The 110,936-nt window shown below is 67.0% G+C and carries 118 protein-coding genes and 1 riboswitch (1 of these 119 running past the window's edge); of the genes, 88 read left to right on the top strand and 30 right to left on the bottom strand.

Annotation, left to right across the window (positions count from 1 at the left end; all coding sequences use genetic code 11):
• Window positions 1–691: 691 nt before the first annotated feature.
• The 33 genes from rpsJ (at window position 692) to glmM (ending at window position 19,914) form a co-directional block, all read left to right on the top strand.
• Entirely contained in the window at window positions 692–1,000 is a 309-nt protein-coding gene (gene rpsJ, locus WFH00_RS01870) for a 30S ribosomal protein S10 (RefSeq protein WP_010156393.1), read from the top strand.
• Window positions 1,001–1,014: 14 nt separating this feature from the next.
• Window positions 1,015–1,668 (top strand): 50S ribosomal protein L3, encoded by a 654-nt coding sequence (gene rplC, locus WFH00_RS01865; RefSeq protein WP_336658886.1) that lies wholly within the window; start codon window positions 1,015–1,017, stop codon window positions 1,666–1,668.
• A 3-nt stretch (window positions 1,669–1,671) separates the two neighbouring features.
• The gene (rplD, locus tag WFH00_RS01860; RefSeq protein ID WP_336658885.1) at window positions 1,672–2,325 is read left to right on the top strand and encodes a 50S ribosomal protein L4; all 654 of its coding nucleotides are present in this window, start codon (window positions 1,672–1,674) and stop codon (window positions 2,323–2,325) included.
• Entirely contained in the window at window positions 2,322–2,621 is a 300-nt protein-coding gene (rplW, locus tag WFH00_RS01855) for a 50S ribosomal protein L23 (protein WP_336658884.1), read from the top strand. The genes rplD and rplW overlap by 4 nt, the downstream gene beginning before the upstream one ends.
• Window positions 2,622–2,643: 22 nt before the next feature.
• The gene (gene rplB / locus WFH00_RS01850; RefSeq protein ID WP_336658883.1) at window positions 2,644–3,480 is read left to right on the top strand and encodes a 50S ribosomal protein L2; all 837 of its coding nucleotides are present in this window, start codon (window positions 2,644–2,646) and stop codon (window positions 3,478–3,480) included.
• Between the two features lie 24 nt (window positions 3,481–3,504).
• Window positions 3,505–3,786, top strand: coding sequence for a 30S ribosomal protein S19 (gene rpsS / locus WFH00_RS01845; RefSeq protein WP_010156398.1), 282 nt, complete (start codon window positions 3,505–3,507; stop codon window positions 3,784–3,786).
• Window positions 3,787–3,811: 25 nt separating this feature from the next.
• Window positions 3,812–4,192 carry a 50S ribosomal protein L22 gene (rplV, locus tag WFH00_RS01840; protein WP_244693245.1) on the top strand — a complete coding sequence of 127 codons (381 nt, stop codon included), beginning with the start codon at window positions 3,812–3,814 and terminating at the stop codon, window positions 4,190–4,192.
• Window positions 4,193–4,196: 4 nt separating this feature from the next.
• Complete coding sequence (gene rpsC, locus WFH00_RS01835) at window positions 4,197–4,955, top strand: 30S ribosomal protein S3 (protein ID WP_010156401.1); 759 nt, start codon at window positions 4,197–4,199, stop codon at window positions 4,953–4,955.
• A gap of 2 nt (window positions 4,956–4,957) precedes the next feature.
• Window positions 4,958–5,377 (top strand): 50S ribosomal protein L16, encoded by a 420-nt coding sequence (gene rplP, locus WFH00_RS01830; RefSeq protein WP_244687794.1) that lies wholly within the window; start codon window positions 4,958–4,960, stop codon window positions 5,375–5,377.
• Window positions 5,377–5,682, top strand: a complete 306-nt coding sequence (gene rpmC / locus WFH00_RS01825) for a 50S ribosomal protein L29 (protein ID WP_336658881.1) — start codon at window positions 5,377–5,379, stop codon at window positions 5,680–5,682. The genes rplP and rpmC overlap by 1 nt, the downstream gene beginning before the upstream one ends.
• Window positions 5,683–5,684: 2 nt before the next feature.
• Window positions 5,685–5,957, top strand: coding sequence for a 30S ribosomal protein S17 (gene rpsQ / locus WFH00_RS01820; protein ID WP_336658879.1), 273 nt, complete (start codon window positions 5,685–5,687; stop codon window positions 5,955–5,957).
• Between the two features lie 31 nt (window positions 5,958–5,988).
• Window positions 5,989–6,357: a 50S ribosomal protein L14 gene (rplN, locus tag WFH00_RS01815; RefSeq protein WP_336658877.1), complete on the top strand. Its 369-nt coding sequence runs from the start codon at window positions 5,989–5,991 to the stop codon at window positions 6,355–6,357.
• Window positions 6,358–6,361: 4 nt separating this feature from the next.
• Complete coding sequence (gene rplX / locus WFH00_RS01810; RefSeq protein WP_336658876.1) at window positions 6,362–6,727, top strand: 50S ribosomal protein L24; 366 nt, start codon at window positions 6,362–6,364, stop codon at window positions 6,725–6,727.
• The gene (rplE, locus tag WFH00_RS01805; protein WP_336658875.1) at window positions 6,724–7,293 is read left to right on the top strand and encodes a 50S ribosomal protein L5; all 570 of its coding nucleotides are present in this window, start codon (window positions 6,724–6,726) and stop codon (window positions 7,291–7,293) included. The genes rplX and rplE overlap by 4 nt, the downstream gene beginning before the upstream one ends.
• A gap of 119 nt (window positions 7,294–7,412) precedes the next feature.
• The gene (gene rpsH, locus WFH00_RS01800; protein WP_336658874.1) at window positions 7,413–7,811 is read left to right on the top strand and encodes a 30S ribosomal protein S8; all 399 of its coding nucleotides are present in this window, start codon (window positions 7,413–7,415) and stop codon (window positions 7,809–7,811) included.
• A gap of 6 nt (window positions 7,812–7,817) precedes the next feature.
• Window positions 7,818–8,354: a 50S ribosomal protein L6 gene (gene rplF / locus WFH00_RS01795; protein WP_336658873.1), complete on the top strand. Its 537-nt coding sequence runs from the start codon at window positions 7,818–7,820 to the stop codon at window positions 8,352–8,354.
• A gap of 3 nt (window positions 8,355–8,357) precedes the next feature.
• On the top strand, window positions 8,358–8,732 hold the full coding sequence (gene rplR / locus WFH00_RS01790) for a 50S ribosomal protein L18 (RefSeq protein WP_336658872.1): 375 nt from the start codon (window positions 8,358–8,360) through the stop codon (window positions 8,730–8,732).
• Window positions 8,729–9,436, top strand: coding sequence for a 30S ribosomal protein S5 (gene rpsE, locus WFH00_RS01785; RefSeq protein ID WP_336658870.1), 708 nt, complete (start codon window positions 8,729–8,731; stop codon window positions 9,434–9,436). Before rplR ends, rpsE begins: the two co-directional genes overlap by 4 nt.
• The gene (gene rpmD / locus WFH00_RS01780) at window positions 9,436–9,624 is read left to right on the top strand and encodes a 50S ribosomal protein L30 (RefSeq protein ID WP_336658869.1); all 189 of its coding nucleotides are present in this window, start codon (window positions 9,436–9,438) and stop codon (window positions 9,622–9,624) included. The genes rpsE and rpmD overlap by 1 nt, the downstream gene beginning before the upstream one ends.
• Window positions 9,621–10,082, top strand: coding sequence for a 50S ribosomal protein L15 (gene rplO / locus WFH00_RS01775; RefSeq protein ID WP_336658868.1), 462 nt, complete (start codon window positions 9,621–9,623; stop codon window positions 10,080–10,082). Before rpmD ends, rplO begins: the two co-directional genes overlap by 4 nt.
• Before the next feature lie 217 nt (window positions 10,083–10,299).
• On the top strand, window positions 10,300–11,625 hold the full coding sequence (gene secY, locus WFH00_RS01770; protein WP_336658866.1) for a preprotein translocase subunit SecY: 1,326 nt from the start codon (window positions 10,300–10,302) through the stop codon (window positions 11,623–11,625).
• Window positions 11,622–12,221: an adenylate kinase gene (locus WFH00_RS01765; RefSeq protein WP_336658865.1), complete on the top strand. Its 600-nt coding sequence runs from the start codon at window positions 11,622–11,624 to the stop codon at window positions 12,219–12,221. Before secY ends, WFH00_RS01765 begins: the two co-directional genes overlap by 4 nt.
• A gap of 3 nt (window positions 12,222–12,224) precedes the next feature.
• Window positions 12,225–13,067, top strand: a complete 843-nt coding sequence (map, locus tag WFH00_RS01760; RefSeq protein ID WP_336658864.1) for a type I methionyl aminopeptidase — start codon at window positions 12,225–12,227, stop codon at window positions 13,065–13,067.
• Window positions 13,068–13,216: 149 nt separating this feature from the next.
• Window positions 13,217–13,438: a translation initiation factor IF-1 gene (gene infA, locus WFH00_RS01755; protein ID WP_010156420.1), complete on the top strand. Its 222-nt coding sequence runs from the start codon at window positions 13,217–13,219 to the stop codon at window positions 13,436–13,438.
• A 69-nt stretch (window positions 13,439–13,507) separates the two neighbouring features.
• Window positions 13,508–13,624 carry a 50S ribosomal protein L36 gene (gene rpmJ, locus WFH00_RS01750; RefSeq protein WP_017885303.1) on the top strand — a complete coding sequence of 39 codons (117 nt, stop codon included), beginning with the start codon at window positions 13,508–13,510 and terminating at the stop codon, window positions 13,622–13,624.
• Between the two features lie 257 nt (window positions 13,625–13,881).
• Entirely contained in the window at window positions 13,882–14,250 is a 369-nt protein-coding gene (gene rpsM / locus WFH00_RS01745; protein WP_017885302.1) for a 30S ribosomal protein S13, read from the top strand.
• A gap of 48 nt (window positions 14,251–14,298) precedes the next feature.
• On the top strand, window positions 14,299–14,697 hold the full coding sequence (rpsK, locus tag WFH00_RS01740; protein WP_053352811.1) for a 30S ribosomal protein S11: 399 nt from the start codon (window positions 14,299–14,301) through the stop codon (window positions 14,695–14,697).
• 178 nt (window positions 14,698–14,875) lie between these two features.
• Window positions 14,876–15,862 carry a DNA-directed RNA polymerase subunit alpha gene (locus WFH00_RS01735; protein ID WP_336658863.1) on the top strand — a complete coding sequence of 329 codons (987 nt, stop codon included), beginning with the start codon at window positions 14,876–14,878 and terminating at the stop codon, window positions 15,860–15,862.
• Window positions 15,863–15,907: 45 nt separating this feature from the next.
• Window positions 15,908–16,411 (top strand): 50S ribosomal protein L17, encoded by a 504-nt coding sequence (gene rplQ, locus WFH00_RS01730; RefSeq protein WP_336658862.1) that lies wholly within the window; start codon window positions 15,908–15,910, stop codon window positions 16,409–16,411.
• 118 nt (window positions 16,412–16,529) lie between these two features.
• Window positions 16,530–17,453 (top strand): tRNA pseudouridine synthase A, encoded by a 924-nt coding sequence (locus tag WFH00_RS01725; RefSeq protein ID WP_336658861.1) that lies wholly within the window; start codon window positions 16,530–16,532, stop codon window positions 17,451–17,453.
• A 135-nt stretch (window positions 17,454–17,588) separates the two neighbouring features.
• A complete protein-coding gene (gene rplM, locus WFH00_RS01720) occupies window positions 17,589–18,035 on the top strand; it encodes a 50S ribosomal protein L13 (RefSeq protein ID WP_336658860.1) in 447 nt (148 codons plus the stop codon).
• Window positions 18,036–18,068: 33 nt separating this feature from the next.
• Window positions 18,069–18,548 (top strand): 30S ribosomal protein S9, encoded by a 480-nt coding sequence (rpsI, locus tag WFH00_RS01715; protein WP_336658859.1) that lies wholly within the window; start codon window positions 18,069–18,071, stop codon window positions 18,546–18,548.
• A gap of 16 nt (window positions 18,549–18,564) precedes the next feature.
• Window positions 18,565–19,914 carry a phosphoglucosamine mutase gene (gene glmM, locus WFH00_RS01710; protein WP_336658858.1) on the top strand — a complete coding sequence of 450 codons (1,350 nt, stop codon included), beginning with the start codon at window positions 18,565–18,567 and terminating at the stop codon, window positions 19,912–19,914.
• Window positions 19,915–20,051: 137 nt separating this feature from the next.
• Here the strand turns inward: glmM and coaA are convergent, their stop codons facing one another.
• The gene (coaA, locus tag WFH00_RS01705) at window positions 20,052–21,041 is read right to left on the bottom strand and encodes a type I pantothenate kinase (RefSeq protein WP_336658857.1); all 990 of its coding nucleotides are present in this window, start codon (window positions 21,039–21,041) and stop codon (window positions 20,052–20,054) included.
• Between the two features lie 32 nt (window positions 21,042–21,073).
• On the opposite strand from coaA, the gene glmS reads away from it, so the two are divergent.
• The 7 genes from glmS to WFH00_RS01670 all read left to right on the top strand — a co-directional run bounded on the left by glmS (window position 21,074) and on the right by WFH00_RS01670 (window position 26,795).
• Window positions 21,074–22,924: a glutamine--fructose-6-phosphate transaminase (isomerizing) gene (glmS, locus tag WFH00_RS01700; RefSeq protein ID WP_336658856.1), complete on the top strand. Its 1,851-nt coding sequence runs from the start codon at window positions 21,074–21,076 to the stop codon at window positions 22,922–22,924.
• Between the two features lie 45 nt (window positions 22,925–22,969).
• Window positions 22,970–23,326: a holo-ACP synthase gene (locus tag WFH00_RS01695; RefSeq protein ID WP_336658855.1), complete on the top strand. Its 357-nt coding sequence runs from the start codon at window positions 22,970–22,972 to the stop codon at window positions 23,324–23,326.
• Window positions 23,327–23,394: 68 nt separating this feature from the next.
• Window positions 23,395–23,880 carry a tRNA (adenosine(37)-N6)-threonylcarbamoyltransferase complex ATPase subunit type 1 TsaE gene (tsaE, locus tag WFH00_RS01690; RefSeq protein ID WP_336659169.1) on the top strand — a complete coding sequence of 162 codons (486 nt, stop codon included), beginning with the start codon at window positions 23,395–23,397 and terminating at the stop codon, window positions 23,878–23,880.
• Entirely contained in the window at window positions 23,877–24,533 is a 657-nt protein-coding gene (gene tsaB / locus WFH00_RS01685) for a tRNA (adenosine(37)-N6)-threonylcarbamoyltransferase complex dimerization subunit type 1 TsaB (RefSeq protein ID WP_336658854.1), read from the top strand. Before tsaE ends, tsaB begins: the two co-directional genes overlap by 4 nt.
• A 92-nt stretch (window positions 24,534–24,625) precedes the next feature.
• Window positions 24,626–25,069, top strand: a complete 444-nt coding sequence (gene rimI, locus WFH00_RS01680) for a ribosomal protein S18-alanine N-acetyltransferase (RefSeq protein ID WP_442918774.1) — start codon at window positions 24,626–24,628, stop codon at window positions 25,067–25,069.
• The gene (gene tsaD / locus WFH00_RS01675) at window positions 25,066–26,148 is read left to right on the top strand and encodes a tRNA (adenosine(37)-N6)-threonylcarbamoyltransferase complex transferase subunit TsaD (protein ID WP_336658852.1); all 1,083 of its coding nucleotides are present in this window, start codon (window positions 25,066–25,068) and stop codon (window positions 26,146–26,148) included. Before rimI ends, tsaD begins: the two co-directional genes overlap by 4 nt.
• 137 nt (window positions 26,149–26,285) lie before the next feature.
• Window positions 26,286–26,795: a DUF4190 domain-containing protein gene (locus tag WFH00_RS01670; protein WP_336658851.1), complete on the top strand. Its 510-nt coding sequence runs from the start codon at window positions 26,286–26,288 to the stop codon at window positions 26,793–26,795.
• A 96-nt stretch (window positions 26,796–26,891) separates the two neighbouring features.
• On the opposite strand, the gene WFH00_RS01665 is transcribed toward WFH00_RS01670, so the two are convergent.
• Both WFH00_RS01665 and WFH00_RS01660 read right to left on the bottom strand, forming a co-directional pair.
• Entirely contained in the window at window positions 26,892–28,106 is a 1,215-nt protein-coding gene (locus tag WFH00_RS01665; RefSeq protein WP_336658850.1) for a THUMP-like domain-containing protein, read from the bottom strand.
• Window positions 28,107–28,168: 62 nt separating this feature from the next.
• On the bottom strand, window positions 28,169–28,603 hold the full coding sequence (locus tag WFH00_RS01660; protein ID WP_336658849.1) for a DUF4190 domain-containing protein: 435 nt from the start codon (window positions 28,601–28,603) through the stop codon (window positions 28,169–28,171).
• A 219-nt stretch (window positions 28,604–28,822) separates the two neighbouring features.
• Here WFH00_RS01660 and groES point away from each other — a divergent pair, with 219 nt between their 5' ends.
• The 9 genes from groES (at window position 28,823) to WFH00_RS01615 (ending at window position 38,538) form a co-directional block, all read left to right on the top strand.
• A complete protein-coding gene (gene groES / locus WFH00_RS01655; protein WP_336658848.1) occupies window positions 28,823–29,119 on the top strand; it encodes a co-chaperone GroES in 297 nt (98 codons plus the stop codon).
• Window positions 29,120–29,401: 282 nt separating this feature from the next.
• Window positions 29,402–30,904: an IMP dehydrogenase gene (gene guaB, locus WFH00_RS01650; protein WP_336658847.1), complete on the top strand. Its 1,503-nt coding sequence runs from the start codon at window positions 29,402–29,404 to the stop codon at window positions 30,902–30,904.
• A 38-nt stretch (window positions 30,905–30,942) separates the two neighbouring features.
• Window positions 30,943–32,064: a GuaB3 family IMP dehydrogenase-related protein gene (locus WFH00_RS01645; protein WP_336658846.1), complete on the top strand. Its 1,122-nt coding sequence runs from the start codon at window positions 30,943–30,945 to the stop codon at window positions 32,062–32,064.
• A 7-nt stretch (window positions 32,065–32,071) separates the two neighbouring features.
• On the top strand, window positions 32,072–32,920 hold the full coding sequence (locus tag WFH00_RS01640) for an SURF1 family cytochrome oxidase biogenesis protein (RefSeq protein WP_336658845.1): 849 nt from the start codon (window positions 32,072–32,074) through the stop codon (window positions 32,918–32,920).
• A 7-nt stretch (window positions 32,921–32,927) separates the two neighbouring features.
• On the top strand, window positions 32,928–33,884 hold the full coding sequence (locus tag WFH00_RS01635; RefSeq protein WP_336658844.1) for a LysR substrate-binding domain-containing protein: 957 nt from the start codon (window positions 32,928–32,930) through the stop codon (window positions 33,882–33,884).
• A 161-nt stretch (window positions 33,885–34,045) separates the two neighbouring features.
• A complete protein-coding gene (locus tag WFH00_RS01630) occupies window positions 34,046–35,404 on the top strand; it encodes an MFS transporter (RefSeq protein ID WP_336658843.1) in 1,359 nt (452 codons plus the stop codon).
• Between the two features lie 78 nt (window positions 35,405–35,482).
• Window positions 35,483–36,619 carry a thiolase family protein gene (locus tag WFH00_RS01625; protein WP_336658842.1) on the top strand — a complete coding sequence of 379 codons (1,137 nt, stop codon included), beginning with the start codon at window positions 35,483–35,485 and terminating at the stop codon, window positions 36,617–36,619.
• The gene (locus tag WFH00_RS01620) at window positions 36,616–36,915 is read left to right on the top strand and encodes a zinc ribbon domain-containing protein (RefSeq protein ID WP_336658840.1); all 300 of its coding nucleotides are present in this window, start codon (window positions 36,616–36,618) and stop codon (window positions 36,913–36,915) included. Before WFH00_RS01625 ends, WFH00_RS01620 begins: the two co-directional genes overlap by 4 nt.
• Before the next feature lie 12 nt (window positions 36,916–36,927).
• Entirely contained in the window at window positions 36,928–38,538 is a 1,611-nt protein-coding gene (locus tag WFH00_RS01615) for an ATP-dependent acyl-CoA ligase (RefSeq protein ID WP_336658839.1), read from the top strand.
• 14 nt (window positions 38,539–38,552) lie between these two features.
• Here WFH00_RS01615 and WFH00_RS01610 read toward each other — a convergent pair whose 3' ends face one another.
• Window positions 38,553–39,416, bottom strand: a complete 864-nt coding sequence (locus WFH00_RS01610; protein ID WP_336658838.1) for an alpha/beta hydrolase family protein — start codon at window positions 39,414–39,416, stop codon at window positions 38,553–38,555.
• Window positions 39,417–39,566: 150 nt separating this feature from the next.
• Here WFH00_RS01610 and WFH00_RS01605 point away from each other — a divergent pair, with 150 nt between their 5' ends.
• The 9 genes from WFH00_RS01605 (at window position 39,567) to WFH00_RS01565 (ending at window position 49,401) form a co-directional block, all read left to right on the top strand.
• Window positions 39,567–40,082, top strand: a complete 516-nt coding sequence (locus WFH00_RS01605) for a DUF3817 domain-containing protein (RefSeq protein ID WP_336658837.1) — start codon at window positions 39,567–39,569, stop codon at window positions 40,080–40,082.
• Window positions 40,082–41,668 (top strand): glutamine-hydrolyzing GMP synthase, encoded by a 1,587-nt coding sequence (gene guaA / locus WFH00_RS01600; protein ID WP_336658836.1) that lies wholly within the window; start codon window positions 40,082–40,084, stop codon window positions 41,666–41,668. Before WFH00_RS01605 ends, guaA begins: the two co-directional genes overlap by 1 nt.
• 254 nt (window positions 41,669–41,922) lie before the next feature.
• A complete protein-coding gene (locus WFH00_RS01595; protein WP_336658835.1) occupies window positions 41,923–42,465 on the top strand; it encodes a helix-turn-helix domain-containing protein in 543 nt (180 codons plus the stop codon).
• A 118-nt stretch (window positions 42,466–42,583) separates the two neighbouring features.
• Window positions 42,584–44,107, top strand: coding sequence for a Na+/H+ antiporter NhaC family protein (locus tag WFH00_RS01590; protein WP_336658834.1), 1,524 nt, complete (start codon window positions 42,584–42,586; stop codon window positions 44,105–44,107).
• 37 nt (window positions 44,108–44,144) lie between these two features.
• A complete protein-coding gene (locus WFH00_RS01585; protein ID WP_336658833.1) occupies window positions 44,145–45,278 on the top strand; it encodes an aminotransferase class V-fold PLP-dependent enzyme in 1,134 nt (377 codons plus the stop codon).
• A 130-nt stretch (window positions 45,279–45,408) separates the two neighbouring features.
• A complete protein-coding gene (locus WFH00_RS01580; RefSeq protein ID WP_336658832.1) occupies window positions 45,409–46,587 on the top strand; it encodes an aminotransferase class V-fold PLP-dependent enzyme in 1,179 nt (392 codons plus the stop codon).
• A gap of 263 nt (window positions 46,588–46,850) precedes the next feature.
• Window positions 46,851–47,294 (top strand): flavin reductase family protein, encoded by a 444-nt coding sequence (locus WFH00_RS01575; RefSeq protein ID WP_336658830.1) that lies wholly within the window; start codon window positions 46,851–46,853, stop codon window positions 47,292–47,294.
• 42 nt (window positions 47,295–47,336) lie between these two features.
• A complete protein-coding gene (locus WFH00_RS01570; RefSeq protein ID WP_336658829.1) occupies window positions 47,337–48,452 on the top strand; it encodes an LLM class flavin-dependent oxidoreductase in 1,116 nt (371 codons plus the stop codon).
• 10 nt (window positions 48,453–48,462) lie between these two features.
• Window positions 48,463–49,401: an AraC family transcriptional regulator gene (locus WFH00_RS01565; RefSeq protein ID WP_336658828.1), complete on the top strand. Its 939-nt coding sequence runs from the start codon at window positions 48,463–48,465 to the stop codon at window positions 49,399–49,401.
• A 69-nt stretch (window positions 49,402–49,470) separates the two neighbouring features.
• Here the strand turns inward: WFH00_RS01565 and WFH00_RS01560 are convergent, their stop codons facing one another.
• The 8 genes from WFH00_RS01560 to WFH00_RS01525 form a co-directional block, all read right to left on the bottom strand.
• Window positions 49,471–51,114 (bottom strand): indolepyruvate oxidoreductase subunit beta family protein, encoded by a 1,644-nt coding sequence (locus WFH00_RS01560; RefSeq protein WP_336658827.1) that lies wholly within the window; start codon window positions 51,112–51,114, stop codon window positions 49,471–49,473.
• Complete coding sequence (locus WFH00_RS01555; RefSeq protein WP_336658826.1) at window positions 51,111–53,285, bottom strand: indolepyruvate ferredoxin oxidoreductase subunit alpha; 2,175 nt, start codon at window positions 53,283–53,285, stop codon at window positions 51,111–51,113. The genes WFH00_RS01560 and WFH00_RS01555 overlap by 4 nt, the downstream gene beginning before the upstream one ends.
• Window positions 53,286–53,470: 185 nt before the next feature.
• Window positions 53,471–54,559 (bottom strand): branched-chain amino acid ABC transporter permease, encoded by a 1,089-nt coding sequence (locus WFH00_RS01550; RefSeq protein WP_336658825.1) that lies wholly within the window; start codon window positions 54,557–54,559, stop codon window positions 53,471–53,473.
• Entirely contained in the window at window positions 54,556–55,437 is an 882-nt protein-coding gene (locus WFH00_RS01545; protein WP_336658824.1) for a branched-chain amino acid ABC transporter permease, read from the bottom strand. Before WFH00_RS01545 ends, WFH00_RS01550 begins: the two co-directional genes overlap by 4 nt.
• The gene (locus WFH00_RS01540) at window positions 55,434–56,165 is read right to left on the bottom strand and encodes an ABC transporter ATP-binding protein (protein WP_336658823.1); all 732 of its coding nucleotides are present in this window, start codon (window positions 56,163–56,165) and stop codon (window positions 55,434–55,436) included. Before WFH00_RS01540 ends, WFH00_RS01545 begins: the two co-directional genes overlap by 4 nt.
• Window positions 56,162–56,938, bottom strand: coding sequence for an ABC transporter ATP-binding protein (locus WFH00_RS01535; protein ID WP_336658822.1), 777 nt, complete (start codon window positions 56,936–56,938; stop codon window positions 56,162–56,164). The genes WFH00_RS01540 and WFH00_RS01535 overlap by 4 nt, the downstream gene beginning before the upstream one ends.
• 8 nt (window positions 56,939–56,946) lie before the next feature.
• A complete protein-coding gene (locus WFH00_RS01530; protein ID WP_336658821.1) occupies window positions 56,947–58,170 on the bottom strand; it encodes an ABC transporter substrate-binding protein in 1,224 nt (407 codons plus the stop codon).
• Between the two features lie 231 nt (window positions 58,171–58,401).
• Window positions 58,402–59,220 carry a PaaX family transcriptional regulator gene (locus tag WFH00_RS01525; protein WP_336658820.1) on the bottom strand — a complete coding sequence of 273 codons (819 nt, stop codon included), beginning with the start codon at window positions 59,218–59,220 and terminating at the stop codon, window positions 58,402–58,404.
• Between the two features lie 112 nt (window positions 59,221–59,332).
• Here WFH00_RS01525 and WFH00_RS01520 point away from each other — a divergent pair, with 112 nt between their 5' ends.
• Window positions 59,333–59,818 (top strand): VOC family protein, encoded by a 486-nt coding sequence (locus WFH00_RS01520; RefSeq protein WP_336658818.1) that lies wholly within the window; start codon window positions 59,333–59,335, stop codon window positions 59,816–59,818.
• Window positions 59,819–59,998: 180 nt separating this feature from the next.
• Here WFH00_RS01520 and WFH00_RS01515 read toward each other — a convergent pair whose 3' ends face one another.
• Complete coding sequence (locus tag WFH00_RS01515) at window positions 59,999–60,403, bottom strand: RidA family protein (protein ID WP_336658817.1); 405 nt, start codon at window positions 60,401–60,403, stop codon at window positions 59,999–60,001.
• A gap of 187 nt (window positions 60,404–60,590) precedes the next feature.
• Here WFH00_RS01515 and WFH00_RS01510 point away from each other — a divergent pair, with 187 nt between their 5' ends.
• The 4 genes from WFH00_RS01510 to WFH00_RS01495 all read left to right on the top strand — a co-directional run bounded on the left by WFH00_RS01510 (window position 60,591) and on the right by WFH00_RS01495 (window position 65,662).
• Window positions 60,591–61,403 (top strand): fumarylacetoacetate hydrolase family protein, encoded by an 813-nt coding sequence (locus WFH00_RS01510; protein WP_336658816.1) that lies wholly within the window; start codon window positions 60,591–60,593, stop codon window positions 61,401–61,403.
• Complete coding sequence (locus WFH00_RS01505) at window positions 61,400–62,296, top strand: acyl-CoA thioesterase (protein WP_336658813.1); 897 nt, start codon at window positions 61,400–61,402, stop codon at window positions 62,294–62,296. The genes WFH00_RS01510 and WFH00_RS01505 overlap by 4 nt, the downstream gene beginning before the upstream one ends.
• A 92-nt stretch (window positions 62,297–62,388) precedes the next feature.
• Window positions 62,389–64,797: a bifunctional salicylyl-CoA 5-hydroxylase/oxidoreductase gene (locus tag WFH00_RS01500; protein WP_336658811.1), complete on the top strand. Its 2,409-nt coding sequence runs from the start codon at window positions 62,389–62,391 to the stop codon at window positions 64,795–64,797.
• Between the two features lie 91 nt (window positions 64,798–64,888).
• On the top strand, window positions 64,889–65,662 hold the full coding sequence (locus WFH00_RS01495) for a cyclase family protein (RefSeq protein ID WP_336658809.1): 774 nt from the start codon (window positions 64,889–64,891) through the stop codon (window positions 65,660–65,662).
• Between the two features lie 97 nt (window positions 65,663–65,759).
• Here the strand turns inward: WFH00_RS01495 and WFH00_RS01490 are convergent, their stop codons facing one another.
• From WFH00_RS01490 to WFH00_RS01475, 4 genes are read right to left on the bottom strand one after another with little or no spacing between them, the layout of a single operon-like run.
• Window positions 65,760–67,346 (bottom strand): phytoene desaturase family protein, encoded by a 1,587-nt coding sequence (locus WFH00_RS01490; RefSeq protein WP_336658808.1) that lies wholly within the window; start codon window positions 67,344–67,346, stop codon window positions 65,760–65,762.
• On the bottom strand, window positions 67,343–67,954 hold the full coding sequence (locus WFH00_RS01485; RefSeq protein WP_336658806.1) for a flavin reductase family protein: 612 nt from the start codon (window positions 67,952–67,954) through the stop codon (window positions 67,343–67,345). Before WFH00_RS01485 ends, WFH00_RS01490 begins: the two co-directional genes overlap by 4 nt.
• Before the next feature lie 36 nt (window positions 67,955–67,990).
• Window positions 67,991–69,244 carry a styrene monooxygenase/indole monooxygenase family protein gene (locus tag WFH00_RS01480; protein WP_336658805.1) on the bottom strand — a complete coding sequence of 418 codons (1,254 nt, stop codon included), beginning with the start codon at window positions 69,242–69,244 and terminating at the stop codon, window positions 67,991–67,993.
• Window positions 69,245–69,283: 39 nt separating this feature from the next.
• Complete coding sequence (locus WFH00_RS01475) at window positions 69,284–70,060, bottom strand: SDR family oxidoreductase (protein WP_336658804.1); 777 nt, start codon at window positions 70,058–70,060, stop codon at window positions 69,284–69,286.
• A 155-nt stretch (window positions 70,061–70,215) separates the two neighbouring features.
• On the opposite strand from WFH00_RS01475, the gene WFH00_RS01470 reads away from it, so the two are divergent.
• From WFH00_RS01470 to WFH00_RS01460, 3 genes are all read left to right on the top strand, one after another.
• Window positions 70,216–71,229: an AraC family transcriptional regulator gene (locus WFH00_RS01470; RefSeq protein ID WP_336658803.1), complete on the top strand. Its 1,014-nt coding sequence runs from the start codon at window positions 70,216–70,218 to the stop codon at window positions 71,227–71,229.
• Window positions 71,230–71,256: 27 nt separating this feature from the next.
• Window positions 71,257–72,030, top strand: a complete 774-nt coding sequence (locus WFH00_RS01465) for an IclR family transcriptional regulator (RefSeq protein WP_336658801.1) — start codon at window positions 71,257–71,259, stop codon at window positions 72,028–72,030.
• A gap of 185 nt (window positions 72,031–72,215) precedes the next feature.
• Window positions 72,216–72,665 (top strand): cupin domain-containing protein, encoded by a 450-nt coding sequence (locus WFH00_RS01460; RefSeq protein WP_336658799.1) that lies wholly within the window; start codon window positions 72,216–72,218, stop codon window positions 72,663–72,665.
• A 189-nt stretch (window positions 72,666–72,854) separates the two neighbouring features.
• On the opposite strand, the gene WFH00_RS01455 is transcribed toward WFH00_RS01460, so the two are convergent.
• Window positions 72,855–73,682 (bottom strand): Bax inhibitor-1/YccA family protein, encoded by an 828-nt coding sequence (locus WFH00_RS01455; protein WP_336658797.1) that lies wholly within the window; start codon window positions 73,680–73,682, stop codon window positions 72,855–72,857.
• 122 nt (window positions 73,683–73,804) lie between these two features.
• Here WFH00_RS01455 and WFH00_RS01450 point away from each other — a divergent pair, with 122 nt between their 5' ends.
• On the top strand, window positions 73,805–74,884 hold the full coding sequence (locus WFH00_RS01450) for a glycerophosphodiester phosphodiesterase family protein (protein WP_336658795.1): 1,080 nt from the start codon (window positions 73,805–73,807) through the stop codon (window positions 74,882–74,884).
• Here WFH00_RS01450 and WFH00_RS01445 read toward each other — a convergent pair.
• Entirely contained in the window at window positions 74,829–75,851 is a 1,023-nt protein-coding gene (locus WFH00_RS01445; RefSeq protein WP_336658793.1) for an asparaginase domain-containing protein, read from the bottom strand. The two genes, WFH00_RS01450 and WFH00_RS01445, sit on opposite strands and share 56 nt — an antisense overlap.
• An 89-nt stretch (window positions 75,852–75,940) precedes the next feature.
• Here WFH00_RS01445 and WFH00_RS01440 point away from each other — a divergent pair, with 89 nt between their 5' ends.
• The gene (locus tag WFH00_RS01440) at window positions 75,941–78,499 is read left to right on the top strand and encodes an ATP-dependent helicase (protein ID WP_336658792.1); all 2,559 of its coding nucleotides are present in this window, start codon (window positions 75,941–75,943) and stop codon (window positions 78,497–78,499) included.
• A gap of 64 nt (window positions 78,500–78,563) precedes the next feature.
• Here WFH00_RS01440 and WFH00_RS01435 read toward each other — a convergent pair whose 3' ends face one another.
• On the bottom strand, window positions 78,564–79,193 hold the full coding sequence (locus tag WFH00_RS01435; protein ID WP_336658790.1) for a TetR/AcrR family transcriptional regulator: 630 nt from the start codon (window positions 79,191–79,193) through the stop codon (window positions 78,564–78,566).
• Between the two features lie 233 nt (window positions 79,194–79,426).
• Between WFH00_RS01435 and WFH00_RS01430 the strand changes: the two genes are divergently transcribed.
• The 11 genes from WFH00_RS01430 to WFH00_RS01380 all read left to right on the top strand — a co-directional run bounded on the left by WFH00_RS01430 (window position 79,427) and on the right by WFH00_RS01380 (window position 92,273).
• Window positions 79,427–80,383 carry a GGDEF domain-containing protein gene (locus tag WFH00_RS01430; RefSeq protein WP_336658788.1) on the top strand — a complete coding sequence of 319 codons (957 nt, stop codon included), beginning with the start codon at window positions 79,427–79,429 and terminating at the stop codon, window positions 80,381–80,383.
• An 82-nt stretch (window positions 80,384–80,465) separates the two neighbouring features.
• A complete protein-coding gene (locus tag WFH00_RS01425; protein ID WP_336658786.1) occupies window positions 80,466–81,410 on the top strand; it encodes a GGDEF domain-containing protein in 945 nt (314 codons plus the stop codon).
• Between the two features lie 86 nt (window positions 81,411–81,496).
• Window positions 81,497–82,663 carry an ADP-forming succinate--CoA ligase subunit beta gene (gene sucC, locus WFH00_RS01420; protein ID WP_336658784.1) on the top strand — a complete coding sequence of 389 codons (1,167 nt, stop codon included), beginning with the start codon at window positions 81,497–81,499 and terminating at the stop codon, window positions 82,661–82,663.
• 30 nt (window positions 82,664–82,693) lie between these two features.
• Window positions 82,694–83,596 carry a succinate--CoA ligase subunit alpha gene (gene sucD, locus WFH00_RS01415; RefSeq protein ID WP_336658782.1) on the top strand — a complete coding sequence of 301 codons (903 nt, stop codon included), beginning with the start codon at window positions 82,694–82,696 and terminating at the stop codon, window positions 83,594–83,596.
• 252 nt (window positions 83,597–83,848) lie between these two features.
• On the top strand, window positions 83,849–84,850 hold the full coding sequence (locus tag WFH00_RS01410; RefSeq protein ID WP_336658780.1) for an aliphatic sulfonate ABC transporter substrate-binding protein: 1,002 nt from the start codon (window positions 83,849–83,851) through the stop codon (window positions 84,848–84,850).
• 8 nt (window positions 84,851–84,858) lie between these two features.
• Window positions 84,859–85,719 carry an ABC transporter permease gene (locus tag WFH00_RS01405; RefSeq protein ID WP_336658779.1) on the top strand — a complete coding sequence of 287 codons (861 nt, stop codon included), beginning with the start codon at window positions 84,859–84,861 and terminating at the stop codon, window positions 85,717–85,719.
• Entirely contained in the window at window positions 85,716–86,543 is an 828-nt protein-coding gene (locus WFH00_RS01400; RefSeq protein WP_336658778.1) for an ABC transporter ATP-binding protein, read from the top strand. The genes WFH00_RS01405 and WFH00_RS01400 overlap by 4 nt, the downstream gene beginning before the upstream one ends.
• Window positions 86,544–86,639: 96 nt before the next feature.
• Window positions 86,640–88,535, top strand: a complete 1,896-nt coding sequence (locus WFH00_RS01395; protein WP_336658777.1) for a cell division protein PerM — start codon at window positions 86,640–86,642, stop codon at window positions 88,533–88,535.
• 6 nt (window positions 88,536–88,541) lie between these two features.
• Window positions 88,542–88,650: riboswitch (TPP riboswitch) on the top strand.
• The gene (locus WFH00_RS01390) at window positions 88,644–89,789 is read left to right on the top strand and encodes a thiamine ABC transporter substrate-binding protein (RefSeq protein WP_336658776.1); all 1,146 of its coding nucleotides are present in this window, start codon (window positions 88,644–88,646) and stop codon (window positions 89,787–89,789) included. (Overlaps the previous riboswitch by 7 nt.)
• Before the next feature lie 205 nt (window positions 89,790–89,994).
• Entirely contained in the window at window positions 89,995–91,626 is a 1,632-nt protein-coding gene (locus tag WFH00_RS01385; protein ID WP_442918773.1) for an ABC transporter permease, read from the top strand.
• Window positions 91,626–92,273, top strand: coding sequence for a hypothetical protein (locus WFH00_RS01380; RefSeq protein WP_336658773.1), 648 nt, complete (start codon window positions 91,626–91,628; stop codon window positions 92,271–92,273). Before WFH00_RS01385 ends, WFH00_RS01380 begins: the two co-directional genes overlap by 1 nt.
• Window positions 92,274–92,369: 96 nt before the next feature.
• On the opposite strand, the gene WFH00_RS01375 is transcribed toward WFH00_RS01380, so the two are convergent.
• The 3 genes from WFH00_RS01375 to WFH00_RS01365 form a co-directional block, all read right to left on the bottom strand.
• Window positions 92,370–93,176, bottom strand: coding sequence for a MetQ/NlpA family ABC transporter substrate-binding protein (locus WFH00_RS01375; RefSeq protein ID WP_336658772.1), 807 nt, complete (start codon window positions 93,174–93,176; stop codon window positions 92,370–92,372).
• Between the two features lie 77 nt (window positions 93,177–93,253).
• Window positions 93,254–93,934 carry a methionine ABC transporter permease gene (locus WFH00_RS01370; RefSeq protein WP_336658771.1) on the bottom strand — a complete coding sequence of 227 codons (681 nt, stop codon included), beginning with the start codon at window positions 93,932–93,934 and terminating at the stop codon, window positions 93,254–93,256.
• Window positions 93,931–94,692: a methionine ABC transporter ATP-binding protein gene (locus tag WFH00_RS01365; protein WP_336658770.1), complete on the bottom strand. Its 762-nt coding sequence runs from the start codon at window positions 94,690–94,692 to the stop codon at window positions 93,931–93,933. The genes WFH00_RS01370 and WFH00_RS01365 overlap by 4 nt, the downstream gene beginning before the upstream one ends.
• A 126-nt stretch (window positions 94,693–94,818) precedes the next feature.
• On the opposite strand from WFH00_RS01365, the gene WFH00_RS01360 reads away from it, so the two are divergent.
• The 4 genes from WFH00_RS01360 to WFH00_RS01345 all read left to right on the top strand — a co-directional run bounded on the left by WFH00_RS01360 (window position 94,819) and on the right by WFH00_RS01345 (window position 98,064).
• The gene (locus WFH00_RS01360) at window positions 94,819–95,256 is read left to right on the top strand and encodes an OsmC family protein (protein WP_336658769.1); all 438 of its coding nucleotides are present in this window, start codon (window positions 94,819–94,821) and stop codon (window positions 95,254–95,256) included.
• Between the two features lie 9 nt (window positions 95,257–95,265).
• Window positions 95,266–95,868, top strand: coding sequence for a phosphoribosylglycinamide formyltransferase (gene purN, locus WFH00_RS01355; protein ID WP_336658768.1), 603 nt, complete (start codon window positions 95,266–95,268; stop codon window positions 95,866–95,868).
• A 122-nt stretch (window positions 95,869–95,990) separates the two neighbouring features.
• Window positions 95,991–97,649 carry a bifunctional phosphoribosylaminoimidazolecarboxamide formyltransferase/IMP cyclohydrolase gene (gene purH, locus WFH00_RS01350; protein ID WP_336658767.1) on the top strand — a complete coding sequence of 553 codons (1,659 nt, stop codon included), beginning with the start codon at window positions 95,991–95,993 and terminating at the stop codon, window positions 97,647–97,649.
• Between the two features lie 61 nt (window positions 97,650–97,710).
• Window positions 97,711–98,064, top strand: coding sequence for a hypothetical protein (locus WFH00_RS01345; protein WP_336658766.1), 354 nt, complete (start codon window positions 97,711–97,713; stop codon window positions 98,062–98,064).
• Between the two features lie 113 nt (window positions 98,065–98,177).
• On the opposite strand, the gene WFH00_RS01340 is transcribed toward WFH00_RS01345, so the two are convergent.
• The gene (locus WFH00_RS01340) at window positions 98,178–99,794 is read right to left on the bottom strand and encodes an aldehyde dehydrogenase (NADP(+)) (RefSeq protein ID WP_336659168.1); all 1,617 of its coding nucleotides are present in this window, start codon (window positions 99,792–99,794) and stop codon (window positions 98,178–98,180) included.
• A gap of 167 nt (window positions 99,795–99,961) precedes the next feature.
• Between WFH00_RS01340 and WFH00_RS01335 the strand changes: the two genes are divergently transcribed.
• From WFH00_RS01335 to WFH00_RS01315, 5 genes are all read left to right on the top strand, one after another.
• Window positions 99,962–101,140: a branched-chain amino acid ABC transporter substrate-binding protein gene (locus WFH00_RS01335; RefSeq protein ID WP_336658765.1), complete on the top strand. Its 1,179-nt coding sequence runs from the start codon at window positions 99,962–99,964 to the stop codon at window positions 101,138–101,140.
• 75 nt (window positions 101,141–101,215) lie between these two features.
• Window positions 101,216–102,109, top strand: coding sequence for a branched-chain amino acid ABC transporter permease (locus tag WFH00_RS01330; protein ID WP_336658764.1), 894 nt, complete (start codon window positions 101,216–101,218; stop codon window positions 102,107–102,109).
• A 2-nt stretch (window positions 102,110–102,111) separates the two neighbouring features.
• Window positions 102,112–103,290, top strand: coding sequence for a branched-chain amino acid ABC transporter permease (locus WFH00_RS01325; RefSeq protein WP_336658762.1), 1,179 nt, complete (start codon window positions 102,112–102,114; stop codon window positions 103,288–103,290).
• Window positions 103,287–104,183: an ABC transporter ATP-binding protein gene (locus WFH00_RS01320; RefSeq protein ID WP_336658760.1), complete on the top strand. Its 897-nt coding sequence runs from the start codon at window positions 103,287–103,289 to the stop codon at window positions 104,181–104,183. Before WFH00_RS01325 ends, WFH00_RS01320 begins: the two co-directional genes overlap by 4 nt.
• On the top strand, window positions 104,180–104,890 hold the full coding sequence (locus tag WFH00_RS01315) for an ABC transporter ATP-binding protein (protein WP_336658758.1): 711 nt from the start codon (window positions 104,180–104,182) through the stop codon (window positions 104,888–104,890). The genes WFH00_RS01320 and WFH00_RS01315 overlap by 4 nt, the downstream gene beginning before the upstream one ends.
• Window positions 104,891–105,007: 117 nt before the next feature.
• On the opposite strand, the gene WFH00_RS01310 is transcribed toward WFH00_RS01315, so the two are convergent.
• The 6 genes from WFH00_RS01310 to WFH00_RS01285 all read right to left on the bottom strand — a co-directional run.
• Window positions 105,008–106,585 (bottom strand): FAD-dependent oxidoreductase, encoded by a 1,578-nt coding sequence (locus WFH00_RS01310; protein ID WP_336658756.1) that lies wholly within the window; start codon window positions 106,583–106,585, stop codon window positions 105,008–105,010.
• Window positions 106,582–106,878 (bottom strand): (2Fe-2S)-binding protein, encoded by a 297-nt coding sequence (locus WFH00_RS01305; RefSeq protein WP_336658754.1) that lies wholly within the window; start codon window positions 106,876–106,878, stop codon window positions 106,582–106,584. The genes WFH00_RS01310 and WFH00_RS01305 overlap by 4 nt, the downstream gene beginning before the upstream one ends.
• A 71-nt stretch (window positions 106,879–106,949) precedes the next feature.
• A complete protein-coding gene (locus WFH00_RS01300) occupies window positions 106,950–108,107 on the bottom strand; it encodes an NAD(P)/FAD-dependent oxidoreductase (RefSeq protein WP_336658753.1) in 1,158 nt (385 codons plus the stop codon).
• The gene (locus WFH00_RS01295) at window positions 108,104–109,126 is read right to left on the bottom strand and encodes an ornithine cyclodeaminase family protein (RefSeq protein WP_336658752.1); all 1,023 of its coding nucleotides are present in this window, start codon (window positions 109,124–109,126) and stop codon (window positions 108,104–108,106) included. Before WFH00_RS01295 ends, WFH00_RS01300 begins: the two co-directional genes overlap by 4 nt.
• Window positions 109,123–110,130: a proline racemase family protein gene (locus WFH00_RS01290; protein ID WP_336658750.1), complete on the bottom strand. Its 1,008-nt coding sequence runs from the start codon at window positions 110,128–110,130 to the stop codon at window positions 109,123–109,125. The genes WFH00_RS01295 and WFH00_RS01290 overlap by 4 nt, the downstream gene beginning before the upstream one ends.
• Before the next feature lie 49 nt (window positions 110,131–110,179).
• Window positions 110,180–110,936: the 3' portion of a dihydrodipicolinate synthase family protein gene (locus WFH00_RS01285; protein ID WP_336658748.1), read on the bottom strand. The gene runs 149 nt beyond the window's last position; only the last 757 of its 906 coding nucleotides appear in the window; its start codon lies beyond the right edge, outside the window — the gene reads right to left on this strand; it ends in the stop codon at window positions 110,180–110,182.

The following is a 110,936-nucleotide window of genomic DNA, read 5'->3' as shown; positions in this document are numbered from 1 at the left end:
CCGCGAGAGGGACGAATTCGGGTTGTGGGCGCATCGGGGTTGGCGCGGCGCTACGCGACGCGGCGGGGGACCCCGCCTAAGCCCACAGACCAAGATCCGAGCGCGGACGAGAACTGCTAAGCGAAAGCGAGGAATTTCGCCGGCTGAGCGCATCGGGGTTGGCGCGGCGCGAGCGACGCGGCGGGGGACCCCGTTTAAGCGAAGCAGGCAAATTCCGAGCGCGACACGCCTGCAGCCAGCGCTCAAGGCGAAGGCCATTTCTGGCCTTCGCGCACTGGCTGGAGAGCTCGTCCCGAGCTCTCGTCCGGCCCGGGCAGCGCCGGCGCAGCCAGCGCGACACGCCCGGGTTGCACCGAGCCGAACCGCATGCGAGAATAGACAGGTTCAGTAGTCCGCGCGCTTGTGCGGGTCACTGCCAGGCAGTGCATAACCGCCTCGAGCAATCGAGGTTCTGGTTAGGCCGCGGGTAGCGAACGACACCCGTACGCCGTATGGCGGCCAGACGATAAGTCCGGCCGCTTTCGTGCGAACGGGGCCGATGTGCTCGGAAATGCGAGTGATCGGTTTTGACAGGTGAACAGAGACCCAGCACGAGGCGCGCATGTGCCGAAGCCAGGGCGCTGGTACGTAAGACGTCCAATGCTGCGCACTCCCGTGTGCAGTACGACGCAAGTAGAAAGTAGAGAGTCACATGGCGGGACAGAAGATCCGCATTCGACTGAAGTCGTATGACCACGAGGTCATCGACAGCTCCGCACGTAAGATCGTCGACACGGTGACCCGCGCGGGTGCTACCGTGATCGGCCCCGTGCCGCTCCCCACGGAGAAGAACGTGATCGCAGTCATCCGTTCGCCCCACAAGTACAAGGACAGCCGCGAGCACTTCGAGAAGCGCACGCACAAGCGCCTGATCGACATCGTCGATCCCACCCCGAAGGCTGTCGATTCGCTCATGCGTCTCGACCTGCCTGCCGACGTCAATATCGAGATCAAGCTCTAAGGGGGGATCCGAACATGTCTGTAGTACGCAACGTGAAGGGTCTTCTGGGCACCAAGCTCGGTATGACGCAGGTTTGGGACGAGAACGGCAATGTCGTTCCCGTTACCGTGATCGAGGTGGCGCCGAACGTCATCACGCAGATCCGCACCCCCGAGGTCGACGGCTACAGCGCCGTGCAGATCGCTGCGGGTCAGATCGATCCCCGCAAGGTGAACAAGCCGACCGCGGGTCACTTCGAGAAGGCCGGCGTTACGCCGCGCCGTCACCTCACCGAGGTGCGCACCGCCGATGCCGCTGAGTACGCGCTCGGCCAGGAGCTCACCGTCGATGGCACCTTCGAGGCCGGTCAGAAGATCGACGTCGTGGGCACCTCGAAGGGCAAGGGCTTCGCCGGCGCCATGAAGCGTCACAACTTCAAGGGTGTTTCGGCTTCGCACGGTGCTCACCGCAACCACCGCAAGCCTGGCTCGATCGGTGGAGCCGCGACCCCGGGTCGCGTCTTCAAGGGTCAGCGCATGCCGGGTCGCATGGGTGGCGAGCGCGTCACCGTGCAGAACCTCACCGTGCAGGCGATCGACGCCGAGAAGAACCTCATCCTGGTCAAGGGTGCGGTTCCCGGTGCACGTGGTCGCCTCGTTTTCGTTCGCAACGCAGTGAAGGGGGCGTAGTTCATGGCTACCGCTACCAAGCTCGAGGTGTTCGACGCTCAGGGTAAGAAGTCCGGGTCGGTCGACCTTCCCGAGACCATCTTCGGTGTCGAGACCAACGTCCCGCTGATCCACCAGGTGGTCACCGCTCAGCTCGCAGCTGCGCGTCAGGGTACGCACAAGACCAAGAACCGTGGCGAAGTCTCCGGTTCGGGTGTGAAGCCGTTCAAGCAGAAGGGCACCGGCCGCGCTCGTCAGGGTTCGGTTCGTGCTCCTGAGCACCGCGGCGGCGGCGTCGTGCACGGCCCGGTGCCGCGCGACTACTCGCAGCGCACCCCCAAGAAGATGATTGCTGCTGCGCTTCGTGGCCTGCTCTCGGACCGCGCTCGCGCGAACCGTCTGCACGTCGTCGAGGGCTTCGGCATCGCTGACAAGCCGAGCACCAAGACCGCGCGCGAGTTCCTCGCCTCGGTTGCTCCGGGCAAGCGCGTTCTCGTGGTCGTCGACCGCGATGACGAGCTGACCACGCTCAGCGTTCGTAATCTCGCGCACGTCCACGTGCTCTACCAGGATCAGCTCAACGCCTACGACGTGGTCGTCAGCGACGATCTGGTCTTCACCAAGGCCGCCTTCGACGCGTTCGTCAACGGCCGTGCCGCTCAGGAGGACACGAAGTGAGCTTGAACAAGTCCGCACACGACGTCATCATCCGCCCGATCGTCTCGGAGAAGAGCTACGGCCTCATCGACGCTAACGGCCAGTACACCTTCGAGGTGCAGCCGGAGTCGAACAAGACCGAGATCAAGCTCGCTATCGAGGAGGTCTTCAATGTGAAGGTCGCCAAGGTCCGCACGCTGACCCGAAAGGGCAAGACCCGCCGCACCAAGTTCGGTCAGGGAAAGCGCAAGGACACGAAGCGTGCGATCGTCACCCTGAAGTCGGGCTCCATCGACATCTTCACGGCTGCGCTGTAGAAGGGGCGAAAAGGAACACATCATGGCAATTCGCAAGTACAAGCCGACGACCCCGGGTCGTCGTGGCTCGAGCGTTGCTGATTTCGCAGAGATCACCCGCTCGACGCCCGAGAAGTCGCTGCTCCGTCCGCTCCCCAAGACCGGCGGCCGCAACAACCAGGGCCGGATCACCACTCGCCACATCGGTGGTGGCCACAAGCGTCAGTACCGCGTCATCGACTTCCGTCGTCATGACAAGGACGGCGTCGACGCCAAGGTCGCTCACATCGAGTACGACCCCAACCGCACCGCACGCATTGCGCTGCTGCACTTCGAGGACGGCACGAAGCGGTACATCATCGCGCCGAACAAGCTGAAGCAGGGCGACATCGTCGAGTCGGGCGCTGGCGCCGACATCAAGCCGGGTAACAACCTGCCGCTGAAGAACATTCCGACCGGTACCGTGATCCACGCGATCGAGCTGAAGCCGGGCGGGGGAGCGAAGCTCGCTCGTTCCGCAGGTGCCTCGGTTCGCCTCGTGGCGAAGGACGGCCCCTACGCTCAGCTGCGTCTCCCCTCGGGCGAGATCCGCAACGTCGACGTGCGCTGCCGCGCAACGGTCGGCGAGGTGGGCAATGCCGAGCAGTCGAACATCAACTGGGGCAAGGCCGGCCGTATGCGTTGGAAGGGCGTTCGCCCGACCGTTCGTGGTGTCGTCATGAACCCGGTGGATCACCCGCACGGTGGTGGCGAAGGCCGCACCTCGGGCGGCCGTCACCCGGTCAGCCCCTGGGGCCAGAAGGAAGGCCGTACGCGCCATCCGAACAAGGAAAGCGACAAGCTCATCGTGCGTCGCCGCACCGTTGGCAAGAAGCGTTAGTCGGCAGGTAGGAGAGAGTAGAAGATGCCTCGTAGTCTCAAGAAGGGCCCCTTCGTCGACAACCACCTGTTGAACAAGGTGATTGTCCAGAACGAAGCTGGCTCCAAGAACGTGATCAAGACCTGGTCGCGCCGCTCGATGATCATCCCCGCAATGCTGGGGCACACCATCGCGGTGCACGACGGTCGGAAGCACATTCCCGTGTTCGTTACGGAGACCATGGTCGGTCACAAGCTGGGCGAGTTCGCGCCCACTCGTACCTTCCGCGGTCACGTGAAGGACGACAAGAAGGGCCGTCGCCGCTAAGCGGTGACGTGAAGGAGGAAGAGAAATGGTGGAGTCGATCGCACGCGTGCGTCATATCCGCATCACCCCCCAGAAGGCCCGTCGCGTTGTTGACCTGGTTCGCGGGAAGAACGCTCAGGAGGCACTCGCCATCCTGAAGTTCGCTCCGCAGGCCGCCTCGGAGCCGATTTTCAAGCTCGTCGCCTCGGCGATCGCCAATGCGCGCGTGAAGGCTGACAAGGAGAACCTGCGTCTGAACGAGGACGAGCTGGTTATCGCTCGTGCGTTCGTGGACGAGGGCGCAACGCTCAAGCGTTTCCGCCCGCGTGCACAGGGTCGCGCGTTCCGCATCAACAAGCGCACCAGCCACATCACGATCGTGCTGCAGTCGGCTGATGAGCTCGCTGCCGCGAAGAAGGGAGCCTAACGGTATGGGCCAGAAGATTCATCCCTACGGGTTCCGTCTCGGAGTTACCACCGACCACGTGTCGCGTTGGTTCTCGGATTCGACGAAGGCCGGTCAGCGCTACGCCGACTACCTCGCCGAGGACATCAAGATCCGTCAGCACCTGACGAAGCAGCTCGACCGTGCGGGCGTTTCCCGCGTCGAGATCGAGCGCACCCGTGACCGTGTTCGCGTGGATATCCACTCGGCACGCCCCGGTATCGTCATCGGTCGTCGTGGCGCAGAGGCCGAGCGCATCCGCGCTGACCTCGAGAAGCTCACCGGCAAGCAGATCCAGCTCAACATCCTCGAGGTGAAGAACCCCGAGGCTGACGCGCAGCTCGTCGCGCAGGGCATCGCCGAGCAGCTCGCTGCTCGTGTGGCGTTCCGTCGCGCAATGCGCAAGGGTCTGCAGGGCGCGCAGCGCGCCGGCGCCAAGGGCATCCGTATCCAGGTCTCCGGCCGTCTCGGCGGCGCCGAGATGAGCCGTTCGGAGTTCTACCGCGAGGGTCGTGTGCCGCTGCACACGCTGCGCGCGAACATCGACTACGGCTTCTACGAGGCGAAGACCACCTTCGGTCGCATCGGCGTGAAGGTCTGGATCTACAAGGGTGACCTCACCAACAAGGAACTCGCTCGCGAGCAGGCGGCTCAGAAGCCGTCTCGCGACCGCGGCGACCGCCGCCGTGCGCCCCGTGGTGCACAGGCCGAGGCTGCACCTGCTGCAGCAGGAGCGGAGAAGTAAGCATGCTGATTCCTCGTCGAGTCAAGTACCGCAAGCAGCATCACCCCAGCCGCAGTGGTCAGTCGAAGGGCGGCAACACGGTCGCTTTCGGTGAGTTCGGTATCCAGGCACTCACGCCCGCATACGTGACGAACCGCCAGATCGAGTCCGCTCGTATCGCGATGACCCGTCACATCAAGCGTGGCGGGAAGGTGTGGATCAACATCTACCCCGACCGTCCCCTCACCAAGAAGCCCGCGGAAACCCGCATGGGTTCCGGTAAGGGCTCGCCGGAGTGGTGGGTTGCCAATGTCAAGCCGGGCCGCGTCCTCTTCGAGGTCGCCGGTGTCGATGAGGAGCTCGCTCGTGAGGCGCTCACCCGCGCCATTCACAAGCTGCCTCTCAAGGCCCGCATTATTAAGCGCGAGGAGGGCGACGCGTAATGGCGATCGGTACCAAGGAACTGGCCATCACCGAGCTCGATACCTTCGAGAACGAGCGACTGGCTGAAGAACTCAAGAAGGCGAAGGGCGAGCTCTTCAACCTTCGTTTCCAGTCGGCCACCGGCCAGCTGGAGAGCCACGGCCGCGTGCGTCAGGTGAAGCGCGACATCGCTCGCATCTACACCGTGCTGCGCGAGCGCGAGCTCGGCATTCGTGCCACGCCCGCTGCTGCGCCTGTGAAGGCGAAGAAGAGCAGCAAGAAGACCGAGCAGGCGGATGCCGCCGCTGAGACGAAGGAGGCCTGAACATGGCTGAGGTCGAGAAGGAACAGCGCGGCTACCGTAAGGCGCGCCGCGGGTACGTCGTCAGCGACAAGATGGAGAAGACCATCGTCGTCGAGGTCGAGGATCGCGTGAAGCACCCGCTCTACGGCAAGGTGATTCGTCGCTCTTCGAAGGTCAAGGCCCACGACGAGCAGAACACCGCCGGCATCGGCGATCTCGTGCTCATCCACGAGACCCGCCCGCTGAGCGCTTCGAAGCGCTGGCGTCTGGTCGAGATCCTCGAGAAGGCGAAGTAAGTCCTCGGACTTACTGAGTAAGGAGTAGCAAGTGATTCAGCAGGAATCCCGACTCAAGGTTGCCGACAACAGCGGCGCCAAGGAGTTGCTTACGATTCGTGTGCTCGGGGGCTCGAAGCGTCGTTACGCCGGTCTCGGCGACACGATCGTCGCGACCGTCAAGGACGCGATCCCCGGCGGCAATGTGAAGAAGGGCGACGTGGTTAAGGCCGTCGTCGTCCGGACGCGCAAGTCGACTCGTCGCGCCGATGGTTCGTACATCGCGTTCGACGAGAACGCGGCCGTCATCCTCAAGGCCGATGGGGAGCCCCGCGGCACCCGTATCTTCGGGCCGGTCGGACGTGAACTCCGCGATAAGCGGTTCATGAAGATCGTCTCGCTCGCACCGGAGGTGATCTAGTCCTATGGGCGCAAAGATCAAGAAGGGTGACCTCGTCGAGGTCATCTCTGGCCCGTCGCAGGACCGCGGCGGCTACAAGGGCAAGCAGGGTCGCGTCATCGAGGTGCTCCGCGAGAGCGACCGCGTCGTGGTTGAGGGCGTGAACTACGTCACGAAGCACGTGCGCGCCGGTCAGTCGGAGCGCGGCGCCCGCGAGGGAGGCATCGAGACCGTCGAGGCCCCGATTCACGTGTCGAACGTCGCGATTGTCGATCCCGAGACCAAGAAGCCGACTCGCGTTGGTTTCCGCGTCGAGGAGATCGAGAAGGACGGCAAGAAGAAGACGGTTCGCGTGCGCTTCGCGAAGTCGTCCGGGAAGGATCTCGCATGACCGAGACTGCAGCGACCACCGCTCAGCCCCGCCTGAAGCAGAAGTACCGCTCCGAGATCATCCCCGCCCTGCGCGAGGAGTTCGACTACGCCAACATCATGCAGGTGCCCGGCGTCGTCAAGGTCGTCGTGAACACCGGTGTCGGCGAGGCAGCTCGCGACAGCAAGGTGATCGAGGGCGCGATCGCTGATCTCGTGAAGATCACGGGTCAGAAGCCGATGGTTACGAAGGCTCGCAAGTCCATCGCGCAGTTCAAGCTGCGCGAGGGTCAGGCGATCGGCGCGCACGTCACGCTCCGTGGCGATCGTGCCTGGGAATTCCTCGACCGTCTCGTGAACCTCGCGCTTCCGCGCATTCGCGATTTCCGTGGGCTGTCGCCCCGTCAGTTCGACGGAAACGGCAACTACACCTTCGGATTGACCGAGCAGAGCGTGTTCCACGAGATCGATCAGGATAAGATTGATCGCGTGCGTGGCTTCGACATCACTGTCGTGACCACCGCGAAGACCGATGATGAGGGCCGTGCGCTGCTTCGCGCGCTCGGATTCCCCTTCAAGTCGGAATAATTTCATAGTCCAAGCGGCGAGGGTGCTCGGGGATTCCCCGGGCACCCAATCCGTGTGTCACCCAGGTCGTGCGTCGGTGTACCGGCGTATGAAACCAGGCGAGAAAGAAAGAGTCACTCATGACGATGACTGATCCGGTAGCAGACATGCTGACCCGGCTGCGCAACGCCAACTCTGCGCATCATGACGACGTTTCGCTCCCCGGCTCGAAGCTGAAGGAGCGGATCGCTGAGATCCTCAAGCGCGAGGGCTACATCCAGGACTGGAAGGTTGAGCCGGCTCGCGTCGGAACGACCATCACCATGTCGCTGAAGTACGGCCCGAACCGCGAGCGTTCCATCGAAGGCATCAAGCGGGTCTCCAAGCCCGGTCTTCGCGTGTACGCGGGCTCGACCGAGATCCCGAGCGTGCTCGGCGGCCTCGGCATCGCGATCCTGTCCACCTCCTCGGGTCTGCTGACCGACCGCGAGGCCGAGCAGAAGGGCGTTGGCGGGGAAGTCCTCGCTTACGTGTGGTAAGCCGTCATGTCACGTATTGGTAAGCTTCCCATCGCCGTTCCCGGCGGTGTAGACGTCAAGATCGATGGCCAGCAGGTCACGGTCAAGGGTTCGAAGGGCGAGCTGTCGCTCGTTGTTTCCGAGCCCATCCGCGTTGCGGTCGAGGAGGGCCAGGTGCTCGTCACCCGCCCCGATGACGAGCGCGAATCGCGAGCGCTGCACGGTCTCACCCGCACGCTCATCAACAACAACATCATCGGCGTGACCGAGGGCTACTCCAAGCAGCTCGAGGTCGTCGGAACCGGTTACCGCGTGCAGCAGAAGGGCAACGGCCTCGAGCTCGCCCTCGGCTTCTCGCACCCGGTGAACGTCGATGCCCCCGAGGGCATCACGCTCACGGTCGAGGGCAACACCAAGATCACCGTGAGCGGGATCTCGAAGCAGGCCGTCGGCGAAGCCGCGGCCAATATCCGCAAGCTGAAGAAGCCGGAGCCTTACAAGGGCAAGGGCATTCGCTACGCGGGCGAGGTTGTCCGTCGCAAGGCAGGAAAGGCTGGTAAGTAACCCATGGCCGCTTCAGTAACTCGGGCTAAGGGTCGGACCGCTGCACGCGTCCGCCGCCATACCCGCCTGCGCAAGAAGATCGTCGGTACGGAGCTTCGTCCCCGTCTCGTCGTCAACCGTTCGGCTCGCCACGTGTTCGTGCAGATCGTCGACGATTCGAAGGGCCTGACGCTCGCGTCAGCCTCCACCATGGAAGCGGATCTGCGCTCCTTCGACGGTGACAAGACCGCGAAGGCCCGCAAGGTCGGCGAACTCGTCGCCGAGCGCGCGAAGGGCGCTGGCATCGACGCGGTCGTCTTCGACCGTGGCGGCAGCAAGTACGCGGGTCGCGTCGCAGCGATCGCCGATGGCGCTCGCGAAGGGGGGCTGACCCTGTGAGCAACGAAACGAAGGAGCAGGAAGTGTCTGCAGAGGCCCAGTCTGAGACGCCGGCCGCGCAGGCCCCGGCTCAGGATCACCGCAACGAGCCGCGAGAGCAGCGTCGCGGGAGCCGCGATCGCGGTACCCGCAACGAGCGCGGCGGGCGCGATCGCAACGAGAGCCAGTTCCTCGAGCGCGTCGTGACCATCAACCGCGTGTCGAAGGTCGTCAAGGGCGGCCGTCGCTTCAGCTTCACCGCGCTCGTCGTGGTGGGTGACGGCAACGGTACGGTCGGTGTCGGCTACGGCAAGGCCAAGGAGGTGCCTCTCGCCATCTCCAAGGGTGTCGAGGAGGCGAAGAAGAACTTCTTCCGCGTGCCCCGCGTCGGTAGCACCATCCCGCACCCCGTCCAGGGCGAGGCCGCAGCCGGCGTCGTGCTGCTGCGTCCGGCTGCTGCCGGTACCGGTGTTATCGCCGGTGGCCCCGTCCGCGCCGTGCTCGAGTGCGCTGGCATCCACGACGTGCTGAGCAAGTCGCTCGGTTCGTCGAACACCCTGAACATCGTGCACGCGACCGTCGAGGCCCTGCAGCAGCTCGAGGAGCCCCGCTCCGTCGCAGCGCGCCGTGGGCTCGACTTCGACCGCGTCGCCCCGGCCCGCATTGTGCGTGCCGAGGCGAAGGCTGCGGCCGACGCTGCCGCGAAGGCAAAGGCAGGTGCGTAATGGCGAAGAGCCTGAAAGTTACGCAGACGAAGTCCGTCATCAGTGAGAAGCAGAACCAGCGCGATACGCTGCGCAGCCTCGGCCTCAAGAAGATCGGCCAGTCGGTCGTTCGCGAGGATACGCAGGCGAACCGCGGCTACATTCGTGCGGTCGCTCACCTGGTAGAGGTTGAGGAGATCGACGCATGAGCGAGAAGAACGAGGAGCGGGAGTCGGTGCTCAAGGCGCACCACCTCCGTCCGGCTCCGGGCGCCAAGAAGGCCAAGACCCGCGTGGGTCGTGGCGAGGCGTCAAAGGGCAAGACCGCCGGCCGCGGTACCAAGGGCACCAAGGCTCGGTACCAGGTGAAGGTCGGCTTCGAGGGCGGCCAGATGCCGCTGCACATGCGCACTCCGAAGCTGCGCGGGTTCAAGAACCCGTTCCGCACGGAGTACCAGGTGGTCAACGTTGCGAAGCTCGCGGAGCTGTACCCGCAGGGCGGCGACGTCACCGTTGCTGATCTCGTCAGCAAGGGCGCAGTGCGCAAGAACCAGCCCGTCAAGGTGCTCGGTGACGGCGACCTGCAGGTTGCGCTCACCGTTCAGGTAGACAAGGTCTCCGGCTCTGCCGAGCAGAAGATCGTCGCCGCCGGTGGAGCAGTGAAGTAGTCGATCCGCGAGGATCAGCAGTGAACCCGGGCTCTCCCGGGTGACCGGGGGGTCGGGTAGGGGCGTATGTCGTCCTCACTCGACCCCCTTGTTGTTGGTGTTACAGCCCCCGCCCATTCGGGTCGCGGCTTCAGGGCTACGGTGGATGCCGTGTAGTCTTGAGAAATTGGTTCTCGTCGTCAGGCGAAGCCCTCTACGACGTTCCAGGAGGCAGATTTTGTTCAGCGCCATCGGACGGATCTTCCGGACCCCCGATCTCAGGCGGAAGCTTGTCTTCACGCTCGGGATCATCTCGCTGTTCCGGCTCGGCTCATTCATCCCGGCTCCGTTCGTCGATTTCAATAACGTGCAGGCCTGTTTGGTCGCGAATCAGAGCCAAGGCAGTTCCGGCCTGTACGACATGATCAATCTGTTCAGCGGCGGCGCGCTGTTGCAGCTCTCGATCTTCGCGCTCGGCATCATGCCCTACATCACTGCGTCGATCATCACGCAGCTGCTGCGCGTGGTCATCCCGCACTTCGAGGCGCTCCATAAGGAGGGCCAGGCGGGCCAGAGCAAGCTCACGCAGTACACGCGTTACCTGACGATTGCTCTCGCGATCCTGCAGTCCACTACGTTGATCACGGTCGCGCGCTCAGGTCAGCTGTTCGGTGCCGCCGCGAACCAGGCCTGCCAGAACCTCGTCTCGCAAGAGTGGTGGGCTGTGCTCATCATGATCGTCACGATGACGGCTGGCACGGGCCTCATTATGTGGTTCGGCGAGCTGATCACCGAGCGCGGTGTCGGCAACGGAATGTCGCTGCTGATCTTCACCTCCATCGCCGCTCAGTTCCCGAGTGCCATGTGGGTCATTCGAGAGTCGCAGGGCTGGGAGGTCTTCTTCATCGTGCTGGCTGTCGGCTTGCTCGTCGTCGCTGCGGTGGTGTTCGTTGAGCAATCGCAGCGACGTATCCCGGTGCAGTACGCGAAGCGCGTGGTCGGTCGACGCACCTACGGGGGCAGCAGCACGTACATCCCGATCAAGGTCAATATGGCGGGTGTGATCCCGGTGATCTTCGCTTCGGCGATCCTGTACCTGCCGATGCTCCTCACCCAGTTCAATCAGCCGCAGATCGGCGAGGATCCGAAGCCCTGGGTGGTCTGGATCCAGAACAACCTCGTACTGGGCGATCAGCCGATGTACATGTTGGTGTTCTTCCTCTTGGTGATCGGATTCACATTCTTCTACGTGCAGATCACGTTCAATCCCGAAGAAGTTTCCGACAACATGAAGCAGTACGGGGGCTTCATCCCGGGCGTTCGCGCTGGCCGGCCAACTGCGGAATACCTCAACTACGTGTTGACCCGAATCACCAGCGCGGGGTCTCTGTACCTTGGCGTGATCGCGTTGATCCCGCTCATCGCACTCTCGTTCTTCGGTGCGAACCAGAACTTCCCGTTCGGTGGTGCTTCGATTCTCATCATCGTGGGCGTCGGGCTCGAGACGGTGAAACAGATTGATGCGCAGCTGCAGCAGCGCCACTATGAAGGGCTCCTCAAGTGACTCAGAACACGACGACTCGACTCCTGATTATCGGCCCGCCCGGAGCTGGTAAGGGCACGCAGGCGGGCAAGATTGCCGCTCGGTACGGCGTCCCGGCGATTTCCACGGGCGACATCTTCCGCGCGAATATCTCGGGAGGTACGCCGCTCGGCCAGCAGGTCCAGGCGATCATTGAGCGCGGCGAACTGGTGCCCGATGAGCTGACGAATGAGATCGTCGCGGATCGCCTCACGCAGGAAGATGCTGCGGCGGGCTTCCTGCTCGACGGTTACCCCCGCACCGTGGATCAGGTACACGCTCTCGACGGAATGCTCGACGGCTCGTCGCTGGACGCTGTAGTGCTGCTCGAAGCTGATGCAGATGAGGTGGTCGCGCGCTTGCTCAAGCGCGCCGAGCTCGAGGGCCGCGCGGACGACACGGAGGACGTCATTCGGCACCGTCAAGACGTGTACGCCGAGCAGACCGCGCCGCTGATCGAGCTGTTCTCGGAGCGCGGCATTCTGGTGCCGGTCGACGGCCTCGGAACGGTTGACGCCGTCGCGGAGCGTATCGCCAACGGTCTCGACGCGCAGCTGAGCGCGCGCGTTTCTCACTAGGTTATGGCGCGCCGGGGGCTGCTTCGCCGCTCGATCTACAAGTCTCCCGCGCAACTGCGGCTGATGATCGAGCCCGGGCGGGCAACGGCTGCCGCGCTTCGAGCGATGAGAGCGGCGGTACACCCGGGCGTCACCACGCTTGAACTCGATGCGATCGCGGAGAACGCGATCCGCAGTTTCGGGGGCGCCCCGAACTTCATGCTCGAGCCGGGGTACCGACACACCATTTGCGCGAACGTCAACGAGCATGTGGTTCATGCGATCCCGAACGAGCGACCGCTCGTCGCGGGAGACATCGTCGCACTCGACGCTGGCGCGGAGATTGATGGGTGGCACGGCGATGCTGCGTTCACTGCGGTGCTGCCGGATCACGCCGACCTCGAGCGGACCGCCGCTCTCCAGAAGCTGAGCGACGTCACGGAGCAAGCGATGTGGCGTGGTATCGCGCGCCTCGCGACCGCATCTCACGTCGGCGAGATCGGTGCGGCGGTTTCTGGCTACGTGCGCGCGCAGAGCGACTTCGGTGTGCTCGAGGATTACATCGGGCACGGTATCGGTCGCTCGATGCATGAGGATCCGCCGGTATTCAATGTGCCGACTCCGCGCCGCGGGCCCGAGGTCAAGCCCGGGCTCGTCGTCGCCATCGAGCCGATCATCTCCGCAGGCGGGATCGACACGACGATCGAAGACGACAACTGGACGGTGACGATGGCCGACGGTTCGATGAGCGCTCAGTGGGAACACACCGTCGCCGTGCACGAACGCGGAATCTGGGTGCTTACCGCGGATGACGGGGGAGCGAGCGGCCTTGAGCCTCTGGGCGTCCGCCCCGTGCCGATCCCGTAACACGCTCTCGCAACGCGGTCCCAGCTTTACAAAAGCCGACACGCCGGGTACTCTTGATCTTTGGTGCTTTGCGCCTGTTTTCGCGTTCGCGATTTCGGGCGTTCGGCATTCGCATGACCAGTTACACCTACTCAAGCGATAGTGAGGCTATGGCCAAGAAAGACGGCGTCATCGAGATCGAGGGACACATTGTCGAGGCTCTGCCCAACGCGATGTTCCGCGTCGAGCTGACTAATGGACACAAGGTGCTCGCTCACATCTCCGGAAAGATGCGCCAGCACTACATCCGTATCCTCCCTGAGGACCGCGTGATCGTGGAGCTGACGCCCTACGATCTGACCCGCGGCCGCATCGTCTACCGCTACAAGTAGGTCGCTGGGAAGTAACGGCTCGCGGCATCCCGCGGGTACGAGGACAGCGAAATACACGAAGGAAACATCATGAAGGTCAAGCCCAGCGTCAAGCCGATCTGCGATCACTGCAAGGTCATTCGTCGCCACGGCCGCGTCATGGTGATCTGCAAGAGCAACCCGCGTCACAAGCAGCGCCAGGGCTAAAGCCCCGAACTGCTTGCGTCGCTCGGCTTCAGGGATGCTCCCTGCTGCTGCGACGTGCAGAACACTCGAAACTGAATATCTGATCCAGCGCATCGAAGAACCTGCGCGGCTCGCGACGCGACGGAATGATTCCGTTGCTTCGAGAATCGCAGTGAGTCTCCGACTCACTCCTCGGTAAGAGGGTGGGGGACACCTCGGGACAGAGGCCCGAACCCCCGATGCGCACCACACCTCTACGATCCGCAAGGAGAGCCACAATGGCACGTCTCGCAGGAGTAGACATCCCACGCGATAAGCGCGTTGAGATTGCACTCACTTACATCTATGGCGTTGGACGCACCAGCGCGCTGAAGACCCTCGCCGACACCGGCATCGATGGCAACATCCGCGTGAAGGATCTGACCGACGATCAGCTCGTCGCCCTTCGCGACTACATCGAAGGAAACTTCAAGGTTGAGGGCGACCTCCGCCGCGAGGTTGCAGCGGATATCCGCCGCAAGGTCGAAATCGGCAGCTACCAGGGGCTCCGTCACCGCAAGGGACTGCCTGTGCACGGTCAGCGCACCAAGACGAACGCTCGCACCCGCAAGGGCCCGAAGCGCACCGTCGCCGGCAAGAAGAAGTAACCGCCGGTTCGTTAGACCCACACACAGAGCTTTTCAGGAGAACACTCAATGGCTGCACCAAAGACCGCGGCTCGCAAGCCGCGTCGCAAGGACAAGAAGAATGTCGCCGTGGGCCAGGCCCACATCAAGTCGACGTTCAACAACACGATCGTTTCGATCACCGACACCACTGGTGCTGTGATCAGCTGGGCTTCGTCGGGCGGCGTGGGCTTCAAGGGCTCGCGCAAGTCGACGCCCTTCGCCGCACAGCTCGCTGCCGAGTCGGCAGCCCGCAAGGCGCAGGAGCACGGCATGAAGAAGGTCGACGTCTTCGTCAAGGGTCCGGGCTCAGGCCGCGAGACCGCGATCCGCTCGCTCCAGGCCGCAGGCCTCGAGGTGGGTTCGATCAACGACGTGACGCCGCAGACGCACAACGGTTGCCGTCCGCCGAAGCGTCGCCGCGTCTGAATTCATTGTCGAGCCGACGTCGTTCGGCTTCGACTGCCGCTTCCGGCGGTGCGGTTCCGGATCGGGGAGCGTCGAGCTCGCCGATCCGGAACCCCCGGAAGAGTCCAGACACCTGCTTCACTTTCATCCGAATACCGCATGAGTCATATAGCGGACTCCAGCGAAAGGATTACACACCGTGCTGATTGCACAGCGACCCACTCTGACTGAAGAATCGATCTCCGAGTACCGCTCGCGCTTCGCGATCGAGCCGCTCGAGCCAGGCTTCGGATACACGCTCGGCAACTCCCTCCGTCGCACCCTCCTGTCGTCGATTCCCGGCGCAGCTGTGACGAGCGTTCGCTTCGAGGGCGTCGCCCACGAGTTCACGACCATTGCGGGCGTGACCGAGGACGTCACCGAGATCATTCTCAATATCAAGGATCTCGTCGTCTCGAGCGAGCATGACGAGCCGATCACCGCGTACCTGCGCAAGACGGGTGCCGGCGAGGTTACCGCCGCTGACATCTCTGCTCCGGCGGGGGTCGAGGTGCACAACCCCGAGCTCGTCATTGCGACGCTCAGCGATTCGGCTCAGTTCGAACTCGAACTCACCATTGAGCGCGGCCGCGGTTACGTTTCTGCCGCTCAGAACCGCAACGACGATGCAGAGGTCGGCCGCATCCCGGTCGACTCGATCTACTCGCCGGTGCTCAAGGTGACCTACCGCGTCGAGGCAACTCGTGCGGGTGAGCGCACCGACTTCGACCGCCTGGTGGTCGACGTCGAGACCAAGCCCGCGATCACCCCTCGCGACGCGATTGCGTCTGCAGGGTCGACGCTGGTCGAGCTCTTCGGTCTCGCACGCGAGCTGAACACCGCCGCCGAGGGCGTCGAGATCGGCCCGGCGCCGGTCGAGGTCGTCGCGGAGGGTGAGCTTTCGATCCCGATCGAGGATCTGGATCTCTCGGTGCGCAGCTACAACTGCCTGAAGCGCGAGGGCATTAACACCGTGAGCGAGCTGGTGGCGCTCTCGGAGGCCCAGTTGATGAACATCCGTAACTTCGGCCAGAAGTCCGTCTTCGAGGTGCGCGACAAGCTCACCGAGATGGGGCTCTCGCTGAAGGATGCCGTGCCCGGTTTCGACGGTGCGCAGTTCTACAGCTACGAAGACGACAACAACTAACGATCCGGCATCGCTCGCCTGATCGCACACCTACTGGAGTAAACAATGCCCAAGCCCAACAAGGGCCCCCGCCTCGGAGGCGGCCCCGCACACGAGCGTCTCATGCTGAACCAGCTGGCGTCGCAGCTCTTCGAGCACAAGCGCATCCAGACGACGGAGACCAAGGCCAAGCGCCTGCAGCCCGTCGCTGAGCGTCTGGTGACGTTCGCGAAGCGCGGGGACCTGCATGCACGCCGTCGCGTGATGCGCCAGATCCTCGACAAGTCGGTTGTGCACGAGCTCTTCACGGAGATCGCGCCTCTCGTCGAGAACCGCGAGGGTGGCTACACTCGCATCATCAAGACCGGCTTCCGCAAGGGAGACAACGCGCCGCTCGCAGTGATCGAGCTCGTGCTCGAGCCGGTTGCTCCGAAGCCGAAGGCAGAGAAGGCGGCGGCTCCCGCTGCTGAGGCTCCTGTCGAGGAGGCTCCGGTCGAGGAGACCACCGAGGCTCCGGCCGAGGAGGCTCCCGTGGAGTCGACCGAGGCTGCTGAGGCGAAGGCCGACTAATTTCGGCTCGCTGACGCGCTCGCGTTTCAGAACACCCCGTCGCGCACCGCGGCGGGGTGTTCTGCGTGTGGGGGCGTGCGGAGCCGGAATGTCGGCGGCGTCTGGAAGGATCGAACGCATGAGCAGCACCTCTGAAACTTTTCGCTTGCGGCTCGACCTCGCCTACGACGGCACCGATTTCTCGGGCTGGGCGTCGCAGCCGGGCCTGCGCACGGTGCAGGGCGAGCTCGAGGCGGCAATCGCGAGACTGCTGCGGATCGCGGAGCCCGGTGCGTCCCGACTCACCGTGGGCGGGCGGACGGATGCCGGGGTGCACGCACGGGGTCAAGTGGCCCACCTCGACGTGACGCAGGAGCAGCTTGAGGGGTGGGCGGCTCGCCGACGACCGGGAGCCCCCGAGCCCTCGGAACTCGAACTCGCAGCGGTGCGGGCACGCAAGCTGACCGGCGTCGTGAAGCGCGCGGCCCCTGACATCGTGGTGCACTCGGTGCGTCGGGTTCCACTGGAGTTCGATGCTCGCTTCGGAGCGCTTCGGCGTCGTTACGAGTATCGCCTCCGGGGGGAGGGCATGCGGAAGGATCCGTTGAGTGCCCGCTTCACCGCAGACGTACCGCGTCGGCTCGACTTCGAGGCGATGCAGCGGGCCTCGGACGAGTTCCTCGGCCTGAACGATTTCACGACGTTCTGCAAAGCCCGCGAGGGGGCGACCGCAGTACGTGATCTTCTCACATTCGAGTGGCGGCGCACTGAAGACGGTGCGTATGCCGCGCGCATCGAAGCTGATGCTTTCTGCCACTCGATGGTCCGCGCGCTCATCGGCGCAGTGGTGGCGGTGGGGAGCGGGCGCATCTCGCATGATCAGCTCGTCGAGCTCAGGGATGCGCGCGTGCGCACGAGTCGATTCACCGTCATGCCCGCCCACGGACTCTCGCTTGAGGAAATCGCCTACCCGGTCGACGAGGAACTCGCCGCCCGGGCCGCTGCGACACGAGCGAGACGAGATCCGCTCGGTGCGACAGGGGAGTCAATGAGCGGTGGTTGATCCTGTGCTAGACTCGACCCTTGGTGCGCAAGCACCCGATTTGTTGAGCCCTCCATCCGCGCGAGCACCCCTCGGGGACCACGCACCGGAGCGGGATTCGCGAACACCTCCAATTCGACAGAAAGCAGCACTCTAGTGACTCGCACGTATTCACCGAAGGCCGCCGAGCAGAAGCACGATTGGCTCGTCATCGACGCGACCGACGTCGTGCTCGGCCGCCTCGCTTCGCACGCGGCAGCCCTGCTCCGCGGCAAGCACAAGACGACGTTCGCTCCCCACATGGACATGGGCGACTACGTCATCATCATCAACGCCGACAAGGTGGTGCTGACCGGCAACAAGGCAGCGAACAAGCGCGCCTACCGCCACTCGGGTTACCCGGGTGGTCTGCGTTCGGTGAGCTACACCGAATTGCTCGAGAAGAACCCTGAGCGCGCAGTCGAGAAGGCCATCCGTGGCATGCTCCCCAAGAACTCGCTCGGTGCAGATCTGTTCCGCAAGCTGAAGGTCTACGCAGGTGCCGAGCACCCGCACGCGGCTCAGCAGCCCACCACCTACACCTTCGGCCAGGTCGCGCAGTAATCGCGCCCCGAGACCTCAGAGAGAGAATTCACAGTGACTGAAGAGCAGACCGTAGCCCCCGAGAGCTACACCACCGAGACGCCGGCCGGCCAGGCCACCGTCGCGTCCCCGCGCCCCGCGCTCACCGTTCCCGGTGCAGCCGTCGGCCGCCGCAAGCAGGCAATTGCCCGCGTGCGCCTCGTTCCGGGTTCCGGCAACTTCACGGTGAACGGCCGTGAGTTCGCGGAGTACTTCCCGAACAAGCTGCACCAGCAGCTCATCACCGATCCCTTCACCGTGCTCGAGCTGAACGGCTCGTACGACGTGATCGCTCGCATCGTCGGCGGCGGCCCCTCGGGCCAGGCTGGCGCACTGCGCCTCGCGATCGCTCGCGCGCTGAACGAGATCGACGCCGAGCACAACCGCCCGACGCTGAAGAAGGCCGGCTTCCTGAGCCGCGACGCTCGCATCAAGGAGCGCAAGAAGGCCGGTCTCAAGAAGGCCCGCAAGGCGCCGCAGTACTCGAAGCGCTAAATCGGAGCTTCCAAACATGGGACGCCTATTTGGCACCGATGGGGTTCGAGGGCTAGCCGGGGTCGATGTGACCGCCGAGCTGGCCCTCGGCCTTGCTCGCGCAGCGGCTCTCGTACTCGGGCGTTCAGCCCGAGGCGAGAGCCGTCGCGCTGTTGCCGTGGTCGCGCGTGATCCGCGCGTTTCCGGTGAGTTCATTGCCGCTGCGGTGTCGGCTGGCCTCGCCTCGGCGGGGGTCGACGTGCTCGACGCCGGGGTGATCCCGACGCCCGCCGCCGCATATCTCGTCGCCGACACCGGCGCTGACTTCGGCGTCATGGTCTCCGCCTCGCACAACCCGGCGCCCGACAATGGCATCAAGTTCTTCGCCGAGGGCGGGCGCAAGCTTCCCGACGACGTCGAGGACGAGATCGAAGCCGCGATGGAAACCGCGAACGTCGCGGTGACCGGTCGTCAGGTCGGCCGGATTCGCCGATTTGCTGACGCGGAAGATCGCTACCTGGTGCATCTGCTCGGCACGCTCGAGGGCCTCCGCCTCGACGGCCTCCACGTTGTGCTGGACTGCGCACACGGTGCGGCGGCAGGCATCTCTCCGGATGTCTTCACCGACGCCGGGGCACAGGTTACGGTTATCGGCAACGATCCCGATGGCTTCAACATCAATGACGGAGTCGGATCGACGCACCTCGAGCCCCTCGCCGCCGCGGTGCTCGAGCATGGAGCGGACCTCGGGATCGCGCACGACGGTGACGCGGATCGTTGCCTCGCGATCGACGCCACCGGTACGGTCGTCGACGGGGACAAGATCATGGCGATCCTCGCGATTTCGATGTCTCGCCGCGAGAAGCTTGAGCGCAACACGCTCGTGGCGACCGTCATGTCGAATCTCGGGCTCAAGCTGGCGATGGCCGAGCACGGCATTGAGATGGTGGAGACCGGCGTCGGCGACCGCTATGTGCTCGAGGCGATCAACGCTGAGGGCTACTCACTCGGCGGCGAGCAGTCGGGCCACGTCATCATGAGTGAGCACGCCACGACCGGTGACGGAATTCTCACGGGCCTCCATCTTGCGGCCGAGATGGTCCGCAGCGGGCGATCCCTCGCGGAACTCGCCGAGTGCATGACCGTGTACCCGCAGGTGCTCGTGAACGTGCGCGGCGTTGACCGCGCGGGAGTCCATGGTGATGACACGTTGAAGCAGGCGGTTTCTGCTGCCGAGGAGACGCTCGCAGGCAAGGGGCGCGTGCTGCTGCGCCCATCGGGCACGGAGCCCGTGGTCCGCGTCATGGTCGAAGCGGAGCATGTGGATCAGGCGCAGCGCATTGCCGACGAGCTCGCGTCGGTGGTGCTCGAGCGCCTCGCAGTCTGACACCTGAGCTCGGGGCCCGTGATTGATTCCGAGCCCCGATTCGCGGGTCGCGAACTCCGGGCCGCGATCCTGCCAGCTGCGCGATTCCAGCACACGCGCCGAGTAACGCAGCCTCGGAAGCGCGGCTGCAGCTGCGGCTACACCTTGCGGAGCAGCACCTTCTGCACGCGGTGATCAGACTCCTTCCGCAGCACGAGGCTCGCCCGCGCGCGGGTCGGGCGGATGTTCTCCACGAGGTTCGGCTCGTTGATGTTGTTCCAGAACTCGTCCGCGATCGCGAGCGCCGCGTCGTCGTCGATGCTCGCAAAGCGGCGGAAATGAGAACTCGGATTCGCGAAGGCGCTTTCACGGAGCTGCAGGAAGCGGTGACGGTACCAGCGCTGGATATCAGCGGTTCTCGCGTCCACGTACACGGAGAAGTCGAACAGGTCGCTCACCGCGAGCGGATGCTGCATCGACGGCGGTTGCAGCACGTTGAGCCCTTCGACGATCAGAATGTCCGGGCGACGAACGATCGTGTACTCGTCGGGCACGATGTCGTACACGAGATGGCTGTAGTGCGGCGCATACACCTCGTTCACGCCCGCTTTGACCTGCGACACGAAGCGCAAGAGCGCGCGTCGGTCGTAGGACTCTGGGAAGCCCTTGCGATGCGAGATGCCCCGCCGCTCGAGTTCCGCGTTCGGGTAGAGGAACCCGTCTGTCGTGATGAGTTCGACCCTCGGGGTCTCCGGCCAGCGGGCGAGCAGGTCGCGCAGAATGCGCGCGACTGTTGACTTGCCGACTGCGACCGAGCCCGCGATGCCGATCACGAAGGGGCTCGCCTCCTCGTGATTGCGCTGCAGAAATCCGCGGGTGAGCCGGTGCATCTCCCGAGCCGCGATAGCGTACTGATTGATCAGCCGGCTCAGCGGGCGGTAGACATCCGACACTTCAGCAAGGTCGAGCGGCTCTCCGAGACCCCGGAACGCGGCGATCTCGCCTTCGGTGAGCGGCATCGGGGTCTCACCGGCGAGCCGAGCCCATTCGTCGCGGTTGATCTCCGTGAACGGAGATATCACCTCGGGGCGGGTCAGCGGCTGCGTGTCCGTTGAGACGCCCTCGGGCGTGGAAATGTGCTTGGCCATCGTTCACTAATGGTGCCACTAAACTATGTCGCATGTGTGGAATTGTCGGATACGTAGGCTCGGGCGACACGATTGAGGTATTGCTCAACGGGCTGCGCAGACTCGAGTACCGGGGGTACGACTCGGCGGGAGTCGCGGTTGTCGACTCCGAGGGTCAAATCGCGGTGCGCAAGCGGTCCGGCAAGCTCGCGCGGCTCGAGGAGCTTCTTGAGGCGAGCCCGCTCGAAGCACAGGGCGCCGGGATCGGGCACACCCGCTGGGCGACCCACGGCGGCCCGACGGACGTCAACGCGCACCCGCATCTGGGTGACGACGGCAAGCTCGCGCTGATCCACAACGGTATCGTCGAGAACTTCGCAGAGCTCCGCGCCGAACTCACCGAGGACGGTATCGAGCTCCTCAGTGAGACCGACACTGAGGTGGTGGCCGCTCTGCTCGGCCGCGAGGTCGCTCGCCAGGGAGATCTCGAGACTGCGTTCCGCACCGTGGTCGCTCGCCTCCACGGCACCTTCACGCTCCTCGCGATGCACCGCGACGAGCCCGGAAAGGTCGTGTCGGCGCGTCATCACTCTCCGCTGGTCGTCGGCCTCGGCGACGGAGAGAACTTCCTCGGATCCGATGTTGCTGCGTTCGTTTCCTCGACGCGCCGCGCGGTCGCTGTTGACGAGGACAATATCGCGATCATCACGCCGGGCGAGGTGCGCATCACCGACTTCGAGGGCCGGCCTGTCGCATACGAAGAGTTCGAGGTCGAATGGGACGCGGACGCCGCTGACAAAGGCGGCTGGTCGTCGTTCATGGCGAAGGAGATCAGCGAGCAGCCCGACGCTGTCGCCAACACGATCCGCGGCCGCGTCACGAGCCACGGCGTCGAGATCCCGGAGCTGACCGCGCTGGGTGACGAGCGACTCTCGAACATCGACCGCGTCGTGATCATCGCCTGCGGAACCGCCTCCTACGCCGGTCAGGTCGGCGCGTACGCGATCGAGCAGTGGGCGCGCATGCCGGTCGAGGTGCAACTGAGCCACGAGTTCCGCTACCGCGACCCGGTGCTTTCGGAGCGCACGCTGGTGATCTCGGTGAGTCAGTCAGGCGAGACGATGGACACACTCATGGCGGTGAAGTACGCGATCGAGCGCGGTGTCACCACCGTCTCCGTCTGCAACACCCAGAGCGCCACGATTCCCCGTGAGTCCGACGCGGCCGTGTACACGCACGCGGGGCCGGAGGTCGCCGTGGCATCGACGAAGGCATTCGTCGCCCAGATCACGGCGCTGTACCTCATCGGGCTGCACCTCGGGCGAGTGCGCGCCACGCTTTCTGCGGAGGTACAGGCTCAGGCGGTCCAGCAGCTCGAGGCGCTCCCCGCGAAGGTCGCTGAGGCCGTTGACACGCACGAGCAGATCCAGCAGCTGGCGCACTGGATGGCCGACTCGCGCTCCGTGCTCTTCCTCGGGCGCCACGTCGGATACCCGATCGCGCTGGAAGGCGCACTGAAGCTCAAGGAGATCGCTTACATCCACGCGGAGGGCTTCGCGGCAGGCGAGCTGAAGCACGGGCCGATCGCGCTCATCGATCACGGCCAGCCGGTCTTCGTACTCGTGCCGAGCCCGCGCACGTCGCCGCTGATGCACTCCAAGGTCGTCTCGAACATCCAGGAGATTCGCGCGCGCGGTGCTCGCGTCATCGCTGTCGTGGAGAAGGGCGACACCGCGGTGCTGCCCTACGCCGACGACGTGGTGCGTCTCCCGCTCGCAGACGCGCTCTTCGAGCCGCTGCTGCAGGTCGTGCCGCTCCAGTGGTTCGCCCTCGAGCTATCGTCGGCGAAGGGCCTCGACGTCGACCAGCCGCGCAACCTCGCGAAGTCGGTCACGGTCGAATAGTCGATCGAGGGGCGCGGATCGCAGCGTCCGAATGGGGAGCACGTCATGATTGTCGGGATCGGCGTCGACACGGTCGACATCGCCCGCTTCGAGCGCATCCTCGCTCGCACCCCGCAGCTGCTCGAGCGCTTGTTCACGCCGGGGGAGCGCGATCGTCCGCTGCACTCGCTCGCGGCGCGGTTTGCCGCGAAAGAGGCCCTGATCAAGGCACTCGGTGGTTCCGGCGACCTGCGGTGGCACGACATGGAGATCACGAGAGATCGGGATCGGGCGCCGGCGTTCGTCGCTACGGGACGTCTGGGCACCGCGCTCGCGGGTCGCGGGGCGACAACAGCTCATGTATCGATGACCCACGACGGCGGCTTCGCAACGGCCTTCGTGGTGGTGGAGGGGGCGGCGTGACCGGACGGGAAGATGCAGCGCGCGGGGTGAGTGCCGTGGAGTCGTGGTCCGTCGCGACCCCCGACGAGATGGGCGAGCTCGGTGAACGCCTCGGGCGTGTGCTTCGGGCCGGCGACTTGGTCATTCTGACCGGCCCCTTGGGGGCAGGAAAGACGACGCTCACGCGGGGAATCGGGGCGGGTCTGGGTGTGCGGGGTCCGGTGCAGAGTCCGACGTTCGTGCTCGCGCGCACCCATCCCTCCCTGGTCGGCGGGGCACCGCTCGTGCACGTCGACGCCTACCGTCTCGGCGGATCCGAGGAGCTTGACGACCTCGACCTCGACTTCGAGGGATCGGTCGTCGTTGCGGAGTGGGGAGCAGGCATCGTCGAGACTCGCTCCGACTGGCTCGAGATCACGATCGAGCGGCCGATCGGCGCCGAGTCCGCGGGGGAAGAGCCCGCTGTCGGGGCGGAGGCGGATCCGTCGGAGGACTGGGCAGAAGCGCGCGACGAACCGCGCACCGTGACTATTACCGCGTATGGCAGCCGCTGGAATCGGGGAGTGCTGGAATGACGGAAGCGACGGCGAAGGCTTTTCCTGAGTTCGGCGATCATGTGCTGCTCGCGATCGACACCGCGATCGGCACGAGCGTCGCCGTGGGGACATCGTACGGGGTGACCGTCGCGTCGAGCGACGATACTCGCGGGCACGCGGAAGCGATCGGGCGGCTTCTCGCCCAGGCGTTCAGGGACGCTGAGGTCGATCCCGCGAAGGTGACCGGCGTGGTCTCCGGCATCGGCCCCGGTCCGTTCACGGGCCTCAGAGTGGGGATCGCTGCGGCGCACGCATTCGCCGTGGCGCGCCGCGTGCCATTGCTGCCGGTGCAGGGTCACGCGGCAGCCGCGCTCCGCGAACTTGAAGCAGGCGCTACGGCGGGCGTGCGAGTGGTGCAGGATGCGCGGCGCCGCGAGCTGTTCGTCACCGAGTTCTCGGGACTCGACTGGGCCGGGGTGCCCGTGGCGGTATCGGGACCGCAGCTGTGTGCACGCGACGCGTTCGAGGAGCACACGAATGATGTGTGGCCCGAGCGGATCCCGGGCGACGCTCTGGTGCGGCTTGCGGCGCGGAAGCTCGCAAGCGGAGGCGCGTTCGATGAGGATCGCGCGCTCTATCTGCGCGCCCCTGACGTGGCGCAGCCGGGAGCGCCGAAGCGGGTATCGACGTGACACGCGCTGACGCGACGGGCGGATCCGCCGCCGACCAGCGCCCCGACGCACCAGCCGCGCTTCGAGCTGCGACGAGCGCCGACGCGGACGCGGTGTGGGCGCTCGAGGACGCCGTGTTCGGCAGCGACGCCTGGAGCCGCGCGATGGTCGCCGATGAGCTCTCGGCGCCGCATCGCACCTACCTCGTGCTCGTCGACGCGACGGACACCGTGCAGGGGTACGCGGGGCTCCTGGCCGTCGGCACCGAGGCTGACATCCAAACGATCGCCGTCGACCCCGCGCTCCGCGGCCAGGGGCAGGGCCGTCGTCTCATGAACGCGCTTCTCGACGAAGCTGAGACGCGGGGCGTGCGCGAGGTGTTCCTGGAGGTGCGCGCCGATAATCCGGTGGCCCAGCGGCTCTATGAGTCGCTCGGTTTTGTCGAGATCGGGGTGCGCCCGAAGTATTACCAGCCCGAAGGAATCGACGCGGTCGTGATGAGGTTGGAGCTGCAGCGCGGTGGGCGCCGCGCTGGGGGAGAGGCGGGATTGTCATGACGGTGAGTGAGCCGCTGGTGCTCGGCATTGAGTCGAGCTGCGACGAGACCGGGGTGGGCATTGTCCGGGGCCGCACGCTGCTCGCCAACGCGATCGCTTCGTCGATGGATGAGCATGCGCGATTCGGCGGAGTCGTTCCGGAGGTCGCGGCCCGCGCGCACCTGGAGGCGATGACCCCGACGATCGAGCGCGCGCTCGCGGACGCCGGCGTGGAACTCGAGGATCTCGACGCGATCGCGGTCACGTCGGGCCCGGGGCTGGCAGGCGCGCTCATGGTGGGTATCTCTGCGGCGAAGGCGCTCGCGATCGCGCTCGATAAACCTCTGTATGCGGTGAATCATCTGGTCGGCCACGTCGGCGCCGACATTCTCCACGCGGAGGGGCTGCGGGAAGCCGTCGGTTCCGTCGGCGATCTCAAACTTCCGACTATCGCGCTCCTCGTGTCCGGCGGTCACACCTCGCTGCTTCTCGTGCGCGATCTCGTCGGGGATGTCGAACTGCTCGGTGAAACGATCGACGACGCCGCGGGCGAGGCGTTCGACAAGGTGGCGCGCCTGCTCGGTCTTCCGTACCCCGGAGGTCCGGAAATCGATCGTGTCGCGGCGCGGGGCGACGCGACAGCGATCCGCTTCCCTCGCGGGCTCACTCGGCCGAAGGATCTCGAGCGTCATCGCTACGATTTCTCGTTCTCGGGACTGAAGACCTCGGTTGCGCGCTGGGTTGAACGACAGGTTGCGCTGGGGGAGGAGGTGCCGGTCGCCGATGTGGCCGCGAGCTTCCGGGAGGCCGTCGCCGATGTGCTGCTCACCAAGGCCATCGCCGCTTGTCGTGATCAGGGAGTCCCGAGGCTCCTGCTCGGCGGTGGCGTCGTGGCGAACGCGCGGGTGCGGGAGCTCGCTCGGGAGCGTACCGAGGCCGCAGGGATCGAACTCCGGGTGCCGCCGCTCTCCTTGTGCACCGACAACGGGGCAATGATCGCATCGCTCGGTGCGCAGCTCGTTGCGGCGGGCCACGCGCCGTCCGGGCTTGAGTTCGGTGCCGACTCAACGCTTCCGGTGGAGACGGTCCAGGTCGTATAGCGCATTCTCGAGCTTATTTCCAGGCAACGTTCGGCTGTCCCGAAGCCGCGTGAAATACGTGCGTCGACCCTCGTCGCCCGATATCTTTGAAGGGAACTGGGGAACACTCCTCTCTGGGGACCGATTGAAGGAGAAACATGTCTGACAACCTGCCCGGCAACGAACCGAACTCGAACCCTGTGCCGCCGCCCGGGGCTTCCACTCCTCCTCCGGCGGCCCCGGCTGCTCCTCCGGCCGGAAGCGCTGCGAACATGCCTCCGGCGCCCACTGCACCGCCGGCACCCGCGTATTCCGCTGGGCCCGTGCAGCCGAAGGGCCTCGCCATCGCGGCGCTGGTGCTCGGCATTCTGAGCCTGATCTTCGTGTGGGTGCCGATCGCGGGATTCATCGGCGGTGTCGTCGCGCTCATTCTCGGCATTCTGGCGCTCCGGAAAGGCCAGCATAAGGGCATGTCGCTCACCGGCATCATCACCGGTGCCCTCGCCGCAATCATCGGTCTCGTGGTGTCGATTCTCTTCTTCGTGGGCTTGAGCATGCTCGGTGGCACACTCGATGACGCTCAGCAGGCTGTGAAGGACTGCCAGGCCGGCGCTTCGACCGTAGAGGTCGCGGGCCAGACCGTCTCCTGCGACGATCTGAGCTACTAAGTCGTCACGGATGTAGCGGGGTTCGGAGGCGACGCCTCCGAACCCCGTTTTTTATCCGCGGGCCCGTCTCCGCGGTTCGGTGCTCGCTACGATCCTTCAGCAGCGATCGCAGAGGATCGCGGCGTGCTTGCCGTTCCGATCCCTCGTGAGCACCAGCGTGCCCTCCGCCGAACCGCTGAGCTTCAGGCGCTTTCTGAGCGCGGCGGGATCGACGTCCGAGCCCCGCTTCTTGATCTCGAGTCGGCCGATGCCACGCGCCGCGATGGCGCGGCGCAGATCCTTCTCCCGCGCCGGGAGCGTCTCGATGACGCGGAACGTCTGCGCGAACGGCGTGGGCGTGAGTGAGTCCGCGGTCAGGTACGCGATCCCCGGGGCGACCATACCCGCGTCGAGCGACTCGGCAAGCTGACCGATGAGTCGCGCGCGGATCACGGCGCCGTCGGGTTCGTAGAGGAACTGCCCGAGGTCGCGCACGTCAACGTCCGCGGAGTCGGTGGCCGCGGTGAGCTCGTGCGTCTTGCCTCCTCGATGCACGAGGGCGGCGCGTCCGACGCCCGGCCGCGCCAGCGCGCCGAACCAGAGCGCCGTCTCGACGACGTGCCCGTCGACAGACACCCACTGCGCCTCGGCGTCAGCCGGGATGAGCTCCCGGTCGAGTCCCGGACCGAGCTTCACTCCCACCGGAAGCCGTTCCGCGAGACCGAAGGCGAAGTCGAGCGACGGCGAGTAATCGTCGGGCGAAGCGACGCGGCGCGTGTCGCGGTGCCCCGCCGTGCGGCGCGCCGGGTCGAGGAAGGCGCCGTCGACGCCGTCGAGTGGGGCATCCGTCGCGTTGCCCGCATGGACGGACGGTGCACTGCGACCGTGCCGGGCGGCGATGACGCTGAGGTTGTGCTCGGCCAACTTCGCGGTGAAGCCGTCGAGTTCGACCGCGAACGGTTCGATGCCGAGTTCGAGGAGCGCCATCGACTCCGTGCCGATCCCGCACCCGAGGTCAGCGACCCGCGAGCACCCCGCGGCGCTGTAGCGCCGCGCGTGCCCACGGGCGACCGTCAGCCGCGTGGCCTGCTCAAGCGATGCAGGGGTGAAGAGCAGCTCGCGCGCAAGCTCTCCGAACTTCGATTTCGCGCGCTGCCGCAGCCCTGCCTGGGTGAGGATCGCGGCTACGACGTCGGGCGAGACGCCCGTGGCGCGCAACTCCCGTTGCACTTGATCCCCGCTCGCGCCGCCCTCGAGCGCCTCGCTCGTCCGGTTGAGCAGCCCGAGCCCCTCGTCCGTGAGCAGCGCTTCCCAACCAGGAAGCGCGGACACAGCAGGAGACCCCGGAGCGACGCCCCGGGGTCTCTTCGGCGCTGCGGCCGCGGGACTCACGATCAGTACGTGTTGTACGAATCGAAGTCGGAGATCGAGCTTCCCACCGTCGCGAAGATCGTGATGAGGAAGCCGATGTAGGCGATGATGAGGAGCGCGGCCAAGACGAAGTACGCGTAGCTGATGATCAGGCCGGTGAGCGCGATGCCGCGGCCGGCATCGCCCGTCCGCTTGATCTGGTTCAGACCCATGTGTCCGAAGATGATGCCCGCGAGTGGCGCGATGAACGCGAAGATGATCGTGAGCAGAGCGAACGTGTTCGTCTTGTCGAGCGTCGTGGCGGTCGAAGCAGGGCGGGCCTGCGGCGCGGGGCGGTACTGCGGCGCGGGGGCCTGGCCCGGAGCGCCGACAGGCGCCTGACCGGGAGTGCCGGCCGGTGACTGGCCGAGATCGGACAGGGGAGTGGTCGGCTGTTCGGGGTAGATGGGCTGAGACATGCTGCTCCTCGTCGACGATGTGAAGCGACGGACCCCTTGTGGCGCCATCGCGTGGCGTACACCCTTCATTGTAGGTGGCGGCGTTCGCTGTGGGCGATCCGCACCTCTCCCGTTGGCACTCCCCTTGCACGAGTGCCAATCGGAGCCATAGACTCAGTAATAGACGCGCTCGCATCGGGCGGGCGCGAACACACTTCGGACATTGGAAAGAGGTCAACCGTGTCGGTCGCCATCAAGCCGCTCGAGGATCGTATCGTTATCAAGCAGGTCGAGGCAGAGCAGACCACCGCTTCCGGTCTGGTCATCCCCGATACCGCCAAGGAAAAGCCCCAGGAGGGCGAGGTCGTCGCAGTGGGCCCGGGCCGTGTCTCCGACGCCGGCAACCGCATCCCCCTCGATGTTTCCGTGGGTGACGTCGTGATCTACTCCAAGTTCGGTGGCACCGAGGTCAAGGTCGCGGGCGACGATTACCTCGTGCTGTCGGCTCGTGACATCCTCGCGGTCGTCGAGCGCTAAGCACGCTTCTTCGTTTCAGCGGCCCCGCCGGTCTTCGTGACTGGCGGGGCCGCTGTCGTTTGCGCGGGGGAGTGCCCGGCTGAGCGTACGGGGGAGCGCCCGGCTGAGCGAGGAGTGTCGAAGGCAGCCGCCGATCCTGCGCCGCGCTCGTCTTCGTGGCACCGTTCGCCGTCGGCGCAGCAGGGCCGTGTTTCTCGTCGTTTAGACTTGACGGCACACGGGCGCCGCACCCCGGTCGCTCGCGAGTCTCTGACCACCCTCGCACCCACAGATAGAGGTTCCATGGAACAGCGTGATCCTTTCGCGTTCACCGGTCTGACCTACGACGACGTGCTGCTGCTTCCCGCGCACACCGACGTCATCCCGAGCGAGGCGGACACGTCCACTCAGCTCACTCGGCGCATTCGCCTGAATATCCCGCTGATCTCCGCGGCGATGGACACGGTCACCGAGACGCGCATGGCGGTCGCGATGGCCCGCAATGGCGGGCTCGGCATTCTGCATCGCAATCTTTCGATTCAGGATCAGGCCGAAATGGTCGACCGGGTGAAGCGCAGTGAGGCCGGCATGATCACGAATCCCGTGACGACGTCGGTCGACGCGACCGTCGCGGAGGTCGACGCGCTGTGCGGCGAGTACCGAGTTTCGGGGCTCCCCGTTGTCGATTCGAACGGCGTGCTGCTCGGCATCATCACGAATCGCGATATGCGTTTCATCGACCCCCGGGATCGCTCGCAGGTGCGGGTGGCCGACGCGATGACGAAGATGCCGCTCATCACGGGGCCGCGCGGTATCTCCCGCGATGACGCCGCCGCGATCTTCCGGCAGCACAAGATCGAGAAGCTGCCGCTGGTCGATGAGGAGGGCCGCCTTACCGGCCTCATCACGGTGAAGGATTTCGACAAGGAAGAGCAGTACCCGAACGCGACCAAGGACGACGCGGGTCGTCTGCGCGTGGGCGCGGCGGTCGGCTTCTTCGGTGATGCGTGGAAACGCGCGGGCGCGCTGCTCGAATCCGGCGTCGACGTGCTCGTTGTCGACACCGCGAACGGGGACAGCAAGGGCGTGCTCGACATCATCGCCAAGATCAAGGCGGATCCGGCGTTCGCGGGAGTCGACGTGATCGGCGGCAACGTCGCGACGTACGCGGGCGCGCAGGCGATCGTCGAGGCGGGCGCCGACGCGGTGAAGGTCGGCGTGGGCCCGGGCTCCATCTGCACGACGCGCGTGATCGCGGGAGTCGGCGTGCCGCAGGTGACCGCGGTCTACGAGGCGGCGAAGGCTGCGACGCCGGCAGGCGTGCCCGTGATCGCTGACGGCGGTCTGCAGTACTCGGGCGACATCGCGAAGGCGCTCGTCGCGGGCGCGTCGTCAGTAATGATGGGTTCGCTCCTCGCGGGCACCGACGAGAGCCCCGGAGACCTCGTGTTCGTCGGCGGCAAGCAGTTCAAGAACTACCGCGGCATGGGGTCGCTCGGCGCCCTGCAGACGCGCGGAGAGCGCACGTCGTACTCGAAGGATCGCTACTTCCAGGCCGACGTGCCGTCGGACGAGAAGCTGATTCCCGAGGGCATCGAGGGGCAGGTGCCATACCGTGGCCCGGTTGGGGCGGTCACGCACCAGATGATCGGCGGTCTGCGGCAGTCGATGTTCTACGTGGGCGCGCGTTCGATCGTCGACCTCAAGGAGCGCGGCAACTTCGTACGCATCACCTCAGCGGGGCTGAAGGAGTCGCACCCGCACGACGTGCAGATGGTTGTGGAAGCGCCGAACTACAAGCGCTGAGCACGGGTTCGTCAGTGTCGAATGGATAGACTGGGCGAGTGAGTAACGAGATCGAGATCGGCCGCGGCAAGCGCGCACGTCGCGTGTATACCTTCGACGAGATCGGCATCGTGCCGACGCGGCGCACCCGCGACCCCGAGCTGGTGTCGACGTCGTGGAGCATCGACGCGTTCCAGTTCGATCTCCCCGTACTCGGCGCGCCGATGGACTCGGTGATGTCGCCGACCACCGCGATCGAGCTCGGTCAGCTCGGAGGCCTCGGGGTGCTGAACCTCGAGGGCCTCTGGACCCGCCACGAGGAGCCGGAAGCGCTGCTCGCGGAGCTCGCGGAGGTCACCGACGAGATCGCCGCCGTGGCGCGGATGCGCGAGCTGTACTCCGCGCCGATCCAGCCCGAACTCATCACCGCCCGCCTCAGTGAGATTCGAGACGCGGGAGTCACCGTCGCGGGCGCGCTCTCGCCGCACCGCACCGCCGAGTTCACCGAGACCGTGGTGAGCGCGGGCGTCGACCTCTTCGTGATTCGCGGCAACACCGTGTCAGCGGAGCACGTCGCGAAGGAGGGGCGCGAGCCGCTCAACCTCAAGGAGTTCATCTACGAGCTCGACGTGCCGGTGATCGTCGGCGGCGCCGCGACCTACCAGTCGGCGCTGCACCTCATGCGCACCGGCGCGGCGGGCGTGCTCGTCGGATTCGGCGGCGGCGCTTCTTCGACGACGCGCGCGACGCTCGGCATTCGCGCTCCCATGGCGACCGCGATCGCGGATGTCGCGGGTGCGCGCTCCGACTACCTCGACGAGTCGGGCGGTCGGTACGTGCACGTCATCGCTGACGGCGGGCTGGGCACCTCGGGCGACATCATTAAGGCGATCGCGTGCGGCGCGGACGCGGTGATGGTCGGCGCGGCGCTCGCGCGCGCGTCTGACGCACCGGGTCGCGGTTGGCACTGGGGCCAGGAGGCCCACCACGAGGATCTGCCGCGCGGTCGACGCGTGGCGGTCGGCTCGGTCGCGCCGCTCGCTGAGATCATCAACGGCCCCGCGCACGTCGCGGACGGCAGCGCGAACCTGGTGGGTGCGTTGCGGCGCGCCATGGCGACGACGGGGTATTCGGAGCTCAAGGAGTTCCAGCGCGTCGGTGTGGTCTACGCCGAGCGCTGATCTCGCTGTGGCACCTCGCAAACTCGAGTACCTGGGCGAACCGACCCTCGCTCAGGTCATGCGGCGACCCACGTGGATCCTCGCGCTTCTCCTCGCGCTGGGCATCGCGGTCGGCTTCGCTGCGCTCGCGCAATGGCAGGCGGGCGTCGCGGTGCAGTCGCGTGTGCAGGAGCAGGTCGACACGGAAACGGAGCGACCGCTTGTGGACGTCTCTTCCGTTGAACAGGGCGTGACGGATCGCGGAGCCGGTGTTGTGGTCCGCCTCGACGGCCGGTTCGTCGCGGGCGACTACGGGGTCGTGGCGCCCCGAGAGAACGGCGGCGAAACGGGAGCGTGGGTAGTCGGGCGGCTGCTCACTGAGGGCCCTGACGCGGAGCCCGGCGCGAACCTGGCGGTCGCGGTGGGTTGGGCGCAGAGCGTGGCGGCCGCGGAGCGTGCGGCTGCTGGGCTTGCGGCCGATCCTGCTGCCGTCTCGGATCGCTCCGTCACCGGGCGCTTCATGCCGCCTGAGGGCCCCCAGATCCCGGATCGCGACGAGGACCCGCAGGCGATGCACGCGATGACGCCTGCTGCGCTCGCGAACCTGTGGGGTGCGGTCGACGGTCCGGTGTACTCGGGCTACCTCGTGCTGCACAACGACTCCGGCTCGCGCGCGATGCTCGAGTCGGTGGACCTTGCTCCCGTCGATTCCGTCGCGCCGCTTCCGGCCGACACGGTGAATTGGTTGAACGTTTTCTACGCCATCGAGTGGGTCGTGTTCGCCGGCTTCGCGATCTTCTTCTGGTACCGCCTCGCGCGGGACGCGTGGGAGAAGGAGCACGAGCTCATACTGCAGGAGGCGGAGCAGGGGGAGTGAACGGCTGATGATCGAGAGCCTGGGCCGACTGCTTGACGGACGAGTGCGCATGCGCCATCTCATCTTCGCTCGCGCTGTCGCAGATCACGGCAGCCTCAGCCGGGCCGCCGAGGCGCTCCAGGTTACTCAGCCCTACATGACTCGCAGCATCCAAGATCTGGAAACCGCTCTTGATGTCGAGCTGTTCGAACGCGGTCCTCGTGGCATGGCGACGACTCCCGCCGGCGAGGTGTTCGTGCGTCACGCCGTCTCAGTGATCAACACGATGCGGCAGGCCGAAGAACGGCTCGACGAGATTTCGAAGGGCGTCACTCGGGGTACCGTTCGAGTCGGCGTGAACCTCGCGACTGTGCACGCTCTGCTGCCGAATGCGATCATGCGTTTCAAGGAACGCAATCCCACGATCACGGTGTCACTGGTGGAGGAGTATCAGGGCGCGCTCGATGTGATGCTCACGCGAAACGAGATCGACATGATCGTGGGCCGGCTCCCGTCCGAACGGCTCGCCGGTAATAAGTATCTGACGCTCTACGAGGATCCGCTGGTGCTCGCGGTGCGACGCACCCATCCGTTGATCGGTCGAGGCTTCACGGTGCAGTCTCTCGTGGGAATGGCGTGGATCATGCCGGCCCACTCGTCGGTGTTCAGGGGCGAGATTGATGGAATGTTCATCGGTCAGGGTCTGGAGCCGCCGCGGAATCTGATCGAGAGTTCGACGATCACGGCGTCGCGCCCAATTCTCCTGGGGACCGATGCGATTGCGGTACTTCCGAGGTCGCTTGTAGAAGCCGATCCTGAGCTCGCGCTGCTGCCCAGAACAGTGGATGCGGCTCCGCGCGTGATCGGAATCACGGTTCGAGAGGGCTCTGTGCTCGATTCCGTCCTGAGTGGATTCATCGAGGATATTGTCGCATTTGGTCGCGAGCTCGTGACGCGCCGGGCAGTCATCGCCAAGACGGGCTGAACGCCCCGACCGGCTCCCGCAAGCGGTGGATCCCACTGTTTCGTTATGTCGAGGCGCTACGGTATGCATTTTCGGCATACCCCTCCGGACTTCGGTATTCGACTCATTTCGGTGACGGCCGTCACACTTTGATGAGAATCGACTCACCAATGGAGGTCGCGATGTCATTCACCCCTGCTACTCGGAACGCAACGGAGCGTCCCGTCGGCAAGACGAACAACACGAGGCGAAACGTCGTCGCCTCGCTCATCGGAAACTCGCTCGAGTGGTACGACTTCTTCCTGTACGCAACGGCTTCGGCGGTTGTGTTCGGAACGCTCATGTTCCCGGAGGGCACGGATCCTCTGGTCGGCACTCTCGGAGCATTTGCCGGGTTCGCGGTGGGGTTCGCCGCCCGCCCGATTGGCGGCATCATCTTCGGGCACATCGGCGACCGGGTGAGCCGTAAGACCTCGCTGGTGCTGACGCTGACGCTCATGGGGATTGCAACCGCCGCGATTGGTGTGCTGCCGACCTTTATGCAGGCGGGAATTCTGTCCCCGCTGCTGCTCGTGCTGCTGCGCGTTGTGCAGGGTATCGCTGCGGGTGGTGAGTGGGGCGGCGCGGTGCTGCTCATCAGTGAGAACTCTCGAACTCGGCGTCGTGGGCTCCTCTCCGCGTTCAGCCAGAGCGGTGTGTGCCTCGGTTTCGTGCTTTCGTCGCTCGTCTTCTACCTCGTGCAGCTCCTCCCGGAGGAGAAGTTCCTGTCGTGGGGCTGGCGCATTCCGTTCCTCATCAGCATCGTGTTGCTCATCGTGGGAATCTGGATTCGCCGCAGCCTCCCGGATGAGACTGCAGCAGAGGAGGGCGAGAAGAAGCAGGTCGAGCGCCTCCCCGTCATCACCGCCTTCAAGCGTTACCCTCGCGAACTTCTGGTTGCCATGGGTCTGCGCGTTGCGGAGAACGGAGGTTCATATATCTTCCTGTCGTTCTCGGTGGTCTACGGAGTCCATGTCGGTGTTGATCGGGGGCTCCTCCTCATGTCCGTCACGCTGTCGATGATCGTGTCCTTCTTCACCTATCTGCTGTTCGGGCATCTCTCGGACAAGATCGGCCGACGACCGGTGTATGCGTTCGGCGCGGGGGCGATGCTCCTCATGGCATTCCCCTTCTTCTGGCTGCTCGACTCAAATACCCCGGGTCTTGTCGTTGTCGCCTTCCTCATAGCAAATGGCGTCTGCCACGGCGCCATGATCGGAACTCAGCCTTCGATGTTCCACGAACTCTTCCCCGCGCACGTGCGCTACTCGGCGATGTCCATGGCCCACGAGATCGCCGCTGTGTTCGCGGGAGGCCTTGCGCCTCTGATCGCGACTGCCCTCCTCCTCCGTTTCGACTCCTCTACACCGATCGCGCTGTACCTGATCCTGCTCTGCGTCGTCACGCTCGTCGCAGTAGCTTTTTCATACCGTCTGAGGTCCCGTGGCGTCGACACGACGCTGAACCGGGTCGCCGGGGTCGCGGATGAGGACCCCGAGTGAGCGAGAGCTCGGAAGCTTGTACACCGAGCGAGCTGCGAGCACCTCAACATCACCACGCACCCTCGAAGGAGTGAACACATGACCGCCTACATCACGGGTGTCGGATATTCGGAGTACACCCGGCGCCCCGATGCGGATCTCACGACGTCCTCCATCCTCGCGCAGGCGGGGGCGGAGGCGATCGCCGAGGCCGGTTTGACTCCGGGCGACATCGACGGATTCGGAGTAGCGAGCTTCACTCTGCGACCGGACCATGCGATCGATCAGGCCTGGCGGATGGGTCTCTCCGTCAAATGGCTGATGGACGATGCCAATGGCGGAGCGAGCGCAGGGTCCATGCTGCAGCATGCGGTGCACGCCATCGATGCGGGAACCGCCCGCAACATCCTGCTGGTCGCGGGTGACCTGATGGCGGGTGACGCCTTCCGCTCGCTCGTCGCGGAGTACAACTCGGCGACGGCGCATCATCTGACCCCGCTCCCGATGTCGGGACCGAACGCACTCTTCGCGATGCTCACGCAGCGGCAGATGGAGGAGTGCGGCCTGCGCTCGGAGGATTACGGTCGAATCGCGATCGCGCAGCGCGAATGGGCGGGGCTGAATCCGCGAGCGGTGTATCAGGAGCCATTGACGATGGAGCAGTACCTCACTGCGCCCGTCGTGGCGGATCCGCTCCGCCGTTTCGATTGCGTTCCGCCAGTGAGCGGAGGCGAGGCGATCGTGGTGTCCGCGAACCCCGATGGGCGAGCTGCGGTGCGGGTTCTATCGACTAGGTCGTCCTTCAATTACGACGATCAGGAGGGCAGCGGCACCGCGACCGGCGTCGCCGAGATCGCCACGGAGTGCTGGGCTGAAGCTGACATCGAGCCTCGTGACGTTGGCATCGTCAGTGTCTACGACGATTATCCTGCGATGGTCGTCGCGCAGCTCATCGACCTCGGGTTCGTCGAGAAGAACCACAGCGTCTCGGATTTCATCTCGGACCGCATCGCATCACGCTCGCTGCCGGTGAACACCTCGGGAGGGCAGCTTTCAGCTGGCCAGGCGGGGGCCGCCGGCGGCATGCACGGCCTTGCCGAGACGGCGACGCAATTGCTCGGGCGTGCGGGAGCGCGGCAGGTCGAAGCCAGGTACGGCGTCGTCACCGGCTACGGGATGGTGCTCTATCGCTACGGGGCGTGCGCAACCACGACAATCCTGGAGGCTGTCCGATGAACATCGACATTCAGACGTGCGCGGCGTGCGGTGAACACTTCTTCCCTCATCGAGCGCTGTGTCGTCGTTGCGGCGGCAGCGCCTTCACGGCAACAAGCGCCGAGCAGGGTGAGGTCGAACGCGCGACGGCGCTCAGCGACGGCAGCGTCATCGCGACAGTCCGCACCGACGTCGGCCCGTTTGTCATCGCTCGGGCAGAGGCGCCCGTCGAACCGGGTGACGTCGTCAGGCTTACGTCCCACCCAGAACTTTCACCGGGGCAGGCGTTTGTGCCGATCCGCCCCGCCAACTCCTAGAAAGGCACCGCAGTGACCGTTTCGACAGCGCAACCGCGTCCACTCACGATCCCCGAGATGCTCCTCGAGCGAGCAGAGCGACTGCCGCACGCTCCGCTCTTCCGCGGCGAGGCGGTGGAGCGCACGGCGAGGCAGATGGTGGACGCCGTCGCGAGAGCTGGCGCGCTGCTGACAGACGCGGGTGTGCGGCGCGGCCAGACCGTGGCGATGATGGCGGGCAATCGGGTCGAACTGCTCGACTTCGTGCTCGGATGCGCATGGATCGGCGCGGTCGCCGTGCCGATCAACATTGCGAGCCGAGGGGAACAGCTCCGTCATATTCTCAATAATTCCGAGGCCGAACTCATCGTGGTCGAGCCGGACCTTCTGCCGATTGTCACCGACCTCGATGGTGTGCAGCACCTGAAGCGGGTATGGGTACTCGGTGACGGGGGCGCTGAGTCTGCGCGTAAGGTGACGCACCTCAGCGTGAGTGCAGTGCCATCGAGTGAGCGCAGCGTACCGGCCGATCACTCGCATCCTTCGGATACGGCCGCGATTTTGTACACGTCCGGAACGACCGGAGTGTCGAAAGGTGTTGAGTGCCCGCACGCGCAATTTTTCTGGTGGGGCTTCAACATGAGCGACCAGCTCGGCATCGTGGCCGGCGACGTGCTGTACACGAATCTGCCGCTCTTCCACACCAACGCGCTCAACGCATTCTTCCAGGCGGTCGTCAGCGATGCGGTGTTCGTGCTCGGCCCGAAATTCTCGGTGAGCCGGTTCTGGACTCGGCTGGTCGAAGCGGAGGCCACGGTCACGTATCTGCTCGGCGCGACGGTGAGTATGCTCGCGAACCAGCCGCCGTCCGATGCGGATCGCGCGCATCGCGTGCGAACGGCACTCGCGCCCGCAACCTCGCCCGCGCTGCTCGACGAGTTCAAGAATCGCTTCGGGATTCAATTGCTCGATGGTTACGGCTCGACGGAGACCAACGGCGTCATCGGATCGACGCCGACAGCGTGGAAGGCCGGCATGATGGGGCGGCTCCGGCCCGGCTTCGACATTCGCATCGTTGACGAGCACGGGCTTGATGTTCCGGCAGGCGCCCCGGGCGAAATGCTCGTGCGGAGCACCCAGCCGTTCGGTGTGGCGACCGGGTACTATCGCATGCCCGAGAAGACGATCGAGTCCTGGAAGGATTTGTGGTTCCACACGGGGGATCGGATCGTCGCGGAGCCGGACGGCTGGTTCCGATTCGCCGACCGCATCAAGGATGTGATTCGCCGCCGCGGTGAGAACATTTCGGCAGTGGAGGTCGAGACCGCGCTGCGCGACCATCCGGCGATCTCTGATGTCGCGGTGTATCCCGTTGAGTCCGAGCTCGGCGAGGATGAAGTGATGGCTGCGATCATCGCGACGCGCCCGGTGACGTTCGAAGAGCTTGAGGAGTTCTGCGTTCCGCGGCTCGCATCGTTCGCGATTCCTCGCTTCGTTCGCTTCGTGGACACGTTGCCGCAGACAGAGAACGGGAAGGTGCGCAAGGCGCCTCTGCGAGAGGCTGGCCGGGAGGTGGCTGACTGGGATCGCGATGCGGTCAGGGGGAGGACCGCGACGAGCGCGCAGGTGCCGGTCGAGGTCTAGGCCGGATCCGCCGCCTACGCTTGTTCCACCGCGGGCGATTGCGCTTGTTCTACCGCGGGCTCGGTCGTCGCTTCGGGCGCGGTAGCAGACGCGGCCGAGTGACGAAGCGCCTCGAGCGCATCAGTCACGAGTGGCCAGTGCGAGGCCTCAGGTTCAATCGCGGCGAGATGGTCGAGCGTGCCCAGGTCGAAGAGTTGAACGTTGTCGCCCGCGGCCCGCGCCTCGGATACAAAGCGTCGAGTGTGCTCGATCGGCACCGCAGAGTCATCGACCCCGTGGAAGACGGTGGAGCGTACGCCGATGGGGAGCTGAAAACGTGGGGAGGCTGCATTCGCGACAGTCATTGGGTCGCCTTCGGATGCCGCGAGGAGGTTGCCGGCAGCATCGGTGCCCAATCGAGCTCGCCAGGTTTCGACCACATCGGTTACCGGCGCGAGAGCGAGCACGCCCGCGATGCTTGCGCGCAGTTCGCGAGCGACGAGCAGCGCAAGCTGGCCTCCAACGGAGTGGCCGAGCACGAGGAGCGGCCCGGGCAGCTCGCCCCGCGCCACCAGTGCGGCCACTTGCCGCGACGCAGCGATAGCGTCCTCGAGGATCGTGGGCCATCCGCCCCCAGCCCCGACGCGTCGGTATTCGATGTTCGGGCAGGCCCAGCCGCGTGCGGTGAGATCGGCAGCCATGGGACCCATCAAATCCGCCGAGTACTTCCCCCGCCAGTAACCGCCATGGATGAGCACGACGGTGCCGAGTGCCGCTGCTTTGCCGCGCGGGCGGTGCAGGTCGAACCATTGCTCGGAGTCGTCACCGTAAGGAACCCGGCGGGAGGACGTCCGGAACGGGGGCGGAGGCGCGGAATCCGCGGCGGTCGATACAGGCATAGATGCCGTGTCCTTTCAACAGAATACTGCTCACTCAACCGGGGGAGGCGCCGTGCCCGCTCTTCGTTCGTATGTGCGGGCCGAGGCCCCCGCTCACGAGCTGTCATGCGGCGCGGGTAGGCCCCAGCCGCTGGCGGTAGGATACAAGTCATGGTTCTGCAGCCCAAGCCCGCCGACTTCCCCCGCATTCGGAAGGCGCTGAACTTCTACAAGGTGACCTCCGTGATCACCGGCGTCATGCTGCTCTTGCTGTGTGCCGTCATGGTCATGAAGTACGCCTTCAATGTGCAGCTCTTCCTCTTCACACCTGACGGCTTCGCGCACTTCTACGCGATCGCGCCCGAGGGTGTCGAATCAGACTTCGATGGTCGCGGCTTCGATCTCTTCAAGGCGATCCTCATCGCCCACGGGTGGTTCTACGTCGTGTACCTGATCTCGGACTTCGCTCTGTGGAGCCCGATGCGCTGGGGCTTCGGTAAGTTCCTACTCATCGCGCTCGGCGGTGTGATCCCGTTCATGTCGTTCTTCCTGGAGGCTCGGATCGTACGCCAGGTGAATGCGAAGCTTGCAGAACTCGAGGCGGCCCGCGCAGGTCAGGCCTCGACTCAGTCCTCATCCGCCGCGGCCTCGGCCGCGACCTCTTCGAAAGGCTCACTGGAGCGATAATGACGATTCAGACGGAACAGCCGGGCCATCGCCCGGTACTCGTCGTTGATTTCGGGGCGCAGTACGCGCAGCTGATCGCGCGGCGCGTTCGCGAGGCAGGCGTGTACTCGGAGCTCGTGCCCCACACGATCACCGCGGAGGAGGTGCAGGAGCGGAACCCGCTCGGCATCGTGCTCTCGGGAGGGCCGTCCTCGGTGTACGACGAGGGCGCTCCGGCCTTCGACGACCAGGTGTTCGAGCTCGGAGTTCCTGTCCTCGGGATCTGCTACGGGTTCCAGATGATGGCGCGCGCGCTGGGCGGCACGGTCGGGCACACGGGCGACCGCGAGTACGGAGCCACCGATGCGACGCTCGTCGGCGACGGCGGCGTGATCCTCGGCGGGCAGCCGACCGAGCAGAATGTCTGGATGAGCCACGGCGACGCGGTGCAGGAGGCGCCCGAGGGCTTCGAGGTGCTGGCGAAGACGTCGGTCACGCCCGTCGCGGCCTTCGGCTCGGCAGAGCGCAAGCTGTACGGAGTGCAGTGGCACCCGGAGGTCAAGCACTCCGACCACGGCCAGCGCATCCTCGAGAACTTCCTCCACCACGTGGCGGGCATCGAGCCCGACTGGAACGCGGGGAACGTCATCGCGGAGCAGATCGAACTCATTCGCAAGCAGGTCGGTAACGCTCGCGTCATTTCGGCTCTGTCGGGTGGCGTGGATTCCGCAGTCTCCACGGCCCTCGTGCACGAGGCAATCGGGGATCAGCTCACCGCCGTGTTTGTGGACCACGGGCTGCTGCGCAAGGGTGAGCGCGAGCAGGTGGAGAAGGACTACGTCGAGTCGACCGGTGTTCGCCTCATCACGGTCGACGCCGCTGACACGTTCCTCGGGCACCTCGCCGGTGTCACCGATCCCGAGGAAAAGCGCAAGATCATCGGCCGGGAATTCATCCGGTCGTTCGAGCAGGTGCAGCGTGACCTTGTCGCTGAGGCGAAGGCCGAGGGCGAGCCCATCAAGTTCCTGGTGCAGGGAACGCTCTACCCCGATGTGGTTGAGTCGGGCGGCGGATCGGGCACTGCGAACATCAAGTCCCACCACAATGTCGGCGGTCTGCCCGAGGACCTGGACTTCGAGCTCATCGAACCGCTTCGCGCGCTGTTCAAGGACGAGGTCCGTGCGATCGGGCGCGAGCTCGGTATTCCCGAGGCGATCGTCGGCCGTCAGCCGTTCCCCGGTCCGGGCCTCGGGATTCGCATCGTGGGCGAGGTAACGCGCGAGCGTCTCGAGGTGCTCCGCGAGGCGGACGCGATCGCGCGCGCAGAGCTGACCGCGGCTGGCCTCGACCAGGAAATCTGGCAGTGCCCGGTCGTGCTGCTCGCAGACGTGCGCTCGGTCGGTGTGCAGGGCGACGGCCGCACCTATGGCCATCCGATCGTGCTGCGTCCGGTGTCGTCGGAGGACGCCATGACGGCGGATTGGACGCGCGTGCCGTATGAGGTGCTCGCCCGCATCTCCAACCGCATTACGAACCAGGTGCCCGAGGTGAACCGTGTCGTGCTCGACGTCACCTCGAAGCCGCCGGGGACGATCGAGTGGGAGTGAGCGCAGCGAACTCCCGCTCTCAAAGGGCACTGCGTGGAACTCGATCGCGCGGACGCGATCGAGTGGGAGTGAGCTCAGCGAACTCCCACTCGAGGCGAGCGGGAGCAACTCTGTTGCTCCCGCTCTTAATGGGCACTGCGTGGAACTCGATCGCGCGGACGCGATCGAGTGGGGGTAAATATGTAGAGGGGGAGCTCGGCTGCGGCCGGGCTCTCCCTTTCTGTACATTGAGGCAGTCATAGTGAAAGGACACGATGATGCTGGGTGACCGCATCCGGAGCCGCCGTCTCGAACTCGGCATCACCGCGCAGCAGTTGGCCCGAGACGCGGAGCTGTCGCCCGCGCAGATGAGCCAGATCGAGCGCGGGAACAGTGATCCGAGCCTCGACGCGCTGCGCCGCATCGCGCGTGCGCTCGGGACGCCGCTCTTCGACTTGTTTGCCGAGCGCGAGGAACACCCGGTGCGCGTGGTTCGCGAGGGAAATCGCATGCAGGTGAGCGCTCCGCGCGGGGGCATCGTCTATACGCGGGTTTCGCCGGGGAACGGCCGACTTGAGGTGCTCGCGGGCGAACTTCCCGCTGGGGCGGCGTCGAGCGACGAGCCCTGGGCGCACCCGCCGAGCGAAGAGTGCGTGCTCGTCTCGCAGGGAGTGCTCACGCTCGAGGTGAACGACGAGGTCTTCGAGCTGCACGTCGGGGATAGCGCGTATTTCGCATCCGCTCACCCGCATCGCTTCGTCAACCGCACGGACGACGTCGTGAAGTTCACTCTTTCCGTCTCGCCGCCCAGCTACTAACAGACCCATGAAGGAAAATCTTTCTTTAGCGTGGTGAAAATCTGATTCATTGGGGTTAAACTCGGGGAGTTGTATTCGATCTCATTCCGGATCGCGTTCTCAGAGCGAAGGAGCTCCCGTGAATTCCGCTATTACCCCTCCAAGCCTGTCCTTCAGGATCGGCATGTTCGGCGCCTTCATCGCGCCGCTCGTCTTCATCGTTTCAACAGTTGCCTTCTTCGTGATTTTCCGCGCGTTCGACATGAACGCGCTGACGGTCGGTGGGCTGATCGGCCTCTTCATCGCGGCCCCGTTCGCACGCGGCTACTCGAAGTTCTGGGACGCCATCATGAAGGGCGTGTCGTCGCAGACCTCGGTCATGCTGCTCATGCTGCTGCTCTCGGTCGGCCTGATCTCCGAGCTCCTCAAGACCACCGGCCTCTCCGAGGGCTTCGTCTGGTTGGCGCTCTCGGTCGGTGTGAACGGGGCGAACTTCATCGCGATCGCGTTCATCGCGGTCTGCGCCATCGCCATGTCGACCGGTTCGTCGCTCGGCACCATGTTCACGGTGTTCCCGATCTTCTACCCTGCGGGCGCGATCCTCGGCGCTGATCCGGTGCTACTCGCGGGTGCGCTCCTTTCGGGTGCGCTCTTCGGCGACAACCTCGCACCCATCTCGGACTCCACGATCATCTCGGCTGCGACGCAGAAGTACCGCACGAAGGAAGGCTCGGCGGAGATCCCGGGCGTCGTCGCGAGCCGCACTCGTTACTCGCTGCCGGCGGCGGCAATCGCTCTCGTGCTCTTCTGGGTGATCGGTTTCGCCGTCTCGCCGGGTGCTGCCGCAACTGAAGGTATCTCGGCCGGGGACTTCTCCGCGACCGGACTCTGGATGCTGATTCCCGTGGTCGCGCTGCTCGCGGTCGCATTCGCGACGCGTGACCTGTTCAAGGCGATCTCGGTCGGCGTGCTCGTGGGCGTCATCGTCGGTCTGATGTCGGGAGCGATGAACTTCTCGGGCGTCATTGGCGTCGACGGCGACGCCGTCACCGGCTTCCTCGTCGGCGGTATTGCGAGCATGCTTCCGATCATCGGCCTCAGCATGATCGTCTTCGCGATGCTCGGTGTCCTGCAGGAGGCGGGCGTGCTCGAGGCGATCGTCTACAAGGTCGTCGACAGCGGCTGGGTCAACACGCCTCGCCGCGCCGAGACGGCCATCGGCGTCGGCACCCTCATCACGATCACGCTGTTCGCGAGCGTCAACGGTCCTTCGATGATGGTCTTCGGTCCGCTCGCCGATCGCTTCGGCGCGAAGGTCGGACTCCACCCCTACCGTCGATCCAACATCATGGACTGCTTCGCGCTCGGGCTCGGTAGCATCGTGCCGCTCGCGAGCTCCTTCCTCTTCATCGGCAGCCTGCTCACGACCGACATGGGTGACGCGCCGGCGCTGAATCCGTTCGCGATCTTCCTTGGTGCGTTCTACCCGCTGGTGCTGACGCTCATCGCGATGATCGCGATCATTACCGGCTTCGGACGTCGCTTTGAAGGCCCGAACGGCACGCTCGTGAAGACGCAGGCCGAAGCCGTCATTGTTGAGGACTCGGGCCCGAACACCAACGTGGTCACCCTGCAGCAGACACAGGGCTTGAACGCTCTGTAATTCCTCCGACCCCGATCCTGAAACACAAAGGAGCACCATGTCCGACACCGTCCCGCCCCTGAACCCCGAGCAGTTCCGCCGCCTCTTCCCGGCGCTGGAGGACGCGCCGCACTTTGCGAGCTGCAGCCTCGGGGCGGTGTCGGATCGCCTGGCGTTCACGATGCAGCGTATGACGGGAGGCCTGCTCGACTCGCAGGCGCCGTGGCAGGACTGGGTCACCAAGATCGAGGAGTACCGCGCACTCATGGGCCGCTTCCTCGGAGTCGATGGGGAGAATGTCGCCATTCTTTCCTGCGCCTCCGAGGGAGCGTTCCAGGTGGTCTCTTCACTCGACTGGAGCGGGGCACGAAACCAGCTGGTGACGTCGGATCTCGAGTTCCCATCGGTCGGCAATGTCTGGCGGGCGCAGCGCGACGCCATCGATGTCGTGAATGTCGAGGGCATCGAGGCCGCGCTGCACGCGGACAACTGGATCCCCCTGATTTCCGAGCGCACGAAGCTCGTCTCGATTCCGCTCGTGAGCTATCACAACGGCACCATGCCGGAGCTCGCTCGGGTAGTCGAGCACGCCCACTCGGTGGGAGCGAAGGTGTTCGTCGACGCCTACCAGGGTGCGGGCGTCGTCCCGTTCTCGGCATCGGAGATCGGGTGCGACTTCCTGGTTACGGGAAACCTCAAGTACATGCTCGGACTCCCGGGCATCGCGGCGCTCTACGTCAAGGACTGCGTGAACGTCGAACACCCCGCCGGTCTCACTGGCTGGTTCGGACGCGTCAACCCGTTCGCCTTTGACGCTGCGGGAGTCGACTACCCCGAGAACGCGCGCCGTTTCGAGATGGGCACGCACGCCATTCCCTCGGCGTACGCCGCCGTCGCGGGGCTCGAGCTCCACGCGCAGATCGATCTGTCGCAGACGTGGGACCACATCGTGACACTGCGCGAGCGCCTCGCGGATGAACTCCTCGGTCTCGGCATGCAGATCGATTACCCGGGCGACCCCGCGCACCGCGGACCGCAGGTCGCGATCATCGGCCAGGATCCGGAGGTGCTCGGCGCCAAGCTCACCGCGAACCGCATCGGCGCCGCGCCGCGCGGGGAGCGCCTGCGCCTCTCGCTGCACGCGTACAACGCGGATCGAGACATCGATGCACTCGTTCGCGCACTGAGCTAAGTCGGCCTGCGCTTACTGAGTGAGCTCGCCGGAGCCGAGCTCACCAGACTTACGTGCGGCGGATCACGCCCGCACGTTGCAATCGTCGGCCTCCCGGAGCCGGGAGCCCGAACGCATAAAGGAGAAACACATGGCAATGTCAGTATCGGGCTACAACGTTGAGGCCGTTCGTCGGCGCTTCACGATGCTGCGCGACAACGCATTCACCTTCCTCGACGCTCCCGGCGGAAGCCAGGTGCCCGACGAGGTCGCCAACGCATACGCCGACAACGCGAAGTACTCGAGCGCGAACTTCGGTGGTTTCTACCCGACGTCGTACCGGGTCACGGAGGTCAACAAGGTTGCTCGCGAGAAGGCCGCAGAGTTCCTCGGTGGCGACGCATCGCAGATCGTGTTCGGCGGCAGCATGACGAGCGTCAACTTCGCGCTGACCCGTGCAGCGGCTCGCTCGTTCCAGCCCGGCGACGAGATCATCACGACGGCTCTCGATCACGACGGCAATGTCGCGCCCTGGCGCGAGCTCGCGAAGGACCTGGGCCTCGTCATGAAGGTCGCGCGCGTCGACGAGAACCTCTTCCTCGACGTCGAGCACCTGAAGTCGCTCATCACCGACCGCACCAAGGTCATCGCGTTCCCGTGGAGCGCGAACTCCATCGGGCATATGACGCCCGCGAAGGAGATCTGCGACATCGCCCATGAGGCTGGCGCCATCGCCTGGGTCGACGCCGTGCAGTACGCGGCGCACCGCAAGGTCGACGCCCGCGCCATCGGCGCTGACGTCATCACCTGCTCGGCCTACAAGTTCGCCGGCCCTCACCTCGGCATCGCTCACGTCGAGGATCGGGTGGCAAAGGACTGGGACGGCTACAAGGTCATGCCCCGCGACAACTACCCGCTCGGTAGCCGCTTCGAAACAGGTACCCAGCCCTATGAGCTCCTCGCCGGCCTCATCAAGACGTTCGATTACCTGAAGTCCATCGGCGGTTTCGAGAAGATCGAGCAGCACGAGGAGCAGCTCGGACAGATGATGATGGACCGCCTGCCCGCGGGCATCGAGGTTCTCGGCACGAAGGACGTGACGAAGCGCGTCCCGACCTTCCTGCTCGACATCCCCGGTGTCGAGGCCGAGACGGTCGCTCGTCGCCTCGGTGAGCAGAACATCGCGGTGTGGCACCACGACCACTGGTACGCGATGTCGCTCGGCGAGTACCTGCCGAAGCGCGACACCCTGCGCGTCGGTTTCGCGCACTACAACAACGAGATGGACGTCGACCGCTTCATCACGGCGATCTCCGAGTTCGCGAAGTAACGCTGAGTATCTCCGCTTGAGGGCCCGGAACACGCGCATGGCCGCGCGAGTTACGGGCCTTTGGCATGCGTACAGCTTGCAGCCCCGGCCATAGGCGGCCGATCGCCAGACGCAGACGCAGACGCAGACGCAGACGCGCCGCGGCCCGATACTTCGCATAGCGGATGGTGCTTCCAAGCGCCCGGATGCCACGCTTGTCTCATTCCGATGATCAGCGTCGAAAACGGGAGACAGCACAGGTGCGCGAAGACTTTAGAGCCGCGATGAGGCAGTGGCAAACGGGTATTTGTCTGGTCACGAGTGTCGACCCCGCAGGAGTCCCGATTGGGCTCGTTTGCAATTCCTTCGCCTCGCTCTCGCTCGAGCCACCCCTCGTCAGCTGGGCCGTCGACCACGGGTCGTCGTCGATCAACGCCTGGCGCGCGATCGACTCCTACGCGATCCACGTGCTCCCTCGCATGGAACGCCCGCTCGACCATCCGCTGATCGCGACCTTTGCGCAGCGAGGCGGAGACAAGTTCGCGGGCATCGAGTTCGAGTTGAACGCGAATGGCGATCCAGTTATCCCGGAGCTTCCCACTCGCTTCGATTGCATGCTGCATGAGCGCATCATCGTCGGGGATCACGACCTCATGATCGGCCGCCCGACTGCCATCGTCGCGCCGGACGTCGCGACCGTGTCCGCGCGGCCGTCGCTCCGACACTGAATCGCGCTCGCCCTCGGTCCCCCACCCCCCCATCTGACAGAAATGAGTACCATGATCCGCGATATTCTCAATGGCGAAGACTTCAAGCTCGGCCTCTTCTCTCCGAACTGCTCCGGGGGCCTGGCCGTGACGAAGATCCCCGATCGCTGGAGCGCCAGCTGGGAAGACAACCTCGCGCTCGCGCAGGCGGCCGAGGCCGCGGGCATCGACTTCCTCCTGCCGATCGCACGCTTCATCGGCTACAAAGGCGACACCAACTTCCACGGCTCAGTGCTCGATCCCATCGTGTGGGCAGCCGGTCTGATCGCGAGCACGAAGCGCATCAATGTCTTCTCGACGATACACACAGCGTTCAACAACCCCATGGTGATCGCGAAGCAGATGGCGACGCTCGACCAGCTCGGCGGGGGAGGGCGCGCTGGTCTGAACGTCGTCGCCGGCTGGAACCTCCCGGAGTACGAAGCTCTCGGGGCTCCGATGCCCGAAGCCCACGACGACCGCTATGGGTTTGCTGCCGAGTGGCTCGAGGTCATCGAGGAAGCGTGGAGCGCCGAGGCGAAGTTCCAGCACGACGGCAAGTTCTACCAGCTGAAGGATGCCGAATCCGAGCCGAAGCCGAAGGGCGGACGCGTTCCGATCCTCAATGCAGGCTCGTCGACTCAGGGACGCGACTTCGCTGCGCACTACTCCGACTTCGCATTCACGATCATCCCCGATGTCGAGACCGGCGCTGGCATCGTGCAAGCCATGCGTGATGAGGCTCGCGCGAATTACCAGCGCGAGGTCGGTGTCCTCACGCTCGGCCACGTCGTGTGCCGCGACAGCCGGGCCGAGGCCGAGGACTACCTCGCATACTACGCTGACGAGTACGCCGATTGGGGCGCGGTCGACTACCTGATGGGGCTGCAGGGCATGCACGCGCAGTCCTTCACGCCGGAGATGCTGCAAACGATGCGCTCACGCTTCGCTTCGGGCCATGGTTCGCTCCCGATCGTCGGCACTCCGGAGGAGGTCGCGGAGCAGATCCGCGCCGTCAGCGAGGCCGGCTTCGACGGGATGACGCTCGCGTTTGTGAATTACACGCGTGAGGTCACTGAATTCGGCCGCTCGGTGATGCCGATTCTCGAGAAGATGGGCGTGCGCTCGCCGCGAGCCTAGGATCGTTCGCATGACGCCGGCGTTTCTCTCTGACTTCCCGATCGCTCATGCGTCGAGCACGGGGCGTCTTCGGGACGCGGTCGACGGGGTCACCGGCTACGATCACGCCGTGACCAGCGGCGCAGAACGCTCTGGGCGCGTGAGAGGCACCGTGAACGGGTTGCGGATCGGCGCGCTCTCTCTGGTGTACGTCGCGTATGCGGCGCCCGTGAGCGTGGTCGGGCCGCCGGCCAAAGAACGGGTGGTGCTCGTCGTTCCCCTTGGGCCCATGCAGGTCGAGGTGGCCGGGCACCGACAAGTGATGACGGCGCCCTTCGTGCTGTCGGGGACTGCGCAGACGCGCATGATTCCGGATCCGACGGCGGGTGCCCTGGTCGGCGTACTGGCGCTATCGACGGTCACCACCTTGCTCCGCGACGCGCTCGGGGCAGAGCGAGAGTGCGCCGTCGATCTCGGGCACTCGCGGCCTATTGAACTGCATGGAGGCACACGAATCCGGCGTACGTGGGCGAATTTTGCTCAGCAGCCGACGAGTGACGCGGAAGCTCTGGTCGACGCGCTTCTCATGGGCCTCGCCCCGGTCACGATGTATGGCGGGGGCGAGGCCTTCGAGCCGTCGCCGCCGTCGTATCTGCTGGAGGCCGCCCGATACTTACGGCGGTATCTTTCGGAGCCGATCACCATCGAGAGCCTCGGCAGCACAGTGGGCATCGGCACGCGCCAGCTGCAGCTCGCCTTCCAAGCACATCTCGGCTGCACCGCTCAGGAGTACCTGCGCAATGCGCGGCTCGACCGGGCTTGGGCGGCACTGAACGATTCGCGACCGGGACGGGATCGCTCGCCTTCGGTGGCCACCGTTGCCGCGGAGGTGGGCATCCCGCACACGGGACGATTCGCGCGCTACTTCTCCGACCGCTTCGGCGTGCTTCCGTCGGAGCTGCGCGGGTAGTCGCGTCACTGCACGCAAATGGGGCGGTCGCCGGTACCCAACCGGCGCCCGCCCCATTCGTGTGTTGCGCTAGGCCGCGACGGGCATCGCGGTGAGCGCCTTCGCGAGCGCCACCCCGTCCTCGTCCGCGAGCGCCGCCTTCGTGAGGCGCGCGAGCGTCTTCGCTGCGTCCGTCTTGCCGCGCAGGCTCGGGACGGTGGCCATCAGCTTCGCAAAGCTTTCGGAGCCGTGCGCGTGCGTCGCGCCGTAGCCCTTCAGCACTCGCGGAGCCTTCGCGATTTCGCACGCGAGATCGTAATCCTCGGCTGCGACCTCGACCACGAGGTCGAGCCAGCTATCGATGGCGACCTGCTCGCGGCCGTAGCGCAGTGAGCGCGGACGCATGGGGCGCATCGACGCCATGAACCAGAGCGCACTGAACCCGAAGACCGAGGTCGTGTTGACGACCATGCCATCGCGGGTTACTGCACCCACAACCTTGCCGAAGAGCTTCGAGCGGGAGAGCGCCCGCCCGAGTGCGGTCGGCAGCGTATCCGTGATCTCGTCGACCTGGGGATGCAGGAACTCCCGCACCTGCGTCAGCTGGCCGCTGTCGGCCTTCGCCTCGACGCGCACACCTTCCATGCGACGCTTGCGCAACTTCTGCAGGGCGACGTGGATCGTGTCCTGATAGGCCATCCACAGCGCGGTATGACGGGCGACCTCGACCGACAGCGGCGCGTCTGCGCGGCCTGCGTCGAACGGGATCACCCGCGAGGCGCGATCGAGGAATAGGTCCGTATACTCCGGGCCCTGATACACCGCGGTCCGCACACAGCCGTGCACGACCATCGAGCGGGCGTCCTCCGCGAAGTTCGCGACGCGGTCCATCCGATCCGCAATTTTGGGGCCGACGAGCTGCCGGGGGTCCGAGATCGCGAGCTCGCGGTGGCGGCGCTCCTCGGCCTCGGCGGCCTCCTCCGCGGGATCCCGCGGCCGGCGGCGTCCGATGGTGACGCGCACGGGGCCGAGCCCGGAGGGCGGCGAGGGCTGCGCAGCCTCGGCGGCGGCCTCCTCCGCGGCGACTCGAGCCGCGTCGAAGCCCAGCCCGAACGCCTTCAGCGAGCGCTCGACGGCCTTGCCCGAGCGGGTGATGGTCTCCTCGAAGCTTTCGCGGGGAATCGGCAGGGCACCGGATCCGGCGAGAGCGCCGAAGAGCGACGACGAGTTCACGCTGCCCGCCTGGGCAGCGAGCGCGCTGAAGTCCGCCGCGATGAGCTGCTTCGAGCCCGCCTTCGCAGAGTTCAGCAGACTCTCGTCGTCGACGCGGCCGTCGCCCAGGTTGATCTTTTCGGTGATGGCGTAGACGCGGTTGGTCGACGCGATGAGCGTCGTGCGGTCCGGTGTGCAGAACCCGCGCTGCAGTGCGCGCCCGGCTTCCATCAGCTCCGAAGCGATCACGACGTCCACCTGCCCCGGCGTGGGGAACAGGCTCAGGATCGGCTCGGTACGGGCTGCGCCCTCCGAGGCACGTTCAGCGCGCGGGTAGAGCTCGACGTAGTACACGGTTGCGCCGGTGCGCTGGGCCACACCCGCGACCGAGGTGCTCTGCGTGATGAAGCCGGAGGACTCGCCGAGCGCGACGATCCAGTCGGCGAGCACGCCGCCGCCTTCGCCGCCCATCGCGAGGATGGCGATCGTGATGGGCCTGCGGCCCGATTCCCAGGTGCTCATGCGGCCACCTCGTACTGGCTCGCGCGACGCTCGACGGGGGAGGAGAGCATCGACATCCAACCGGAGCGGATCTTGCCGAGCAGCCGGTCGCTCAGCGAGGGGTTGATCACGACGTCCGTTCGGTAGAACGACGGGCAGAGCGATGCCGCGTGCGCGTTGGCTCCGCAGACGCCGCAACCCACGCAGCTATCGATGACGGTCGCGACCGGGTCCGTGCGCATCGGGTCCGGGTTGTCTTTTAGCGTGAGCGAGGGACAGCCCGAGATGCGGATGCACGCGTGATCGCCCGTGCAGGTCTCGGCGTCGACGCCGAAGCGCTGACGCACGACGCGCTTACCCTCCTTGATGTCCTGCTGCATCTTCGGCTTGACGCGGCGCTGCCGGTTGAGCTGGCACTCGCTCTGCGCGATGACGACCTTCGGTCCCTCAGTTTTCGTCGTGAACGCCTCGACGAAGATCTTCTTGAGCTTCGCGATGTCGTAGGTATTGTTCATCGTCTTGGCCCATTTCACCCCGACGCCGCGCACGGCCTTCTCGATGGGGTTGTCCATGGAGCGGCTCTGCGTCTCGGCCTGGCCGTAGGACGAGAGGAGATCCTGCCCGCCCGTAGCGGCGGCGTAAGAGTTGTCGACGACGACCGTCACCTGATCGTTTTTGTTGAAGACGGCGTTGCCGATCCCGCTCGTGAGGCCGTTGTGCCAGAAACCGCCGTCACCCATGATGCCGATCGTGGTGCGGTCGGCGTCCTTCGAATTGAGCGCCGAAGCGCCCGCTGAGCCGAGGCCGTACCCCATAGTGGTGCCGCCGAGATTGAACGGTTCGTTGATGCCGAAGAGATGGCAGCCGATGTCCATGCTCACGTGGTGCTCCTGACCGACCTCCTTCTCGGCGAGCTTCATTGCGCTGAAGATCGGGCGCTCGGGGCAACCGGTGCAGAGCCCCGGCGGGCGCCCCTGTACCTGGGTGGCATCGACCCGGGGCGCGAATGGGCTCGCCGGGTTCTCCGCGGGAAGCAGGAGTGAGGGCTGGGTCTCGATGAGCTGCGGCTCGTACTGCTGGAGAAACTCCGTGACGCCCTTCGTGACGACCTGCGTGGTGTACTCGCCGCCCATGGGCAGCAGGTCCTTGCCGTGCAGAGCCGTGGTCGAGCCCGCCTTGCGAAGGATCGAGTTCAGGTTCTGCTCGATGTAGTCGGGCTGGCCCTCTTCGAGGAGCAGCACGGCCTTCTTGCCCTCGCAGAACTCGAGCACCTCCTCGTCGATCACGGGGTAGGTGACGTTCATCACGTACATCGGCACGTGGGTGTTGCCGAAAGCATCGGAGCAGCCGAGCAGTTCGAGCGAGCGGTTGAGCGTGTTGTAGAGCCCGCCCTGCACGATGATGCCGATGTCGTCGACGTCGCCCTCGAAGAACTCGTTCATCTTGTTCTTGCGAATGTACTCAACGGCCGCGGGCCAGCGAGCGTGCACCTTCTCGTGCTCGTGCAGGAAGCTCGCGGGCGGGAGCACGATGCGGCTCAGGTCGCGCTGCGGATTCTCGACGGCGTCGGTGACCGTCATCGGCGGGCGCACATTGTCTTCCGCGATGAAGGAACCCTGCAGGTGGCAGGAGCGGAGACGTAGATCGAGCATGACCGGCGTGTTGCTCGCTTCGGAAAGGCCGAAGCCGTGCTTGACGGTGTCGACGATCGCGGAGATATTGGGGCGCGGATCGAGCAGCCACATCTGCGACTTCATCGCGAAGGCGTGCGAGCGTTCCTGCATGATGCTCGAACCCTCGCCGTAGTCCTCGCCGAGGATGACGAGCGCACCGCCCTCAACGCCGCCGCTCGACAGGTTCGCGAGTGCGTCGGAGGCGACGTTCAGACCGACCGTCGACTTGAAGGTCACGGCCCCGCGAAGCGGGTAGTGCACCGAAGCCGCGAGCATCGCGGCCGCGGTTGCCTCGGAGGCGGAGTTCTCGAAGTAGACGTCGAGCTCTTCGAGGATGTCGTGGGCGTCGCCCAGCACGTCCATGAGGTGTGAGATTGGCGCACCCTGGTAGCCGCCGACGTAGGCGACCCCGGACTCGAGCAGAGCCTTCGTTACCGCGAGGATGCCCTCGACGTGCAACTCGGTGCCCGCGCCTGAGCGCAGTTTCTTGACCTCGTTGACGAACGACCGTTCTGCCATGGTGGTGTACCCTTTCGCGTCATCGTTGACATGCGCTCGTTGTGGAGCCGCAGAACCAATATATCAAATATGTGGCGAACGTCACACGAGTGAAAGACGATCGGTCTCAGTAATTTTCCGTATTGACAGGAGTGGTCGCCTCAACGGCCCGGAAGCACTCGGTTTCGGAGCGCACAGGAGCCCCCTCAAGACGTCTGCGCTGCCGGTGCCCGGCGGATGTGTGCGACGAAGGGCCAAGTGGCTTCACGCCCACCGGTGATGCCCGACGGCCGGAAGATGAGGACGAGCACCATGATCGCTCCGAGCACGATGAGGCGACTGCCCGAGGGGAGCGACACCATCACGTCGCCGAACTGCAGCCCCTTTTCGAGCACACCGAGGAGGTGGCTGAGTGCCGAGATCGCGAGCGCTCCCACCACCGCGCCCCACAGTGACAGCATGCCGCCGACCACGAGCATCGCGATCGTGGTGAAGGTGAAGTCGAGCGAGAACTGCGAGGCCTGGGCGACACCGTTGAGCTGCGCCCACACTCCGCCGCCGACGCCCGCGAGCGCTCCCGAGACGGTGAACGCGATAAGCCTGTGGCGAGTCACCGTGATGCCCGACGCCGGCGCGGCCTGAATGCTGTCGCGCGAGGCCCGCAGTAGTCGGGCGCTCCGGCTCTGGCCGTAGCACCACGCGAGTGCGATGACGACGAGTGCGATCACCAGCACGGACTGCAGGTCGAAGCTGCGCGGCAGCCCCGTCATGGACTGCCCGGACTTCGGTCCGATCTGTTTGAAGTAGGTCAGCACCTGCACGACCAGCATGAGCAGCGCGAACGTCGCGATGCCCGCCTCGAGGCCGTTCAGTCGCATGAGCGCCAGACCACTGAGCAGTGCGAGGAGGCCGCCGACGAGCGCCGCGATTACGAGGGCGACGAGGGGGTTCGCCTGGGCGTCGATGAGGAACGGGAACAGATCGGGCATGATCGCTGCCTTGATGTTCGACGGGATCGTGAGGAGCGAGAGCGTCCAGGCGCCGACGGCGACGAAGGCGATGTGGCCGAACGAGAGCACGCCACTATTGCCGATGAACGTCCACATGGCGACGACGATGATGAGGTTCGCGAGCGCGTACCCGAGGTCGATGGCGGCCGTCTGAGAGAGGGCACTCGCGCCGAGAGAAACGAGCCACACGACGAGCACGGGCGCCGCGAGCGTCCAGAGCTTCGCGACGGGTTCCGGCACCGCGAACCTCGTGAGCCCCCGGCGTTCTGACTGCTGCTGTTTCATGCGCGTTCCTTCACAGCTCGGCCGGCGAAGAGGCCATTGGGGGCGATCACCAGGACTACGGCGACCAGCAGATACACGAAGGCGATCCTGAAATCATTGATCCAGCTCGGGAGCCAGGTCGTGAAGATCGAAATCGCGAAGCCGACGACGAAGCCACCGACAACGCTTCCGCCGAGTCGACCGAGGCCGCCGATGGTTGAGCCGATCAGCGCGAAGAGGGTGACCTGCACGCCGAACGTGGGCCCGACACCCCCGCTCTGGGTGGTGAGGACGAAGGCGATCGCCGCCGCGAGCACGCCGCTGATCGCGAACGTCAGGGCGATCACGACGCCGGCGCGGATGCCGAGCACGCGTGCGGCCCGGAAGTCCTCGGACGCGGCCTGCACCTGCAGGCCCATCGGGGTGCGGGTGAGGAAGAAGCGGATGAGGAGAAGGAGCACGGCGGCGAGCGCGATCGACACGATCGAGATGAGGTTGATGCGGAGATCGCCGATGCGGATCGACGCCGCTAGCCCAGGCGCAACCGCCGCTGAAATCACATTCGTGCCGAAGATCCCGTCGAAGACGCGCTGCAGCAGGATGCTGAGCCCGAAGCTCGCGATGAGGAGCGTGGCCGGTGGCTGGGAGCGGATCCACCGGAAGACCGCGACGTCCATGAAGAGTGCAAGAGCGACCGAGACCACGATTGCTGCGATGATCGCCAACGGCCACGACACGGGCCAGAGCAGGACGAGGGCGTAGCCGGCAGCGGTGATGAGCTCGCCGTTCGCGAAGTTCGCGAGTCGCATGACGCCGAAAACGAGACCGATGCCGAGTGCCGCGAGCGCATAGACAGCGCCGGTGGAGGTCGCGTCGATGAGTGCTTGGATGAGGTTCACGAGCCCAAATACGCTTTCATGAGGAGTGCCGAGTTGTGCGCGTCTTCGGGGCCGAGCATCATCGTGATGCGGCCCTCGCTGAGCACGTAGGTGCGGTCGGCCGCCGCGACCGTCTGCTGTGCGCGTTGCTCGACGATGAGCACCGCGGTCCCGCGCTCCCGAATGCTCTCGATCGAGGAGAACACCGTGTCTACCGCGGTCGGCGAGAGGCCGAGCGACGGCTCGTCGAGCGCGAGGAGTTTTGGTGCGGAGAGCAAGGCGCGGCCGATCGCAAGTTGCTGCTGCTGACCGCCGGAGAGGAGCCCGGCCTGGCGATCTGAGAATTCCTCGAGGATGGGGAAGAGGGTGTAGACCCACTGCAGGTCATCTTCGAGGCCGTCGGAGTTCGGTCGGGCGGTGGCGCCGAGCTTCAGGTTCTCCCTTACGGTGAGGCGGCTGAAGACGTTGTGTCCCTCCTGCACCAGCGCGATGCCGGATCGCGCGATGCGCTCAGTGGGTCGCCCGAGCAGGCTGCTTCCCTCGAACTCGAGGGTGTCCGCCTGCGCCCGCACCGCCCCGACCAGGGCGTGCATCGTGGACGACTTGCCGGCGCCGTTCGGGCCGATGATGCCGACGAGCTCGCCCGCGTCGACGTGGAAGTCGATGCCGCTCACAGCGGCGATCCCGCGGTACGACACGCGAAGATCGGAGACCTCGAGCAATCGCTGAGGAGTGGTGTGGTCGGTCACTCGAGTGTTCCTTCTGCAATCTGCTCGGCCGCGCTGCCCAGGTAGCTCGTGGCGAGTCTGCTGTCGTGCCGCACGACGTCGGGTGTGCCGTCGAGCACGTTCTTTCCAGCGCCCAGCACGAAGATGTGGTCGCAGCTCGAGAAGACGAGCGGCATGTTGTGGTCGATGAGGAGTACTCCGACCTCTCGTTCCGCGACCGAACGCATGGTGTCGCGGAGGTGCTCGGCCTCACCGTCGTTGAGCCCCGCCGCCGGCTCATCGAGCAGCACGTAGTCGGGGCGTGCGGCGAGCGCCCGAGCGACACCGAGGCGACGCTCGACGCCGTGGGGGAGACCGCTTGCGTCGTGCAACATCCAATCGCCGAGCTGCAGTTCGTCGATGAGGTCGAGTGCGAGTTGGCGGGAGGACTTTCTGCCGGCGCCGCACGCGAGCGCAGTCACCTCGATGTTCTCGAGCACCGTGCAACGGCCAAAAAGGTGTCCGTGCTGGAAGGTGCGCGCGACACCGAAGCGGGCGCGGCGCTCTGCGCGCATGGCGGTGACGTCATTGCCGTTCGCGACGACGCTGCCCTGATCCGGAGTGTCGTAGCCCGTGAGGATGTTCACGAGCGTGGACTTGCCGGCGCCGTTCGAGCCGATGAGGCCGGTGACCCGGCCCCGCGGGATTTCGATCGATACCTCGGAGAGGGCCTGTACGCCGCTGTAGGCGCGGGAGAGGTGTTCCCCCCGCAGCACGTTCTCGGTGCTGACGGGGGGAACCGCGGTCTGCTGCATCTTTCGTGCTACTCGCCTGCGGAGAGCAGGACCTTTTCGGGCGTGCGGGTCTCGAGCCAGGCGAGGCCGCCGTCCTTGACCTCGAGCACGCGCTGCGGGCGCTCGACGTTGACGTGCAGGTCATCGGAGAAGGACGTCGGGCCGACGAGCAGCGGAACCTCGGAGAAGCCGGTGAGCGCCTTCGCGAGCGCATCGCCTTCCCAGGAGCCGGCCTCGTCGTGGGCGAGCTGAATCGCTTCGATCGCCGAGGCTCCGGTCGTCATGCTGCCGTTCTCGGGGCGCTGGCCGTAGACCTCTTCGTACTTCGCGGATGCCTTGTTGACGGCCTCATCGCTGTCGTCGCCCCAGACGGAGGGGTAGGTCACGATGTAGTAGTCGGTGAGGTTCGGAATCGCGCCGAGCCAGAACGTGCCGTCCATGCCGAAGCCGGACACGACCGGGGTGTCGATCCCGCCATCGCGGAGCTCCTTGGCAGCCTTGCCGCCGCCCTCGCCGTAGCTGCAGTTGAACACGACGTCGGGCGTCTCGCCGCTCGAGATCTTCGACACGGTCTCCTTGATGCTGTCACCCTGTTTGAAGGTGTACGTCGCGATCTCCGTGCCGCCGAGTTCGGTAAAGCGCTTCGCGGCCGTCTCGCACTGGTTCTGCGTGTACTTGATCGAGTCGTCCTTGAGGAAGACGGCGCTCTTCCATCCCTGATCGGCGGCGAACTCCGCCATGGTGCTCGCCTCACCGGGCACGGCGTTGCCGAAGGAGAAGCCGATATTCAGCCCGCCCTCGGGGCCGTAAATGGTGTCGCCGACGCACGGCGCGATGTTCAAAATGTTGTTCTGCTCGGCGACCTGGGATGCCGGCACGGCGGTGTCGTAGTCGCAGGTCACCATGAGGACCTTTGCGCCATCGTCAACGAGACTCTGCGCCGCTGGCGCGTACTGTTCGAAATCGGATCCGGTATCGATCACGGAAAGCTCCACCTGGGCGCCGTCGATGCCACCGTTAGCGTTCAGGTCATCGACTGCGATCTTCATCGCATTCAGCGCCGGCGTGTCGAACGGAGACATGAATCCGGTTTCGGCCATTACGGCGCCGATGAGGATCGTCTCGTCGCTCGACCCGCCACTCTTCGACGCCGATTCGTCGGAGTCGGAACCGGATGCTGATGACACACAGCCGGTGAGTGCGAGGGCCCCAGCGGCGAGGGCCGCGAGCGGGAGTAGATGGGTCTTGCGCATGGGTGGCCTTTCTCTTGCGACGGGCGACTCGGCACTGAGGCGCGTATCGTCGGCTTGGGATGTCGGATCTGCGCCGAGCGACGTCGGGATCCGGGCTGGTAGAGCCCGAAGTGACGGGGGAGAAACGCTGTCGGCACTGACTAGGAGTAGTTGTATCCCAATTTCGTTACGCGCGTCAAGTAGATGTTCATAACGTTATGGCCTTCCGCGCGACTCGCGCGGGGTTCGAGGTCAGCGTGCCAGTTCCGCGCGCACGTGGGCGAAGGCGGGCTCGTCAAGCCGGGTCACGATTTCTTCGATGAGGCGTGTCGCGGGCTCGCCCGCCCAGTCGCTCGGTAGGAGCTCACGGGGGAGCGCAGGATCGCGCATCGGGAGCACGCGCCAGTCATTGAGTGCGCGAACGTAGTGGGTGTACGCCGTGCGCGGCGAAGGGAGTGCCCCTCCGTCGCGAAGTGCCGCGAAGCCCGGCTCATGGCGGGCGAGAAACGCGCGGTACCCGGCGTCGATCGCGTCGAGATCCCAAGCCTCTCGTGCAAGTTGCGAGAGCTCCTGCCCGCCGACCCGATCTCCGACGAGGAGGATGGTGTTGCTCGCGAGATCCAGGCGCGTCACGAGGTCGAGCGCGCTCGGCGCCATACGTGCGGGAGCGATCCACACCCCTTGACCGACATTCCCGAAACCCAGCGATGCGAGACGCGACCGGAGGAGGTGCCGGTGGGCGCGCTGATCTTCGGGCACTGAAAAGGTCGCGATGCACCAGCCGTCGGCGAGGTCGGCGGGCTGGCGCGAGTGCCAGATGTACTCGTCGCCCGACGCGAGCGTGTCGCGCGCGAGATCGGTGAGGCGATACCCCGTGACGGAACCACGTTTCTCGGGTTCCAACCACCCGCGCTTCTTCAGGCGCGAGACACCCGTGCGCGCGCTCGACTCGTCGACACCGAGCTCCTCGAGCAGTGCGACGATGACCTTGACGGGGAGCCAGTCGCCTACCCGGCGAGCAAATGCGCCGAGCAGCGTCACGAGGAGCGTGCGCGAGGTATTCGGGGTCATGATCGCCTGTCTCGGTGCGGTGCCAGGGTTGCGCCGGTGTTGCGATCATCACGGAAGCGTGACAACTTTGACGGGAACTCGACGGAGTGTTCGCAGATTCGAAGGAGCTTTCATGTCCCATCGGCCCACGTTTTCGCACGTCGGCATCACCGTGCCCAACATCGGAGAAGCGGTGGAGTGGTACCGCACGGTGTTCGACTACTACCTGTTGGCCGGCCCGCTCGAGGTGCTCGAAGACGACACTCCGCTCGGCGTTGCCGCGACAGGGATTTACGGCACGGGCTTCGCGCGTTTCCAGTTCGCTCACATGGCGTCACCCGATGGCAACGGCTTCGAGATCTTCCAATTCGACGCGCCGGCGTATGAGCGCCCGGATGACACGTTCCAGTTCTGGAGGAGCGGCGTGAATCACTTCGCGCTGACCGCGCCCGACGTCGCCGCGCTCGCGGCTGACGTCGTCGCTGCGGGAGGTCGGCAGCGATCGGACGTGGTGACCATCAATGAGGATCGCGGCTACCAGATCCTGTACTGCGAAGATCCCTGGGGCAACGTGTTCGAGGTCTGCTCGCACCCCTACGCCTACATCTGGGGTGCGTAGCGCGTCCGATCGCCGGGTCGTTGCCCGACCATCGCCGAACTGCTCGATGCTCGGGGAGGTGTGAAAGGCACGCAAGACGCGAAAGGCGCGGGGATCGCGGTGCTTCAGGCACTCACGCGATCCCCACGCCTCTCGGGGTGCCGCTTCATCGAGGCGCTGGCCTCGCCGAAGCGGCGATACTTACTCGGCAGAGTCGCCGAGGTACGCGACGCCCTGGATCTCGATCAGAGCCTCGGGCTGCCACAGCTTGGTCACGCCGATACCGGCCATCGCGGGGTACTCCGTCCCCGCCATTTCGCGCCACTTACGGCCGATTTCACGACCGTTGCGCTGGTAATCGTCGACGTCGGTGAGGTAGATGGTGACGTCGACGAGGTCCGTCGGCTTGCCGCCGGCCGCCTCGAGGGTGGCGAGTACGTTGCTAAACGCCTGCTCGAACTGCTCGACGATTCCGCCCGGCACGATCTTGTAGTCGGCGTCGAGGGCGGTCTGCCCGCCCAGGTAGACAAACGGGCCCGCCTTCACGCCGTGGGCAAAGCCGATCGGCTTGCACAGCTGCGGGGGATTGATGACCTGACCTGACATCTTTGTCTCCATCTCTGTTGCGAGTGATATATCGAAGTTGTGACGTTCGTGAATATTCTGTCATACTGTCACCGAATCGGCGAATGCAACTCGACCGATGAGCTGAGGAACGAGCCTCACCGAACCTACGGGAGCGACGATGCACTTGGGGACACTACGTACAGCGAGCGGAAGCACATTCGCGGCCGTGCGCGACGGAGCGGAGTGGATTCTGCTCGACGCAGGCGATGTCGGTGCGTTGATCGCTGACGAGAGCTGGCGTGATGTCGTCTCCGCGGCCCGTCAGGATGCCACGCGCAAGCGGATCGCGACAGACGCTGCAGAACTCGCCGCGCCCGTGCTGGAGCCGCGGAAGATCCTCTGCTGCGGGCTGAACTACCTCGACCACATCGCTGAGGCGGGTCGCGAGGTCCCGGAGTACCCGACGCTGTTCGCGAAGTTCGCGGACACGCTCACCGCGCCGCTCGCCGACATCCACATCGCGGGTTCGGAGAAGGTCGACTGGGAGGCGGAGCTCGCGGTCGTCATCGGGTCACGAGTGCGGGGCGCGAGCCGCGAAGAGGCCGAGGCCGCGATCCTCGGGTACACCGTCGCGAACGATGTGTCGTGCCGCGATTGGCAGTCCCGCACGCTGCAGTGGTTGCAGGGCAAGGCCTGGGACCGCACCACCCCGATCGGGCCCGTCATCGTCACCGCCGACGAGATCTCCCCCAAGGAGGGCCTCGACATCACCGGCGAGATCGATGGCGTCGTCATGCAGCAGAGCAACACTCGTGAGCTCGCGTTCGATTCAGCGGACCTCGTCGCGTATATCTCCCAATTCACCGAGCTCGGCCCGGGAGACATCGTGCTCACGGGTACTCCCGGCGGCGTCGGGCTCGGCATGCAGCCGCAACGCTGGCTGCGCGATGGCGAGGTGCTGACGACGCGAATCGAAGGTATCGGAGAGCTGCGAAACACCATGCGGATCGCGGCAGGTTCAACGGAGGAGACGCAGTGAGCAGTATTGAGATCGAACGCGCGAACGAGCCGAACGCGAAGCGGTTCCTCGCGGCGATCGAGTTGTCCGAGTCCGAGGCGCGCGTATACGACCGCGCGTTCGAGGTGATCCCGCAGTACGTCCCGTGGCCGAAGGCTTACGGTGGAGATTCGGTGGCGCAGGCGGCGGCGGCCGCGCTCGCGACCGTTGGCGAGGACCGCGAGCTGCACTCGATGCATAGTTCGTTCCTGCGGCCCGTCGAGGTGGGGGAGCCCGTGCGCTACGAGGTCGAACTCCTGCGCGACGGGCGCGGGTACTCGACCCGGCACGTTCGCGGGTATCAGCAGGAGAAGGTCGTCTTCCTGACCACCGCATCATTCCAGGTGCCCGAGAACGGGCCCGAGTACGCGCCGACCATGCCGGACGCGCCGGATCCCGATTCCCTGCCGAGCTCCGCGGAGTACATCGACGGTCGCGGCCTCGGCGATTCCGCTGCCGGTGACTACTGGGCCCGCGGCCGTAGCTTTGACATGCGTCACATCCCAGGACCGGTCTACTTCGAGATCGAGGGCGAGCAGCGTCCGCACCAGGCTATCTGGGTCCGCTCGTTCTCGGAGCTTCCGGCAGACCGCCGAACGCAGCAGCTCGCCCTGACCTACGTCTGCGATTACACGATCTTGGAGCCCTCCCTCCGAGCGATCGGTGCCCCCTGGTCGACCGAGGGCCTGGTCACCGCCAGCCTCGATCACAGCATGTGGTTCCACCGACCGGCGCGCGCCGACGAGTGGGTGCTCTACGCGCAGGAGAGCGCGGGAGTGCAGGGGGGGCGCGCCCTCAACACCGGTCGCTTCTTCTCCCGCTCGGGCGAGCTCATCGCGACCGTCGCTCAGGAGGGCATGATCCGGCTCCCCTGAGGAGCTTCCCTGATCCGCACGACACCGCTTCACACCACCGTCGCCTCTCAATGGGCGGCGGACCAGATTCCAAATGCAGAAAGGACCCCGGCATGGGAAAGAGAATCGCCGTCATCGGAGGAGGCCCCGCGGGGCTGTACTTCGCCGTCCTCGCCAAGAAACTCGATCCGACTCACGACATCACGGTGTGGGAGCGTAACGCTCACGACGACACCTTCGGATTCGGCGTCGTGTTCAGTGACGAGACGCTCACCGGCATTGAGAACGCCGATCCCGAGTTCTACGAAGCGATGCAGCAGAGCTTCGCCCGCTGGAGCGACATCGACATTCACTTCAAGGGCGAGGAGATCGTCGTCGGTGGTCAGGGCTTTGCGGCAACCAGCCGCAAGGAACTGCTCATCCTCCTGCAGCGTCGCGCAATGGAGCTCGGCGCCACCATCCACTTCCAACAGGAAGCGCCGGATGTCGATGAGCTCGCCCGCGACTACGATCTGGTGATCGCCTCCGACGGCATCAACTCCCGGATCCGCCCGCACTACGCGGAGTCGTTCCAGCCGTCGCTCGATCCGCGCAAGTCGAAGTTCATCTGGCTCGGGCTCGACCGTGCAATTGAGGCGTTCACCTTTCACGTCAAGCACACGCCGTGGGGCATCATCCAGGTGCACGCCTACCCGTACTCGGCTACCGAGAGCACCTTCCTGGTGGAGATGCACGAGGACGTGTGGCGCGGCGCCGGCTTCGACGCGAGCGAGTCGAAGACCTTCCCGCCCGGTGTGAGCGACGACGAGTCGGTTGCGAAGCTCGGTGAGATCTTCGCCGAGGAGCTCGACGGCGCGAACCTGCTGACGAACAATTCGAAGTGGATCACGTTCAACACCGTGCGCAATGAGAAGTGGAGCCACGAGAACGTCGTGCTGCTCGGCGACGCCGCGCACACCGCGCACTTCTCGATCGGATCGGGCACGAAGCTCGCGCTCGAGGATGCGCTCGCGCTCGCCGCGAACCTGCACGAGCAGCCCGACGACATTCCCGCGGTGCTCGAGGCGTACGAGGCCGAGCGGCGCCCGGTCGTGCTCTCGCTGCAGCGCGCTGCGCAGGCATCGCTCGAGTGGTTCGAGAACATCGGCCAGTACGCGGATCAGGAGCCGGAGCAGTTCGCCTTCAACCTGATGACGCGCTCGCGCCGCATCACCTTCGAGAACCTCGAGGTGCGCGACCCCGAGTACGCGGAGCGCGTGCAGCTCGATTTCGCGCAGAGCGCCTCGGGCGAGAACATCCCCGCCATGTTCCAGCCCGCGCGCATTGGCAGCGTCGAGCTGAAGAACCGCGTCATCGTCTCGGCGATGGACCAGTACACGGCTGAGGAGGGCGTCGTCAGCGACTACCACCTCGTGCACCTCGGGAGCCGCGCCATCGGCGGTGCGGGGCTCGTGATGACCGAGATGATCGCGCCGTCGGCCGACGGACGCATCTCGCCGGCTGACGCCGGTCTCTACACCGATGAGCAGCGTGACGCGTGGAAGCGGATCGTGGACTTCGTCCACCAGAACTCCACGGCGAAGATCGGTGCCCAGCTCGGGCATTCGGGTCGCAAGGGCTCCACGAAGGTCATGTGGGAGGGCATCGACGAGCCGGTGGAGACCGGGGGTTGGGAGCCCATCGGCCCATCCTCGATTCCCTACGGCCCGGGCAGCGCGACGCCGCGTGAAGCGACGCGCGCCGATATGGACCGCATCACCGCGGACTACGTGGCCGCGGCCCGCCGTGCGGGCGAGGCTGGCTTCGACCTCGTCGAGCTGCACGCGGCGCACGGCTACCTGCTGTCGTCGTTCCTTTCGCCCATCTCGAACACGCGCACCGACGAGTACGGTGGCAGCCTCGAGAATCGTCTGCGCTACCCGCTCGAGGTCTTCGACGCGGTGCGCGCGGCGCTTCCCGAGGAGACCCCACTGATCGTGCGCCTCTCCGCACACGACTGGGTGCCGGGCGGCAACACCGACGATGATGCGGTCGAGATCGCGGCCGCGTTCATCTCGCGCGGCGCCGATGCGATCGACGTCTCCTCGGGCCAGGTCGCGAAGCACGAGAAGCCCCTGTTCGGTCGCAGCTACCAGACGCCGTTCGCCGACAAGATCCGTAACCGCGTTGCGGAGCGGGCGGGAGTCCCCGTCATCGCGGTGGGCGCGATCTCGTCGTACGACGACGTCAACTCGCTGCTGATCGCGGGTCGTTGCGACTTCGTCGCCATCGGACGCACGCACCTCTACGATCCGCACTGGACACTGCACGCCGCGGCAGACCAGAATTATCGTGGGGACGCCGCGTCCTGGATCAACCAGTACCGCGCCGGACGGCGGAAGCCTCCGTCGGCGCGTACCGATGCGATCCGCCCGCGGCTCGAACTGCTCAGCACCGCCCCGGTGATCGATGACACGCACACCCGGTGGGTGGGAGGTCGCACCGTGCCGGCGGGCGAGCGCGAGCCGGTCGCCGTGTCCTAACCGATGTACCGTGATCCGCTGGGCGGGCGCTGTCGCCCGCCCAGCGGATCACTGATCCCGAACCGAACAATCTCAATGAGGAGTACCGAATATGACCAGCACCGTTGACATTGCCGCCGCACTCGCCTCGGGAAGCGTGCGCATCGTCGATCTGACGAACACGCTCTCCGCTGACACCCCCACGCTGCGGCTTCCCGACCCCTTCGAGAATCTCATCGACTTCAGCCTCGAGGAGGTCAGCCGCTTCAACGAGCCCGGCCCCTTCTGGATGCACCACAACATCCACACGGGCGAGCACATCGGCACGCACCTCGACGCCCCCGTGCACTGGATCAGCGGCAAGGATGGGAAGGACATCGCGAGCATCGAGCCCGAGCGTCTGGTCGGCCCCGCGGTCGTGCTGGATTTCACGGCTCAGGTCGAGCAGGACCCGGACTACCTCATCACCGTCGATGACATCAAGGCGTGGGAGGCCGAGCACGGCGCGCTGCCGGAGAACGGTTGGGCGCTCTTCCGCACCGGTTGGGATCGCTTCGCGGACGACAAGGAGGCGTTCCTGAATGCCGACGAGAGCGGCTCGCACACTCCGGGCTTCACGGCGGAAACCGCCAAGTGGCTCGCGGAGGAAACCAAGCTCTCGGGCGTCGGCGTGGAGACCGTGGGAATCGATGCAGGCCGCGGCGCCGAGCTCGATCCGCCCTTCGCGATGCACTACCACCTGCTCGGCAACGACAAGTACGGGATCACCTCGCTGCAGAATCTCGCCGAGCTTCCCGCGACCGGTGCCGTGATCGTGGTCGCGCCGCTCCCGATCGTCGGCGGCGGCGGCAGCCCCTCGCGCATCTTTGCGCTCGTGAACGGCTGATTCCGCGAGAACTTCGGAAACTGCAACAGGCCCCCGCTTCGTGATGAAGCGGGGGCCTGTTGCGTGCTGTCGGGGTGCGGCGGCTCGGCCGGACGGGTCAGCGCGTCTTTCCGGTGATGATGCGCTGCGCGACGATGTGGCCGGATCCCGCCCCCAGGCCCGGGCCGGGGTGAGTCGCCGCACCGATGTGCCACACGCCGTTGACGGGCGTTTGGTGGCCGGCCGCTCCCGGGTACGGGCGCCACAGCAGGTTCTGGTCGAGCTCTGCGGATCCGGCGTACGGATCGCCCGCAATCGCGTTAGGGTTCGCGCGTTGCAGGTCGGTCGGCGCGATGATGTCGCTCGCGAGGATGGACTCGCGTAGGCCGGGCGCGAAGGTCTCGAGGCGATCGAGCACGCGGTCGACGTAGCGCTGCTTCAGATCTCCGCTGTCCCAGCCGCCCGTGACATCGATCTCTCCGCCCGCGTCGCCGATCGGCGCGAACGGCACCTCTTGGAGCTGCAGCCACAGGGTCGCCTGGCCCTCGGGCGCGCGGCTCGGGTCAATGACGCTCTGCTGCCCGACGACGATCGTCGGTTCGCTCGGCAACAGGCCCGCCTCGGCTTGGGCGCAGGCGATTCCGGTGCTGCCCGACCCGTCGCTCACGTGCACGAGCGGGGTCGCCCGCAGGGCGGGATCCTCCCACTGCAGCGGACGATCGAGCGCGAAATGCAACTGCATCGCAGCCCGCCCGGGTCGGTAAGCGGGCGCGTCGGTGCGCTGCTTCGTCACCTGCGGGGACGCCGCGAGCAAGCGTCCGTACAGCGCCTCCGGGGCGACGCTGGCGAGCACGGTGTCGGCCGGGATGAGGCCGCTCGATGTGCGCACGCCCATGACCTTGCCGCCCTCGACGACGATCTGCTCGGCCTCTTCGCCGATGCGGATCTCGACGCCCGAGTCGCGGAGCAACTGCTCGAAGGCGGTCAGAAACTTGCCGGCGCCCCCGGTCACCACGGGCAGTCCGAACTGATGCATCGCGGCGGCGAAGACGGGGATCATCATTCCGCCCGTCGCGTGATCGGGGCCGAGACCTGAGTGGAGACCCCACGGCGTCCACAGTGCGTCGACCTCCCATCCGGCGAAGTTCCGCCGGATGAAGCTGCGCGCGCTCGACAGCGAGTCCCGCGCGAGCGATTCGATACCGCTCGGCTTCAGCGCACGAAGCGCCTTCCACGCCAGGCCGCCGAGCACGCGCTTCGAACCGAGCTCCGCGCCGAGCGCCCCGAAGATGAACGGCGCCCGCGGCCCGAAGGTATCGAGCATGCGCAGATACGCGTCCTGGTCCTGCTGCTGCGAGAATCCCGAGGCGGTGCGCGCGGGGTCGCGGTAGGCGATCGTGGTACGACGCTCGCCCTGCACATTCGAGGTGCTCGCTGTCACCGCATCGTCGCTGTTGCTGTACTCGAGACCGCGCTTCGCAAGTTCCGGCCCGAGCTCGCCGTACGCCGCACTCGATACGAAGAGCGGATGCCACGACGAGTAGGTGTCGTGGAGGAACCCCGGAAGGGTCCGCTCCGCCTCAGCGGCGACAAAACCCCCGATCCGGGCGTTCCGCTCGACGAGTACCGTCGAGACCCCGGATCGAGCGAGCTCTGCCGCCGCCACCATTCCATTGATACCGCTGCCGATGACGACCGTTGTCATGAGCCCTCCGCTTTGTGGGTTGTGGTGTCATGATATCGGCCGCCGTGGAAGACGAGCGGTTCTGCGGAGGTGTGTGCATAACGGCGGATGTGGCCGATGTAAATGACGTGGTCACCCGCCTCGTGCCGGGCGACGGTTTCGCACTCGAACGTCGCCAGGGTGCCCGGGATCAAGGGGAGGCCCGCGATCCCCTCGCGCACCTCCACGCCCGAGAACTTGTCGCTCGCCCCCACCGCGAACCTGCGGGAGAGCTCGTGCTGATCGCTCGCCAACACGTTGATCGCGAAGTGGCTCGCCTCCTCGAAGGCCGGCAGGCTCCTCAGGTGGCGCCCCGGGCACCACAGCACCAGCGGGGGATCCATCGAGAGCGACGTGAACGAGTTCGCCGTGACCCCGACTCGCTCGCCACTCGGCGTCGTGGTCGTGACGACGGTCACGCCGGTAGCGAACTGTCCGAACGCGCTGCGCAGATCGCGGGCGTCGAACCCGGGCGCATCGGTCTCGATGCCCGTGTGCTCATGGGCGCCCGACTGCTGGTCGATGCTCGCGTGGTCGATGCTCGCGGCCGCGAGCGACGAGGCGGTGGGGTCTTCAGTGATCGATTGCATGGGTGATCCTTTCTCTCGCTCGGTAGGGATGGAAGCTCACGCCGCGCGCGGAGCCTCCGCGCGCGAGGCGACCTCGGCGAGGTAGCGCTCGCTGCCCTCGGGGTTCAGGAAGTAGTCGCCGTAATCGACCGGATCGACGAAGCCGTTGGCGAAACGGTGCGCGATCTCGGGGTACTGCGCGGCTGCACCGAGCAGCTGCAGCACGTGCGGGGGTGGCGGCATGAGCAGTGCGTTGGTCCAGTCGACAGTCGGCTTGATGCGCGCCCAGAAGCGCTCGAAGGTGTTCTGCTGGAAGGCGCGATCGTACGGCAGGTTCTCGTGGTCGAGGATCGCGTCGAGGTAGGCCTGTGCGCACTTCGAGGCGTTGTTCGAGCCCTGGCCGGTGATCGGGTCGTTGAGCACGACGACGTCGGCCATGCCGAGCACCGTGCGGCCCGACGGGAGCTGCATGACGGGCTGGCGTACCGTGGGTGCGAAACGGCCCTGCAGCACGCCGAGGTCGTCGGTGAGGCTCGCGTTCTCAGCCCGCTCCGCTTCCCACGGCAGGTAGGTCTGAAGGAAGTCGATCGACGCGTCGAAGTGCTCCTCGGGCGTCAGGCCCTGCCAGCGGTCGAGCGGGCCGCCGGGTACACCCTCGAACACGAAGATGTGGCACGGCCCGGTGATCGTCTCAGCGGGGAAGACGAAGAACTCGCCGACCCCGGGAATGAGGTTGAACGCGACGCGTGAGAAGTCGGGCGAGGGCTCGAGGTCGTTCACGTACGTCAGTGCGAGCGCGCGCTGAGGTTCGGCGTAGGTGCTGCGCGCGTCATCCCTGACGAATGCGCGGGCGATCTCGCCCTTGCCCGCGGCGACGATCACGAGCTCGGAGTCGTCAGAGTAGCGTTCGAGCGCCGCGATGTCGGCCTCTTCGTACACGACCTCACCACCACGCTGCACGAACAGCTCGATGAGCGCGGGGAACTTGATGCGCTGGTCGATCGCGTACGCCGGCGCATCGAGGCGGCCCGCCCAGCTGAAGAGCTGCTCGCCCGGCTGCTCGGGGTGCGGCACGGTGAACCCGATGCCCTCGACCGGGGGAGCGTCGGGCCAGAGGTTGATGCCGACAGCGCGCTCGTACTCGAGCGACTTCGAGAACATGCACTGGCTCGACGCTACGCGGCCGGCGCGGATCTGCTCGGGCGTCCGGTCGGAGATGAGGCGCACCTGGTAGCCGTGCAGGAGGAGGCCGAGGCCGAGCTGCAGGCCGGACTGACCGGCGCCGACGATGGTGATACGACGTTGTGACATGAGAAGGCCTTTCGAAGAGCGGTGAGGGGAGGGAACGAATCAGGGGGCGAGGAGCGGAATCGCCGGGCTCTGCCGCTCCGGGCCGAGTGCCGAGTACCCGCCGTCAACGGCGTAGTCGGCGGCGGTAACGAAGCTCGCGGCATCCGAGGCGAGGAACGCGACGACCTGCCCGACCTCCTCCGGTCGGCCCAGGCGGCCTCGGATATGGAAGTCGGACGCCACCCGGTCAGCGTGGTCGAGGTTGCCCTCGGAGACCCCCTCGATCACGTTCGACCAGGTCCAACCCGGGCTCACGGAGTTCACGCGGATCCCGTCGGGCGCGTAGTCGAGCGCCTGCAGCCGCGTGAGTTGCAGCAATGCCGCCTTGCTCACGGGGTACACCCACCGACCGGTCTGCGCGATCCCGGAAGAGATCGAGGTGAAATTCACGATGCTGCCGTGACCGCTGCGCGCGAGAAGCGGCCGCGCCTCGGCGGAGACCCGCGCCGCGCTCACAACGTTGACGTTCAGCCCCGCGAGCCAGTCGGCGCGCGACGTTTCCGCGCCCTCGTCGAGGTACGTAGCCGCGAGGTTCACGACGATGTCGAGCCCGCCGTGGCGCTCGCCGATCCCCGCGATGAGGGCGGCCACGGCGTCGTCGTCCGTGATGTCGCTGCGCTGCGAGTCCACCTCGCTCGGCAGCGCGGCCAACCCGGCATCGTCGATGTCCGCGACGACCACGGTCGCCCCGGCGTCGCGCAGGACGTCGATGACGCCGCGACCGATTTTGGTGGCACCTCCGGTGACGAGTGCGACACGGTCGGTGAGTTCGTGCATGAACTGCTCCTGTTCTCCAGTGAACGGCGACCGTGGAAAGCCGGCCGCGGCATCGTTATGCTTGGCTCCATCACAGCGGAGGAGCGCAAGGGTGCGCTATCCAGTGGGCGCAGACCCTATCCGCTTGACGAAGTTCTCCAACGAAGGGGAGTGAGATGGGCGCACCGATGCGTGCCGCGCTGCCGCGTGGTGCCGACGTGCTCTCGCAGCGTCCGGCCGCTCGCGCCGACACGGTCGAGGAGGCGCACGCGACCGTTTCGCGAGTGTTCTGCGAGCACCGCCTCGCGCCGCTCGAGCGAGGCGAGGTGCGGATGACCCTGCGGTCCGCGCACGATTCCGGCGTCGGAATCGACCTGCTCGACTACGGCGAAGCGGTGAGCATCAACGTGCCCAGGGGGCTCGAGAGCTTCCACCTCGTGCAGATCCCGCTGCGCGGTCGCGCCACCCTCGAGGCCGGGCATGCGTTCGTCGACTCGTCGCCCAGCGTGGCAACGGTCCCGCCGCTCGATCGTGACTTCCGCATGCGGTGGGACGCCGGTGCGCCGACGCTCATTCTGTATGCGGATCGCGAGCGGCTGCAGGCGGTCGCCCACGCGATGTACGGGGTCGATGCGGATCGGCTGGAGCTCGCGCTCCAGCTTAGGCTCGATACGCGCGAGGGGAGCGACTTCGTGCGCGCGCTCGTCGAGCACCATGAGGTACTGGAGCGTCACACCAGTGACGGCACCTACGCGCGTCGGCTCAGCGCAGAACTGCTCCTCACCCGACTGCTCACGGCGGTCGAGAACTCAGTGAGTCGCTCGCTCGGTGTCTGGTCGGCGGCCCCTGAAACGTCCGCGGCGCACCCCGACCACCTCGTGAAGCGATTCGAAGCGGCGCTCGAGGAGGGAGTGGCGCAGGGCGTCGGCGTCGTCGAACTCGCGCAGCAGCTCGGGGTGCCGCTCCGCACCCTGCAGAGCCACGTCCGCGCCGCGCGGGAGACGACACCCACGGCGCTGTTGCGAGACGCGCAACTCCGGCGCGCGCGCGAGTTGCTCGAGGCGGCGGATCCGCTGCGCGACACCGTCACCGCTATTGCCCAGCGTGCCGGGTTCTCCCATCTGGGGCGGTTCTCGATCGAGTATCGGAGGCGCTTCGGCGAGACACCGGGCGAGACGCTCAAGCGATGAACCTCCGATGAGCGATACGGTGCTGGAATGAGCGGCACTCTGAACTCAGTCACGAAGGCGCTTGAGGTGGTGCACCTCCTCCGCGATCGTGGGCCGATGCGCATCTCCGAAATCGCCGCGGAGCTCGGTGTCGCCGTGTCGACCGCGCACCGACTTGTCGCGACGCTCCGTGAGCAGCGTTTCGTGCGGCAGGAGGCCGACGGCAAGCGCTACGAGTTGGGCCCCGCGATGCTGTTCACGTCGACGGTGTCGGCGCTCGAGCACTGCGTGGAGGTGAGCCGCCCGGTCATGGAGGCGCTGCAGCGCTCAACGGAGGAGACCGTGCATCTCTCCGTGCTCCGGGGGAGACGCTGCCTGTTCGCGGCGTCCGTGGAATCGCAGCGGCTGGTGCGGGTGACGAGTCGCGTGGGGCAGGGGCCGGCCGCGCACACGGCCGCGGGCGGGAAAGTGCTGCTCGCCGCGCTCTCGGCGGACCAGGTGCGAGAGGTGCTGCTGCGCGAGCCCCTCGAAACCCCCACCGCGTCGTCGATCGGGGATCCCGACCGCCTCTGGGACGAGTTGGACGCGGTAGCGCGCGCCGGCTTCGCGCGGAACCGCGGAGAGTCCGAGCAAGATATGTACGCGCTCGCCGTCCCGGTGCGGCGCCCGAGCGGCGAGGTCATCAGCAGCCTCACGATCGCCGCACCGCTCTCGCGCATGGGCGCGCTCGCCGCGGGAACCGAGCTCTCGGCGGGTGAGGCCAAGCTGCTCGCCCAGTTGCGGGCGGCGGCCGGGCGCATCGAGGCGCATCTGGCGTATTGACGGCGGGGCGGATCGCGCTGCGCCGATCCGCCCCCACTTGACCCGCGGCCTGCGCGCGCTCACTCCCGCACTTTTCCCGCTATACGGAAAATGCGATCACGAGTTTCCTTCTGCAGGTACCTTCAAAGTACGCAACCTCGCTTCCACCGGCGGACGCGAGGTGGAAGCCAAGGAAGGATCCACACATGTCAGAAGAACTCGATCCCAAGGGTCGCCCGTTCAAGCGCATCAGCGTGCAGCGCCGCGACGAGCTGCCCCTCGCGCCCGGCCAGACGAGCAAGGCAAAGCGCTACTCGGGCGTCTCCGTTGAGAACACCGACGTTGTCGACCTCTGGTTCGGCCGCGTGCACACGGGCGTCGGTGAGCACTCCGATCCGCACCACCACGGCGAGGCCGAGACCGGTGGCTTCGTCTACCAGGGCCGCGGGTACATCCGCTTCGGTGAGCGCTACGAGGAGATCATCTACTTCGAGGAGGGCGACTTCGTTTACGTGCCGCCCTTCGTGCCGCACATCGAGGGCAACGTGAGTCGCTCCCAGGAGCTCATCTGGCTCACGACTCGCAACCCCGACAACATCGTCGTGAACCTCACCGACCAGGATGTCGCCGACATCGAGCTCGAGTACCGCGACTGATCGCTCGCCGTCAGTAGTAGATCCGCCGTCATCAGTACACACCCTCCGCGAGTGGTGCTGTTGGCGGCGGATTTGCTGTTGCAGGAGGCGAGACGCCGCGGCCGGACAGAGGCCGACGCGTCGCGCAGCTCCCCGAAAAGTGAAAAGGGTGACTCGGCAATCGCCGGGCCACCCTTTTTCGTGCGGTGTTTAGTCGCTGCCGCGCAGGATCGCGAGAATGCGCAGAATCTCCACGTACAGCCAGATCAGCGTCACCATCAGACCGAAGGCCGCCGACCAAGCCCACTTCTCAGGGACGCGATTGCGCACGCCGTTCTGAATCAGCTCGAAATCCATCACGAGCGAGTAGGCCGCGAGCAGCACCGCGAGCGCGCCGATCGCGAGCCCGAGCCAGCCATTGCGCAGCCCCCACGGATCCTGATTCACACCGGTGAGCATCAGCACGACGTTCACGACCGAGAACGCGAGGTACCCGAAGATCGCAACCATGAAGATCTTGTTGAGCTTGGGGCTCGTGCGCACCTTGCCGCTGCGGAAGAGGAGCAGCGTCACCCCGAACACGGCGAGCGTGCCGATGATCGCCTGCGAGACGATGCCCGACCACTGCGCCTCGAAGATGCCCGAGATGCCGCCGAGGAAGATGCCCTGGGCGACCGCGTAGAGCACGATGAGCGGCACGCTCGGCTGCTTCTTGAAGGAGTTCACGAGACCGAGCACGAGCCCGACGATCGCCGCGGGGAAGGCAAGGGCGGGCATGAACCAGCCGACTGCACCGAAGGCGAGCACGATCACGAAGAGCAGCACGGTCTTCGAGATGGTGTTCTCGTAGGTCATCGGACGCTCGGAGGGCGCGACAGCGGGGGGCTGCTGCCCACCGAATCCGGCCTCCGTGGCGGGCGTATCGATGCCCGGGCGCTGCATCTGCGCAGCGGGTTGTTCGTAAATGCGCCGCAGCTCCTCAGCGGTAAGCGTCTTACCGTTGAGGGCGGGGTTGTTACTAAGAGCCGGATTGCTCATGCGTCGGAATCCTTTCCAGGCGTATGGGACACCCTTAGTTTATGGAGTGCGCGCTTCGGATCGGCTGTGACTTCTGCGCCCCGATCGACCGCGCTTCCCGCGACGGCCGTAGGCTGAGCGATATGGTTACGCAGCCGAGGCCGCTCGTCATCGGACACCGAGGTGCCCCGGGGTATCGGCCCGAGCACACGGCCTCGGCGTACCGCCTCGCCTGCGCGGCCGGAGTCGACCTCGTCGAGCCCGACATCGTGGCGACTCGCGATGGGGTGCTGGTGGTGCGGCACGAGAACGAGATCTCGGGTACGACCGACGTGGCGGATCGTCCGGAGTTCGAGCACCTGCGCGCGACGAAGTGGGTCGATGGCGTGCAGGTTAGCGGGTGGTTCACGGAGGATTTCACCTGGGAGGAAATCGCGACCCTGCGCTGCCGTGAGCGGTTGCCCGCGCTGCGACCCGAGAACGTTGCGTTCGACGGACGCGAGGGGATCCTGCGTCTGCGCGATGTCTGCGCGATCGTAGACGAACAGAGCGCGGAGCTGGGCCGCGACATCGGCCTCGTCGTCGAGATCAAGCACGCGCGCTACTTCGCGGACCGCGGTTTCGATCTCGCCGCGCTCGCCATGCAGGAACTCGCGGAGGCGGGCTGGGCGGATCGACCGGAGCGGCTGGTCATCGAGTCCTTCGAGCTGGGAGCGCTGCATCGGCTGCGCGAGGCCGGTGTGCGCGCCGAACTCGTCTTTCTCGCCGAGCACCTCGGCGCGCCGGCGGACGAGCCGCTTTCGGGCGCGGCGGCCCGGGACTACGCGTGGTACCGCAGCGACGCGGGTCTCGAGCTCCTCGCGGGTCGAGTCGGCGGCATCAGCGTCTCGAAGATCGACCTGCTGCGGTGCGACGCGAAGGGCCGTGCGGTCGGACCGACCGATCTCGTCGCCCGGGCGCACGCTCGAGGGCTCCGCGCGTTCACGTGGACACTCAGGCCCGAGAACCGCTTCCTGAGCGCGCGGTTCCGTTCAGATCGCGACCCTGCGGCCTGGGGCGACTGGGAGGCCGAGTTCGCGATGATCCTCGCGTCGGGCGTCGACGGCGTCTTCGTGGACCACCCGGAGCTGGGGCTCGCGGCTCGCGACGGCAGTGACGCCCGCGGCCTTACTCCTCCGGCGGGATCCGGGGCGAGCGCTCTCCGACCAGATTCGCGTGCATGAGCTCTTGGAGCTCGAAGCTGCGGTAGCCGCGGTCGAGCAGAAAGCCGAGCTTCGCCGTCGCTGATTCGACGGAGAGATCGCCGCCGTCGATCACACCGGCGGCGTCGAGCTCGCGCGCGACCGCGTATCGGTCGAGATTGACGCCTCCCGTCGTGCACTGCGTGATCGCGACCACGGGAATCGCCTCGCACATCTCGCGCAGGGTGCCGAGCATCCCCGGCCGAGCCATAGGCGCGTTGCCGCTGCCGTAGCACTCGAGTACGAGCGCATCCGGGCCGCCGCCGACGGCCGCGCGCAGGTCACGCGCTGTGACCGCGGGCACGAAGCGGAAGCTGAGCACTCGGGCCGGAGTGAGCGACTGCTCGTCGCTCGTCGAGGCCTCGGGCAGGATCGACGTGCCCATCGCGTAGGGCGAGAGGGGGAGTTCGGCTCGGAACGCCGTGAGCGACACGCTGTCGTACTTCGTCGCGCGCACGGCGGGCAGAATCTCGCCGCCGAATGCGATCGCCGCGGGGGCGCCGGGTGCAGCTTTGACCGCTGCGCGGATCGCGAGGGTGAGATTGTCGATGGCGTCGGTGTCGGGGGTGCCGTGGGGAAGCTGGCTCCCGGTGAGCACGACGGGAACGCCGAGGTCGGCGAGCTCGAAAGCGAGGCGCGCGCCGGTGTAGGCGAGCGTGTCGGTGCCGTGGGTGATGACGACGCCGCGGGGGCGCTGCGTGCGCACGCGGGCGCGGATCGCGCGGGCGATTTTCGGGGCGGTCTCGGCATCGGCGTTGGCGCTGTCGATCGCGGGGGAGAGGTGATTGACCCGGTGGTCGATGCCGAGCGGGCGGCAGATGCGTTCGACCAGAGACTCGAGCACGCTGGCGAAGTCGGGGTCCGGGGCGAGGCCGGCCTCGGTGCGACGCATGCCGATCGTGCCCCCGGTGGCGAAGATCAGCACGGAGGGGCGAGCGGAAGCAGACATGCCTCCTATTCTGGTGGATTGTGGAGACTCCTGTGGACTTCCGGTGAGCGCAATGAATGTCGGAGGCGGATCGTAGACTGATCCGTACGATGAGCGACTTCGAACTTCTCGACCCTTCCGGGCTTTCCATCGGCCAGCCAACGGGTGGTGCGGACCCCCTGATCGATGGTCTGAACCCTGCGCAGGCGCGAGCGGTGACGGCGCGCGGCCCGGCGCTGCTCATCGTGGCGGGCGCGGGTTCGGGCAAGACCCGGGTGCTCACGCATCGCATCGCGCACTTGATTCGCGAGAAGGAGGCGTGGCCGAGCCAGATCCTCGCGATCACCTTCACGAACAAGGCTGCGGCCGAGATGCGGGAGCGCATCGAGGGGCTGCTCGGAGACGCCTCGCAGGGAATGTGGATCTCGACGTTCCACTCCGCGTGCGTCCGCATTCTGCGGCGCGAGGCCGAGCGCTTTGGCTACGTGTCGGGCTTCACGATCTACGATTCGGCCGACTCGCGCGCGCTGCTGAAGCGCATCATCAAGGAGCTGGATGCCGATACCTACGGGTTCACTCCCGCGAACGCGGGCGCGAAGATCTCGCGTCTGAAGAACGAGCTCTCGGACGCGGACGCGTTCGCGGGCACGATGAACGAGAACGACCCGCGGGACCGGCTGTTCGTCGAGATCTTCAAGATGTACGAGCAAGAGTTGCGTCGCGCGAACGCGTTCGACTTCGACGACCTCATCGGGCAGACGGTGCACCTCTTCCGCGCGCACCCCGACGTCGCGGCGATCTATCAGCGGCGGTTCCGGCACATTCTCGTGGACGAGTACCAGGACACGAACCACGCGCAGTACTCCCTGATTCGCGAGCTCACGCGCCCGGTCGAGCCCGAGGAGGTCGAGCGGTTGATGCCTCCGGCCCGAGCGCGAGAGCTCGACGCGAGCGGCCGGATCGCGCCGGCGAGCTTGACGGTCGTGGGTGACTCGGACCAGTCGATCTACGCCTTCCGAGGCGCCGACATCCGCAACATCGTCGAGTTCGAGCGCGACTTCAGCGGTGCTGAGGTGGTGAAACTCGAGCAGAACTACCGGTCGACGCAGAACATTCTGTCGGCCGCGAACGCGGTCATCGGCAATAACTTCGACCGCCAGGAGAAGCGGCTGTGGACCTCGGAGGGCGACGGCGAGCGGATCGTCGGCTTCACCGGCTACTCGCAGCACGACGAGGCACGTTTCGTCGCGGAAGAGATCGAGGATCTGCACCGTGCGGGGCTCGCCTACAGCGATGTCGCGGTGTTCTACCGCACGAACTCTCAGACGCGCGCCCTCGAGGAGCTGCTGATCCGCTCCGCGATCCCGTACCGGGTGCTCGGCGGAACGAAGTTCTACGAGCGCGCCGAGGTGAAGGACGCGATGGCGTACCTCACGAGCATCGCGAACCCCTTCGATCCGATCGCGTGGTCGCGGCTGCTCGGCGCCCCGAAGCGCGGCATCGGCCCGATGGCGGAGGCGCACCTCGCGAACTTCCAGGAGGCGCAGGGGCTGACGTTCCACGAGGCGATGCTGCGCGCGAACGAGGTCAGCGCGCTCGGGCCGAAGCTGCGCGGCACCGTGCGGGAGCTCGGCGAGCTGCTCGCCCGTGCGGCGCGGATGGCGGCGGGAGGCGGATCCACTGACATCGCCGATGAGGCCGCGGTGCCGGCCCCCGTGGGCGACGTGCTGAAGCTGATCCTGGACGAAACCGAGATGATCGAGAAGCTTCGGGCGAAGCGCGACCCGCAAGACGACGCACGTGCCGAGAACCTCGAGGAGCTCCTGGCGGTGGCGCGGGAATTCGATGTGAAGCAGCCGGGCGCGGGGCTCCTGGCGTTCCTCACCGAGGTGAGCCTGGTCGCTGCGGCCGATGACCTCGATGACTCGAGCGGCACGGTGTCGCTCATGACCATGCACACCGCGAAGGGCCTCGAGTTCAAGGCGGTCTTCATCACGGGCGTCGAGGAAGGCCTGCTGCCGCACCAGATGTCGGTCGACGAGGTCGGGGGCATCAGCGAAGAGCGCCGCCTCATGTACGTCGGGATCACGCGGGCACGGGAGCGGCTCTACCTCACGCTGGCATCGACCCGAGCGACCTTCGGTGACGTGTCCGTGGCGATGCCGTCACGCTTCCTGCAGGAGATTCCCGAGGGACTCATCGACTGGCGGCAGTCGCCCGGCGAGGTCACGGGGCGGGGCGGCACGGCGTCGCGCGCGCTCAACGCGCCGCGGAGCCAGAGCGGATCCTGGTCGCGCAGTCGCACCGATTCTTCGGTGTCGTTCGCAGGCGGGGGCTCCGGCTCGTCATCGGGCTCGGCCGCCGTGAGCGAGCCCGCGAGCGGCAACATGCAGTCGGCGCTCGACAAGTGGCGCGAGCGGAAGCGACTCGCGAAGGAGGCGCAGGCGGCCGGGGGAGGCTTCCCCAATCTCGTCGGTGGCTCTGTTCGCGACAACGGGGATCTCGAGCTCGCCACGGGCGACCGCATTCAGCACGATGAGTACGGCGAGGGTCGTGTCACCGGCGTCACGGGTGAGGGCACGAAGCGGATCGCGCACGTCGTCTTCGACTCCGTGGGGGAGCGCAAGCTCCTCGTGAAGCTCGCGCCGATCTCGAAGATCGAGGCCTGAGGGCCGAGCGCGAGCTCGACCGCGGAGGTCGACCGTCAGCCAGACGGCTCAGCGGAGCGCGGTCTCAGCCGATCACGGCGCGGAAATCGTCGAGGGCGGCGATAAACTCGCTCTCGTCGGCGTCGACATCACCCGTCCCTGCAGCCCATACCGCAATCTGGGCCGTAACTGCGCCGTTGACGAGCGATACCGCGAACATCGCCTCCCGCTCGGGCGATTCGAGCTTCGCGTGCTCCGGCCGCGCCCTGAGCCACGCGATAGCGACGGCATTCAACTGGTAGCTCGATTGCAAGAGCGACGCGAGAGCGAGCCGGCCGGCCTCGGGCTGCTCGCCGATGAGCCGAATGCGTTCACGTGCAACCTCGGCGTTCACGCGGCGATGCCCAATTGCGGCGAAGAGGAGCCGGAAGAGACCGAGCGGCAGGTTGTCGGGGCTGCTGTCGAGCACGGCAAAGGCGGCCTCGTGATCCGCGATCTCGATGGCCCTCCCGACGATGGCGTCATCCCGAGACCCGAAGTAGTTGAAGAACGTGCTGCGAGAGATGTCCGCGCGCTCGCAGATAGCGTCGACCGTGACCTCGCTCACGCCGAGATCGAGCGCCAGTGAAACCGCCGCGGATTCGATCGCGTTCTCAGTGCGGCGGCGCTTGCGGGCACGGAGGCCCTCAGGCTGCAGGTTCTCGGTGATGGTCACGTGTTGGCTCTCCCGATGCACCGGCGGGGGCGGCTCCCCGGTGGGCACGCCAGCGATGCAATGCATCGAGTGTAGTGAGCATCGCTGGGAAATAAAGTGCGACGCAGCCGGGTGGCGAAATGTTCTGAACGAGTCGCGCAGAAGTCTCGGAAAAGGTCGCGCGCCCCTGTAGCCTGAGTTCTGGGCAGTCGAAATCGGGGGATTTGCGGCGACGGCAAAGGGAGGGGCGGCCCATGTCCTCGTTGCGTTTGCTCTTGCGGCGTCAAGACGCGCATTCGTGGTTGCTGGCCTCGGCTGGCTTGCTCCTCGCGGCGACACTGATCGTCGATCTTCTGCTCCATCAGCACATGCAGCAACGCTGGTTGATCTGGACGTTGCTCGTGATCGCTCTCATCGGGAGCGCGATCTCGTTCGCAGCCGGACGCCGCGTGCCCCGCGCACTCGGGATCTTCGGAGTGGTGCTCTTCTTCGGGGCGCACGCGTACTTCTTGAGCCTTGCTGATGATCCGCAGTCGGTCGTCTCCTCGCTCCAACAGCTCCCCATCGTCGCCCTGTATCTCGGATGGTTCGTGCGCCCGCTGCTCGCGGTCCCCATCGCGCTCGCTGGCGTGCTGACGTTCTGTGCGGTCATGCTGTCGAACCCGCTCTTTTGGCCTGGCGGGCTCATCGGGTTCCCGGTCGCGGTGAACGGCCTGCTCGGTCTTGTTCTCTGCTACGCGGCGGGGTTGTATCTGTGGCGTCGAGCAGTGAGAAACGAGTCGGTTGATCCGCTCACGGGAGCCCTGACACGCGCACGTTTCGAGGAGCGCGCACTGCACTGCGCGCGCCGCGCGCGAGCGCCCCTCAGTATCGTCGCCATCGATTTCGATGGTCTGAAGCGGATGAACGACGAGCGTGGTCATGCCGCCGGTGACGAGGCGCTCGAAAGCACGGTCGCGGTGTGGCTTCGTGAGATGCGCGCGGGTGACGCGGTGGGCAGGATCGGCGGCGACGAGTTCGCGCTCCTCCTTCCCGGCACTGACTCGGCGAGCGCCGCACGCATCGCGGAGCGCTTGCTGGAGGTGTCTCCGCACCGCTGGTCCTGGGGCGCCACGCAGTACGAGTCAGGCGAAGACATTGCCCAGTTCTGGAAGCGCGCGGACCGACTCCTCTACGAGCACAAACGCAAGCAACGGTCACGAGATGGATAGGCGTCGCGTACCGGCGAGTCTCGCCGACACGTTCAGAGAGGCGTGGTCACGTGCCGCCCGCTGGCAGAGCCCGTTCAGTTGCGTGAGCGCGGTGCTACCGGCGGCCCTCGCCCTCGTCGTGCTCTCCGATCTTCTCGCCGGCCACGAGGACCTTGATCGCGTGCTTCTCACCTGGCATCTGGTGAGCCTCGCGGTCTCCGTCCTCATTCCGCTGTGCGTCGGGCGACGGTATCCTCGTTGGGCTGGTGCCGTGACGCTCGCGTTCATCGAGACGTGGTCCACCTACTTGATGCTGAATTCCACCCACGCCCATGCGGAGATCAACGCGCTGCTGCATCAGCCGTTCGTGGCGCTGTACCTCGGATGGTTCTTCCAGTCCCGGGTGGGCACCACGCTCATGGCCGTCGGTGTCGGGCGCCTGCTGGTCGTGCTCTGGGTCAACCCGGATATGGGAAAGGGCGTCGTCGACCCGAATCTCATCGTGGCGTACGCGATCCTCGTCTCTCTGTTCTGCTTCTTCGGAGCGCGCCTCGTGCGGCGCCAGCTCCAGCGCCACGCCGAAACCGATTCCCTCACGCAGGCGCTGAATCGTCGCGGACTCGCAGCGCTCGAACAGAACGTGCGGAGGCGAGCGGAGCGAGCCGGGGAGCCGGTCTCGGTGGCGATGATTGACTTCGACGACTTCAAGAGACTCAATGATCTCGGGGGCCACGCTGCCGGCGACGCCGCGCTCTCATCCGCAGTGCAGCTGTGGCGGGCGATGGCTGCCGTGCGGGGGAGCTCGGGGCGATCGGGCGGCCTCGTCGCGCGGCTCGGCGGCGACGAGTTCGCGGTGGTGCTGCGCACCGATGCCGCGACAGCGGATCGCCTGCTGCGTGAGACGCGAGCCGCCTCGGATGCGGCGTGGTCGTGGGGGATCTCAGAGGCGCTGCCCGGGGAGCCACTCGAAATGGCGCTCTCCCGTGCTGACGCGACGTTGATCCGCATCAAAGTGGCACGCGGTCAGGGGCCTGCCGCGAGCCGGTGATAGGCTCTAGGACGGTCGACTTACCTCGACATCGAGACACTTTTCTGCCTCGGATCACCCTGACTCCCCAAGACAAAGGACAGTACGTGGATCTGTACGAGTACCAGGCACGAGACCTATTCGAACGATACGAGGTGCCGGTACTCGCCGGTATCGTCGCCGATACACCCGAAGAGGTGCGCGCGGCCGCTGAGAAGCTCGGTGGCGTTGTCGTGGTGAAGGCCCAGGTGAAGACCGGCGGCCGCGGAAAGGCCGGCGGCGTCAAGGTCGCGAAGAACCCGGATGAGGCGTTCGCAGCGGCGCAGTCGATTCTCGGGCTCGACATCAAGGGACACACGGTGAAGCGCGTCATGGTTGCCGCCGGCGCCGACATCGCGCAGGAGTTCTACTTCTCGGTGCTGCTCGATCGAGCGAACCGTTCGTACCTCTCGCTCGCTTCAGTCGAGGGCGGCATGGAGATCGAGCAGCTCGCAGTCGAGAAGCCCGAGGCTCTGGCGCGCGTGACCGTCGACCCGATCGTCGGCATCGACGCGGCAAAGGCGGAGGAGATCGCTCGTGAAGCGAAGTTCCCGGAAGAGCTGATCAGCAAGGTCGTTCCCGTCTTCCAGAAGCTGTACGACGTCTACACGGGCGAGGACGCGACGCTTGTCGAGGTCAATCCGCTCGTGCTCACGGGCGCCGGTGACATCATCGCACTCGACGGCAAGGTCTCGCTCGACGAGAACGCTGAGTTCCGTCAGCCGCAGCACGCGGATCTGGCCGACAAGTCGGCTGAGGATCCGCTCGAGGCCAAGGCCAAGGCGCAGGATCTCAACTACGTGAAGCTCGACGGAGAGGTCGGAGTCATCGGCAACGGTGCTGGCCTCGTCATGTCGACGCTCGACGTCGTGGCCTACGCCGGTGAGAACCACGGGGGCGTGAAGCCCGCGAACTTCCTCGACATCGGTGGCGGAGCCTCTGCAGAGGTCATGGCTGCGGGGCTCGACGTGATCCTCGGCGATCCGCAGGTGAAGTCGGTCTTTGTGAACGTGTTCGGCGGTATCACCGCGTGCGACGCGGTCGCCAACGGCATCGTGGGCGCGCTGGAGAAGCTCGGCAAGGCTGCGAACAAGCCGCTCGTCGTGCGCCTGGACGGCAATAACGTCGAGGAGGGGCGCCGAATTCTGAACGAGGCGGCGCACCCGCTCGTGACGCTGGCCGCAACGATGGACGAGGGCGCCGACAAGGCCGCCGAGCTCGCCAACGCACGCTGATCCGAGACGAAAGACTGTAGGAGTAGAACCATGTCGATCTTCCTGAACAAGGATTCCAAGGTCATCGTCCAGGGCATCACCGGCGGCGAGGGCACCAAGCACACCGCGCGCATGCTCGCGGCCGGCACCAACATCGTGGGCGGCGTCAACGCTCGCAAGGCGGGCACGACGGTGTCGCACACCGATGCATCAGGGGCCTCGGTCGAGCTCCCCGTGTTCGCGTCGGTCGCGGAGGCGATGGAGCAGACCGGCGCCGACGTGTCGGTCGCGTTCGTGCCGCCGGCCTTCACGAAGGACGCCGCCATCGAGGCGATCGATGCGGGCATCGGCCTGCTCGTGATCATCACGGAGGGCGTGCCGGTCAAGGACTCGGCTGAGCTCTGGGCGCACGCGCAGGCGACGGGCAACAAGACGCGGATCATCGGGCCGAACTGCCCCGGCATCATCACGCCGGGCGAGGCGCTCGCGGGCATCACCCCGGCAACGATCACGGGCAAGGGACCGATCGGCCTCGTGTCGAAGTCGGGCACCCTCACCTACCAGATGATGTACGAGCTGCGTGATCTCGGCTTCTCGACCGCTATCGGCATCGGCGGCGACCCGGTCATCGGCACGACGCACATCGACGCGCTCGCGGCGTTCGAGGCCGACCCCGAGACGAAGGCGATCGTCATGATCGGCGAGATCGGCGGCGACGCCGAGGAGCGCGCGGCCGACTACATCAAGGCGAACGTGACGAAGCCCGTCGTGGGCTATGTCGCCGGCTTCACCGCGCCCGAGGGCAAGACGATGGGTCACGCGGGCGCGATCGTCTCCGGCTCGGCCGGCACCGCGCAGGCGAAGAAGGAGGCCCTCGAGGCCGCCGGCGTCAAGGTCGGCAAGACGCCGACTGAGACGGCGGAACTTCTGAGGACGGCGTTCGCAGCACTGTAAACGCGTCAGCGTTTACGCGCGAACCCGTGCCGGCGCTACAGCGCCGGACGTTCGCCGCGCTCTGAATGAGGCCCGCGGGGGAGACCCTTCGACGCAGGAATGGCCGGTTGCCCACAGGGTGACCGGCCATTCGGCGTTTTCGGGCGCCGCGCAGGGCTGCTCAGCCGATGGCCTCCCGTAAACTGGTGAGGTTGCGTGCGTAGGCGCGCTCCCGCGCGCCCGATCCGGCCGCGACCGCACGAAAGGACCACCGTGACCCGTCGCATGACCCGCACGCTCTCCGCTGTCGCAGCCGCCACGGCAGCACTCGCCATTTCGCTCACCGGCTGCGCCTCGCAGTCGGGCGGCTCCGATAACGCCGCGGGCGGCGAAGCGCTGCGTATGGGCACGCAGCCCTGGCTGGGATACGGCCAGTGGTATGTCGCCGAAGATCAGGGATTCTTCGACGATCGGGGCGTCGACGTCGAGCTTTCGAGCTTCAACGCCGACGCCGACGTGAACGCTGCGCTCGCGGCGAAGCGCCTCGATCTCGCGAACGTGGGCGCGCAGGCCGCGCTGCAGTTCATCGAGGAGGGCGTCGACGTCTCGATCGTGCTGATGCTCGACTCGGCGACCGAGGCCGATGCGATCCTGAGCACCTCCGGCATCGACGACGCCGCAGGCCTCAAGGGGAAATCGGTGGCGTTCGAGAAGGGCGCGACGAGCGAGATTCTCTTGGCTGAGGCGCTCGACGAGGCGGGTCTCACCTTCGACGATATCGACGTGGTCGAGTCCTCGGCCGATAAGGTGGCGCCGATGCTGCTCGCGGGTCGCGTCGACGCCGGCGTCACGTACGAGCCGTACGTGAGCGAGGCGCTGACCTCGGACAAGGGTGCGACGACGGTCGCGACCGCGGGCGAGTTCCCCGGTCTGATCACCGACGTGCTCGTGGTGCGCAACGACGTGCTCGAGGAGCGCCCCGACGAGGTGCGCGAGGTGCTCGGCGCCTGGGATGACGCGGTCGCGTACTACGAGTCCGACACCGACGCGGCTCGGGAGATCATCGCGGCGGGCGTCGGTTCCGAGGTGTCCGACCTCGAGACCGCGTTCGACGGGGTGCACTACTACTCGCTGGCGGAAAACCGCGAAGAGCTGACCGGCGCCTACGCCGAGGAGACGCTTCCCGCGCTCGTCTCGGTAGCGGAGCGGATCGGCCTCATCACGAAGAGCGTGGACGCGGAAACGGCGATCCGCCCCGAATTCATCGAGGAGTAGCCCGCCGCATGCCTCGCTCTCGCCTGGAGACCGCCGCGTCGGCAGCGCCCGTAGCGCCCGCGACATCCGTAACTCCGCGCCGCCGGCGCTCGCGCATCGGTCGTACGCTCGGCCGCCCGGCATATGTCGGCATCGCGGCCGCGACGTTCGTCGTGCTCATCGCGGTGTGGTGGCTGGTCGGCGCGCTCGAGCTCACGGACCCCTCGTTCCTGCCAGGGCCGGGTGCCGTGCTGAGCGCGCTCGGTGAGCAGGCGGCGAACGGCGAGCTCTGGGCCGACATCGGGGTGAGTTCGTTCCGCATCCTGATGGGCTTCGCGATCGCGACCGTCATGGCGATCCCGATCGGCACGCTGATGGGCGTGAACGCGCGCGTCGAGGCGGCGCTCGAACCGCTGATGGACTTCATCCGCTACATGCCCGTCGTGGCCTTCGTGCCGCTCACGATCGTGTGGGTCGGTATCGATGAGAACCAGAAGTTCCTCATCATCTGGATGGGCACGTTCTTCCAACAGGTGCTCATGGTGGCGGATGCCGTGCGTCGCACGCCGCGCACGCTGGTCAGCCTCGGGGAGACGCTCGGCCTGAGCTGGGTGCAGCTGCTCGTCCGGATCGTCGTGCCGTCCGCGATGCCGCGTATCTGGGACGCGCTGCGCATCACGCTCGGCTGGGCGTGGACCTGGCTCGTCGTCGCAGAGCTCGTGGCGGCGTCGAGCGGCATGGGCTATCGCATCACGGTCGCGCAGCGGTTCTTCGAGACCGATCTCATCATCGGGTACGTCTTCGTGCTCGGCGTGCTGGGCCTGATCCTCGACCAGGTGATGCGGGCCGCGGGGCGCCGCATGTTCGCGTATCAGGAGGGCCGCTCGTGAACGATTCCCTTGCCACGCATGGCGCGGCTGCGAACGGTGCGGCTGGGGCGGGTGCGAGCTCGGCGGCGGACGCGGCCCCCAAGCTGCGCGCCACCGGCGTCAGTAAGCGCTTCGGCGAGGTCACGGCGCTCGAGGGGGTCGATCTCGCGGTCTCCGAGAATGAGTTCGTGTCGATCGTCGGGGCCTCGGGGTGCGGGAAGTCGACCCTGCTGTCGCTCATCGCCGGCCTCGAAGAGCCGACGTCCGGAAGTCTCGAAGTCTCCGGTGCGCCCATCACCGGGCCGGGCCGGGACCGCGGTGTCGTCTTTCAGCAGGCGACGCTTATGCCCTGGCTCACTGTGCAGCAGAACGTCGAGTTCGCGCTGCGGGGCGAGCGCGGTCTGAGCGCGGGTGACCGGGCGGATCGGGCGCGCGAGTTTCTGGGGCTCGTCGGTCTGGGCGGCTTCGAGCGCTCCTACCCCGCGCAGCTCTCCGGCGGAATGCAGCAGCGCGTCGCCCTCGCGCGATCGCTGTGCTACGGCCCCGACATCCTCCTCATGGACGAGCCGTTCGGCGCGCTCGATGCGCTGACCCGCCGCACGATGCAGGAGCTGCTGCTCGAGGTGTGGGAGCGGCATCGGCTCACCGTGCTGCTCGTGACCCACGACATCGGGGAGGCGGTGGTGACGAGCGACCGGGTCGTGGTCATGAGCCCGCGCCCGGGTCGTGTGCAGCGGATCGTCGACGTACCGATCGCGCGCCCGCGCACGCTCGCCTCGGAGCGCACCACGGTCTTCCAAGACCTGCATGATGAGGTGCTCGAACTGATCCACGGCACCGCGTAGCGCCGTGCGCGCGCTGACCGCTCCCGCAGCGCGCGCCGCGGAGTAGCCCCTCGTGGCGCGGCGATTCCAAGGCTCCCGCGCAGTAAGATTCTGCCAATGAGATCCTTCGTGACCGCGGTCGTCGCCGCAATCGAGGCGGTCGCGGTCGCGCTCGCCGGGCTCGTCGTCATCGCGGTACCCGCGGTGCTGCTCTGGGTCGTGACGTTCGGTCTGGCTGCCGAGCCGGCGACGGTTGCTGCCGGCGTCGCGGGCTCCTGGCTGCTCGCGCACTTCGTGCCGCTCGGCTTCACGCTGAGCGCTGAGAGCGCGCTGGCTCTCGGGCTCGCGCCCGAAGCGCTGCAATTCACGCTTTCGCTCGCCCCGCTCGGGATCACATTGCTCACGGTGTTTCTCGCGCTGCGCGCCGGGTGGCGTTTCGCCGCGCGCGGCGGCGTCGGCGCGATGGGCGCTCTCGGAGGCTTCGTCGGCTTCGGTGCAGTGGCGCTCCTCGCCGCGGGCGTCGCGGGCGACTTCGTGGTGTGGCCGCGGCCGCTCGCGGCGGTAGTGCCGGCGGCCGTCTACGGCATCGCCTCGGCCGTCGCGTTTCTCGTGCGCGCCGGGGTGGAGCAGCACGCGTGGTGGCAGGCCGCCATCAAGCGCGTGCAGCAGGGGCTCGGCTCCCTCGGAGTGCGGGGTGCCGCGGCTTTTCCCGCGCGCCTCGGTGACACGTTGCGTCTGGCCGCGGCCGCGTGCGCGCTGCTCGTCGGCCTCGCAGCGATCGGTTTCGCTGTCGCGGTGGTCACCGCCTACGCGGAAGTGACCGCGGTGACGCAGAGCCTGCAGCTCGATCCGCTCGGTTCTCTGTTGCTCTTTCTTGCCCAGCTCGCGCTGGTGCCGATCGCGATCGTGTGGAGTCTGGCGTGGCTTGCGGGCCCGGGGTTCTCGATCGGTATCGGAAGCTCGGTCACGCCCTTCGAGACGCTGCTCGGCCCGCTGCCCTCCCTACCGATCTTCGGCGTCATTCCCGATGCCTGGGGCGGCCCGGGAGCACTTGCTCCGGCGATCGTGGTCTTGAGTGCGATCGCGCTCGGCGTTATCGCAGCGCGGCGACCGACCCTGCGTCGCGCGAGCTGGGCGGTGGCGCTCGCGACGGCCGCGTGCGCTGCTGTGCTGGTGGGTCTCGCGGTCGCGGGTGCCTGCGTGCTCGCGAGCGGGGCCGTCGGGCCAGACCGCCTCGCTGAGGCGGGTTCCGACGGCTGGATCGTCGGAGGCTTCGTCGCGCTCGAAGTCGGCATCGGGCTGCTGCTCGGCGTCGCGGCCGGCCGCGTCGATATGGAGCAGTTGAATACCCGGCTTCGTGCGCAGGGGGTCGACGCCGACACGATGCCGGGTGCGGAAGCCATGCGCCGATTCCGCTCGATGCGACGCGCGCGCACCCTCGAGGCCTCCCGCGCACTCGGCGGGGACTCGCTCGGAGTCGCGGGGGGAGGCTGGAGCGGCGGTGCGGCGGACGACACGCAGCCGGTCAGCCGTGATGTCGCGGAGTTGACGGACTTCGACGAAGCGGATCATGAGTCTCGCTTCGACGATGCGGTGGGCACGGGCGAGCACCCGGTGATCAGGGACGACTTCGAGACGGTCGAACTGGCACCGACCGAAGACCAGAGCACAGAAGCACCAGAGCGCTTCTCCGACATCGCCGAGCCGGTGCTCGATCGCTGGGACGCAGCGCGCAAGCGTGCGGCGCAGGGAGAGAGCCCTGAGCCCGAGCGAAGCGGCACGGGGTGGTTCCGTCGCTGGCGCAGCGATCCGCATCCCGAAGCGCCCCACGACGCATCTCTCGCAGACGAACCCAGCAGCGACGACGTGCTGCACGCCTTCGGTTGGGACAGCCGCCCCGAAGAGGAAACACCGCGCGCGGGCGACGAATCCCCGGCTCCGGGGCACGATGCGCGCGACGACAGCGAGGACGGTGAGCGGCCCGGTTGGCGCTGGCCGCGTCGCGGGCGCTAGGGTTAAGGGGCAATCCACGGGAGTCCTGACGCGCAGGGCTGAGAGGGAGCACGCGAGCTCCGACCGTCAACCTGATCTGGTTCATGCCAGCGGAGGAAGGAAGCCTCAATGATGTCTGCACCACTGTCCCGTCGAGCCCGGAGGGGCGTCACCGCGGCGTCGCTCTCGGTCGTTGCGATCCTCGCGCTCCCGCTCACGTCGTGCGCGTCCGGCGACGCGAGTTCGAGCTCCGAGTCGAGCGGCGCGGGCGACGAGAAGTCCGTCACGCTCGTCGTGCACGATTCGTTTCCTAACGATGAGTTCGCGGCCGCCGCGAGCGACGCCACCGGCTACGACGTCAAGGTGATTTCGGCGGGCGACGGCGGCGAGCTCACGAACAAGCTCGTGCTCACCCAGGGCGCTCCTATTGCCGACGCGTTCTTCGGCGTCGACACGATCTTCGCGTCGCGACTCGTCGAGAACGACGTCGTCGAGCCGTACGTGCCCGAGGAGCTGCCGGAGGGCGCCTGGCCGCTCGCGGTGCCCCACTCAGAAGGAGGGCCGGATGCGGCCACCCCGTCGTACATCGAGCGCACCGGCATGGTCCCGGTCGACCACGGCACCACCTGCGTGAACATCGACACCGGGTGGTTCGCGGAGGAGGGCGTCGCGGCCCCTGAAACCTACGAGGATCTCGCGAAACCCGAGTACCAGGATCTCACGGTGCTGCTCGATCCGACCGCGTCGTCGACGGGTGCATCGTTCCTTGTCGGCACGGTCGAGGCCTTCGGCGAAGACGGCTACGTCGACTACTGGCAGAGTCTCGTCGACAACGGCGCGCGCATCGAGCAGGGCTGGAGCGATGCCTACTACGGGCAGTTCACGCAGGGAGGCGAAGACGGCACCCGGCCGATCGTCGTCTCGTACGCCTCCTCGCCGGCGTTCACCGTGAACGAGGACGGTACGGAATCGTCTACCGCGGCGCTCCTCGACACCTGCACGCAGCAGGTCGAGTACGCGGGCGTGCTGAAGGGCACCGAGAACCCGGACGGTGCGCGGGCGGTCGTGGACTATCTCGTGTCCTCGGAGTTCCAGCAGATGATTCCCGACGCGATGTACATGGTCCCGGTCGACGATTCCGCGGAGCTCCCGGAGGCCTGGGCGAAGTTCGCGCCCGAGCCCGAGGAAGAGCAGTTGCACGACCTCCCGCCCGCGGAGATCGAGGCCGGCCGGGAGACCTGGCTGAAGACCCTGGGCGAGCAGATCGGCATCTAACGCGGTGGGGCGCGGGGGTGCGGATCCGCTGCGTGCGGTGAGCTCGGCTGCGGGACCGAGCGGGTCGGGGTCGCAGGGCTCGGGATCACGGGGCGCTCGCGCGCCCCGTCCCGGTGCGCCACGACCTCGAGCGCTCCGCCCGCGTTCCCCGCGAGCCTCCGCACCCTCCCGCCGCAACACGCCGTGGGGCGTCGCCGCGTGGGCGATCGCGGCCGCGCTCCCGCTCGCATTCCTCGCGCTCTTCTTCATCTGGCCGGTCGTCTCCCTCATTGCGACCGGCTTCGCCGACGACGGCGCACTCGATCTCAGCGCGGTGCCCGAGGTGTTCGGGTCATCGCGCACCTGGCGAGTCATCGGCCAGACTCTCGCGCAGGCGGCGTGCGCGACTGCGCTCTCGATGGGGCTCGGCGTCCCCGCCGCATACGCGCTCTACCGACTCGAATTCCGCGGGCAGAACGTGTTGCGCGGACTGCTGACGGTGCCGTTCGTGCTACCCACGGTGGTCGTCGGCGTCGCGTTCTCCGCGCTATTCGGCCCGGGCGGCCCCCTTGAAGCGCTGGGGCTCGATCGCAGCTTCACCGTGGTGGTGCTCGCGCTCGCCTTCCCGAATGTCGGGGTGGTCGCGCGCACCGTGGGGAGCTTCTGGTCGCGCCTCGACGACACGTCCGAGCAGGCCGCCCGGGTGCTCGGCGCGTCGCGCACGCGCGCCTGGACGACCGTCACACTCCCGGCGCTCGCTCCGGCCCTCGCCTCGGCCGCCGCGCTCGTCTTCCTCTTCTGCTCGACCTCGTTCGGCATCGTGCTGATTCTCGGCGGCACGCAGTTCGCGAACGTCGAGACCGAGATCTACCGTCTGACGGTGCAGTACCTCGACCTCCGGGGCGCCGCCGTGCTCTCGATCGCACAGTTCGCGATCGTCGGATTCGCGCTCGTGGTGTCGTCGAGGCTCCGGCGCGCGGGGGAGCGGGCGGTGCAGCTCCGTGAGGATCGCGTGCACGGCGCGCCACCGAAGCGCACGGATGCACCCGTGCTGATCGTGTTCGGGGCGACGGTCGCGCTGCTGCACGCGCTGCCGATCCTCACCCTGCTCAGCCGGTCGCTGCACGATCGCGAGGGTCGCTGGACCCTCGCCAACTACGTCTCGCTCGCTCATCCCTCCGATGAACTGCCGATCGACGGCACGGTGCTCCAGGCGATCTTCGCGTCAGCGCGGATCGCGCTCGCCGCAACCCTCATCGCGGTCGTACTCGGCGTGCTGCTCGCGCTCGTGCTCTCCCGAAAGCCGCGCTCGCCCGTGCTGCGCCGCGGCATCGACCTCTTCGACGCGCTCGTCATGCTGCCGCTCGGCGTCTCAGCCGTCACGCTCGGCTTCGGGCTCCTCCTTACCATGCATCGCCCGCTCGGCATCGGCTTCGACCTCCGCACCTCGACGGCGCTGATCCCGATCGCGCAGGCGCTCGTCGCGCTACCGCTCGTGGTCCGTACGCTGCTGCCGGTGCTGCGCGGCATCGCGCCGGAGCTGCGGGACGCAGCATCATCGCTCGGCGCGGGGCAGTTCGCGATGCTCCGCACGATCGACCTGCCGCTCCTCGGGCGGTCCGCGGGGCTCGCGCTCGGCTTCGCGTTCGCCGCCTCGCTCGGGGAGTTCGGAGCGACCTCGTTTCTCGTGCGCCCGGGGGAGCAGACGCTGCCGGTCGCGGTCGCCGCGCTCATCGGCCATCAGGCGCCCGGAAGCTACGGGGCGGGGCTTGCGGGGGCGGTTGTGCTCGGCGTGCTGACCGCTGGCGTGATGCTGCTGGCGGAGCGCTGGCGCACCGACGGGCGGGCGGAATTCTGATGGACGGGGGTTTAGTGGGCGGAGAGCTGATGGGCAGCGGTCTGATGGGCGCCCAGGCGGGGAAAGCAACGAGCGGGAATCTCGCGAGCGAGCCGTTCGATGTGCTGCTGATCGACGGGCGCTCAGGCTCGGGCAAGACGCAGGCGGCGCGCAGCGTCGCGAAGCAGTGGTCGAGGTCGGGCGTCGAAGCGCAGCTCTTCGCCGTCGAGAGCCTGTACCCGGGGTGGGATGGACTCGCCGAGGGATCCGCCGCCCTTGCCGCCGTGCTGCGCGGCGGCAGTTACCGGCCGTACAACTGGATCGCGGGGCAGTTCGGCGACCGCGTGTCGCTCGAGCGGGGTGTGCCGCTCATCATCGAGGGCTGCGGCGCCCTCACCCGCGAGAATCTCGCGGCCGCGGAGGAGTGGGCGGAGCGAGCGCTGGGCGGCGCCCGCCGGGCGGTCGTGCGGAGCATCTGGCTCGATTGCCCGGCGGACCTGCGCCGCGAGCGCGCCCTCGCCCGCGACGGCGACACGTACGCTCCGCACTGGGAGCGATGGGCCGCGCAGGAGGACGCGCTCTACTCCCGGCATCGTCCGTGGGAGCTCGCCGACCAGGTCGAGCGCGAGAGCACCCACCGCGGCACCGAGACCAACTCCCATCCGTGAGATCGACCGCCGCGGGGGCGCATTCGTAGTCGATCTCGCCGCTGGAGGTCGATCTCGACGCAAGAAACCGGCGCGGGATCCCACAGGGCCCCGCACCTAGAACGCGGCCGGCACCTCGAGCTCTTCGAGCTTCTCCCGCACCTCATCACTGTGGAACGCGCTCGCCAGTGCCTTGACCTCGTCCGAGTCGGAGTTGTCGTCGCGCGACACGAGCGAGACGGCGAACTGCGGATCCTGCTCGACCGCGATTGCATCGTCCTCGGGCGTGAGTTCGAGTTGCCGCGCGAACGTGCCGTGCAGGAACACGGCGTCGGCCTCGGGGTACGCGGCCGAGAGCTGCATGATGTCGACCTCCACGAAGTCGAGGTTCTTCGGGTTGTCGGTGATGTCCTTCACCGACACCTTCCACTCGTCGACATCGGGGTCGAGCTTGATGAGTCCGGCGTCCGCGCACATGAGGAGCGCGCGCGCCGCGTTCGAGGTGTCCTGCGGAATCACGATCCGCCCGCCCTCCGGGATCTCGCCCATGCTCGCGTGCTTGCTCGAGTACATGCCGACCACGGTCAGATACACCGGCTCGATCGCGACGAGCGACGCGTCGTTGCCCTCGTTGTACTCCTCCATGAAGGGCGGGTGCTGCACGAAGTTCGCGTCGAGCTCGCCGTGCTGCAGCATCGAGTTGGGCTGTACGTAGTCGGCGACCTCCACGAGCTCGATCTCGTACGGATCCTCGATCGCCTCGGCGGCCGCGCGCACCACGTCGGTCATGGGGGTGGTCGTCGCGGCGACCTTGAGCACGCGCGGCTCCGAGCCATTGGCGTCGTTCGACGACGTGGCAGAGGAGCAGCCGGCGAGGGCCAGGGCGAGGAGAGCGACTGAGGCGAACGGAATGATACGAGGCATGCGGGGTGCTTTCTGTGAGGGGGGGGGGGGATCGCGAGGCGAGGATGTGGTGAGCGCCGAGGGCGGAGGCAGCTCGGCTATCGGTGGTCGAGCGCGCGGGAGAGGCGCGTGCCCGCGGCCTGCAGCACCATCACGCACGCGACGATGATCGCGATGGTGAGGTACATGAGGGTGAAGTCGTACTGGTGGTAGCCGTAGCGCATCGCGAAATCGCCGATGCCTCCGCCCCCGACGACACCGAGCACGGTCGAGTACGACACGAAGCTGATCGTCGCGGAGGTGAGCGCATAGACGAGCCCCGAGCGCCCCTCGACCAGGAGAAATCGGAAGACGGTCTGCGGGAGGGTCGCGCCGAGCGACTCCGCGGCCTGCAGGAGACCGCTCGGAAGCTCCAGGAGGATCTGCTCGGTGAGGCGCGCGTAGATCGCGACTGCGACGAAGCCGAGCGGGAACGTCGCGGCCACCGTGCCGAAGCTCGTGCCGAAGACGAGCCTCGTCACGGGGATCATGAACACGACGAAGAGCAGGAACGGGAAGGACCGCACGATCGTGACGTAGGCGTTCGCGATCGTCCAGACCGTGCGTCGCGGCACGACGCCCTCCGGCCGCGTGAGATAGATGAGAATGCCGAGCGGGGTGCCGAGAATCACGGCGACGAGGATCGAGGCGAGCACCATGTAGCCCGTCTCACCGAGGGCCACTGCGATTTCTCCACCGTGATCGCTGAAGACCTGCCCGATGGGCTCCCACCCGTTCATCGAGTGAGCACCGATCGCACGTGGTCGAGGTAGCGGGGTTCGCGCGCTTCGACGCGTGTCGGCACGGAGACCGTGTCGAGGAGGCTGCCCTGCTCGAACACCGCGGCGGTGTCGCAGATCGCGCGGACCGCGTCGAGCTCGTGCGTGACGAGCGCGATCGTCGTGCCGAACTCCTCGCGAGTCGCTGCGAGCAGCTGCAGGATCTCGCTCGTCGTGTGCGTGTCGAGAGCCGACGTCGGCTCGTCGCACAGCAGCAGCATCGGGTCGGTGACGAGCGCCCGAGCGATCGCGACCCGCTGCTGCTGACCGCCCGAGAGTTCGGCCGGGTAGCGGCTGAGCAGCCCCGAGAGGCCCACGAACTCAGCGATGCTTGCGACCCGCTCGGTGTCGCGGCGTCGCTGTAGGCGGAGGGGGAGCGCGATGTTGGCCTGCACGGTCGCGTTGCCGACGAGGTTGAAGTGCTGGAACACCACGCCGATCCGGTGCCGCAGCGCGCGCAGTTCGCGCGAGCCCAGCGATGCGAGATCCGTGCCGTCGACGAGCACCCGTCCGCTCGTCGGATGGTCGAGGCCGTTCATGAGGCGGAGGAGCGTGGTCTTTCCCGCGCCGCTCTCGCCGAGGATGCCGAAGATGGAGCGCCGAGGAATGCTGAGGGTGACGTCGTGGAGGGCGGTCGCCGTGCGCGTGCCGGAGGCGAACACGCGGGAGACGCCGTCGAAGTGGACGGCGGCAGCGCCCGTGGGCTGGTCGTGATGCATCGAGCGGCCGAATCTCCAGGTTGATCGAGGAAGTGATCAGAGTTCCGAAAGGATGAACAGTATTAGTTAGACTCGGTCTAACATATGCCTCATGCGCGCACCGCGCAACCCGGCGGAAGGAGCCCCATGCCCGATCAGGCGCATTCCGAACTGCAGCCCGCGATCTTCACCGCCGTTGCGCGCAATCGCGACGGCTCGACTGGGGAGAGCTCGGTCGACGGCGGAATTCGCGTCGCGGTCGCTGCACCCACCGGCCCCGCCGTGCCGGGCGCGACGAACCCCGAGGAGCTGCTCGCACTGGCGTGGGCGACCTGCTTGAACGCGGCCGCGCGCGCGATCGCTGGGCCGGGCGTCGCGATCGAGGCCGTGGCTCGCGTCTCGCTGCACCCGCGCGCCGAGGGTGCCTACGAGTTCAGTGCGCACGCGGAGCTCAGCTTCGCGGGTGTGCCGATGGAGGAAGCGGAGTCGCTCGCGGCGGCCGCGCACGAGCGCTGCCCCGTCTCGCGCCTGCTCGACGGGCGGGGGAGCGAGCAGCCCACGGTTCGAGCGGTTCCCGTCGCGTAGACTGATGCGGTGCTGAAAATCGCAGTCCTGATCTCCGGTGGCGGCAGCAACCTCAAGGCGCTGCTCGACGCGGCGGACGATCCCGACTTCCCGGCGCGCATCGTCTGCGTCGGCTCCGACACCGACGCCTCCGGCCTCGATCACGCGCGAGCCGCTGGCGTCCCCGTGTTCATCGAGCGGCCCCGCGACGCCGCAACCCGCGAGGAGTGGGGGGAGCGACTGGCCGCCGCGATCCGCCAGCACGGCGTCGATGGGTCCGATGACAGTCTCGTCGTGAGCGCAGGACTCATGCGGATCCTGCCTGCTGGCTTCGTCCGTGCCTTCAGCCCGCGCTTGATCAACACGCACCCCGCGCTGCTGCCCGCCTTCCCGGGCGCCCATGCGGTGCGCGATGCGCTCGCCGCTGGAGCGACGCGGACCGGCGTGACCGTGCACGTGATCGACGAGGGCGTCGACACCGGGCCGGTGCTGCGTCAGGAGGCTGTCGACGTGCGGCCCGGCGAGAGCGAGGAGGACCTGCACGAGCGTATGAAGCAGCTCGAACGCCCGCTGCTCGTGCGGACCGTGCGCGACATCGCACTCGGAGAGCTGGAGCTGCCCGGCGCCGGGTGATCCTGCCCCCGTTGTTCTTGCCTGGCTCCCGTGCCGCTCTCAAAATCTCTCAGAACTTCCCAGAACTTCACGCCACTCCCCAGAACCTCTCCCGGACCGCGATCACCAACCCAAGGAGCCTCATGGCAGTCCAGAGCCACGATCCCAGCCTCTACGAACACCGCGACCTGATCGCCGTGCGGCGCGCCCTCATCTCGGTGAGCGACAAGTCCGGCCTGCTCGATCTTGCCGCCGCGCTCGACGAGGCCGGTGTCGAGATCGTGTCGACGGGTTCGACCGCCGCGACCATCCGCGACGCCGGCCACGCGGTCACCGACGTTGCGGAGGTCACCGGTTTCGCGGAGGCGCTCGACGGGCGCGTGAAGACCCTGCACCCGGCCGTGCACTCGGGGCTGCTCGCGGACCTGCGCCTCGCCGACCACCGTGCCCAGCTCGAGTCGCTCGGTTTCGCGCCGTTCGAGCTCGTCGTCGTGAACCTCTACCCGTTCGAGGAGACCGTCGCGTCGGGCAGGCCGGCCGCTGACGTCATCGAGAACGTCGACATCGGCGGCCCCGCAATGGTGCGCGCGAGCGCGAAGAACCACGCCAACACGGCGATCGTGGTGTCGCCCTCGCGCTACGAGGAGATCATCGCCGCGGTGCAGGCCGGCGGCACGACGCTCGCCCAGCGCCGATCGCTCGCGACCGAGGCGTTCGTGCACACGGCGCAGTACGACGCCGCTGTCGCGAACTGGTTCCTCGAGCAGGAGGACGCCGACTGGGGCGTGAGCGCGACCGCCGAGACTCCCTCCGAGGAGGCGTCGATCGACAGCATCTTCGAGACGACAGAGGGCTACGTCGGCTACGAGGTGTTCGGCCTCCGCGAATCGGTGTTGCGTTACGGCGAGAACAGCCACCAGCGCGGTGCGCTCTTCACGGAGAGCGAAGGCGCTGGCATTGCACAAGCGACGCAGCTGCACGGCAAGGAGATGTCGTACAACAACTACGTCGACGCCGATGCCGCCCTGCGCGCCGCCTTCGACCACGAGCGCCCGGCCGTCGCGATCATCAAGCACGCGAACCCCTGCGGCATCGCGGTCGCGCCCGAGGGCGCCGCCGACCCGATCGCTGCGGCGCACGAGCTCGCGCACGCCTGCGACCCGGTCTCGGCGTTCGGCGGCGTGATCGCCGCGAACCGCGTCGTCACGCGCGCGATGGCCGAGACCGTCTCGGGGATCTTCACCGAGGTGATCGTTGCTCCCGGCTTCGAGCCGGACGCGCTCGCGATCCTCACCCAGAAGAAGAACGTGCGGCTGCTCGTGCTGCCCGCCGAGTACACGCCGAACCCGGTCGAGCTGCGCCAGGTGTCGGGCGGGTTCCTGCTGCAGGACGCCGACCGCGCCTTCGCGCCCGCGTCCGAGTGGGAGCTCGCGACCGGTGAGCCCGCGGACGCTGAGACGCTCGCCGAGCTCGAGTTCGCGTGGCGCGCGAGCCGCGCGGTGAAGTCGAACGCGATCCTCCTCGCCGCGGGAGGCGCGTCGGTCGGCGTGGGCATGGGCCAGGTCAACCGCGTCGACTCGTGCCGCCTCGCGGTCGAGCGAGCCGGGGATCGCGCGCGCGGTTCGGTTGCGGCCTCCGACGCCTTCTTCCCGTTCGCCGACGGCCTGCAGGTGCTGCTCGACGCGGGTGTGCGCGCCGTGGTGCAGCCCGGGGGCTCCGTGCGCGATCCCGAGGTCATCGAAGCCGCGCAGGCCGCGGGCGTGACGATGTACTTCACCGGGGAGCGCCACTTCTTCCACTGAGGCATGCTCGCGTGCGGGCCGGCCTCAGCCCTGCGGAGCGCTCCTCTGAGATGATGGACGCATGGAGACCGTCAAGGGAATTCTCGTTGTCCTGCACCTCGTCGGCTTCGGCGCCGTCTTCGGGAGCACGCTCGCGCAGCTCTCGGCCGTGAAGGAGGCGCGTGCGCGCATCACGCCCGGAATTCTGCACGGCGCTTGGCTGCTGCTCGCGACCGGCCTGCTGCTCGTCGGCATGGTCTACGCGACGGGCGGGCAGCCCAATAACGCGAAGATCGGCGTGAAGCTCGTCGTGCTGATCGTGCTCATCGTGCTCGTGCTGATCGGCCGCAAGAAGCAGCAGGTGACGGGCGGTCTGCTCGGCGGGATCGCCGGGCTCTCAGTGCTGAACGTCATCCTCGCGGTGCTCTGGCACTAGCCCGTCACGTTCGCCGTTCACACTGGTTCGCCGTACCAAACACTGATCCCCCGGGGGCCTCAGCCTCCGGGGGATCAGTGGTTCAGTCATGCATCACGGTGCGCGGCGGCGGATCAGCGCCAGCGTGCGCCCCAGCTCTGCGACTCGCCCGCGGGAGCGAGCTGCTGCCGGATGCCGAGCGGGTTGTCGTCGCGAAGCGCCTCGGGCAGGAGTGCGGCGGGCGCGTTCTGGAACGCGACCGGGCGGAGGAAGCGGGTGATCGCCGCGGTGCCGACCGACGTGGAGGAGTCGTTCGTCGTTGCGGGCCAGGGGCCGCCGTGCTGCTGCGCGGGCGTCACCGCGACACCGGTCGACCATCCGTTGAAGAGCACGCGGCCCACCTGGTTCGCGAGGGCCGCGACCAGCGCCCGCAGCTGCTCAGCGTTCTCGGTCGTGCCGGTCGCCTCGGCCTCGCTCAGGTGGATCGTGCCCGAGAGGTTGCCCTCGTAGAACTCGGGCATGAGCGCTGCGAGGTCGGTGCCCTCCGGCACCTCGACAAGGATCGAGAGCGGGCCGAAGGACTCCTCCAGGAGCGCCTCGCGGCCCGCGCGGAAATCGTCGAGCGAGATCGCGACGATCGTGGGCGTCGCCCATCCCTGCCCGTCGTCATCGAAGCGAATCCCGCCCTCGATAACCGCGCGCGCTCCCGCGGTGCCGAGCACGGCGGTGCGGCGCTCATCGTAGCTCGACGCGATGCGCGGGTCGAGGAGGCGGTGCTCGGGGGCGTCCCCGGACTTCGCCGCGACCGTCTCGGGAAGCGAGCTGCCAGCGGGAATGAACACGAAACCCGGCTTGGTGCAGAGCTGCCCCGCCGAGCCCGACACGCTCGTGAGGTAGCCGCTCGCGATCTCGTCGGCGCGCTCAGCGATGGCGTCGAGCGTCACGAAGACCGGGTTGACGCTGCCGAGCTCGCCGAAGAAGGGGATGGGCGCGGGGCGGTTCGCGGCGATGTCGGCGAGGAGGCGCCCGACGCGGATCGAGCCGGTGAATGAGCCGGCCTTGATCCGCGGGTCCTTCAGCACCTCGACGCCGGCCTCGCGACCGTGGATGAGCTGGAAGGTTCCCTCGGGGAGGCCCGCCTCGGTGATGGCGGTCGCGGCCACTTCGGCGGTGGCGTCGGAAAGATCCGCGTGGCTCGAGTGCGCCTTCACGATGAGCGGGCAACCGGCGGCGAGGATCGCGGCGGAGTCTCCGCCCATCACCGAGAAGGCGAACGGGAAGTTCGACGCGGAGAAGTTGATGACCGGGCCCACGGGAATATGGGTGCGACGGATGTCGGGGCGCGCGCCGAGCGCGAAGTCCGGGTCGGCGTGGTCGATGCGGGCGTCGAGGTAGCCGCCGTCGACGATGGTGTCGGCGAACAGTCGGAGCTGCACAGCGGTGCGAGTGACCTCGCCGGAGAGGCGGGCCTCCGTGAGCCCGGTCTCGCGCAGGGCGATCTCCACGAGCTTCGCCTTATTCGCCTCAAGCGCATCCGCGATCTTCACGAGTGCGCGAGCGCGGTGCTCCGCCGTGGTCGCGGCGAGCGGTGCCGCGGCAGCAGCGGCCCGAGCAACGACCGCCTCGAGTTCGGGGGAGAGCGCTTCCTGAGTCATGCATCCATCCTTTGTGTGTCGGGGCTTACGATCCCGGAGAAAACCACTGCCATTGTTGCAGCCCGGTGGCGCGCCCGGGTAGTGAGCCGTGCACAGTCACCGGGGCGAGAGCAGTGCCAGCACGGCGGGTGGCATCGTGCTTCAAATGTGACCTTCCGCCCGCGGCCGCAATCTATACAATGTAAAATTGTACAGGGCGTCAGTGACGACGCCATCGTCACTCTTCCAGTGATTCAACGAAGTATCCAGGAAAGGAAGACTTGATGTCCTCTCGACGTATTCGAACCGCTCGGCGCTTCGCCGCCACAGGGGCGATCGCACTCTCACTCGGGCTCGTGCTCGCGGGCTGCTCCGGCGGCGTCGCCGGCGGTGGGGAGTCCGCCGACAATAGCGACGAGCCCATCAAGCTCGGCATGCTCGCCCCGTTCTCGGGGCAGGAGGCCGCATTCGGCGACTATATGAAGTTCGGCGCCCAGCTCGCCATCGACGAGGTGAACGCGGATGGTGGCATCGACGGCCGCGACCTGGAGCTCGTGACCGAGGACGACGCCTGCGATCCCACCGCAGCCGTCGCGGCGGCGAACAAGCTCGTCACCGCGGGTGTCGAGGGTTCGGTCGGCGGCTACTGCTCGGGAGCTACCCTGCCGACACTCCCGGTCTTCGCCGACGCTGAGATCCCCATGGTGATCCCTGCGGCCAACTCCAACCAGCTCGTCGGCCAGGGCGCGTTCATGATCAACGGCACCGGAGCTCAGCAGGCCGAGGCCGCCGTGGAGTACATCAAGAAGGTCGGGGCCAAGAAGGTCGCGGTCATCGATGACAACACCGACTACTCGGTCGATCTCGCGGACTCCCTCGAGGATCAGGCAGACGGCTTCGAGGTCGTCAAGCGCGAATCCGTGAACCCCGACGAGAAGGACTTCTCTGCGAACGTCAACAGCGTCACCGGAGCATCCCCTGACTTCATCGTCTGGACCGGCTACTACCAGGCCGGCGGCCTGCTCGTGAACCAGCTGCGCGGCGCCGGCTACGACGGCCCGATCCTCGTCGGCGATGGTTCTGTGGATGCGCAGCTCGCCGCCATCGCGGGTGAGGACGCGATCAAGAACGTCGTCGGCACGTTCACGAAGACCCCCGACATGCTTGAGGGCGGCGATGAGTGGATCGCGGACTACGAAGAGGTTTCGGGCGGGGATGCCCCCGGCCCGTACTCGATCCAGACGTATGAGGCCGTGAAGACGATGGCCGAGGCGTACACGCAGGCGGGCGGCACTGATTACGACGCGGTCGTCGAAGCGCTGCAGGGCCTCGACGGCTTCCCGCTGCTCACCGGCGACCTCACCTTCGCCGATGATGGATCGCGCGAGGGAGGCGGCTTCGTGATCGTCGAGCCCACTGGCGACGGCGGAGCGTTCGTGCTCAAGGACGACCTCGAGGGGTAACGACGTGATGGCGAGAGGGCGGGGATTCCCGCCCTCTCGCCCAATCCTGCTCGCGACTCTCTCGGAGGCACCCGTATGTTCCAACTCATCTGGAACGGGCTCTTCGTCGGCTCGTTCTACGCGCTCGTCGCGCTCGGCTACAGCATGGTGTACGGCATCATCAAACTGCTGAACTTCGCGCACGGCGACCTCTACATGCTCGGCTCATTCCTCGCGTTCGTGGTGCTCGGCGGCGTCACGGGCCTCTTCGGGCTCGGATCGATCCCGATCCTGCTACTCGTGCTCCTCATCACGATGCTGCTCACGGGCGGCATCGGCGTGCTCATCGAGCGCGTCGCCTATCGGCCCCTGCGCTCGAGCCCACGGCTCGCCGCGCTCATTACCGCCGTCGGCGTGGCGTTCACCATCGAGTACACCGTCCGCCAGATCTTCGGGGCGAGCCCGCTCGTGTTCCCGATCCGCCTGCAGGGAGCGCCCATCGAGATCCTGGGCGCGCGCATAACGATGCCGCAGCTCGTGCTGATGCTCGTCGCGGCGCTCCTCATGTTCCTGCTGCAGCGCTACGTCATGCACTCGCGCGAGGGGCGGGCGATGCGCGCCATCGCGCTCGATCAGAAGGCGTCGCTCCTCATGGGCGTCAACGTCAATCGCGTCATCTCGCGCACATTCTTCATCGGCTCGGCGCTCGCGGGCGCCGCGGGCGTCATGGCGGCCGCCTACTACGGCACGATCGACTTCCTCATGGGCTTCGTCATCGGCCTGAAGGCGTTCACCGCCGCGGTCATCGGCGGCATCGGCAACCTCTACGGCGCGATGCTCGGCGGCATCGTGCTCGGTCTGCTCGAGTCGTTCGGAACGCACTTCCTCGGGGGCCAGTGGCGCGACGTCTTCGCCTTCGGCTTCCTGATCCTGTTCCTGGTGTTCAAACCGACCGGCATTCTCGGCGAGCGCGTCGTGGAGAGGGTGTGACCATGGCCAAGTCGAATGCTCAGCGTCTGCAGACGCCGAAGCCCATCATCGAGCGGCCCCCCGCGATCAAGGGGGTGCTCGCGCCGGAGCGCTTCATGAAGCTCCTCGGGCTCGTGCTGTTCGTCGCCGCGGCGGTGCTGCCGTTCATCACGGCGACGCCGTACATCATCTCGATCCTCACGTCGGCGTTCATCTACATCGTGCTCGCGATGGGTCTCAACGTCGTCGTGGGTTACGCGGGGCTCCTCGACCTCGGGTACATCGCCTTCATGGCGGTCGGTGCCTACACGAGCGGGATCCTCACCACCCAGTTCGGCCTGTCGATGCTCGAGACCCTGCCCTTCGTGGTCATTGCCTGCATCATCGCGGGCGTCATCATCGGCGGGCCGACGCTGCGGCTCCGCAGTGACTACCTCGCCATCGTCACGCTCGGCTTCGGTGAGATCATCCGGATCACGGCGAACAACCTCGACATCACGGGCGGACCGAGCGGAATCCACGGCATTCCGACCTGGTCGTTCTTCGGCTGGTCCTTCGCGGAAGGGCTCGACATCGCGGGAATCCACTTCGGACCGAAGATCCTCTTCTATTACTTCGTGCTGTTCGTCGGGATCGGCATCGCGGTGGTCGCGGTCAGCCGTCTGGGCCGCGGCAAGCTCGGGCGGGCCTGGAAGTCGGTGCGCGACGACGAGGACGTCAGCGAGGCGATGGGCATCAACGGCTACGCCACGAAACTGCTGGCCTACATCATCGGCGCCGTGTGGGGCGGCTTCGCCGGAACGCTCATGGCGGGGCACCTGTCGGCGATCGCGCCGAATAGCTTCGAGTTCCTCTACTCCGCACTCGTGCTCATGGCCGTCGTGCTCGGCGGCATGGGATCGACGCCGGGCGTCATCATCGGGGCGCTCTTCGTCTCGCTCGCGCCGGAGTTCCTGCGCGAGTTCAGCGAGTGGCGGTTCCTGCTCTTCGGCGTGCTGCTCGTGGTCGCGATGATCTTCCGCCCGAAGGGGATCTGGCCCGCGAACGCGGTGCTGCCGTTCCTGAAGAAGCGCGAGGTGCCGCAGGTGCCGCCCACCGAGAACCTCGAGGTGGTCGGCGTAGCGGACAATGCGGACGATGCGGTGCAGAGTCCGGTGAGCGATCCCGCGCGATCGTCGACCGAAGAGGAGGGGCGACGATGACCGCCACGACACCCATCGACCCGGTTCGTTCGGCGAGCGATGCAGCCGCGAGCGCGGCAGCCACGAGCGATGCAGCCGTGAGCGCCACATCGACAAGCGCCTCGGAACCGGCTGTCGCGCCCGGCCGAGTGCTCCTCGAGGTGCGTGATCTCGCGGTCTCGTTCGGCGGCATCGTGGCTGTCGACGGGCTCTCATTCTCCGTGCACGAGGGTGAGATCGTCTCCGTCATCGGCCCGAACGGTGCCGGGAAGACGAGCGCGTTCAACTGCATCTCGGGGTTCTACCGCCCGGGTCGCGGCAGCGTCGTGTTCGACGGAGAGCCGATCACGCGGCGCAAGCCCTCGGCGATCACGCGGCGCGGCATGGCGCGCACGTTCCAGAACGTGCGACTCTTCGGCGAGATGAGCGTGCTCGACAACGTGAAGACGGCGATGCACTCCCACCTGCAGCAGAACGTCTTCGACGCGATGCTGCACACGCCGCGGTATCGCCGGAGCGAAGCGCAGTGCGCAGAGGATGCGCGCGGGTGGCTCGACTTCGTGGGCTTCCGCGCGGACGACGAACTCCTCGTCACGCAGCTGCCGTACGGCGAGCAGCGACGCGTGGAGATCGCCCGAGCGCTCGCGACGCAGCCGAAACTGCTGCTCCTCGACGAGCCGGGTGCTGGGCTCAACCACAGCGAGAAGATCGAGCTCATGGAGCTCATTCGGCGGATCCGCGATCTCGGAGTCGGCATCGTGCTCATCGAGCATGACATGGGCCTCGTGATGCAGGTCTCCGAGCGGATCGTGGTGCTCAACTACGGCAAGGAGATCGCGGATGGCACGCCCGAGAGCATCAAGCAGGATCCCGTCGTGATCGCGGCGTACCTCGGCGAGGAGGAGGAAGCATGAGCGACCTGGTGCTCGAGAACATCGACCTCTACTACCACCGCGTCCACGCGCTGCGCGAGCTGAGCCTCACGGTGCGCGAGGGGGAGATCGTGTCGCTGCTCGGGAACAACGGAGCCGGTAAGACATCGACGCTCTCGCTGATCTCAGGGCTCGTGCGCGCGAAGAGCGGCACGGCGCGCTGGGGAGACCACGATCTCACGCGCATGCAGCCGTGGGACGCGGTCGGCGCCGGGCTGCTGCATATCCCGGAGGGGCGGCGCATCTTCTCGACGATGAGCGTGCACGAGAATCTGCTGCTCGGCGGGTACCTGGTGAAGGATCAGAAGCTCATCGCGAAGCGCGCCGATGAGGCCTACGACCTCATGCCTCGCCTCGCCGAACGGCGGACGCAGCAAGGCGGCACGCTGTCGGGCGGGGAGCAGCAGATGCTCGCCCTCGGCAGGGCGCTCGTGGGCGGACCGAAGCTGCTGCTGCTCGACGAGCCCTCGATGGGCCTCGCCCCGCTCATCGCGAAGCAGGTGATGGAGATCGTGCAGCGGGTGAACGCGCAGGGTACGACGGTGCTGCTCGTCGAGCAGAACGCTCGGGCGGCGCTGAAGATCGCCGACCGCGGCTACGTGCTGGAATCGGGGCGCGTCACGATGCAGGGGTCGGCCGCGGAGCTCGCGGCCGACCCGCGGGTGATCGAGGCGTACCTGGGCGCGTAGGGGAGCCGGGGTCGCGCGCAGGTCGGCGCGGCCCTTTGCTCCGGCTCGGCGAGCGCCGGTTCTTCGGCTGCGACTCCGGCTTTGAGCCCCGCTCGGATCGCGGTCTCGGGCCGAGCTTCAGTCCCGGCCCAGTTCGGCCTCGGGCTCGAGGGTGGCAAGGGAAGCGAGGGGGATCGGCTGCGCGATCGGGCGGCGCATCGTTTGCCGAAGTGACTCCACGGGCGGCGCGGCGGTCATCGGCACGGAGCTTGTCGGCGCGGAGCCCGATCGCGCGGTGCTCGTCCGCTCGGCGCCCGGCTGCTCGGCGCCCGACTCCTCGGCCCCCGCAATGCACGACACCGCGAAGCCGCATACACGCCCCTGGCACCAGCCCATACCCGCGCGCGTGACGCCCTTCTGCGCCCGAGAGTCCTCGCCCGCGAGCGTGTCGCGCGCGGCGGCGAGCGCGCCGTACCGCACCTCTTCGCAGCGGCACACCACGGTGTCGTCGTGCAGGTGCTGTTCCCATCCGCGAGGCACGGGGTGGGCGAGGTGCATCGCCCGGGCGAATGCGCGCTGCCGAGCGATGGCGCGGAGCTCGGGGGTGCGCGCGGCCGATCCGCCGCCGCGACCGCGAGCCGTGAGCGCCGCCGCCCGCCCGGCGACCGCGCCCTCGAGCACCGCGAGCACCGCGCCGCCGACGCCGGTGAGCTCGCCGGCGATGTAGAGGCCGGGCACCGACGAGCGCTGCTCCGCGTCGACTTCCGCGACGAGCGAGCCGTCAGCGTCCTGGCGAGTGCGAGCCCCGAGCTGCACGGGGAGCTCGAGCTGCGGCGTGAAGCCCCAGCCGAGGCCGACCCCGTCGACGCCCTCGATAATCCGCTGGCTGCCGGGGACCACCGCACCGTCGCGGTCGACGCGGGCCGTGCGGACGGCCTCCACCTGACCCGAGCCGAGGATCTCTGTGACAACGCTGCGGGTGCGGTAGGGGATGCGGTGGCGCGCGAACGCGGCGATGTATCCGGCGGCTTCGAGGCCCTTCGCGGGCACACCGAGCGCACGGTGGGCGCGTGGCAGCCAGCCCGCGAGCGATGCGGACTCGAGCACGGAGACGACGGACCCGCCCGACTGCGCGATGTTCGCGGCGACCGGGAGAAGGAACGGGCCGGTGCCGGCGATGACGAAGCGTCGCCCGGGAAGCGCGCCGTTCTGCTTCACGAACGCCTGGATGCCGCCGGCCGCCATGACGCCGGGGAGGTGCCACCCGGGAACCGGCAGCTGGCGGTCGTAGCCGCCGGTCGCGAGCACCAGGCTCGTTGCGCGGACGGTCGGTGCGGGGCTCGGGCCGGGGCCGTATGCGGGCGCGAGGCGAAGCACGAAGCCCCCGGGGGCGGACTCCGCCATCCACACGCTCGTGCCGGGGAGGTAGCGGATCGCGCCAGGCGCGATGCCTGCGTCGAACCGGCCGCGCAGCGCGAGGTAGTCGCGCCAGCCGTGATGCAGCGCGCCGTCATCGCTGCCCGCGCGTTCGCTGCGGTGCCGCCAGTACTGACCGCCCGGTTGCTCCGCGCTGTCGACGACGAGCACCGAGACGCCCGCCTCGGCGGCTTCGGCCGCAGCGGCGAGCCCGGCCGGCCCCGCGCCCACGATCGCGACATCGAAAGTCTTGTCGTCAGCGCTGGCTCCGGCTGCAGCATCGGGTGACACCCGGGTCATTCCACGACCTCCGCTCCGTTGTGGGCCCCGCGACTCGGTCCGCTCGCCGCGCGCACCTCCATGCCCTCGCGCAGTGGGATCATGCACGCCCGCTGCCCGGACTCCCCGTCGATCTCGACGAGGCAGTCGAAGCACACGCCGATGCCGCAGAAGACGCCGCGGCGCTCGCCGTCGCGAGTGGTGCGCCATGCGGGGCGACCCGAGCCGATGAGCGCGGCCGCGACGCTCGACCCGACGGGAGCGCTCAGGGGTTCGCCGTCGAAGGTCGCCTCCACCGTCCGCGGCTCTGCCATCTGCGTCTCCGCCTTCTGCGGTTCCCCCATCCGCCGCGCCGGCCCCGTCTTCCCCAAGCGCCTCGATCGACTCACGCGGCGACCTCCTCATCGAATCGTTCGGGGCGGAAGGGATGGAGCGCGAGTTCCGGCTCCTCGCCCGCGAGCGCCTGCGCGAGCAGCTTTCCGGTGCCCGCAGAGAGCCCGATCCCCGCACCCTCGTGGCCAGCAGCGTGCCACAGCCCGGGCGCCCGCGGGTCGGGGCCGATGACGGGCAGGTGATCCGGGCAGTACGGGCGGAAGCCGTGGTAGTGCCGCAGCATGCGCACGTCCGAGAGGAACGGGAAGAGCTCGATGGCGTTGCGAGCGATCGCGGCGAGCGCCTCCGTGCTCACGGTGCCGTCGAACCCGACGCGCTCGCGACTCGAACCGATGAGGATCGTGCCCGCCGGCGTGCCCTCCACGACGGGTGATGCCTGGAGGCCCGCGTCGCCGCTGCCCACGTTGTCCACGTACTCGGCGGCGTACACCTTGTGATGCACGCGCGGCGGGAGCGGTTCGGTCACGAGCACGAACCCGCGGCGGGGGAGCACGGGAACGGTAACCCCCGCGAGCGCCCCGATCTCACCCGCCCACGCGCCGGCGGTGTTCACGACGTGCCCGGCAGCGAAGTCGCCCCGCGGGGTGCGCGCTCCCACCACGCGGTCGCCGTCGCGCAGCAGTTCGGTCACGGGAGCATGGGTCTCGAGCACGGCGCCGAGGTCGCGAGCGAGCCGCAGCAGGGTCGCGGCGGCGAGGATCGGCTGCACCTGGCAGTCGTCGGGGTAGTAGGCGGCGCCGAGCGCCTGATCCGTGATGAGCGGTTCTCGTTCCCGGAGGGCCGCAGCGTCCAGGCGTTCCGACCGGATGCCGAACGCTCGCTGGCTGCTCGAGAATCGCTCGAGCGACGCGAGGCTCGATTCCCGCGACGCCACGATGATCCCGCCCTTCGCCTCGAACTCCCACCGGGTACCGAACCCGGCGAGCTCACCGCGCCAGACATCGAGCGAGTAGTTCGTGAGGTTGAGCTCCGGCCCCAGCTCCTTATCGCTCACGAGGATGTTGCCCTCGCAGCGCGAGGTCGAGCCGCTCGCGGGGAGTTCGCGCTCCAGCACCGTCACGGAAAGCCCGGCGCGCGCGGCGAAGTACGCCGTCGCGCAGCCCATGATGCCGGCCCCGATGATGAGCACGTCGGCGGTGCGACGGCTCATTTCGACTCCGACGCCCGAGCCCCGACCGGTGATTCCGCGGCCCCGGCGGTCAGCACGGCGGTCGCGCAGACGAGATCCTCCCAGGCCATGCCGACGCCGGTGTAGACGGCGGGGCGACCGGGCGTGCGAGAGAACTCCCCGCGGAGGAGCTGGCTGAGGGTGCGCGGGGCGGCGGATCCGCTCCAGTCCGCCTCGCTGAACGCCGTGGCGAGGTTCCCGTTCTCGCGCCTCGCCGACGCGCGCCCCTCCACCACGACGTCCGCGCGGGAGACCAACGCGTCGTCGAGCTCACGTCGTTCGAGCCCGTGCGTGCCGGTGGCGGCGACGATCGCGTGGTCCTGCACGAGGGCGCCGTCGAAGACCGGCTCGGTCGCGGAGGTGGTGCAGAGCACGAGGTCGGCCTCGCGAACGGCCCGCTCGGCGTCACCTGTCCGATCGCGCATCTCGATTCCGCGGGTCTCCGTCGCGCCCGCGAGCTCGTCGAGCAGTGCGCGCACGCGCTCGGGTCGCCGGCCCACGATCTCGACCGAGCAGCCGGGGAAGACGAGCGCGGCAGCCCGGATGTGGGCGGCGGCCTGCACCCCCGCGCCGAATACGAGCACGCGCGGCGCCCGCGGAAACCCGGGTCCGGACACGGCCGGCGATGCAAGCTCGCGCACGGCCGCGAGCGCCACGGCCGGGGTGCGGATCGCGGTGAGCGAGGCACCCTCGAGCACCGCGACGGGTGCGGCGGTCTCGGAGGAGTACAGAATGTAGAGCCCCTGGATCTTCTCGAGCCCCCGGGCCGGATTCTCCGGGGCGACGGTGAGCGCCTTCAGGCCGCTGTAGGGCTCGCCCTGGGCGGGCATGAGCAGAAACTCCCCGCCGGGGAAGTCGCTGAAGAGTCGCGGCCCGTCGAGTTCGGGGTCGAGGTCCCCGCGCAGTGCGTCAGCGATCGCGTCGATCGCGCGGTCGAGCGGAAGCAGGCGCGCGACGTCGCCCGCGGAGAAATAGGGGAGTGCCGTAGATGCCCCGCTCACAGGAGGAACCCCCGTGGGAACGGATCCGTCGGATCGAGGAAGTACTGCGCGGTGCCGGTGATCCAGGCGCGGCCGCGGATCGTCGGCACCACGGCGGGCCGGCCGGCGACCTCGGTTTCCGCGATCAGCATCCCGTGGAAGCGCGACCCGATGTAGGAGTCGTTGATGAACTCGGTGTCGAGCGGCAACGCCCCTCGCGCGTGCAGCTGGGCCATGCGCGCGCTCGTGCCGGTGCCGCAAGGCGAGCGGTCGAACCAGCCGGGGTGGATCGCCATCGCGTGCCGCGAGTGCTGGGCCGTTGAACCGGGAGCCTGTAGGGAGACGTGATGCACGCCGCGGATATCATCGCGTTCCGGGTGCACCGGCTCGTCGGTCGCGTTGATCGCCTCCATGATCGCGAGGCCCGCGCCGAGCAGCTCATCGCGGTTGCTCCGATCCTCCCGCCACTCGATGCCGAGCGCCTCGAGTTCGACGATCGCGTAGAAGTTTCCGCCGAACGCGAGATCGTAGGCCACGGCGCCGTAGCCGGGGACCTCGACGCTCGCGTCGAGGCGATCCGCAAACGACGGAACGTTCGTGATCGTGACATGCTCGGCTCGACCGTCTTGCACCGCCACCTCGGCGACGACCAGGCCCGCCGGAGTGTCGAGTCGGATCGTGGTGACCGGTTCGACCACGTCGACCATGCCGGTTTCGACGAGCACGGTGGCGACACCGATCGTGCCGTGGCCGCACATCGGCAGGCACCCCGACACCTCGATGTAGAGGACGCCCCAGTCAGCGTCCGCTCGGGTCGGGGGCTGCAGGATCGCCCCGCTCATCGAGGCGTGCCCGCGCGGCTCGAACATGAGCAACTGGCGGAGATCGTCACGGTGCTCGAGGAACCAGGTGCGGCGCTCTGCCATCGTCGTGCCGGGGAGCATGCCGACCCCGCCCGTGATGACGCGGGTGGGCATCCCTTCGGTGTGCGAATCAACGGCGTGATACACGTGGCTCGTGCGCAACGGGGCTCCTCGATGAGCGGGCGGTCGGTCTCTGCTTACGGGCGGGTCTCTACTTACCGTAGCCCTTGGCGACGGCGGCGCGCGTGTCCGCGACGATGCGATCCGCGACGTCCTCGGGCAGCGGCAGACGCGGCGGACGGCAGACGCCGCCCTTGCGCTCGAGCACGTCCATCGACAGCTTGATCGCCTCGACGAACTGCGTCTTGGAGTCCCACCGCAGCAGCGAGTGCAGATCGCGGTAGATCTGCTGCCCGCGCTCGAGGTCGGCGTAGTTTCCGGAGGTGCAGAGGCGGAAGAGTTCGACGCAGGTCTGCGGGATCGCGTTCGGGTAGCCGGAGACCCAGCCGACCGCCCCGGCGAGGCCGACCTCGAGCACCGTGTCATCCGTGCCGATGAGAATGTCGAGATCGGGGGCGAGCTCCTTGATCTCGTAGATGCGCCGGGGGTCGCCCGAGAACTCCTTCACGCCGACCACGTTGCCCTCCGCATGGATCTCGGCAATGAGCTCCGGCACGAGATCCACCTTCGTGTCGATCGGGTTGTTGTACGCGACGATGGGGAGGCCCACCTCCGCGACCGTCGCGTAGTGGTGCTTCACCTGCTCGTGGTTCGCGCGGAAGGTGTTCGGCGGGAGCAGCATCACGCACTGCGCGCCGACTTCAGCGGCCTGCTCGGCCCAGTGCGCCGACTGCAGGGCGCCGTACGCGCCGACGCCGGCCATCACGGTGAAGCCCTCCGGGGATGCCTCGACCGCGGTCTTGACCACCTGCGCGCGCTCCGCCTCACTGAGGTTCTGGTATTCGCCG

The organism is Leucobacter sp. USHLN153, assembly GCF_037145615.1.
In the GTDB taxonomy this organism is placed as follows: domain Bacteria; phylum Actinomycetota; class Actinomycetes; order Actinomycetales; family Microbacteriaceae; genus Leucobacter.
This window is presented reverse-complemented; position numbering and strand designations above follow the sequence as displayed.

Bases quoted from the DNA above. Each gene is read 5' to 3' on its own strand.
- rpsJ (WP_010156393.1), top strand. From the start codon at position 692: ATGGCGGGACAGAAGATCCGCATTCGACTGAAGTCGTATGACCACGAG.
- rplC (WP_336658886.1), top strand. From the start codon at position 1,015: ATGTCTGTAGTACGCAACGTGAAGGGTCTTCTGGGCACCAAGCTCGGT.
- rplD (WP_336658885.1), top strand. From the start codon at position 1,672: ATGGCTACCGCTACCAAGCTCGAGGTGTTCGACGCTCAGGGTAAGAAG.
- rplB (WP_336658883.1), top strand. From the start codon at position 2,644: ATGGCAATTCGCAAGTACAAGCCGACGACCCCGGGTCGTCGTGGCTCG.
- rpsS (WP_010156398.1), top strand. From the start codon at position 3,505: ATGCCTCGTAGTCTCAAGAAGGGCCCCTTCGTCGACAACCACCTGTTG.
- rplV (WP_244693245.1), top strand. From the start codon at position 3,812: ATGGTGGAGTCGATCGCACGCGTGCGTCATATCCGCATCACCCCCCAG.
- rpsC (WP_010156401.1), top strand. From the start codon at position 4,197: ATGGGCCAGAAGATTCATCCCTACGGGTTCCGTCTCGGAGTTACCACC.
- rplP (WP_244687794.1), top strand. From the start codon at position 4,958: ATGCTGATTCCTCGTCGAGTCAAGTACCGCAAGCAGCATCACCCCAGC.
- rpmC (WP_336658881.1), top strand. From the start codon at position 5,377: ATGGCGATCGGTACCAAGGAACTGGCCATCACCGAGCTCGATACCTTC.
- rpsQ (WP_336658879.1), top strand. From the start codon at position 5,685: ATGGCTGAGGTCGAGAAGGAACAGCGCGGCTACCGTAAGGCGCGCCGC.
- rplX (WP_336658876.1), top strand. From the start codon at position 6,362: ATGGGCGCAAAGATCAAGAAGGGTGACCTCGTCGAGGTCATCTCTGGC.
- rplE (WP_336658875.1), top strand. From the start codon at position 6,724: ATGACCGAGACTGCAGCGACCACCGCTCAGCCCCGCCTGAAGCAGAAG.
- rpsH (WP_336658874.1), top strand. From the start codon at position 7,413: ATGACGATGACTGATCCGGTAGCAGACATGCTGACCCGGCTGCGCAAC.
- rplF (WP_336658873.1), top strand. From the start codon at position 7,818: ATGTCACGTATTGGTAAGCTTCCCATCGCCGTTCCCGGCGGTGTAGAC.
- rplR (WP_336658872.1), top strand. From the start codon at position 8,358: ATGGCCGCTTCAGTAACTCGGGCTAAGGGTCGGACCGCTGCACGCGTC.
- rpmD (WP_336658869.1), top strand. From the start codon at position 9,436: ATGGCGAAGAGCCTGAAAGTTACGCAGACGAAGTCCGTCATCAGTGAG.
- rplO (WP_336658868.1), top strand. From the start codon at position 9,621: ATGAGCGAGAAGAACGAGGAGCGGGAGTCGGTGCTCAAGGCGCACCAC.
- map (WP_336658864.1), top strand. From the start codon at position 12,225: ATGGCGCGCCGGGGGCTGCTTCGCCGCTCGATCTACAAGTCTCCCGCG.
- infA (WP_010156420.1), top strand. From the start codon at position 13,217: ATGGCCAAGAAAGACGGCGTCATCGAGATCGAGGGACACATTGTCGAG.
- rpmJ (WP_017885303.1), top strand. From the start codon at position 13,508: ATGAAGGTCAAGCCCAGCGTCAAGCCGATCTGCGATCACTGCAAGGTC.
- rpsM (WP_017885302.1), top strand. From the start codon at position 13,882: ATGGCACGTCTCGCAGGAGTAGACATCCCACGCGATAAGCGCGTTGAG.
- rpsK (WP_053352811.1), top strand. From the start codon at position 14,299: ATGGCTGCACCAAAGACCGCGGCTCGCAAGCCGCGTCGCAAGGACAAG.
- rplQ (WP_336658862.1), top strand. From the start codon at position 15,908: ATGCCCAAGCCCAACAAGGGCCCCCGCCTCGGAGGCGGCCCCGCACAC.
- WFH00_RS01725 (WP_336658861.1), top strand. From the start codon at position 16,530: ATGAGCAGCACCTCTGAAACTTTTCGCTTGCGGCTCGACCTCGCCTAC.
- glmM (WP_336658858.1), top strand. From the start codon at position 18,565: ATGGGACGCCTATTTGGCACCGATGGGGTTCGAGGGCTAGCCGGGGTC.
- coaA (WP_336658857.1), bottom strand. From the start codon at position 21,041: ATGGCCAAGCACATTTCCACGCCCGAGGGCGTCTCAACGGACACGCAG.
- glmS (WP_336658856.1), top strand. From the start codon at position 21,074: ATGTGTGGAATTGTCGGATACGTAGGCTCGGGCGACACGATTGAGGTA.
- WFH00_RS01695 (WP_336658855.1), top strand. From the start codon at position 22,970: ATGATTGTCGGGATCGGCGTCGACACGGTCGACATCGCCCGCTTCGAG.
- tsaE (WP_336659169.1), top strand. From the start codon at position 23,395: ATGGGCGAGCTCGGTGAACGCCTCGGGCGTGTGCTTCGGGCCGGCGAC.
- tsaB (WP_336658854.1), top strand. From the start codon at position 23,877: ATGACGGAAGCGACGGCGAAGGCTTTTCCTGAGTTCGGCGATCATGTG.
- tsaD (WP_336658852.1), top strand. From the start codon at position 25,066: ATGACGGTGAGTGAGCCGCTGGTGCTCGGCATTGAGTCGAGCTGCGAC.
- WFH00_RS01670 (WP_336658851.1), top strand. From the start codon at position 26,286: ATGTCTGACAACCTGCCCGGCAACGAACCGAACTCGAACCCTGTGCCG.
- WFH00_RS01660 (WP_336658849.1), bottom strand. From the start codon at position 28,603: ATGTCTCAGCCCATCTACCCCGAACAGCCGACCACTCCCCTGTCCGAT.
- guaB (WP_336658847.1), top strand. From the start codon at position 29,402: ATGGAACAGCGTGATCCTTTCGCGTTCACCGGTCTGACCTACGACGAC.
- WFH00_RS01635 (WP_336658844.1), top strand. From the start codon at position 32,928: ATGATCGAGAGCCTGGGCCGACTGCTTGACGGACGAGTGCGCATGCGC.
- WFH00_RS01630 (WP_336658843.1), top strand. From the start codon at position 34,046: ATGTCATTCACCCCTGCTACTCGGAACGCAACGGAGCGTCCCGTCGGC.
- WFH00_RS01625 (WP_336658842.1), top strand. From the start codon at position 35,483: ATGACCGCCTACATCACGGGTGTCGGATATTCGGAGTACACCCGGCGC.
- WFH00_RS01620 (WP_336658840.1), top strand. From the start codon at position 36,616: ATGAACATCGACATTCAGACGTGCGCGGCGTGCGGTGAACACTTCTTC.
- WFH00_RS01610 (WP_336658838.1), bottom strand. From the start codon at position 39,416: ATGCCTGTATCGACCGCCGCGGATTCCGCGCCTCCGCCCCCGTTCCGG.
- WFH00_RS01605 (WP_336658837.1), top strand. From the start codon at position 39,567: ATGGTTCTGCAGCCCAAGCCCGCCGACTTCCCCCGCATTCGGAAGGCG.
- guaA (WP_336658836.1), top strand. From the start codon at position 40,082: ATGACGATTCAGACGGAACAGCCGGGCCATCGCCCGGTACTCGTCGTT.
- WFH00_RS01595 (WP_336658835.1), top strand. From the start codon at position 41,923: ATGATGCTGGGTGACCGCATCCGGAGCCGCCGTCTCGAACTCGGCATC.
- WFH00_RS01585 (WP_336658833.1), top strand. From the start codon at position 44,145: ATGTCCGACACCGTCCCGCCCCTGAACCCCGAGCAGTTCCGCCGCCTC.
- WFH00_RS01580 (WP_336658832.1), top strand. From the start codon at position 45,409: ATGGCAATGTCAGTATCGGGCTACAACGTTGAGGCCGTTCGTCGGCGC.
- WFH00_RS01575 (WP_336658830.1), top strand. From the start codon at position 46,851: ATGAGGCAGTGGCAAACGGGTATTTGTCTGGTCACGAGTGTCGACCCC.
- WFH00_RS01570 (WP_336658829.1), top strand. From the start codon at position 47,337: ATGAGTACCATGATCCGCGATATTCTCAATGGCGAAGACTTCAAGCTC.
- WFH00_RS01565 (WP_336658828.1), top strand. From the start codon at position 48,463: ATGACGCCGGCGTTTCTCTCTGACTTCCCGATCGCTCATGCGTCGAGC.
- WFH00_RS01560 (WP_336658827.1), bottom strand. From the start codon at position 51,114: ATGAGCACCTGGGAATCGGGCCGCAGGCCCATCACGATCGCCATCCTC.
- WFH00_RS01555 (WP_336658826.1), bottom strand. From the start codon at position 53,285: ATGGCAGAACGGTCGTTCGTCAACGAGGTCAAGAAACTGCGCTCAGGC.
- WFH00_RS01550 (WP_336658825.1), bottom strand. From the start codon at position 54,559: ATGAAACAGCAGCAGTCAGAACGCCGGGGGCTCACGAGGTTCGCGGTG.
- WFH00_RS01535 (WP_336658822.1), bottom strand. From the start codon at position 56,938: ATGCAGCAGACCGCGGTTCCCCCCGTCAGCACCGAGAACGTGCTGCGG.
- WFH00_RS01530 (WP_336658821.1), bottom strand. From the start codon at position 58,170: ATGCGCAAGACCCATCTACTCCCGCTCGCGGCCCTCGCCGCTGGGGCC.
- WFH00_RS01525 (WP_336658820.1), bottom strand. From the start codon at position 59,220: ATGACCCCGAATACCTCGCGCACGCTCCTCGTGACGCTGCTCGGCGCA.
- WFH00_RS01520 (WP_336658818.1), top strand. From the start codon at position 59,333: ATGTCCCATCGGCCCACGTTTTCGCACGTCGGCATCACCGTGCCCAAC.
- WFH00_RS01515 (WP_336658817.1), bottom strand. From the start codon at position 60,403: ATGTCAGGTCAGGTCATCAATCCCCCGCAGCTGTGCAAGCCGATCGGC.
- WFH00_RS01500 (WP_336658811.1), top strand. From the start codon at position 62,389: ATGGGAAAGAGAATCGCCGTCATCGGAGGAGGCCCCGCGGGGCTGTAC.
- WFH00_RS01495 (WP_336658809.1), top strand. From the start codon at position 64,889: ATGACCAGCACCGTTGACATTGCCGCCGCACTCGCCTCGGGAAGCGTG.
- WFH00_RS01490 (WP_336658808.1), bottom strand. From the start codon at position 67,346: ATGACAACGGTCGTCATCGGCAGCGGTATCAATGGAATGGTGGCGGCG.
- WFH00_RS01485 (WP_336658806.1), bottom strand. From the start codon at position 67,954: ATGCAATCGATCACTGAAGACCCCACCGCCTCGTCGCTCGCGGCCGCG.
- WFH00_RS01480 (WP_336658805.1), bottom strand. From the start codon at position 69,244: ATGTCACAACGTCGTATCACCATCGTCGGCGCCGGTCAGTCCGGCCTG.
- WFH00_RS01475 (WP_336658804.1), bottom strand. From the start codon at position 70,060: ATGCACGAACTCACCGACCGTGTCGCACTCGTCACCGGAGGTGCCACC.
- WFH00_RS01470 (WP_336658803.1), top strand. From the start codon at position 70,216: ATGGGCGCACCGATGCGTGCCGCGCTGCCGCGTGGTGCCGACGTGCTC.
- WFH00_RS01465 (WP_336658801.1), top strand. From the start codon at position 71,257: ATGAGCGGCACTCTGAACTCAGTCACGAAGGCGCTTGAGGTGGTGCAC.
- WFH00_RS01460 (WP_336658799.1), top strand. From the start codon at position 72,216: ATGTCAGAAGAACTCGATCCCAAGGGTCGCCCGTTCAAGCGCATCAGC.
- WFH00_RS01455 (WP_336658797.1), bottom strand. From the start codon at position 73,682: ATGAGCAATCCGGCTCTTAGTAACAACCCCGCCCTCAACGGTAAGACG.
- WFH00_RS01450 (WP_336658795.1), top strand. From the start codon at position 73,805: ATGGTTACGCAGCCGAGGCCGCTCGTCATCGGACACCGAGGTGCCCCG.
- WFH00_RS01445 (WP_336658793.1), bottom strand. From the start codon at position 75,851: ATGTCTGCTTCCGCTCGCCCCTCCGTGCTGATCTTCGCCACCGGGGGC.
- WFH00_RS01440 (WP_336658792.1), top strand. From the start codon at position 75,941: ATGAGCGACTTCGAACTTCTCGACCCTTCCGGGCTTTCCATCGGCCAG.
- WFH00_RS01430 (WP_336658788.1), top strand. From the start codon at position 79,427: ATGTCCTCGTTGCGTTTGCTCTTGCGGCGTCAAGACGCGCATTCGTGG.
- sucD (WP_336658782.1), top strand. From the start codon at position 82,694: ATGTCGATCTTCCTGAACAAGGATTCCAAGGTCATCGTCCAGGGCATC.
- WFH00_RS01405 (WP_336658779.1), top strand. From the start codon at position 84,859: ATGCCTCGCTCTCGCCTGGAGACCGCCGCGTCGGCAGCGCCCGTAGCG.
- WFH00_RS01395 (WP_336658777.1), top strand. From the start codon at position 86,640: ATGAGATCCTTCGTGACCGCGGTCGTCGCCGCAATCGAGGCGGTCGCG.
- WFH00_RS01390 (WP_336658776.1), top strand. From the start codon at position 88,644: ATGATGTCTGCACCACTGTCCCGTCGAGCCCGGAGGGGCGTCACCGCG.
- WFH00_RS01380 (WP_336658773.1), top strand. From the start codon at position 91,626: ATGGACGGGGGTTTAGTGGGCGGAGAGCTGATGGGCAGCGGTCTGATG.
- WFH00_RS01375 (WP_336658772.1), bottom strand. From the start codon at position 93,176: ATGCCTCGTATCATTCCGTTCGCCTCAGTCGCTCTCCTCGCCCTGGCC.
- WFH00_RS01370 (WP_336658771.1), bottom strand. From the start codon at position 93,934: ATGAACGGGTGGGAGCCCATCGGGCAGGTCTTCAGCGATCACGGTGGA.
- WFH00_RS01365 (WP_336658770.1), bottom strand. From the start codon at position 94,692: ATGCATCACGACCAGCCCACGGGCGCTGCCGCCGTCCACTTCGACGGC.
- WFH00_RS01360 (WP_336658769.1), top strand. From the start codon at position 94,819: ATGCCCGATCAGGCGCATTCCGAACTGCAGCCCGCGATCTTCACCGCC.
- purH (WP_336658767.1), top strand. From the start codon at position 95,991: ATGGCAGTCCAGAGCCACGATCCCAGCCTCTACGAACACCGCGACCTG.
- WFH00_RS01345 (WP_336658766.1), top strand. From the start codon at position 97,711: ATGGAGACCGTCAAGGGAATTCTCGTTGTCCTGCACCTCGTCGGCTTC.
- WFH00_RS01335 (WP_336658765.1), top strand. From the start codon at position 99,962: ATGTCCTCTCGACGTATTCGAACCGCTCGGCGCTTCGCCGCCACAGGG.
- WFH00_RS01330 (WP_336658764.1), top strand. From the start codon at position 101,216: ATGTTCCAACTCATCTGGAACGGGCTCTTCGTCGGCTCGTTCTACGCG.
- WFH00_RS01325 (WP_336658762.1), top strand. From the start codon at position 102,112: ATGGCCAAGTCGAATGCTCAGCGTCTGCAGACGCCGAAGCCCATCATC.
- WFH00_RS01320 (WP_336658760.1), top strand. From the start codon at position 103,287: ATGACCGCCACGACACCCATCGACCCGGTTCGTTCGGCGAGCGATGCA.
- WFH00_RS01315 (WP_336658758.1), top strand. From the start codon at position 104,180: ATGAGCGACCTGGTGCTCGAGAACATCGACCTCTACTACCACCGCGTC.
- WFH00_RS01310 (WP_336658756.1), bottom strand. From the start codon at position 106,585: ATGACCCGGGTGTCACCCGATGCTGCAGCCGGAGCCAGCGCTGACGAC.
- WFH00_RS01305 (WP_336658754.1), bottom strand. From the start codon at position 106,878: ATGGCAGAGCCGCGGACGGTGGAGGCGACCTTCGACGGCGAACCCCTG.
- WFH00_RS01300 (WP_336658753.1), bottom strand. From the start codon at position 108,107: ATGAGCCGTCGCACCGCCGACGTGCTCATCATCGGGGCCGGCATCATG.